The 83,956-nt window shown below is 69.1% G+C and carries 63 protein-coding genes, 1 tRNA gene and 5 pseudogenes; 24 read left to right on the top strand and 45 right to left on the bottom strand.

The window, feature by feature from the left end; genetic code table 11:
* Nucleotides 1–11 precede the first annotated feature (11 nt).
* The 4 genes from ACYVO6_RS23785 to ACYVO6_RS23770 form a co-directional block, all read right to left on the bottom strand.
* Nucleotides 12–1,781 carry a DUF4153 domain-containing protein gene (locus ACYVO6_RS23785; protein ID WP_461064276.1) on the bottom strand — a complete coding sequence of 590 codons (1,770 nt, stop codon included), beginning with the start codon at nucleotides 1,779–1,781 and terminating at the stop codon, nucleotides 12–14.
* Between the two features lie 276 nt (nucleotides 1,782–2,057).
* Nucleotides 2,058–2,969, bottom strand: coding sequence for an ADP-ribosylglycohydrolase family protein (locus ACYVO6_RS23780; protein ID WP_461064274.1), 912 nt, complete (start codon nucleotides 2,967–2,969; stop codon nucleotides 2,058–2,060).
* A 13-nt stretch (nucleotides 2,970–2,982) separates the two neighbouring features.
* Entirely contained in the window at nucleotides 2,983–3,642 is a 660-nt protein-coding gene (locus ACYVO6_RS23775; RefSeq protein ID WP_461064272.1) for a histidine phosphatase family protein, read from the bottom strand.
* 81 nt (nucleotides 3,643–3,723) lie between these two features.
* Nucleotides 3,724–4,329 carry a YdbC family protein gene (locus tag ACYVO6_RS23770; RefSeq protein WP_461064270.1) on the bottom strand — a complete coding sequence of 202 codons (606 nt, stop codon included), beginning with the start codon at nucleotides 4,327–4,329 and terminating at the stop codon, nucleotides 3,724–3,726.
* A 153-nt stretch (nucleotides 4,330–4,482) separates the two neighbouring features.
* Between ACYVO6_RS23770 and ACYVO6_RS23765 the strand changes: the two genes are divergently transcribed.
* Nucleotides 4,483–5,016: a TerD family protein gene (locus ACYVO6_RS23765; RefSeq protein ID WP_461064268.1), complete on the top strand. Its 534-nt coding sequence runs from the start codon at nucleotides 4,483–4,485 to the stop codon at nucleotides 5,014–5,016.
* Nucleotides 5,017–5,075: 59 nt separating this feature from the next.
* On the opposite strand, the gene ACYVO6_RS23760 is transcribed toward ACYVO6_RS23765, so the two are convergent.
* Both ACYVO6_RS23760 and nrdR read right to left on the bottom strand, forming a co-directional pair.
* Nucleotides 5,076–7,979 carry a vitamin B12-dependent ribonucleotide reductase gene (locus ACYVO6_RS23760; protein ID WP_461064266.1) on the bottom strand — a complete coding sequence of 968 codons (2,904 nt, stop codon included), beginning with the start codon at nucleotides 7,977–7,979 and terminating at the stop codon, nucleotides 5,076–5,078.
* A 150-nt stretch (nucleotides 7,980–8,129) separates the two neighbouring features.
* On the bottom strand, nucleotides 8,130–8,681 hold the full coding sequence (nrdR, locus tag ACYVO6_RS23755; protein ID WP_461064264.1) for a transcriptional regulator NrdR: 552 nt from the start codon (nucleotides 8,679–8,681) through the stop codon (nucleotides 8,130–8,132).
* Nucleotides 8,682–9,211: 530 nt separating this feature from the next.
* Here nrdR and lexA point away from each other — a divergent pair.
* Nucleotides 9,212–9,994 carry a transcriptional repressor LexA gene (gene lexA / locus ACYVO6_RS23750; protein ID WP_461064262.1) on the top strand — a complete coding sequence of 261 codons (783 nt, stop codon included), beginning with the start codon at nucleotides 9,212–9,214 and terminating at the stop codon, nucleotides 9,992–9,994.
* 110 nt (nucleotides 9,995–10,104) lie between these two features.
* On the opposite strand, the gene ACYVO6_RS23745 is transcribed toward lexA, so the two are convergent.
* The 6 genes from ACYVO6_RS23745 to ACYVO6_RS23720 form a co-directional block, all read right to left on the bottom strand.
* Nucleotides 10,105–12,081: an ATP-dependent DNA helicase gene (locus ACYVO6_RS23745; protein ID WP_461064260.1), complete on the bottom strand. Its 1,977-nt coding sequence runs from the start codon at nucleotides 12,079–12,081 to the stop codon at nucleotides 10,105–10,107.
* Between the two features lie 138 nt (nucleotides 12,082–12,219).
* Entirely contained in the window at nucleotides 12,220–13,035 is an 816-nt protein-coding gene (locus ACYVO6_RS23740) for a GNAT family N-acetyltransferase (protein WP_461064258.1), read from the bottom strand.
* 39 nt (nucleotides 13,036–13,074) lie between these two features.
* Nucleotides 13,075–14,991: an IucA/IucC family protein gene (locus tag ACYVO6_RS23735; RefSeq protein ID WP_461064256.1), complete on the bottom strand. Its 1,917-nt coding sequence runs from the start codon at nucleotides 14,989–14,991 to the stop codon at nucleotides 13,075–13,077.
* A gap of 161 nt (nucleotides 14,992–15,152) precedes the next feature.
* A complete protein-coding gene (locus tag ACYVO6_RS23730) occupies nucleotides 15,153–16,637 on the bottom strand; it encodes a diaminobutyrate--2-oxoglutarate transaminase family protein (protein ID WP_461064860.1) in 1,485 nt (494 codons plus the stop codon).
* Nucleotides 16,638–16,893: 256 nt separating this feature from the next.
* Entirely contained in the window at nucleotides 16,894–18,102 is a 1,209-nt protein-coding gene (locus ACYVO6_RS23725) for an MFS transporter (protein WP_461064254.1), read from the bottom strand.
* Nucleotides 18,099–18,701 (bottom strand): helix-turn-helix domain-containing protein, encoded by a 603-nt coding sequence (locus ACYVO6_RS23720; RefSeq protein WP_461064252.1) that lies wholly within the window; start codon nucleotides 18,699–18,701, stop codon nucleotides 18,099–18,101. The genes ACYVO6_RS23725 and ACYVO6_RS23720 overlap by 4 nt, the downstream gene beginning before the upstream one ends.
* Between ACYVO6_RS23720 and ACYVO6_RS23715 the strand changes: the two genes are divergently transcribed.
* Nucleotides 18,700–19,221, top strand: a complete 522-nt coding sequence (locus tag ACYVO6_RS23715; RefSeq protein WP_461064250.1) for a GNAT family N-acetyltransferase — start codon at nucleotides 18,700–18,702, stop codon at nucleotides 19,219–19,221. The genes ACYVO6_RS23720 and ACYVO6_RS23715 overlap by 2 nt on opposite strands.
* Before the next feature lie 257 nt (nucleotides 19,222–19,478).
* Here ACYVO6_RS23715 and ACYVO6_RS23710 read toward each other — a convergent pair whose 3' ends face one another.
* From ACYVO6_RS23710 to ACYVO6_RS23700, 3 genes are all read right to left on the bottom strand, one after another.
* A complete protein-coding gene (locus ACYVO6_RS23710) occupies nucleotides 19,479–21,161 on the bottom strand; it encodes a hypothetical protein (protein ID WP_461064249.1) in 1,683 nt (560 codons plus the stop codon).
* Complete coding sequence (locus tag ACYVO6_RS23705) at nucleotides 21,158–22,990, bottom strand: flavin-containing monooxygenase (protein WP_461064247.1); 1,833 nt, start codon at nucleotides 22,988–22,990, stop codon at nucleotides 21,158–21,160. The genes ACYVO6_RS23710 and ACYVO6_RS23705 overlap by 4 nt, the downstream gene beginning before the upstream one ends.
* Before the next feature lie 166 nt (nucleotides 22,991–23,156).
* Complete coding sequence (locus ACYVO6_RS23700; protein ID WP_461064245.1) at nucleotides 23,157–23,441, bottom strand: hypothetical protein; 285 nt, start codon at nucleotides 23,439–23,441, stop codon at nucleotides 23,157–23,159.
* Nucleotides 23,442–23,655: 214 nt separating this feature from the next.
* Between ACYVO6_RS23700 and ACYVO6_RS23695 the strand changes: the two genes are divergently transcribed.
* From ACYVO6_RS23695 to ACYVO6_RS23685, 3 genes and pseudogenes are all read left to right on the top strand, one after another.
* Entirely contained in the window at nucleotides 23,656–24,804 is a 1,149-nt protein-coding gene (locus ACYVO6_RS23695; protein ID WP_461064243.1) for an ATP-binding protein, read from the top strand.
* Nucleotides 24,805–24,922: 118 nt separating this feature from the next.
* Nucleotides 24,923–25,243 (top strand): annotated as a pseudogene (locus ACYVO6_RS23690) (CocE/NonD family hydrolase C-terminal non-catalytic domain-containing protein); the annotation flags it as partial.
* A gap of 130 nt (nucleotides 25,244–25,373) precedes the next feature.
* A complete protein-coding gene (locus ACYVO6_RS23685; RefSeq protein ID WP_461064241.1) occupies nucleotides 25,374–26,606 on the top strand; it encodes a trypsin-like serine peptidase in 1,233 nt (410 codons plus the stop codon).
* A gap of 88 nt (nucleotides 26,607–26,694) precedes the next feature.
* On the opposite strand, the gene hflX is transcribed toward ACYVO6_RS23685, so the two are convergent.
* The 6 genes and pseudogenes from hflX to miaA all read right to left on the bottom strand — a co-directional run bounded on the left by hflX (nucleotide 26,695) and on the right by miaA (nucleotide 34,856).
* On the bottom strand, nucleotides 26,695–28,188 hold the full coding sequence (hflX, locus tag ACYVO6_RS23680; protein ID WP_461064239.1) for a GTPase HflX: 1,494 nt from the start codon (nucleotides 28,186–28,188) through the stop codon (nucleotides 26,695–26,697).
* A gap of 208 nt (nucleotides 28,189–28,396) precedes the next feature.
* A pseudogene (locus ACYVO6_RS23675) lies at nucleotides 28,397–29,942 on the bottom strand (M1 family metallopeptidase).
* A gap of 90 nt (nucleotides 29,943–30,032) precedes the next feature.
* On the bottom strand, nucleotides 30,033–32,189 hold the full coding sequence (locus ACYVO6_RS23670) for a RelA/SpoT family protein (protein WP_461064237.1): 2,157 nt from the start codon (nucleotides 32,187–32,189) through the stop codon (nucleotides 30,033–30,035).
* A gap of 168 nt (nucleotides 32,190–32,357) precedes the next feature.
* Nucleotides 32,358–33,227: a diaminopimelate epimerase gene (dapF, locus tag ACYVO6_RS23665; protein WP_461064235.1), complete on the bottom strand. Its 870-nt coding sequence runs from the start codon at nucleotides 33,225–33,227 to the stop codon at nucleotides 32,358–32,360.
* A gap of 84 nt (nucleotides 33,228–33,311) precedes the next feature.
* Nucleotides 33,312–33,809, bottom strand: coding sequence for a hypothetical protein (locus ACYVO6_RS23660; RefSeq protein ID WP_461064858.1), 498 nt, complete (start codon nucleotides 33,807–33,809; stop codon nucleotides 33,312–33,314).
* A gap of 108 nt (nucleotides 33,810–33,917) precedes the next feature.
* Nucleotides 33,918–34,856 carry a tRNA (adenosine(37)-N6)-dimethylallyltransferase MiaA gene (gene miaA / locus ACYVO6_RS23655; RefSeq protein ID WP_461064234.1) on the bottom strand — a complete coding sequence of 313 codons (939 nt, stop codon included), beginning with the start codon at nucleotides 34,854–34,856 and terminating at the stop codon, nucleotides 33,918–33,920.
* A gap of 290 nt (nucleotides 34,857–35,146) precedes the next feature.
* Between miaA and ACYVO6_RS23650 the strand changes: the two genes are divergently transcribed.
* Nucleotides 35,147–35,338: a gliding motility protein gene (locus tag ACYVO6_RS23650; protein ID WP_461064233.1), complete on the top strand. Its 192-nt coding sequence runs from the start codon at nucleotides 35,147–35,149 to the stop codon at nucleotides 35,336–35,338.
* Between the two features lie 24 nt (nucleotides 35,339–35,362).
* The gene (locus ACYVO6_RS23645) at nucleotides 35,363–35,638 is read left to right on the top strand and encodes an antitoxin (RefSeq protein WP_461064232.1); all 276 of its coding nucleotides are present in this window, start codon (nucleotides 35,363–35,365) and stop codon (nucleotides 35,636–35,638) included.
* A gap of 272 nt (nucleotides 35,639–35,910) precedes the next feature.
* Here the strand turns inward: ACYVO6_RS23645 and ACYVO6_RS23640 are convergent, their stop codons facing one another.
* Together ACYVO6_RS23640 and miaB are read right to left on the bottom strand one after the other, a co-directional pair.
* Nucleotides 35,911–36,654 carry a class III extradiol dioxygenase subunit B-like domain-containing protein gene (locus ACYVO6_RS23640; protein WP_461064231.1) on the bottom strand — a complete coding sequence of 248 codons (744 nt, stop codon included), beginning with the start codon at nucleotides 36,652–36,654 and terminating at the stop codon, nucleotides 35,911–35,913.
* A gap of 208 nt (nucleotides 36,655–36,862) precedes the next feature.
* A complete protein-coding gene (gene miaB / locus ACYVO6_RS23635) occupies nucleotides 36,863–38,350 on the bottom strand; it encodes a tRNA (N6-isopentenyl adenosine(37)-C2)-methylthiotransferase MiaB (protein WP_461064230.1) in 1,488 nt (495 codons plus the stop codon).
* Between the two features lie 136 nt (nucleotides 38,351–38,486).
* Here miaB and ACYVO6_RS23630 point away from each other — a divergent pair, with 136 nt between their 5' ends.
* On the top strand, nucleotides 38,487–39,482 hold the full coding sequence (locus tag ACYVO6_RS23630; protein ID WP_461064229.1) for a TAXI family TRAP transporter solute-binding subunit: 996 nt from the start codon (nucleotides 38,487–38,489) through the stop codon (nucleotides 39,480–39,482).
* Nucleotides 39,483–39,581: 99 nt separating this feature from the next.
* Here the strand turns inward: ACYVO6_RS23630 and ACYVO6_RS23625 are convergent, their stop codons facing one another.
* Nucleotides 39,582–41,015, bottom strand: coding sequence for a sensor histidine kinase (locus ACYVO6_RS23625; protein WP_461064228.1), 1,434 nt, complete (start codon nucleotides 41,013–41,015; stop codon nucleotides 39,582–39,584).
* Nucleotides 41,016–41,024: 9 nt separating this feature from the next.
* Nucleotides 41,025–41,711 carry a response regulator transcription factor gene (locus ACYVO6_RS23620; protein ID WP_461064226.1) on the bottom strand — a complete coding sequence of 229 codons (687 nt, stop codon included), beginning with the start codon at nucleotides 41,709–41,711 and terminating at the stop codon, nucleotides 41,025–41,027.
* A gap of 282 nt (nucleotides 41,712–41,993) precedes the next feature.
* Here ACYVO6_RS23620 and ACYVO6_RS23615 point away from each other — a divergent pair, with 282 nt between their 5' ends.
* The 4 genes from ACYVO6_RS23615 to ACYVO6_RS23600 all read left to right on the top strand — a co-directional run bounded on the left by ACYVO6_RS23615 (nucleotide 41,994) and on the right by ACYVO6_RS23600 (nucleotide 45,347).
* Complete coding sequence (locus ACYVO6_RS23615) at nucleotides 41,994–42,770, top strand: amino acid ABC transporter ATP-binding protein (RefSeq protein WP_461064224.1); 777 nt, start codon at nucleotides 41,994–41,996, stop codon at nucleotides 42,768–42,770.
* Between the two features lie 56 nt (nucleotides 42,771–42,826).
* Complete coding sequence (locus ACYVO6_RS23610; RefSeq protein WP_461064222.1) at nucleotides 42,827–43,675, top strand: glutamate ABC transporter substrate-binding protein; 849 nt, start codon at nucleotides 42,827–42,829, stop codon at nucleotides 43,673–43,675.
* Nucleotides 43,676–43,770: 95 nt separating this feature from the next.
* A complete protein-coding gene (locus ACYVO6_RS23605; protein WP_461064220.1) occupies nucleotides 43,771–44,436 on the top strand; it encodes an amino acid ABC transporter permease in 666 nt (221 codons plus the stop codon).
* Nucleotides 44,433–45,347, top strand: a complete 915-nt coding sequence (locus ACYVO6_RS23600) for an amino acid ABC transporter permease (protein WP_461064218.1) — start codon at nucleotides 44,433–44,435, stop codon at nucleotides 45,345–45,347. The genes ACYVO6_RS23605 and ACYVO6_RS23600 overlap by 4 nt, the downstream gene beginning before the upstream one ends.
* A gap of 427 nt (nucleotides 45,348–45,774) precedes the next feature.
* Here ACYVO6_RS23600 and ACYVO6_RS23595 read toward each other — a convergent pair whose 3' ends face one another.
* Both ACYVO6_RS23595 and ACYVO6_RS23590 read right to left on the bottom strand, forming a co-directional pair.
* On the bottom strand, nucleotides 45,775–46,047 hold the full coding sequence (locus ACYVO6_RS23595; RefSeq protein WP_461064216.1) for a hypothetical protein: 273 nt from the start codon (nucleotides 46,045–46,047) through the stop codon (nucleotides 45,775–45,777).
* Between the two features lie 58 nt (nucleotides 46,048–46,105).
* On the bottom strand, nucleotides 46,106–46,297 hold the full coding sequence (locus ACYVO6_RS23590) for a hypothetical protein (protein WP_461064898.1): 192 nt from the start codon (nucleotides 46,295–46,297) through the stop codon (nucleotides 46,106–46,108).
* Between ACYVO6_RS23590 and ACYVO6_RS23585 the strand changes: the two are divergent.
* Both ACYVO6_RS23585 and ACYVO6_RS23580 read left to right on the top strand, forming a co-directional pair.
* Nucleotides 46,266–46,685: pseudogene (locus ACYVO6_RS23585) on the top strand (transposase); the annotation flags it as partial. The gene ACYVO6_RS23590 and the pseudogene ACYVO6_RS23585 sit on opposite strands and share 32 nt — an antisense overlap.
* Before the next feature lie 748 nt (nucleotides 46,686–47,433).
* Nucleotides 47,434–47,760, top strand: coding sequence for a hypothetical protein (locus tag ACYVO6_RS23580; protein WP_461064214.1), 327 nt, complete (start codon nucleotides 47,434–47,436; stop codon nucleotides 47,758–47,760).
* Nucleotides 47,761–48,338: 578 nt separating this feature from the next.
* Here ACYVO6_RS23580 and ACYVO6_RS23575 read toward each other — a convergent pair.
* A pseudogene (locus ACYVO6_RS23575) lies at nucleotides 48,339–48,569 on the bottom strand (transposase); the annotation flags it as partial.
* A gap of 206 nt (nucleotides 48,570–48,775) precedes the next feature.
* On the opposite strand from ACYVO6_RS23575, the gene ACYVO6_RS23570 reads away from it, so the two are divergent.
* The 4 genes from ACYVO6_RS23570 (at nucleotide 48,776) to ACYVO6_RS23555 (ending at nucleotide 51,595) form a co-directional block, all read left to right on the top strand.
* A complete protein-coding gene (locus ACYVO6_RS23570) occupies nucleotides 48,776–50,374 on the top strand; it encodes an FAD-dependent monooxygenase (protein ID WP_461064212.1) in 1,599 nt (532 codons plus the stop codon).
* Nucleotides 50,375–50,466: 92 nt separating this feature from the next.
* Entirely contained in the window at nucleotides 50,467–50,553 is an 87-nt protein-coding gene (locus tag ACYVO6_RS23565) for a putative leader peptide (protein ID WP_425584853.1), read from the top strand.
* A gap of 77 nt (nucleotides 50,554–50,630) precedes the next feature.
* Complete coding sequence (locus ACYVO6_RS23560; protein ID WP_461064210.1) at nucleotides 50,631–51,176, top strand: cupin domain-containing protein; 546 nt, start codon at nucleotides 50,631–50,633, stop codon at nucleotides 51,174–51,176.
* Nucleotides 51,167–51,595 (top strand): rhodanese-like domain-containing protein, encoded by a 429-nt coding sequence (locus ACYVO6_RS23555; RefSeq protein ID WP_461064855.1) that lies wholly within the window; start codon nucleotides 51,167–51,169, stop codon nucleotides 51,593–51,595. Before ACYVO6_RS23560 ends, ACYVO6_RS23555 begins: the two co-directional genes overlap by 10 nt.
* 49 nt (nucleotides 51,596–51,644) lie before the next feature.
* Here the strand turns inward: ACYVO6_RS23555 and recX are convergent, their stop codons facing one another.
* From recX to ACYVO6_RS23535, 4 genes are all read right to left on the bottom strand, one after another.
* On the bottom strand, nucleotides 51,645–52,436 hold the full coding sequence (gene recX / locus ACYVO6_RS23550) for a recombination regulator RecX (RefSeq protein ID WP_461064208.1): 792 nt from the start codon (nucleotides 52,434–52,436) through the stop codon (nucleotides 51,645–51,647).
* Between the two features lie 3 nt (nucleotides 52,437–52,439).
* The gene (gene recA / locus ACYVO6_RS23545) at nucleotides 52,440–53,564 is read right to left on the bottom strand and encodes a recombinase RecA (protein WP_461064206.1); all 1,125 of its coding nucleotides are present in this window, start codon (nucleotides 53,562–53,564) and stop codon (nucleotides 52,440–52,442) included.
* A gap of 223 nt (nucleotides 53,565–53,787) precedes the next feature.
* Nucleotides 53,788–55,074: an AI-2E family transporter gene (locus tag ACYVO6_RS23540; RefSeq protein WP_461064204.1), complete on the bottom strand. Its 1,287-nt coding sequence runs from the start codon at nucleotides 55,072–55,074 to the stop codon at nucleotides 53,788–53,790.
* A gap of 61 nt (nucleotides 55,075–55,135) precedes the next feature.
* Nucleotides 55,136–55,330 carry a DUF3046 domain-containing protein gene (locus ACYVO6_RS23535; protein ID WP_033318917.1) on the bottom strand — a complete coding sequence of 65 codons (195 nt, stop codon included), beginning with the start codon at nucleotides 55,328–55,330 and terminating at the stop codon, nucleotides 55,136–55,138.
* A 79-nt stretch (nucleotides 55,331–55,409) separates the two neighbouring features.
* Here ACYVO6_RS23535 and ACYVO6_RS23530 point away from each other — a divergent pair, with 79 nt between their 5' ends.
* On the top strand, nucleotides 55,410–56,354 hold the full coding sequence (locus ACYVO6_RS23530) for a hypothetical protein (protein WP_461064201.1): 945 nt from the start codon (nucleotides 55,410–55,412) through the stop codon (nucleotides 56,352–56,354).
* Nucleotides 56,355–56,425: 71 nt separating this feature from the next.
* Here the strand turns inward: ACYVO6_RS23530 and ACYVO6_RS23525 are convergent, their stop codons facing one another.
* The 3 genes and pseudogenes from ACYVO6_RS23525 to ACYVO6_RS23515 form a co-directional block, all read right to left on the bottom strand.
* On the bottom strand, nucleotides 56,426–56,734 hold the full coding sequence (locus ACYVO6_RS23525) for an AzlD domain-containing protein (protein WP_461064199.1): 309 nt from the start codon (nucleotides 56,732–56,734) through the stop codon (nucleotides 56,426–56,428).
* Nucleotides 56,731–57,389 (bottom strand): annotated as a pseudogene (locus tag ACYVO6_RS23520) (AzlC family ABC transporter permease). Before ACYVO6_RS23520 ends, ACYVO6_RS23525 begins: the two are co-directional and overlap by 4 nt.
* Nucleotides 57,365–58,354, bottom strand: coding sequence for an AraC family transcriptional regulator (locus tag ACYVO6_RS23515; protein ID WP_461064197.1), 990 nt, complete (start codon nucleotides 58,352–58,354; stop codon nucleotides 57,365–57,367). Before ACYVO6_RS23515 ends, ACYVO6_RS23520 begins: the two are co-directional and overlap by 25 nt.
* Nucleotides 58,355–58,651: 297 nt before the next feature.
* Here ACYVO6_RS23515 and ACYVO6_RS23510 point away from each other — a divergent pair, with 297 nt between their 5' ends.
* The 3 genes from ACYVO6_RS23510 (at nucleotide 58,652) to ACYVO6_RS23500 (ending at nucleotide 65,295) form a co-directional block, all read left to right on the top strand.
* Nucleotides 58,652–63,433, top strand: coding sequence for an ATP-dependent helicase (locus ACYVO6_RS23510; protein ID WP_461064195.1), 4,782 nt, complete (start codon nucleotides 58,652–58,654; stop codon nucleotides 63,431–63,433).
* A 192-nt stretch (nucleotides 63,434–63,625) separates the two neighbouring features.
* Nucleotides 63,626–64,498, top strand: coding sequence for an Fpg/Nei family DNA glycosylase (locus tag ACYVO6_RS23505; protein WP_461064193.1), 873 nt, complete (start codon nucleotides 63,626–63,628; stop codon nucleotides 64,496–64,498).
* Between the two features lie 32 nt (nucleotides 64,499–64,530).
* Nucleotides 64,531–65,295: an SDR family NAD(P)-dependent oxidoreductase gene (locus ACYVO6_RS23500; protein ID WP_461064191.1), complete on the top strand. Its 765-nt coding sequence runs from the start codon at nucleotides 64,531–64,533 to the stop codon at nucleotides 65,293–65,295.
* A 612-nt stretch (nucleotides 65,296–65,907) separates the two neighbouring features.
* Here the strand turns inward: ACYVO6_RS23500 and ACYVO6_RS23495 are convergent.
* The 8 genes from ACYVO6_RS23495 to ACYVO6_RS23460 form a co-directional block, all read right to left on the bottom strand.
* Nucleotides 65,908–66,282 carry a helix-turn-helix domain-containing protein gene (locus tag ACYVO6_RS23495; RefSeq protein ID WP_461064189.1) on the bottom strand — a complete coding sequence of 125 codons (375 nt, stop codon included), beginning with the start codon at nucleotides 66,280–66,282 and terminating at the stop codon, nucleotides 65,908–65,910.
* Nucleotides 66,283–66,391: 109 nt separating this feature from the next.
* Nucleotides 66,392–66,937 carry a CinA family protein gene (locus ACYVO6_RS23490; protein WP_461064187.1) on the bottom strand — a complete coding sequence of 182 codons (546 nt, stop codon included), beginning with the start codon at nucleotides 66,935–66,937 and terminating at the stop codon, nucleotides 66,392–66,394.
* Nucleotides 66,937–67,668, bottom strand: coding sequence for a CDP-diacylglycerol--glycerol-3-phosphate 3-phosphatidyltransferase (gene pgsA, locus ACYVO6_RS23485; protein ID WP_461064185.1), 732 nt, complete (start codon nucleotides 67,666–67,668; stop codon nucleotides 66,937–66,939). Before pgsA ends, ACYVO6_RS23490 begins: the two co-directional genes overlap by 1 nt.
* Nucleotides 67,665–69,137 (bottom strand): 30S ribosomal protein S12 methylthiotransferase RimO, encoded by a 1,473-nt coding sequence (gene rimO / locus ACYVO6_RS23480; protein WP_461064183.1) that lies wholly within the window; start codon nucleotides 69,135–69,137, stop codon nucleotides 67,665–67,667. The genes pgsA and rimO overlap by 4 nt, the downstream gene beginning before the upstream one ends.
* 121 nt (nucleotides 69,138–69,258) lie before the next feature.
* Nucleotides 69,259–70,098, bottom strand: coding sequence for a helix-turn-helix domain-containing protein (locus tag ACYVO6_RS23475; protein ID WP_461064181.1), 840 nt, complete (start codon nucleotides 70,096–70,098; stop codon nucleotides 69,259–69,261).
* 270 nt (nucleotides 70,099–70,368) lie between these two features.
* Nucleotides 70,369–73,122, bottom strand: coding sequence for a DNA translocase FtsK (locus ACYVO6_RS23470; protein WP_461064179.1), 2,754 nt, complete (start codon nucleotides 73,120–73,122; stop codon nucleotides 70,369–70,371).
* A 235-nt stretch (nucleotides 73,123–73,357) separates the two neighbouring features.
* The gene (locus ACYVO6_RS23465; RefSeq protein WP_461064177.1) at nucleotides 73,358–74,035 is read right to left on the bottom strand and encodes a response regulator; all 678 of its coding nucleotides are present in this window, start codon (nucleotides 74,033–74,035) and stop codon (nucleotides 73,358–73,360) included.
* Between the two features lie 276 nt (nucleotides 74,036–74,311).
* Nucleotides 74,312–79,801 carry a HAMP domain-containing protein gene (locus ACYVO6_RS23460; RefSeq protein ID WP_461064175.1) on the bottom strand — a complete coding sequence of 1,830 codons (5,490 nt, stop codon included), beginning with the start codon at nucleotides 79,799–79,801 and terminating at the stop codon, nucleotides 74,312–74,314.
* A gap of 312 nt (nucleotides 79,802–80,113) precedes the next feature.
* Between ACYVO6_RS23460 and ACYVO6_RS23455 the strand changes: the two genes are divergently transcribed.
* The gene (locus tag ACYVO6_RS23455; protein WP_461064173.1) at nucleotides 80,114–82,864 is read left to right on the top strand and encodes a SpoIIE family protein phosphatase; all 2,751 of its coding nucleotides are present in this window, start codon (nucleotides 80,114–80,116) and stop codon (nucleotides 82,862–82,864) included.
* 95 nt (nucleotides 82,865–82,959) lie between these two features.
* Here the strand turns inward: ACYVO6_RS23455 and ACYVO6_RS23450 are convergent.
* Together ACYVO6_RS23450 and ACYVO6_RS23445 are read right to left on the bottom strand one after the other, a co-directional pair.
* A tRNA-Thr gene (locus tag ACYVO6_RS23450) sits at nucleotides 82,960–83,032 on the bottom strand.
* 91 nt (nucleotides 83,033–83,123) lie between these two features.
* Nucleotides 83,124–83,786 carry a DegT/DnrJ/EryC1/StrS family aminotransferase gene (locus ACYVO6_RS23445; RefSeq protein ID WP_461064853.1) on the bottom strand — a complete coding sequence of 221 codons (663 nt, stop codon included), beginning with the start codon at nucleotides 83,784–83,786 and terminating at the stop codon, nucleotides 83,124–83,126.
* Between the last annotated feature and the right edge of the window lie 170 nt (nucleotides 83,787–83,956).

The following is an 83,956-nucleotide window of genomic DNA, read 5'->3' as shown; positions in this document are numbered from 1 at the left end:
GTTCCCGTGCCTCAGCGGTACTGGAACTCGTCACGGAGCCGAAGGCACTCGCTCCAGTCCGCCTCGGCCGACAGCGGCCGGTCCTCGATGATCTCGCGGGCCCGGTACTCGCCCCAACTGGTGGCGTACCAGGGCTTGTTCTCCTTCTTCAGTTCCCTCGCGATGGGCTCAAGCGCGCAGGAGCGCAGCGGCTCCTCCAGCTTGTCGAGGGCCGGTACGGCGTCCGCGGACAGGCCACGCGCGTAGTCGACGTCGAACTTGCCCTCGCCATCCTTGCTCGTGGCCTCGTACCGCTCGACGTTGCGCTCGGCGACCAGGCCGTCCGGCGAGACGAGCCCGAAGGCGAGCACACCCGCGGCGGCACTGGCCATCACGGCACGCGGCAGCCAGCGGGCTCCCCATACGCCGGCCGCCATGATGAGCACGATGACCAGGCCGAGCCAGAGCTCCACGGCCACCACCGAGATCCTCAGTCGCGTCAGTCCATACGCCTCCACGTACATGTCCATACGTCGCACCGCCGATGCCACGACAACGAGCGTGAGAACACAGAGAGTTCCCAGCACGGCGCGCACCAGCGTCCAGTCGCGCGCACCGTCGCGCGGGGCCCAGCGCAGGGCGAAGACGATGACAAGCAGGGTGAGCAGCGTGACCAGGAGCAGCTGCCAGAAGCCCTGGCGTGCGTACTCTGCGTAACTCTGGCCGGTCTTCTCCAGCACGGTGTCGTACCCGCCGAACAGGACGGCGAGTTGGACGGCGTTGAAGGCCGCGAAGAGCACGATGAGCACGATCAGGGGCAGCGCCCACTCGAGACGGCCACGCTCCCGGCCCGGCGGCACCTCGATACGGTCCCACTGAACGGGCGAAGCGGCTGTGTGTGCTGCCGCCAGCGCGCCGACCAGACCGAGCACCAGCAGGACGATGTGCCAGGGGCCGCCGGAGACGGAGGCGTCCGGCATGAGGCCACCGAGCAGATCCGCGAAGGCCGCGTCGGCTCCCGCGAACAGCGCCCCGAAGACCAGCAGCAGAACCGCGGCCACCGCGAGCGCGCGCAGCACCGGGCCCAGGTTGCCGCGGGCGCCGCCGAACCGTTCCCGCAGGCCTCGCCAGCCCCAGACGGGTCCGGTGAGAACCGAGGTGTACAGGCCGATCGGGCCGAACAGCAATCCGGTCCAGGTACGGCCGCCGTGCAGCGCGAGCGAGCCCGCGGCCAGGGCGGTCACCACGGCGAGGAACGTCGGCCAGTCGGCATCGCGCAGCGCCGGCACGGTCAGCAGGGCGAGGCCGCCGACGCCCCACACCAGCGTCCAACGCCGCGGACCGCGGCCGGCCGCCTGGGCGGCGAAGTACGCGGCGAACGCGGCCGGAATCGCCACCAGCAGGAGGTTGAGGGCCAGTCCGTCGGCGAGCAGGAGCATGCTCAATACGCCGGTGGCGAGGCTGGCCCAGAGGGTGGCGGGGCGGACGGGGGCCGGGGGCTCCGTCTGCAGGTCGGGAGACCACCAAGGGGACTCGGCGAGCGGGTAACCCCAGTCGGCGTCCTCTCCGTCCGAGTCGTCCCCGTCGGCGTCGCTCGCCGAGGAGGCGTCGCCGGAGTACGAAGCGGGGACGGCATCCTCGGGCTCATCGGCATCGACGGCGGGCTTCTTGGTCAAGGCGGCGGTACGCCCACTGCCAGCGCCTCCCCCTCCTCCGGAGCCCTCTCCAGCGCTCCCCTCGGCACCCTCTCCATCCCCCTCTCCCGGCCTTCTCGGCTCGGCCTCGGACGGCGTGTCTGACACGGGACCCCCTCCCGACCGGTCCACGGGCGGCTCGCAGCACGTGGCTGCGGCGGAAGCCCAGGGAACCGATGTCTCGTCGGCGCACGCCCGAGATGATCAACGAGCGGCGTGGCGGACAGGGTATCCGCGGGTAAGCCGACGCAGCGGGCCACGGTGGCTCTGTGTCAGGTCTGTGACAGTTGCGGAGGCTTGCGCCAGGAGGAAACGGGCCCGCACTCACACGGGAGGTGGCACGGCAACCCTTCGGCCGCGCCCGACTCGGCAGCCGTTCGGGGCCTACGCCCCGTCCTCCACCGATATCCAGCCCGGCAGGGCCTCGGTCCGTTCCGCCCACTCCACAGGAGGCGCGCCCGCCTTCCCGGCGGCCAGCACACCACCCACGATGGCGCAGTTCGTGTCCACGTCCCCGCCCACCTGGGCGGTCGTCCAGAAGGCCCGCTCATAGTCGCCGAGCGAACGTGCGGCCGACCAGAGCGCGAACGGCACGGTGTCGTGCGCGCTCGTACGCCGCCCGCAGCCGAGCACCGCAGCGACCGTCGACGCGTCGTCGTAGTCGAGCATGTCCCGGGCACGCCGCAGCCCGGCCTCCACAGCGCTGCGCGGCACAAGGGCTATGACGCCGTCGAGCAGTGCCCCGGCGCTGGGCGGACCGCCCGGGGCGGCGGCCAGCGCAGCCGCAGCAGCCACGGCCATGGCGCCGACCACGGCCTCGCGGTGCTGATGCGTGGGGTACGCCGAAATCTCGGCCTGGTGCGTCGCCTGCTCCGGATCGTCCCCGTACCAGGCACCCAGGGGTGCGATGCGCATCGCGGCGCCGTTCCCCCACGAACCCTGTCCGTTGAAGAGAGCGGAGGCCAGCTCGCGCCAGTCGCCGCCCTCCCGGATCAGCCGCAGCAGACGGTTGACCGCGGGCCCGTAGCCCCGGTCGAAGTCGTGGTGCTCCGCGAAGGAGCGGGCCAGCTCGTCCTGGTCGATACGACGGTGGGCGGCCAGAACTGCCACTACGGAGCAGGCCATTTCGGTGTCGTCGGTCCACTGCCAGGGGCCGGACGGCAGGGCACGGCGCTTGAGCAGCGGGTAGTTCTCGGGAACGAAGAACTGCGAGCCCAGCGCGTCCCCCACCGCGAGTCCGCGCAGGCTGGCCAGGGTGCGGGCCATGCGCCCGTCGGGAGAGGAGTCAGCGGTCATCGCCCTGCCACTTCTATCCGGTGACTCCGTACGGTTTCGGATCACGCCAGCGGTCGAACGGCCGGTCAAGTGTGTACCTGCCGTCCTCCCCGAGAACGAGCATCCGCATCTCCCCGTTCCCGGGATTGACCAGGCACTCGAACTCCGCCACCGACCAGTGGAACCAGCGCATGCAGAACAGCCGCATGGCCAGTCCGTGGGTCACCAGGAGCACGTTCGGAGGGTGATCGGGCGCCTCGAAGCTGCGGAACAGGCTCTCCAGAAAGCCGCCGACCCGGTCGTACACATCGGCGCCGGACTCCCCCTGCGCGAAGCGGTAGAAGAAGTGCCCGTACGCGTCGCGATACGCCTTCTGGAGGCGTACGTCCTCCCGGTCCTGCCAGTTGCCCCAGTCCTGCTCGCGCAGCCGCGGCTCCTCGCGTACGCGCACCAGTTCAGGGTCGAGATGGAAGGCTCGGAACGTCTCGTGCGTACGGCGGTACGGAGAGACGTAAACGCTTACGCGCTCATGTCCGAACACCTCCCGCAGCCGCTTGCCCGTCTCTTCCGCCTGTCGCCACCCCGTCTCGGTGAGGGCCAGTGCGTGGTCGGGTTCGCGTTCGTACACGGTGTCATCGGCATTGCCCGCCGACTCGCCGTGCCGGACAAGAACGATGCGCCGTGGTCGTGCCATGCCAAAACCCTAGATCGGATCGCGGCTGATCGAGCACTCGTACGGGTCCCATACGGCGGAGGTCACACAACTGTGACCGCTTCAGACCGTCCAGCCCGGTTCCAGTTCCACGATGGCGCCCGCGAGGGCTGCCACGTCCGCCTCGATCTGGGCCCGCAGGGCGAGCCGTTCGACGCGCTCGGCACGGTACTTGCCGTGCTCGGCGGCCGACTTCCACATCGACAGCACCAGGAACTCATGACCGGGTGCCTCACCGAACAGCCCGCGCACCATGCCGGGGGATCCGGCCATCGCCGGGTTCCACACCTTCTCCTGCATCAACGCGAAGTGCTCGGCCCTCTCCTCGTGGACGCGACAGTGCGCCACCCGTACAAGGTCGGCGTCCGTGAAGCGCGGCTCGAAGCCGGTCTTCACATCGAATCGGTGATCGAAGAGTTTGATATGTGGATCCTTGAAGGTGCCGGACTGCGCGGCGGCCAGCCGGTCATGGGAGCGGGCCATGAAGGAGTCGTAGAACGCACGGCTCTCCCAGAAGGCGAAGACATGGGCCACTCCGGGTCGCCCCCGGCTCCAGCCCCCGCCCTGCCCCCGGAACCCCGGCTCCCCCAGAAGCCCCGCCCATTTCCGCTGCCCCCGTTCAAAACCGCGGCGGTCCACCACGGTGCAGCGAATCCACTTGACCAGCACCGCGCCATCGTAAGGCCACAGAACGTGGCCTCGGTCACGCTCTGGCGGAGTACATCCGCGCGAGCGCCCCCAGGTGCGTGACACGATGGACAACACGCCTCAACTGCCCGCCAGTTGGAGCGACTGTCACAGGGGACCAGGAGGGGAGATCTGGTGAACGGCCTCAACAAGGGCATCAGCAAGGTCGAGGTCGCGGTGAAGTGGGACCCGAGTCCCTCCGGTGAGCCACCCACCGATCTCGACATCGTCGCCGCGACCTACTTGGCGACCGACACACACGAAAACCCCGACTACGTAGTGCACTTCGACAGCCGATCCCCGGACGGCACCATCACCCTCAACCGGGACAGCAAGGACGGCAAGGGCTTCGGCTGGGACGAGGTGATGACCCTGGAGCTCACCCGTCTCGACAAGCGGTATGCGCGCGTTGTCGTCGGCGTCTGCATCCAGCAACGCTCCGGACGCAAGGCCTTCGTCGGATGCCACAACCCCTCGCTGCGCATCAGCGAGGGCTATACCGTCCTGTTCGAGGACGACTTCGGCGGCGTACTGGGAGCGACGTCCGCGACAGTCGCCGAGTTCGTACGCGACGACTCCGGAGAGTGGGATTTCCACCCCGGCGTCCGAGGCTTCGACACGGACCCGGCAACCTTCGCCAGGACCATGGGCAGCCGCCACGAATCCTGACCGCTCAAGCCGAAGGGGCGGTACGGCCGGTGGCCGTACCGCCCCTCACGGCGTGTGGATCAGCTGCAGCCGCTGGTGGAGCCGCAGCCCTCGCAGATGTAGCAGGACCCGGCCCGCTGCATCTTCGTACCGCAGGAGAAGCACAGCGGGGCGTCCGCCTGGATGCCCAGCTGCATCTCCACCAACTCGGCGCTGGTGTGCGCCTGCTGCGGGGCAGGCTTGGCCGCCTCGGCCTCCGCCCTCGGGGATGCGACGGCCTTCAGTTCCTGCGCGCGGGGCGCGGACTGGGCGAGACCCTCGACGTCGAGCTCGTCGTCGGTCGGCTCGTACGAACCGGTCTCCAGATGACGCTGACGCTCCGGGGCGGAGTGGATGCCGAGCGCGGAACGCGTCTCGAAGGGCAGGAAGTCGAGCGCCAGGCGGCGGAAGATGTAGTCGACGATCGACTGCGCCATCCGCACGTCCGGGTCGTCCGTCATACCGGCCGGCTCGAAACGCATGTTGGTGAACTTCGAAACGTACGTCTCCAGGGGCACGCCGTACTGCAGGCCTACCGAGACGGCGATCGAGAAGGCGTCCATCATGCCCGCGAGGGTGGAGCCCTGCTTCGACATCTTCAGGAAGACCTCACCGAGACCGTCGTCCGGGTAGGAGTTCGCGGTCATGTAGCCCTCGGCGCCGCCCACCGTGAAGGAGGTGGTGATGCCGGGACGGCCCTTGGGGAGGCGCTTACGGACCGGGCGGTACTCGACGATCTTCTCGACCGTCTCCCGGATGGTCTCCTCCGCCCGCTCGGCGGCCGCGGTGGCCTCAGGACTCTGGTTGCCCTTGTTCTTGGCGGAGAGGGGCTGGCCGACCTTGCAGTTGTCGCGGTAGATCGCGAGCGCCTTGACGCCCATCTTCCACGCCTCGAAGTAGACCTCCTCGACGTCCTCGACGGTCGCCGACTCCGGCAGATTGACCGTCTTGGAGAGCGCGCCGGAGATCCAGGGCTGGATCGCGGCCATCATGCGGACGTGGCCCATCGCGGAGATGGAGCGCTCGCCCATGGCGCAGTCGAAGACCTCGTAGTGCTCGTGCCTGAGGCCGGGGGCGTCGATCACATTGCCGTGCTCCGCGATGTGATCGACGATCGCCTCGACCTGCTCCTCCTGGTAGCCGAGGCGCCGCAGGGCCTGCGGCACGGTGCCGTTGACGATCTGCATCGAGCCGCCACCGACCAGCTTCTTGAACTTGACCAGCGCGAGGTCGGGCTCGAGGCCGGTGGTGTCGCAGGACATCGCCAGACCGATCGTGCCGGTCGGGGCGATGACGGACGCCTGGGAGTTGCGGAAGCCGTTCTTCGCACCGAGACGGACCACGTCCTGCCAGGCCTCCGTGGCGGCGGCCCAGATCGGGGTGTCCAGGTCGTCCACGCGGAGGGCCACGGCGTTGGCGTCGGCGTGCTGCTTCATGACGCGCTGGTGCGGCTGCGCGTTGCGGGCGTACCCGTCGTACGGGCCGACAACCGCGGCGAGTTCCGCGGAGCGCTTGTACGACGTGCCCGTCATCAGGGAGGTGATGGCGCCGGCGAGGGACCGGCCGCCGTCGGAGTCGTACGCGTGGCCCGTGGCCATCAGGAGGGCGCCGAGGTTGGCGTATCCGATGCCCAGCTGACGGTAGGCGCGGGTGTTCTCGGCGATCTTCTGGGTCGGGAAGTCCGCGAAGCAGATGGAGATGTCCATCGCCGTGATGACGAGCTCGACGACCTTCGAGAAGCGCTCGACGTCGAAGGCCTGGTTGCCCAAGCCGTCGTCCTTCAGGAACTTCATCAGGTTCAGCGAGGCGAGGTTGCAGGACGTGTTGTCCAGGTGCATGTACTCGCTGCACGGGTTCGAGCCGTTGATACGGCCGGACTCCGGGCACGTGTGCCAGTGGTTGATGGTGTCGTCGTACTGGATGCCCGGGTCGGCGCAGGCCCAGGCGGCCTCGGCCATCTTGCGGAAGAGCTCCTTGGCGTCGACCTCCTCGATGACCTCGCCGGTCATCCGCGCGCGCAGGCCGAACTTCTCGCCGTTCTCGACCGCTTTCATGAAGTCGTCGTTCACGCGGACCGAGTTGTTGGCGTTCTGGTACTGGACGGATGTGATGTCGTCGCCGCCCAGGTCCATGTCGAAGCCCGCGTCACGCAGGGCGCGGATCTTCTCCTCTTCCTTGACCTTGGTCTGGATGAAGTCCTCGATGTCGGGGTGGTCGACATCGAGGATGACCATCTTGGCGGCGCGGCGGGTGGCACCGCCCGACTTGATCGTTCCTGCCGAGGCATCGGCACCGCGCATGAAGGAGACCGGACCGGAGGCGTTGCCCCCGGAGGACAGCAGTTCCTTGGACGAACGGATCCGGGAGAGGTTCAGGCCGGCCCCCGAGCCGCCCTTGAAGATCATGCCCTCTTCCTTGTACCAGTCGAGGATCGAGTCCATGGAGTCGTCGACGGCCAGGATGAAGCAGGCGGAGACCTGCTGGGGCTGCGGCGTGCCGACGTTGAACCACACCGGCGAGTTGAAGCTGAAGATCTGGTGCAGGAGGGCGTACGCCAGCTCGTGCTCGAAGATCTCGGCGTCAGCGGGCGAGGCGAAGTACTTGTAGTCCTCACCGGCCTTCCGGTACGTCTTCACGATGCGGTCGATGAGCTGCTTGAGGCTCACCTCGCGCTGGGGGGTGCCTACAGCACCCCGGAAGTACTTGCTGGTGACGATGTTGACCGCGTTCACCGACCAGAACTCGGGGAACTCGACGCCACGCTGCTCGAAGTTGACCGAGCCGTCGCGCCAGTTGGTCATGACGACGTCACGACGCGCCCACTCGACCTCGTCGTACGGATGCACGCCCGGGGTGGTGTGGATGCGCTCGATCCGCAGCCCCTTGTTCGCCTTGGTGCCCTTGGCTCGGGAACTCCGTGCCGGACCGCTCGCCGTCTCTGTCATGCCGCCTCCCTGTATCGGGCCAAAACGCCCTGAAGTGCCTCGTTCTTCCCGGGGCACGTGTGTGTCTGGTGTTGCGCGCAGCGCATGCGCGACCGCTCGCAACAGGTCTCTGAATCGCCGCCGACCGGCCGACGCGGGTCGGCCCGCTCGTCAGTCGCCGGCGCCTGCGGGCACGGGGACTTCGGCAGTCCCTCCGGACCCGCGGTCGCTTCCCTGGCGCCCCTCGCCCGCGTCATCGTCGTCCGCGGCTGGGCGCTGCGTCTGTTCCCTGAGTTCCGCGATGGCGGCCTCGAAGTCCTCCGGCGAGTCGAACGCCCGGTAGACGGACGCGAACCGCAGATAGGCCACGAGGTCCAGCTCCTGCAGTGGGCCGAGAATGGCCAGCCCCACGTCGTGGGTGGTCAGTTCGGCGCTTCCGGTGGCCCGCACCGCCTCCTCGACCCGCTGGCCGAGCTGGGCGAGTGCGTCCTCGGTGACAGGCCGTCCCTGGCACGCCTTACGGACGCCATTGATGACCTTGGTACGACTGAAGGGTTCGGTGACTCCGGACCGCTTGACCACCATGAGCGAACACGTCTCCACCGTCGTGAACCGACGGGAGCAGTCCGGACACTGGCGGCGCCTGCGGATCGACGTACCGTCATCGGTCGTACGGCTGTCGACGACGCGGCTGTCGGGGTGCCTGCAGAAGGGGCAGTGCATCGAACTCCAACCCTCCTTCACAGCACGACTCAATAGCCTCGACAGGCCACTTGGGCCCCTCGAAGCAGTCCCCAGCATAGGCGATGATCAGACCCCGGAGGACCCGGGGGACCACAACTTCTGGGCTGCTATTGCCATCCAACCACTAGATCTGGGGTTTGGTCGTAAATTTTCCTCGCGCGCGTGTCGCTTCCCTCCGAGCGCGCATGCCGCACCGATCTCGACATGTGCCGCACACCCATACCGGCGCCGGGGCCTGCGGGGATAACGTGGGCGCCGCACAACAGAGGCCGGTACCCGGTTGACGGGATACCGGATGGCAGACTGGGCGCCGACCCACGAGGTTGTCGTCCCGGCGGCGAAGAGTGCAGCGATCAGCCGTTTTGTCCGCCAGATGCAGCGTTGGCCATACACCCAAACACATGATCACGCCAGGTGATTCGCAATCTTTCACTCGAACGTGTGTTTGGCGCAACCTTTCGAAAGCAACTACCGTTGTCCAGCAGGGAGACGAACGAGAGGGGCCGACCGTGACCACCACCGCAAACAGTGCCACCATCACTGCCCAGGACCGCTCCCAGGGCCGACTCGAGCCGGTGCATGCCATGAATGAAGCGTTGAATCAGGAGGGACCCAAGCCCACGCGCTCCCTGCCGGGCCGACCTCCGGGAATCCGGGCGGACAGCTCCGGACTCACCGACCGGCAACGCCGGGTGATCGAGGTCATCAGGGACTCCGTGCAGCGGCGCGGGTACCCACCGTCGATGCGGGAGATCGGACAGGCCGTGGGCCTCTCCAGCACCTCCTCGGTCGCACACCAGCTGATGGCACTCGAACGCAAGGGCTTCCTGCGGCGCGACCCGCACCGACCCCGTGCCTACGAGGTCCGGGGGTCGGACCAGTCCACCGTGCAGCCCACCGACACGGCGGGCAAGCCGGCCGCGTCGTATGTCCCGCTGGTCGGCCGGATCGCCGCCGGTGGCCCGATCCTCGCCGAGGAGTCGGTCGAGGATGTGTTCCCGCTGCCCCGGCAGCTGGTCGGAGACGGCGAGCTGTTCGTCCTGAAGGTCGTCGGTGACTCGATGATCGAGGCCGCGATCTGCGACGGGGACTGGGTGACGGTCCGCCGCCAGCCGGTCGCCGAGAACGGCGACATCGTGGCCGCGATGCTGGACGGCGAGGCCACGGTCAAGCGCTTCAAGCGCGAGAACGGCCATGTGTGGCTGCTGCCCCACAACTCCGCGTACCAGCCGATTCCCGGTGACGAGGCGACGATCCTCGGCAAGGTCGTGGCGGTGCTGCGGCGGGTGTGAGTACCCGCGGGCGGAACACCCTCCGCCCCCTGATCCGGGCCCCGGAACCACCTGCGCCGGTTCCGGGGCCCTGTGCTGTGCCCGGCCGATGCCGGGGACAGCACAGTCGTCTACTCGCTCTCTGCCTTCCGTGCCGCCTCGTCGATCGCGGCCAGCGACCGCCGTACCTGGTTACGGTCCGTCGTGTACCAGAAGCCGGGCAGTGACGCCTTCAGATAGCTGCCGTAACGGGCCGTGGCCAGGCGCTGGTCCAGTACGGCCACGACGCCGCGATCCCCCATCGCTCGTACGAGGCGACCGGCGCCCTGGGCCATGAGCAGTGCCGCGTGCGTGGCGGCGACGGCCATGAAGCCGTTGCCCCCGGCGTCCTCGACGGCCTTCTGGCGGGCGCTCATCAGCGGGTCGTCCGGGCGCGGGAAGGGGATCTTGTCCATGACGACCAACTGGCAGCTGGCGCCGGGGACATCGACGCCCTGCCAGAGCGAGAGGGTGCCGAAGAGGCAGGTCTTCGGGTCGGCCGCGAAGTTCTTGATCAGCTCGCCCAGGGTCTCCTCGCCCTGGAGGAGGATCGGGAACTCGGGGATGCGGGAGCGCAGTTCCTCGGCCGCCAGCTGCGCGGCCCGCATCGACGAGAAGAGCCCGAGCGTCCGGCCGCCCGCTGCCTGGATCAGCTCTGTCAGCTCGTTCAGCATGTCCGTGCGGTCGCCGTCGCGTGCGGGGCGCGACAGATGCTTGGCGACGTACAGGATGCCCTGCTTCGGATAGTCGAAAGGCGAGCCGACATCGACGCCCTTCCACTGCGGGAGGTCCTCGCCCTCCGTGCCTTCGGGAGCCAGCCCCAATGACGCCCCGATTCCGTTGAAGTCGCCGCCGAACTTCAGTGTCGCCGAGGTGAGGACCACGGAACGGTCCGCGAAGAGTTTCTCCCTGAGGAGGCCCGACACGGACATCGGCGCTACGCGCAGGGAGGCTCCGAAGCGGTCGTGGCGTTCGTACCAGACGACGTCCCACTCGGAGCCGTTCGTGATCCGCTCGGCCACATCGTGGATCGACTCCACGGAGGCGAGTGCCTGTTTGCGTACCGCGTCCTCGTCGCCGACGGACTTGTCGCGTGTCGCCCCCATCGCCGAGATCACCGTACGGGCGGCGTCGCGCAGTGCCATCAGCGCATACCCGAGGTCCTCCGGGATCTCCTCCAGGCGGCCCGGCAGGGCCAGCTCCATCAGGCGCTCGAAGCCCTCGGCGGCGGTCTGGAGCTGGTCGGCGGCCTTCTCGTTGACGAGCTTCGCGGCGCGGCGCACGGCGCGGTTGACCTGGCCGGGGGTGAGCTCGCCGGTCGCGACTCCGGTGACGCGGGAGACCAGTTCATGGGCTTCGTCGACGATCAGCACCTCGTGCTGCGGCAGGATCGGGGCGTCGTCGATGGCGTCGATCGCGAGAAGCGCGTGGTTGGTGACGACGACCTCGGCGAGTTTGGCGCGCTCGCGGGCCATCTCGGCGAAGCACTCCGCGCCGTACGCGCACTTCGAGGCACCCAGACATTCCCTGGATGACACGGAGATCTGCGACCAGGCCCGGTCGGAGACTCCAGGGGTGAGGTCGTCGCGGTCGCCGGTCTCGGTGTCGTCCGCCCAGTCCCGCAGCCGCAGCAGGTCCTGGCCCAGCTTGCTGGTGGGTGCGGCTGCCTCGAACTGATCGAAGAGACCCTCCTCCTCGTCCTGCGGCATGCCCTCACGGAGGCGGTGCAGGCACATGTAGTTCGACCGGCCCTTGAGCATCGCGAACTCGGGGCGGCGGCGCAGCAGCGGATGCAGCGCGTCGACCGTGCGCGGAAGGTCCCGCTCCACGAGCTGCCGCTGGAGCGCCAGGGTGGCCGTCGCCACGACGACTCTTTCCCCGTGTGCGAGCGCGGGCACCAGGTAGCCGAGCGACTTACCCGTGCCGGTGCCCGCCTGGACCAGCAGATGGGAGCCGGCGTCGATGGCCTCCGCGACGGCTTCGGCCATGGTCACCTGGCCAGGGCGCTCCGTACCGCCGACGGCTGTGACGGCGGCGTGCAGGAGTTCAGGGAGTGAGTGCTCTGTCATAGCGCGTCCACCCTACGGCGCCGCACTGACACCCGGGCGATCAATGCCGGGGCCGGGCGTGCGATCAAGCGGCCGAGAACCGGATCGGGTTCGACTGGGAACCGGATCGGGTCGAGCGGTGTACCAGAAGTGATGGCGCTACAACACATCGCGCAGGGCCCGGTCTCGGACCATGAGGGCGGCCCGCTTGTCGGGCAGGTCGACCTCGGCGGAGAACCGGAAGCCGGCGCTCAGGAAGGCGGACACGGAGGGGCTGTTGCGAAGATCGGGTTCCGCGACGACGCGTGCGCATGAGGGGCGCCGGTCGAGTACGAGGTCGGATACGGCTCTGAGCAGTGCTGAGCCAAGTCCCCGACCGCGGTTGGCGACGGCACCGATGAGGAGGTGGATTCCGGTGTCATGGAGACGAGCGGGATAGTGGCGGGCCAGTGGGTCGAGGTCCGCGCGGTAGATCTCCCAGTAGCTCATCGGCGTGCCGTCCAGCACGCCGAGGCAGGGAACGCTGCGGCCGTCCCCGTCGAGCTGGGCGCGCAGGTGATCCCTGGCGACCGTCTCGGGTCCGGCCAGCTCCCAGAACGCCGCGACGGCGGGGTCGTTCATCCAGCGGCTGATGAGCGCCAGGTCACGGTCGATGCGTACGGGGACGAGGTGGAGCAGGCCGACGGGGCTGGCGATGGGACCCCATCCGCCGATGCCGTCGAGCAGGTCGTCACCGGTTGGGATGACGGTCGTCGGTGTAACGGGGGCGGGCTTCGCCGTGCTTTTCCCTCCGCCCTGTTCCGCTGCGCGCTCGGCTGCCCTGGCTGCTTCGGCCTCCTCGGCGAAAAGCGCGACGAGTTCGTCGGGCAGGCGCAGGTCGAGTGTGTCCTGGCTGTCCGCGTCCGGGCCCGTGTCGCTGCCGAGGGAGGTGATGGGGGCGGAACCGGCGTCGGTGCTCGCATCGGTGGGAGGCACGGCGACGCTCCTCTCAGGAGATGGGGTGGGTCATGTTCCTCAGGAATGAAGGGGGTTGGCGATGGTGACGTAGACGGACTGGGTGTCGACCGGGCCGATGAGTTCGTCGAGCCCGTGCAACCGGGTCAGCAGGTTGGCCTTGCAGCGCAGTACGGGTGAGTCGAGCAGACAGGCGGGCAGAGGTGTACGCAGTCGTGCGGGGCCGGAGGCGACGTCGGCGAGGAAGCGGCGGAAGGCGGCGAGCAACAGCCGCTCGTCGGCGAGGCCTTGGGAGCCGAAGGCGCCGATGAGGCCGAGCACGTTGTTGATAGCGAGGTAGTAGGCGAAGCGTTCGTCGGTGACCTCGTCGGAGACGAAGGTGTCACTGTGCTCGCCGATGCCGGGGAGCCGTTTGTCCAGCTCCGCGCGCCGGGACTCGCGGAAGTAGTAGCCCTGGTTGTCGCGGTAGCGGCCACCGACGGGCCAGCCCTGCGGGTCCAGCAGAACCAGGGTGTTCTGCTGGTGGGCCTCCAGCGCGATGCCCGCCTCGCTGTCCAGCCAGAGGACGGGGCGGATCACCTGTTCCAGGTAGCGGAGGAACCACTCGGTGGCGACGGCGCCGCGCGAGCGTCCGGTGTGCCCGGCGAGGCGGGTGACAATCTCGGTGAGCCGTGACCGCATCGTGGGCCTGCCCTGCCCGGAGCCGGTCGGTTCGCCAGGTGGGTCCTGAGGCCTGACCGAGATAAGTCCGGCGATACAGGAGACGGAGTCCGTCGGCGTGAACGGGTTGTGGCGGATCATCACGTCGAGCCCGGGCACGGGGTTGCCGTCCGGGTCGTTGACGGCGAGCCAGGCCGGGTCGCGGACGATGTCGAAGCCCGGGTGGGCCGCCCGCCACTGTTCGGCGAGGCCGGCCCGCAGCAGGCGGTGGACTTCGACGCCTCGGTGGAGTTCCTTGCGGAGGTTCTCCCGGCGGGAGTTGGTGATGCACAGGCCCAGCGAGAGCTTCAGCATCGCGGGGGCGCCTGAGCGGTAGAGGGTGCGTACGGAGGAGGTGGGGTGCCAGGCGTCGCCATGGGGACCGAGGTCCTGGAGCAGACCGGCGTCCAGCAGTTTCGCCGTCGTGGAGCGGTGGCGGACCTCGCGGATCTGCCAGGGGTGCATCGGGAGCGCGGCGTACCCGTCGGGCAGCGGCAGTCCGGAACCGGCGAGCCGGGCAGTGAGTTGCTGAGCGGGTACGGGGCGGCCACGCTCGGTCCAGGCCGAGTCAGTGGCGAGTACGGAGGGAGCGACCGCCATCCAGTGCAGGGGGAAGGAGCCGCGTGACTCGGGTGAGTAGAGCCGGGTTTCGGCCTCGGAGAGTCCCTCGCGGCTCTTCGGGGTGGGGTGCAGCGGGTGACCGAGCAGAAGTGACTGTTCGGCGGAGAGGAAGAGGTCCGGGCCGTCGGCGGGGTACTCCCTGCGGTCGCTGATGAACACGACGGTGCGCTGGGCGGAGTCGGCCACGCGGCGCACCAGGTCGCCGCTGTCGCCGGCCCTGGCCTCCGCCCTGCCCTCCGTACCGTCCGCCAGGGGCTCTCGTCCGAGGAGTGCCGCCAGCGTGGCCGCGTCTGTGGGGGGTGCCTGGTGGGGGGCGTCTGCAAGGTAGGGAAGGCCGAGGCGGTGCCAGCCTGTGGGGGACCAGTAGTGCACCGGGACGACCAGGGCAGTGCCGCTGGCGGGGAGTTGGATGCGGAGGATGCCGTCTTTCGGAGCGGCGAGGTTGTTCTCCCGTACCCAGCAGCGCAGCAGGTTCTCCACGGCTGCCGTCTGGGCCGCGGTGTGCGGATCGGGGTGGTCCAGCAGGTCCAGGTCGGCGGCGGCACCGCGCAGCCGTACGGACTCTCCGGGCCCGGGCCCTCTCTGCTGCCTGAGGACAGATTCTGCTCCCGGGCCGGGCTCGAGGGTGTGGCTGTGGGGTGCAGGGGTGGCGTTCAAGTGAGTTCCTTGGGAGGTGGTTCAGGGTCGTGCTGCGACGAACTGGGGCTGTTCCGGCCTTCGTTGGACCTGGGCGTTTCGTGGTTGCTTCGGGTGGTGTGATGTCGGCGTGCGAGTGGCGCCTGCGTGAAGGTCGGGCCGCTCGGCGATGCGCTGCGGAATCATCGTGTGGCGGCCTGTCCGACCCACTCGGCCCGTTCAGCGAGCCCGACCGACCCGCCATACTCAGCACGCCCGTCATGCCCGTCACGCCCAACGCCCTGCGTTCGCAAGGGAGTTGGTGCCGTCGCGACCGAGGCGACCGCGTCCGACAAACGGTCGAGCACCGCGTTCGCCTGTTCGTCGGTGATCGTCAGAGGCGGGAGCAGCCGCACCACGCTGGAGTGTCGTCCACCGAGTTCCACGATCAGCCCGCGGCGCAGGCACTCCCGCTGGACGGCGACCGCCAGATCGGGGGCGGCGGGTCGCGGCCCGCCGACGGTGCTCCCGGCCTGGGCGGCGACCTCGGCGGCGGACTCGGGTGGTTGCTCCGGGTCCACGAGTTCGACGCCGATCATCAGTCCTCGTCCGCGTACGTCGCCAATGCAGGGGAAGTCGGCTGCCAGGCCGCGCAGTTGGGCCAGCATGCGTGCGCCGAGGCGGGCGGCTCGCTCGGCGAGACGGTTCTCACGGACGTACGCCAGGGTCGCCGAGCCGGCGGCCATGGCGAGCTGATTGCCGCGGAACGTACCGGCGTGGGCGCCGGGTTCCCATACGTCGAGGTCATCGCGATAGACCACGACGGCCAGAGGCAGGCTGCCGCCGATGGCCTTGGAGAGGACCATCACGTCGGGTGTGATGCCACTGTGTTCCACCGCCCAGAAGGCGCCGGTCCTGCCGACGCCCGTCTGGATCTCGTCGGCGATCAGAGGGATGGAGCGGACGGACGTGATGTCCCGCATCCGCCGCATCCAATCATCGCGCGCCGGGATCACTCCGCCCTCGCCCTGCACCGGTTCCAAGATCATCCCGGCGGGTCTGGGCACCCCGGACTTGGGGTCGTCGAGGAGGGACTCCGTCCAGTGCGCGGCGAGTTCGGCTCCCCGCTCACCGCCGACGCCGAACGGGCAGCGGTAGTCCTGCGGATAGGACAGGCGCGCGACCCATACATCCGACGCGCCCCCGGATGCTTCGAGCGCCCCCGCGGTCATGCCGTGGTAGGCGCCGGAGAAGGCGACCACCCCAGTGCGCCCGGTCGCGGCGCGCGCCAGCTTCAGGGCGGCCTCGACCGCGTCTGTGCCAGCGGGCCCGCAGAACTGCACGCGCGCGTGGTCGGCGAAACCGGGCGGCAGCGTACGGAACAGCTCGGTGGTGAACGTGTCCTTGACGGGTGTGGCCAGATCGAGGACGTGCAGCGGCGCCCCCGAGTCGAGGACCTTTCTGATCGCTTCCAGCACGACGGGGTGGTTGTGCCCGAGGGCCAAGGTCCCCGCGCCCGATAGGCAGTCGAGGTAGCGCGACCCGTCGGCTCCCTCGATCGTCAGCCCACGCGCCCGTACGGGCACGATCGGCAGGGCGCGCGCGTAGGTGCGCGCCGCGGACTCGCGCGCCGACTGCCGTCGCAGAATCCCCTCGTGCGCCAAGGGGGCGAGCTCGGCCTCGTGCATCGCGGGCGCCACGTCGGGCGCAGACTCGGTCACGGCCACGTTGTCGGTCCTCCCGCTGTCCAGAGGCGAGTTGCTCGGCCACCCGAGCGGGCGGCAGGGGATGCACGCAGGCGGAACGCCACCCGTACGTACCAACGACATGGACCCCGAGGGGCAACGGCGGGACGAAGATCCTTGCCGTGCCGGAACTGTTGCCGCTCCAGTCACAGAAAGCGGCCGACACGCTCCTCACTCGGCCATTCCTGACTCACTCCAGTCATTCCTGCGAACACGAAGCGTGATGTCCTTCACCGAAGGTCATCACGCGGCGGGACTGCTGGGTGCCAGTGCTTCCGAGGAGGGCGGCAAGGAGCAGGGCGGCGAGAGCGGTAACGGATGCGCCGCGCCAGCCGAGGGCTTCGAGCGCGGGTGCGGCGAGTGCGGTGCCGAGGGCGCCGGCGATGAAGTACAGCACCAGGTAGGCGCTGCTGAGGCTGCCGCTGCGTCCGGGGTCGATGGCGATGACCTGGCTCTGGTTGGCTGCCTGGGCGGCGAAGCAGCCGGCGTCGAAGAGCGCCAGTCCGAGTGTGGTGACCAGCGGAGTGCCGAGGCCGACGCTGAGCAGGGCGGTGCCGGCCGAGGCGACCAGCAGGGCGACGCTGATCACCGTACGAGCGGTGTAGCGGTCGGTGAGCCGTCCGGTGAGCGGGAGCGCGGCGAAGCCGAGCAGTCCTGCCAGGCTGTACAGCCCGATGGCGGACGGGCTGAGCGAGTAGGGCGGCTGGGCGAGCCGGAGCGCGAGGGTGACCCAGATGAGGTTGAACGCGAAGTACCACAGGCCGCCGGTGGCCACCGCGCGGCGGAGTTGCGGGTGGCGTCGCAGCAGCGGCGGGAGCGAGCCGAGGGTGGCGAGGTAGCTGCGGCTAGGGCGCGGCCGCTGCCGGGGAAGGAGCGTCCCGGCGGCGATGGCGCCCAACAGGCCGACGGCAGCGAAGACGAGCAGCATCTGCCGCCATCCGAGGCTGTCGGCGAGGGTGCCTCCGGCCAGGCGGCTGAGCAGGATGCCGGCCGACATCCCGGCGGCCACCGTGGCGACACCGGTGGCGCGGCGTGCCGGCGGGGCGTGGCGGCCGACGATGCTGCCGGCCTGCGCCGCGACGCCGACCGCCGCGCCGATGAGCAGGTAGGCGGCCAGGAGCACGCCCGCCCCGGGGGCGGTCGCGGCCAGCACGAGGGCGGCGGCCAGGAGGGTGAGCTGGCCGGCGACCAGGCGATTGGGGGCCAGGTGATCGGTGAGGGGGAGCAGGAGGGCGAATCCCACCATGCAGCCTGCGAGTGCGGCGGTCGGCACGAGACCGATCACGGAGAGCGGGACCCCGAGGTCGGCAGCGACGTCGGTGAGGGCGGGCTGGATGGCGTAGTTGTTCGCGATCGCCGTTCCGGCTGTGCAGGCGAGAAGGAAGGTGCCGCCTCGGGGCAGGCTCATGGCCTTTCGTCCCGGGTGAGGATGACGGCGTAGCGGCACTCGGCTCCGCTGCTGTTGGCGAAGACGCGCGGGGCGGGCTCACCCGGTTCGATCGTGTCGCCCGCGTCGAGTTCGTACACCGTGTCGCCCTCGTGGAAGGTCAGTCGGCCCTCCAGTACCCAGACGACCTGCCGGATGAATGCGAAAGCGGCGGCCGGATACGGCACGCGGGCACCGGGGGGCAGACGGACCTCGGCGATCTCCGCGGGGAAGTTCGGCCCGGTGATCTGGCGTCGGTGGTACCCGGTGGCGGGATCACGCCACTCCAAGGCATCGGCCTGGCGGCGCACGCCCGGCATTCCCGCAGTCGCATCCCCACTGTCGCCCCTCGCACCTTCGGCGAGGGCCAGCAGGGAGGAGACGCTGAGCTGGAAAGCGGCGGACAGTTTGCCGAGGACGACGGCGGTGGGGCTGCTCTCGCCGCGCTCGATCCGGTTGATCATCGCGCGGGACACACCGGAGGCATCGGCGAGCTGTGCCAGGGTCCACCCGCGGCGTTCCCGTTCGGTGCGGACACGGGCTGCGATCTGCCCCACCAGGGGATCTACTATGTTGGACATGATTCCAATATACGAGAAATCCGGTCGGGTAAAGGTCCGCCCGGCACACCTCGACGATACGGAAGCCGTCATCTCCATCCGCAACCATGCGATCGAGCACTCGACGGCCTTGTGGACCCAGACGCCGCAGTCCCCTACCGAGGGGGTCGCCTGGCTCGCCGCCCACCTGGACCGCGGTTCGGCGTTCGTGGCCGAGACGGAGGGCGAGGTCGCGGGATACGCGGTGTACGGCCCCTGGCGGGAGGAGCTGGACGGGTATGGCCACACGGTGGAGAACTCGGTCTATGTCCGCGAGGGCTGTCACGGGCTTGGCATCGGATCCGCGCTGATGACCGCTCTCATCTCCTCGGCGCGTCAGGCCGGCCACCACGTGATGATCGCGGACATCGAGGCCGGCAACACCGCGTCGATCCGACTGCACGAACGATTCGGGTTCCGCCATGTGGGGACCGTGCCGGAGGTCGGCACCAAGTTCGGCCGATGGCTCGATCTGACGATCATGAGCCTGCCCCTGGGCTGAGCCACACGGCGTCCGAGCATCCAAAGCCCTGACGGAACGGTCGTCCTCGTACATCACGACGACGACCGTCCCGTACCTGCGGCGGGCAGTTCACACAGGCTCCGCCAGGAGGAAAGCGCCACCCTGATGGTGGTAGCTGAGCAGGTTGCGTTTGACGTACGCGGCGATCTCGGCATCGGATCCCAAGGACGCGGGACCGGATGCGCGACCCTGGCGTGGGAGCGTACGCCCGACCCAGTGAGTTCAGCTCAGGCCGCTCACCGTGGCCCTTCCGGGGACGTCAGCCGCAGCACAGTGCCCTCCCCGTTGGCCGAGAGGAGCAGTGTGCCGCCCGGGGCGACGGCGAGTCCGGCGAAGCGGCGGGCCAGGCCGGGCATGCCGCCCGCGAACAGCGCGGGTTCGGCGCGGGGCACGACGCCCGGTGGTGGGCCGACCGGCAGATCCTCGGCATCGATCCGGGACTCCCCCGTCGTCAGGGAGATCGCCCGCAGCCTGCGCTGCCCGGTCTCCACCGTGAACAACTCGTCGCCCAGGACCACCAGCCCCTGCGGTGCGCCGAGCCCCTCCGCGACAACCGTCGGTGTCCCGTCCTCCTCGATCCTGAGTACGGCCCCTCGCCGCTCGTCGCTGACGTAGCAGCGCCCCTCCGCGTCGAAGGCCACGTCCACGGGCTGGTCGAAGCCTTCGGCGAGCACGGTGACGGCATCACTCGCGTCGACGGCCACGACCCGCCCGGCGCCCGCCTCCGCGACGACGAGCGAACCGTCCGGCCCGACCGTGATGCCCAGGGGCCGGTTCAGTCCGGTGGCCCGTGTCCGGGTGGTCTTCTGCGCCGGGTCGTACGTCTGCACCTGCCCGAACTGCGAGGTGAGGTGCAGGAGTTCACCGTCGGTGGTGATGCCGTGGGAGAAGTGCAGCAGGGCCTCGGTGGTCACTCCGCCGGGCTCGCCCTCGCCGGAGCCGACGCCGTGTGGCTCGCCCTCGTGGGAGACCGCGGGGCTCGCCACCCGGTAGTGGTCGGCGGCGTACACCGCGCCGCCCAGGTCGACCGTCACGCCGTACGGCCCGTCGAAACCGCGCGGCACGAGCTCACGCGTCCGCCCGTCGGGATGCATCTCGGTGACCCCGCCGCTGGCGTAGCTGGAGACGAACATACGGTTCTCGGCGTCGAACGCCGCGTTGTCCAGGCCGACCACCCCACTGGTGACCAGCGCCCGCGACCCGCTGCCGTGCAGGTCGATGCGGGTGACGATGCCCTCAGGACCCCGGGACAGGACGTGCAGCACCCCGCCCTGGTCGAAGCGGACCGCGACCGGCTGGTGGACATCCTCGGCGACCATCTCGGGTGCGCCCCCGTCCGGTGGGATCCGCCAGACCTGGCCGGTGAGCAGGGGGTTCGGGCCGCTCATCATGTGCGGGTAGTAGAGGTGGCCGTCCGGGCCGAGCTGCATCGCGTTGCCGAGGGCCAGCCCTTCGGTGAGGACCACGGGGTCGCGGCCGTCCGGGAAGAGCTCCATCAGACGGCCGTCGGGCTTCATCTCGTTCACGAACAGCCGGTCGCCGACGCAGGTGATGCCGTTCGGGTTCGTCACGTCGTCGGAGACGAGCGTGTACTCGCCCCGCGGGCTGCGGCGCCATACCCGCCCCGGAACCAGGTCGGCGATGTACATCGAGCCGTCCGCCCCGAAGGCGAGGTCGTCCGGCGCCTGGACGGGGCTGTCCATCGGCACGATCACGTCGACGTCCCCGGTGGCGGGGTCGACGGCGCTGATCTGGCCGGCCAGGAACTGGGCGACGTACAGCCGCCCGTCGGGCCCGAACGCGACGCCGTTGGAACCCCACAGCCGGTTGGGCGGGTTGAGCCGCTCGGCCTGCCAACGAGCGCTGGTGACCTGCTGGTTGCCGGTGTCGTCGAACCGGCTGGAAGACACGCTGCTCATGCCGGCTGCTCCGTCTCCCCGAGGACCTCGTCCATGCCGCCGTCCTCGCGCCAGCGGCGGAGCAGTTCATGGAAGGCGATCGGCCCGTCGCCGTACGACTCGCTGCGCTGCCGCGGCTTGCCTTCGTTGTTGTAGTAGCCGGGGGTGCACTCGGCCTGGAACTTGTGCAGGTCCGCGGCCTTCTCGCGGATCGTGGCCACCCAGGCCTCCTGGGCCTCGGCGGTCGGCTCGACGTACCGGGCCTGCCGCTTGCGCGCCTCGGCGACGATCTCGGCGACGTGAGTCGCCTGCTCGTCGAGGATGTGCGCATAGTTCACGGCGGAGGCGTTCTGCAGCGGGCCGAGTGAGAAGAGGTTGGGGAAGCCGCCCGTGGTGAACCCGTGCAGCGTCTTCACACCGCCGGTCATCCAGGATTCCAGCAGGTTGATGCCGCCTCGGCCGTACACCGGCAGCTGCCCGGACAGGATCCCCGACACCCCGACCTGGAAGCCGGTCGCGAAGACGACGCAGTCGACCTCGTACTCGGTGTCGCCGACCACGACGGCGTCCTCGGTGATCCGCTCCACTCCGTGGGTGTCGGCCGTGTCCACCAGCGTCACGTTGGGCCGGTTGAACGTGTCGAGGTAGGTGTCGCTGAACGTGGGCCGCTTGCACATGTAGCGGTACCACGGCTTGAGTTTCTCCGCCGTCTCCGGGTCCTCGACGATGGAGTCCACCCGGGCGCGCAGCTCGTTCATCTTCTGGAAGTCGGCGATCTCGTAGGCGCGTTCCCGCTCCTCGGCGGAGATGTCCGCGTACGCGTTGGTCGGGATGAGCTTCTCCTGCAACCGGGCGCTGCTGGTCCAGGCGTCGTTCACCAGATCCTCGTTCACCCGGACGCCGGTGACGATCTTCAGGAAGTTCTCCGTCCGCCGCTTCTGCCAGCCCGGCTCCAGCGACTTGGCCCACTCCGGGTCGGTGGGGCGCTGGCCGCGCACGTCCACCGTGGAGGGCGTGCGCTGGAACACGTACAGGTGCCCGGCGTCACGGCTCAGGTGCGGGACGACCTGGATCGCGGTCGCGCCGGTGCCGATGACGGCGACATGCTTGCCGGCCAGCTTGTGCAGGCCGCCGTTCGCGTCGCCGCCCGTGTAGTCGTAGTCCCAGCGGCTGGTGTGGAAGACGTGTCCCTTGTACGTCTCGATGCCGGGGATGGCGGGGAGTTTGGGCGTGCTGAGCGTTCCGCTGGAGATCACCACATAGCGGGCGCGCATCCGGTCACCGCGGTCCGTGCTGACGATCCACTCCAAGTCGGTGTCGTCCCAGCGCAGTTCGGTCACCTGGGTCTGGAAGCAGGCGTCGTCGTAGAGGTCGAAGTGCCGCCCGATCGCCATCGCGTGCTGCCGGATCTCCTCCCCCGGCGCGTACTTCCACTTCGGGACGTAGCCGAGTTCTTCCAGCAGCGGCATATAGATGTACGACTCGATGTCGCAGTGGATGCCCGGATACCGGTTCCAGTACCAGGTCCCGCCGAAGTCGCCGGCCTGCTCGATCACCCGGATCGACTCCACGCCCGCCTGCCGCAGCCGCGCCCCGGCGAGCAGCCCGCCGAACCCGCCGCCGATCACCACCGCCTCGACCCGGTCGTGCAGCGGCTCCCGGGCGACGAACTCGGTGTACGGATCGTCGGCGTACGAGCCCAGGCCGGTGAGGCGCCGATACTGCTGGTTGCCGTCGGGGCGGATCCTGCGGTCGCGCTCGGCGCGGTACTTCGCGCGCAGGGCGTCGGGGTCGAAGCCCAGCTCTTCGAGGGTCGAGGAGTGTCCGACGGACTGTGGGGAGGTGGACATGCGTGTGCCCTTTCTGCTGTCCAAGGTGATGCACAGGTGATGTGCTCGGGTGGGGGGAACTGCGTTGATCAGAGCGGAACGCCGGGGTGAGCTGCGGCATATATGCAAGCAGGGCGAGCTGACAGCCTTCGGTCGGTTTCCGGACAGAAACCAGACATGGCGGAGATCAGAGCCCGCTGAAACACGGGACGTGATGCGTCAGACCCAGCGAACTGTCGGGGACGACGCACTCGGGCAGCCGAGCCAGTAGCCGAAGCCCCGCCGGGTGTGGATCAAGGCGGATTCCTCCTGGTCCGCCTTGCTTCGCAGCCGCGACCTGATAGCCCGCCGACTTCAGCGCGCTGGTGAAGGCTTCGGACACGCCAGGCACCTCGGCGCCGACGACCAGGACGTGCCGACCTCTGCGGGACGCGGGCGAGGGTTTCTCACGGATGCCAGGTGGCGTGGTCATGGATCTACCGTACGAGCGCTTGCCTAAGTCAAGCAAGAGCTTTCTGGAAATTGCTTGACTCAAGTAAAGTGCGGCAGCAGCTGCGCCCTCTACTGGTCGGGGTGGGCCGACTGGCCGTAGGTGTACGGGAGTTGGTCGAAGCGAAGGTGCGTTGCCAACTGTGTTGCCTGCTCAGGGCTTGCCGTCAATCGACAGGTTTCCTTAGCGTTGGCGTGTGAGCAGCACCAGGCGGGGCCCGGGAAACCTGCCGGCGGCCTTCACGACGTTCGTGGGCAGACGGCAGGACATCGCCGAGATCCGCCGCCTCGGCGCGGCGAGGCTGCTGACGCTGACCGGAGTGGGCGGGGTGGGCAAGACGCGGCTGGCGCTGGAGGTAGCGGCGGCCGTGCGGAAGGGCTTCGCCGACGGGGTGTGGCTGGTGGATCTCGCCCCGGTGCAGAACCCGGCGACGGTGCCGGGGATCGCCGCCACCGCTCTCGGCGTGCCCGATCTGTCGGCCAGGCCCGTGGTCGAGCAGCTCACGGGGTTCCTGGCCACGCGCCAGTGCCTGATCGTGCTGGACAACTGCGAGCATCTGGTCGACGCCTGCGCCGAGTTGGTCGACACGCTGCTGTCGGCCTCCCCCGGCCTGCGCATCCTCACCACAAGCAGGCAGACCCTCGGCATCGTCGGGGAGCACGTCTTCACCGTCGCGCCGCTGTCCGTGCCGGACGAAGCGGTGGAGCTGCTGCGGGACCGGGCCGCGGCCTGCCGTCCGGAGTTCGAGGTCACCGACGCCAACCGGGCCGCCGTCACCCGCCTGGACGGGTTGCCGCTGGCGATCGAGCTGGCCGCCTCCCGGCTGCGTACCCTCTCCGTCGACCACCTCGGCTTTGGTTACGGCAACCACGCCTGCGCCGGCCAGGGCCTCACCCACCTCGAAACGCACACTGTCCTCAAGGCCCTGGCCGCCCGCGTACGACGGATCGAACTGACCGGCGAACCGGTCCGCGCCCTGAACAACATCACCCGCGGCTTCCAGAGCGTCTCTGATCAGCTCAGGTATCCCGTGCGAGACGTGGCGTCCGGCACGGGGGTTTCCCACCGTGGAGGGGTGGCGTGGGCATGGAGGTGGAACCCCGCGCCCAGGACTGCTCCGCGTGGCCGGTGTCGGCCGCTGGTGGGTGTGCTGATCGTCGTCACGCCCTGGTGCCGGTGGGCTGCGCGGGGCAGCCGCCTCCGGTCCGTGATGGGGGTCCCCGCGCTCGACGGCAGCCTCCGGCTCACCGACATCCCCCCTCCCGCCCACAGTGCTGTCATCCGATCAACGACACCCCCACGGAAAAGGTCACGCAATCGACCCTCGCACCCCCATACGACATAGCCACCGAACACACGACGCCATCGGACGACGAATCACTACGGATACCTAAGGAAGTAGGCGAGCCTGCCCGTACGCATCCACTGAGCCGCGTACGCCCTCAAGGCGACCGGGGCGGTCGGCGCCGAGATCTGTACGGCTGTGGCCCACGGCGTACCGCTTCAAGCGCGGCCGCCGCATCCGCGTCCAGGTCTCCAGCGGCGACTTCCCCGTGGCAGGCCGGCGCCAAGGCATGACCGCGAGGGTTCCACCACGTACCAACAGGGCGGACCCGCAGTCCCCATGTCCGCCTGACACGCCACTTGTTGACATCAACGGGAGCCGACAGGGTCAGACGCGAGCCGAGGTCAAAGCGCCAGATCGCCGGAGGATCGCCAGATCAGACGGCCCCGTAGCAAAACCGTTGCCGTTCCATCGGAAGTCCCCCACAGCGACGGCATAGTCTTTGGTGCCGTTCAGCGATCCCAGTTGAACGGCCGAACTGGTCCCGTCCAGGCAAGTCCGGGGCGGCAGTTCCGTACGAAGCTGCATATGGCAGCCAGCGTTCTCTTACGTCCAGGGGGAGTTACACCATGCGATCCATACGCCCGCTCTTCGCCGCCCGTCGAGGGAGGAGCACGCGCCGCGGGCCCTCCCCCGTGCTGGCGGCGGTCGGACTGGCCACCGCACTGGCCCTGACGGCCACCGCCTGTGACTCGGGCGACGACACGAACGCGGGCGGCGACGCGTCCGCCCCCGCGGCCACCGGCGGCGACGAGAAGATTCAGATCCCGGACGACATCCAGGACAGGCTCAAGGAGCACGGGATCGACCTGGACCAGTGGAAGGGCGGCGCCTGGAAGAACTGGGACAAGGACGACTGGCTGCGCGAGGCCGGCGATTTCGTCAACCCGATCATCGAGGACCTGTGGAACCCGGACCGTATGCGCGAGGCCGAGGACCCGGACCAGGGCAAGGGCGTCGACGAGAGCGACCTCGCCGGTGACCAGGGCGTCACCGACCCGGAGCCGGCACCCGTGGACGCGCAGCCCGTGCAGGCGGCGTACCACGACAACGCCCCCGAGGCGGGCAAGGTGTTCTTCGACTCCCCCGAGGGCACGATGGTCTGCTCGGCGACCGTCGTCGAGGACCCGGCCAACCCGGGCAAGTCCAACCTCGTGTGGACCGCGGGCCACTGCGTACACGCCGGCAAGGCGGGCGGCTGGTACCGCAACATCGCCTTCGTGCCCTCGTACAACAACGACGCCAAGTCGGCGGCGGAACTCACGAACGCCACCAAGGAGGAGGTCGCTCCGTACGGCGTCTGGTGGGGTGACTGGGCGCAGACCTCGGACCAGTGGATCGAGCAGGGCGGTGCGACGGGCGGCCAGGGCGCCTCGTACGACTTCGCCGTCATTCATGTGACGCCGGAGGAGGGCAGTGGCGGCAAGTCCCTGGAGGAGACGGTCGGTTCGGCCCTTCCGGTGGACTTCGACGCTCCTGCCGTGTCCGAGGTCGGCAGCATCACGGCGACGGGTTACCCGGCCGCGAAGCCGTTCGACGGCGAGACGATGCACCAGTGCGAGGATGAGCCGGGCCGGCTCTCACTCGCCAAGTCCGACCCGACGATGTACCGCATCGGCTGCACCATGACCGGCGGTTCGTCCGGCGGCGGCTGGGTGGCGACAGGCTCCGACGGCAAGCCCGCGCTGGTGTCCAACACCTCGATCGGCCCGGTGACCGCGGGCTGGCTGGCGGGCCCGCACCTGGGCACGGAGGCCAAGGGGATCTACGACGCGGTGAGCGAGAAGTTCGCGGGGCAGTGACCGCACGCTGACGCGTGAAGGCCCGCCCCCTCTCGCAGGGGGCGGGCCTTCATCATGTGACACTCTCCGGATCGGAGGAGCTCCGCGTTCAGACGGCGGGCGCCGGAACGTACGGCGCCAGCTCAGCCGCCAGTTCCTCGTGCACCCGTACCTTCAGCAGTGTGCCCTCCGGGGTGTGCTCCTCGGAGATCACCTCGCCGTCGGTGTAGGCCCGGGCGACGAGTCGGCCGTGTGTGTAAGGCACGAGCGCCTCCAACTCGACCGCGGGGTGCGGCAGTTCGACGTCGATCAGCGCGAGCAGCTCGTCGATGCCCTGGCCCGTACGGGCCGAGACCGCGATGGAGCGCTTCTCGATCCGCAGCAGCCGCTGGAGCACCAGCGGATCGGCCGCGTCCGCCTTGTTGATCACCACGATCTCGGGTACGTCCGTCGCGCCCACGTCACGGATGACCTCGCGCACGGCGGCCAGCTGCTCCTCCGGCGCCGGATGGGCGCCGTCGACCACGTGCAGGATCAGGTCGGAGTCGCCGACCTCCTCCATCGTGGAGCGGAACGCCTCGACGAGGTGGTGCGGCAGGTGTCGTACGAATCCGACGGTGTCCGCCAGCGTGTAGAGCCGCCCGCTGGGTGTCTCGGCCCGGCGCACGGTCGGGTCGAGGGTCGCGAACAGCGCGTTCTCGACCAGGACGCCCGCGCCCGTCAGCCGGTTCAGCAGCGAGGACTTGCCCGCGTTGGTGTAGCCGGCGATGGCGACCGAGGGCACCTTCTTGCGACGGCGCTCCCGGCGCTGGATGTCGCGGCCGGCCTTCATGCCCGCGATCTCCCGGCGCATCTTCGCCATCTTCTCGCGGATACGGCGCCGGTCCGTCTCGATCTTGGTCTCACCGGGACCACGGGTGGCGAGGCCGCCGCCCTTGCCGCCACCCATCTGACGGGACAACGACTGACCCCAGCCTCGCAGCCGCGGCAGCATGTACTGCATCTGCGCGAGCGCGACCTGTGCCTTGCCCTCTCGGGACTTGGCGTGCTGGGCGAAGATGTCGAGGATCAGGGCGGTCCGGTCGATCACCTTGACCTTGACGACGTCTTCGAGGTGGATCAGCTGGCCCGGCGAGAGCTCACCGTCGCAGATGACGGTGTCCGCGCCGGTCTCGAGCACGATGTCACGCAGCTCGTTGGCCTTGCCGGAGCCGATGTACGTGGCCGGGTCCGCCTTGTCGCGGCGCTGGATCACGCCGTCGAGCACCAGAGCGCCCGCGGTCTCCGCGAGTGCGGCCAGCTCCGCGAGGGAGTTGTCCGCGTCGGCCGCGGTCCCCGAGGTCCACACCCCGACGAGCACGACTCGCTCAAGGCGCAGCTGTCGGTACTCGACCTCGGTGATGTCCTCGAGCTCGGTGGAGAGGCCCGCGACTCGGCGCAGTGCCGCGCGGTCGGAGCGGTCGAACTGGTCGCCGTCCCACTCGCCGTCGATCGCATGGCTCCAGGCGACGTCCTCTTCCATCAGGGCATCGGCCCGAAGGCGTTCGGGGCTGTTCTGCACGAGGCTCTGCTTGTCCTGGGAAGGGGAAGAAGAGGAGGTCATTGGGTCCTTACGTCGATGGGGATCTATGGGGCGACGAACTGCGGTCCGTCACTGGATACAACGTGTGGGGCCGCCGGGAGATTCCCGGCTCTGGAGTCCGTCCGGCGGATCGTGCCGGAGACCCGGGGTGCCGCGTCGTCGACCTGATGATGGTTGCACGGCACGCCCGTCTCGTCATCTGGGTTATCGACGGCTCTCGGTTTCTGAGTCATCGGCGGCTCTCGATCTGAGGTGTCGAGGGCTGTCGCGCATGCTTCGCGCCCTTCTCGGCGGGCGCGACGCTGCGCCAGTCCGGGTGTCCCGGCATGGGCGGGGTCTTCTTGCCGTACAGCCAGGCCTTGAAGAACGCGCTCAGATCGCGCCCCACGACGGCCGAGGCAAGGCGCTCGAAGTCCGCGGTCGTCGCGGTGCCGTCACGGTGGAGCCTCACCCAGGTCCGCCCCAGCCGCTCGAAGGCAGGGCGGCCGATCTCCTGGCGCAGCGCGTACAGGACCAGGGCGCTGCCGCCGTAGAGGTTCGGCCTGAGGAGGCTGATCCTCCGGCCGGGCTCGGGTGCCTTGGGCGCCGCCGGTGCGCCTCCGGCGGCCCGCCAGGCGTCGGACGCCCCGTAGGCCTCACGCATCCGTGTCTCGATGGGCTTGTCCGCCGTCTCCTCCGCGTACAGGTCCTCGTACCAGGTGGCGTGTCCTTCGCTCAGCCACAGGTCGGACCAGGTGCGCGGGGTGACGCTGTTGCCGAACCACTGGTGCGCCAGCTCATGCACCATGATCGACTCGACGTACCACTTCGAGAACTCAGGACGCGCGAAGAGCTCTCTCTCGAAGAGAGAGCGTTTGTGTCTCGAGTGCGAAGCCGGTCCGCGCCTCGGCGATCAGCAGCCCGTACGTCTCGAAGGGGTAGCGGCCGACCTTCCGCTCCATCCAGGCGATCCGCCCGGGCGTCTTCTTGAGCCAGGGCTCCAGCTTCTTGCGGCCCTTGGAGGGCACCACATCGCGTACGGGAAGACCGCCCCGCCCGTTCCTGTGCGCCACGGAGGAGCGGCCGATGGACACCTGGGTGAGTTCGGTGGCCATGGGGTGCTCGGTCCGGTACGCCCAGGTGGTGGCCCTCGCATGGCGGACCGCGCCCTGCGGCAGTCCGTTCGCCACGGCCGTGTAGCCGTCGGGCGCGGTGACACGGATCGTGAAGAGCGCCTTGTCGGAAGGGTGGTCGTTGCCCGGGAAGACCCGGTGCGCGGCGTCGATCTGGTTGGCCACGGCGAGCCCGTCCTCGGTCCGCACCCAGCCGCTCTCCACGTCCTTCCCGGGCGTCGGGTCGCTGTCGTGGCCCACAGTGATCCGCATCCGGCTGCCGGGCGCCAGCCGCTTCGCGGGCGTGACCACCAGGTCCTCCCCCGCGCCGCGGAACTCCGCGGGCACGCCGTTGGCCTCGACGGATCACACTGTTCCGTGCGAGTAGTCAAGATTGACCTGCTCCAGCCAGTCTGTCGCCCGGGCGTCGATCGTGGTGATGGCCGACAGCGGCTCGCTGTTGTTTCCGGAATAGGTGAAGGCGAGGTCGTACGCCATGACGTCGTACCCGGGGTTGCCCAGGTGCGGGAAGAGGCGGTCGCCGATGCCGAGCGGCACCGCCGGCGCGGGGCCGCTCGCGGCGATGAGGCAGAGGGAGGAGGAGGCGAGCAGCGCCCCACGGAGCGGCCTGTGGGCCTTCGGGCGCGGAGCCGGGGTCCTGGAAGTCCTGGAGGTGAGCGGCATGGACCACGGCTATCAGCGCCCGTCCGGTGTGCGGTGACGACTCGAGCCGCGCACACTCGAACGGGTGGCCGATGGCCTGCTGATGGCCTGCTACGGAGTCGTCGCCTGGTGCTGGGCCCGGCCCACGTCGTACACACCCGGCACGTTGCGCATCGCCCGCATCAGCGCGGGAAGGTGTGCGGCGTCCGGGAGTTGGAGCGTGTAAGTGTGGCGTACGCGCTGCTGGCTGGGGGGTTCGACAGTCGCCGAGACGATGGCGACACCCTCCAGGGCGATGGCTTCGGTCAGATCGGCAAGCAGATGCGGCCGCCCGAAGGACTCGGCGACCAACGTGACACGGCACTCCGTGGTGTCCCCCCAGCGCACGTCGACCTCTTTGCGCCCCGCCTCCTTCATACGCGCCACCACGGCACACTCCACGCGATGCACCGTCACCACTCCCCCGCGCACGACGAAACCGGTGACCGCGTCGGGCGGTACGGGCGTACAGCAGCCCGCGAGCCGTACGGTCGCACCGGGCTCGTCCACGACGGCGTTCGCGCCGGAGGGCGGCGCGGCAGAGCTGTCGACGGCTGGCCTGAGGGGCGCGGCGGAGATCTCCGCGTCCGGTGTGGCGTCGGGCGAGGGGTGCGTGGCGAGCCAGCGCTGGATGGCGATGCGCGCGGCGGGCGTACGCGCATGCTCCAGCCACTCCCTGGAGGGCTCCGAGGACGCGTCCTGACCCATGAGCAGTTGCACGGTGTCGCCGTCCCGCAGGACCGTACTCAGCGTCGCCAGGCGGCCGTTGACGCGCGCGCCCATGCAGGCGTGCGCGTCCTCGCCGTACTGCGCATACGCGGCGTCCACACAGCTCGCGCCCGCGGGCAGCCCGATCGTGCCGCCGTCGGGGCGCAAAACGGTGATCTCCCGGTCCTGGGCGAGGTCTTCGCGGAGGGTGGACCAGAAGGTGTCGGGGTCCGGCGCGGCCTCCTGCCAGTCGAGGAGGCGGGAGAGCCAGCCGGGGCGGGTGGGGTCGACGCGCTCGCCGTCACTGCCCGCTTGCTCCTCCGTAGGAGGAGCGTAGGGATTGCCGAGTGCGATGACGCCGGCCTCGGCGACCTTGTGCATCTGGTGCGTACGGATGAGGACTTCGGCGACCTGGCCGGCCATGGGGGTGCCCCCGGGCGAGTCCGTTCGAGCCTGGGGGAGGGCGACGGCCGTGTGCAGCGACTGGTACAGGTTGAACTTGGGGACGGCGATGAAGTCCTTGAACTCCGAGACCACCGGCGTGAGACAGGTGTGCAGTTCGCCGAGCACTCCGTAGCAGTCGGCGTCCTCGTTCACGAGCACCAGAAGGCGTCCGAAGTCGACGCCGCGCAGTCGGCCGCGCTTGCGGGAGGTGCGGTGCAGGGAGACCAAGTGCCGTGGCCGGATGAGGACTTCGGCCTGCAGCCCGGCCTCGCGCAGGATTTTGCGCACCTCTTCCGCGATCTCCGCGAGGGGATCGTCGGCGCGCGCCGCGTTGTCGACGATGAGCCCCCTGGTGCGCTCGGACTCCTCGGGGTGCAGGATCGCGAAGACGAGGTCCTCGAGCTCGGTCTTGAGCGCCTGGACGCCGAGCCGTTCGGCGAGCGGGATCAGCACGTCCCTGGTCACCTTGGCGATGCGGGCCTGCTTCTCGGGGCGCATGACGCCCAGGGTGCGCATGTTGTGCAGCCGGTCGGCGAGTTTGATCGACATCACGCGTACGTCGTTGCCAGTGGCGACGAGCATCTTGCGGAACGTCTCCGGCTCGGCGGCCGCTCCGTAGTCGACCTTCTCCAACTTCGTGACGCCGTCGACGAGGAAGCGGACTTCCTCGCCGAACTCCTCCCGCACCTGATCGAGCGTCACTTCCGTGTCCTCGACGGTGTCGTGGAGCAGGGAAGCCGTCAATGTCGTGGTTTCCGCGCCGAGTTCGGCGAGGATCAGGGTCACGGCGAGTGGGTGCGTGATGTAGGGCTCGCCGCTCTTGCGCATCTGGCCGCGGTGCGAGGACTCGGCGAGGACGTACGCCCGGCGCAGTGGCTCCAGGTCGGCGTCGGGGTGGTGGGCGCGATGGGCCTCGACCACATGGCTGATCGCGTCGGGCAACCGGTCGCGGCCCGCGGACCCCAGGAGGGCGGCCCGGCCGAGGCGGCGCAGATCGATGCGCGGGCGGCTCCTCCTGCGATGCGCTTCGGGCGCGATCGGGCCGGGCGTCGCGGGGTTCGTGGCCTCCGCACTCATGGGCACCTCCGGCTGCTGGACCGACGGACGGGGCACCCCATGGCGTACACGGCTCTGGGGATGATGTCGTTCCCCCGTCCGGGCCGGTGCTTGATGCTACCGAGCCCAGCACGCTCGGCTGACCGCCTCACGCCGAGCGTGAAACGGATCACCCATTCGAGCGATGGTTCAGAGGTTTACGGCTTCGAGCCACTCTGCGTCGATCTCGCCCTCGGCGACGATCACCGCGGGTCCGGTCATCTCGATCTCGCCATCGGGCCGCTCGGTGATCACCAGGCGTCCGCCGGGCACATCGACGGTGTACGTGGCCGGGGTGCGGGTCACGGCGGGATCGGCGCCGTCCCGTCTCGCCGCCGCCACTGCGACGGCACACGCGCCCGTGCCGCACGAGCGGGTCTCGCTGGCGCCGCGCTCGTGCACGCGCAGAGCGACGTGCTGGGGGCCGCGGTCGACGACGAACTCGACGTTCACCCCGTCCGGGTACGCGGATGCCGGGCTGAACGGCGGGGGTGCGAGCAGGTCTCCGGCGTGGTCGAGGTCGTCCACGAAGGCGACCGCGTGCGGATTGCCCATGTTCACGTTGCGCGCGGGCCAGCTGCGCTCACCGACGCTCACGGTGATGTCCCCTTCGGGGAGGAGCGCCTTGCCCATGCCGACGGTGATGTCGCCCTCCTTGGCGATGTGCACCCTCTTCACGCCCCCACGCGTGGCGACCGCGATGTCCCCTTCGGTCACCTGTCCGGCACGCTGGAGGTAGCGCGCGAACACCCGCACTCCGTTGCCGCACATCTCCGCGATCGAGCCGTCGCCGTTGCGGTAGTCCATGAACCAGTCCGCCTCGGCGGCCATCTCCTTGGCCTCGGGGTGCGCGGCGGACCGTACGACATGCAGCAGACCGTCTCCGCCGATGCCCGCGCGGCGGTCGCAGAGGGCGGCGACGGCGGCTGGGGGCAGGTCGATGGCGTTCTCGGGGTCAGGGACGATCACGAAGTCGTTCTCGGTCCCGTGTCCCTTGAGGAAGGCGATCCGCGTGCTCATTCCTCGATCGTACGGGGTGGGTACGACACCGCGACCCGGGCGGGGCGGGGCCTCAGAGCTCCGAGCAGAATGGGCGCCCGGCTCTCAGCGCAGGCGGGCCACCCGCCACACGGCCAGGACGACGACGAGGGCGACGATCACGGCGTACGCGATCACGACCCGCCAGTCCGGTCGGCGGCCGGAGCCACGCTGCGGCAAGCCGGGCCAGGTGTAGCCGACGCGGCGGGCGGCCATCATGCTCCAGCCCGCGGCGCAGGAGGAGATCAGCAGGCCGAGCATGGCGATCATGGCCCCGCTGTCGCCGAAGTCGAACGCCAGCGGGAAGGCGAACATCAGGGAGCCGAGCGCAGCCAGGCCCACGATGGGCGCGAGCTGCCAGATCCGCAGTCGGCGCTGCGGACGCAGCTCAACCTCGACCTCGGGCTCCGCGAACATCTCGTCGGGCCCGGGTCCGTCGGCGGTCACGCCGCCCGGGGTTTCGTCGGGCCCGTCGGGGCTCAGTCGGTCCCCGTCCGGATCCTGCTGATCCCTTACGGTGTCGTGCTCCGTGCCTTGTGCGGTGTCGCGAGGGCCGGCCTCCATCGCCACGCGCCCTCCCAACTCGGACTCCACTTGGTCGATCGAAGCTCGATGATGGCACGGTGTCAGAGGCCGGGATGGCGGGCGGAGCGTCCCGATGCCATGACGTGATCAGGCTGTAACCGGTCGTTCGACCAATGTCAGAGCGTGCCGGGGAAGTTCCGTGAGATCCGCCGCGGCCCCACTGAGCCAATGCACCCGCGGATCGCGCCTGAACCAGGAATCCTGACGGCGCGCGAAGCGCTTGGTGGCGCGTACGGTCTCGGCCCGCGCCTCGTCGTCGGTGCACTCTCCGGACAGCGACGCCAGAACCTGCTGGTAGCCGAGCGCCCGCGATGCCGTGCGCCCCTCACGCAAGCCTCGCGCCTCCAGCGCGCGTACCTCATCGACCAGCCCTTCGTCCCACATCCGGTCCACCCGGCGGGTGATGCGGTCGTCGAGTTCGGGGCGCGCCACGTCGACGCCGATCTGCACGGTGTCGTAGATGGAGTCGTGGCCGGGCAGGTTGGCGGTGAAGGGCTTGCCGGTGATCTCGATGACTTCGAGGGCGCGGACGATCCGTCGTCCGTTGCTGGGCAGAATCGCATGGGCCGCCTCGGGATCGGCGGCGGCCAGCCGGGCGTGCAGGGCACCCGAGCCGCGCAGAGTCAGCTCCTCCTCCAGGCGGGCCCGCACTTCGGGATCCGTACCGGGAAACTCCAGGTTGTCGACGGCCCCCCGGACATACAGGCCGGAGCCGCCCACGAGGATCGGCCAGCGCCCGTCGGCAAGGAGGGCGTCGATACGTGTGCGCGCGAGCCGCTGGTACTCGGCCACGCTCGCGGTCACCGTCACGTCCCAGATGTCCAGGAGGTGGTGCGGGATGCCTCGACGCTCCTCGGGCGTCAGCTTGGCGGTGCCGATATCCATCCCCCGGTAGAGCTGCATGGAATCGGCGTTGACGATCTCGCCGCCGAGTTGCTGGGCCAGCTGAACTCCCAGATCGGACTTTCCGGCCGCAGTGGGACCGACGACGGCGATGACCCGCGGGGCGGGAGCTGCACTACTCACCGCAACAGTCTCGCAAACCTCAGGGCCTCTCCTCGAACGAGTTACGTGACGCCACGGATCCGGGGTCGTTGCCTGTTGCGAGGTTCCGGCCGCCGGTTTTGAGGACCGGCGACCCGGGCGACGCAATGGGACGCACCGGGCGGCACGGAATTTCGCCCACACGAGTAGGGTATGGAGACGATATGGGCGTTTTTGCACGGCTTCTTCGGAAAGATAAGCCTAAGTCCAAGGGATCGGAGGAGGCGTCAACCGCTGAACCGCAGGCCGACACCCAGACGGCCGAACCCGACGTGAAGGCTGACACGGAGGAAGCGGCGGAAGCGGCGGAGGAAGCTGAGGAGTCGGCCGAGACCGAGTCCGGGGCCGCGGAGAAGTCGGCGGAGTCCACCGAGACCGAGGCGTCGGACGGCGTCGAGATCCCCAAGCAGCAGTCCGCCGAGGAGGCAGCCGACAACGAGGCCGACGAGAGCGCCCGCAAGTAACTGTCCCGCGAGGGAAGGTGCACCATGGGTCTCCTCGAGAGTCTGAAAACCAAACTCACGCCCGCCAAGGGAAAGGTCTCGCACCTCGCGCAGCAGCACGGGGGCAAGATCGAACACGGTCTCGACAAGGCCGCGAAGCTGGCCGACAAGAAGACCAAGGGCAAGTACAGCGACAAGATCCAGACGGGCACCGGCAAGGCCAAGGGTGCCCTGGACCGGCTCGCGCACAAGGAGGGTGACGTGAGGGAGGGCGGCGCGACGCCTCCACCATCCGCACCGCCACCGCCCTCGGCATCCTGAAAGACGGCACTTCGGCGGACGGCCAGGGAGCACTTGGGGCTCCGGGCCGTCCGCCGTGTTGTCGGCCGACGCCCGGCAAGCGACACAGGAAGCCGCACGTGGAGCGAGCCCACCGGGAGAGCCCAGGGTGGCACTCCGCGCGTTCGCCGGCCCCGACGCGCCGAGATCAGCGCCGTCCCGGGGCTCAGCGCCGGGCTCGGCTCCGGCCCGGACGCCCTCGACCTACGCCGGCCGTAGCCGCGCCCGCTACGGCCGCGCCCGTCACCTCGCGCCTACGACCAGGCCGCCACCAAGTACCCCACGCCATAAGGCGCGTCCTCGTACAGCAGGGCGCCGCTGAGCCCCGCGCCCTCGGCCGCGCCCGCCAGCACCTGCCAGGGCGCCCGGCCGGAGGCCATCAACTCGTGAGCCAGCTCGGCGTCCAGCGCCTTGAGTGCCGTCACATCCACCGCTGCCAGCGCACGCGCGACCTCCGCGTCGAACCCCGCCGCCCGCTCGTCCAGATACCCCGGCGCCTTGAGCGACCGGCACGCGCTGGCGTCGCCCATCACCAGCAGTGCCACCCTCGCGGCCCGCGCGACGATTTCCCTTCCACTCTGAATACACCGCTCGACCGCGAGAGGTTCCCCCACACCGAAACCTTCCACGGGAGCGTGGGACCAGTCCGTTCGTCGCAGCAGCCAGGCGGCGACGGCGAGCGAGGTCGGAAGCTCACGCTCCGGCACGGCCGAATCCGGCCTGCTTCCGCCCGGACCGACACCGGGGTCAATGCCCAGACGCACCTCGATGTCCACGCCGAATCCGCGGAACGAACCCCGCGCGCCCTCCGGATACGGCCCCTGCCCGCTCCGCTCGGCAGGGCCGACGACCACGAGCCGGTCGGGGTGGGCAGCGGCCAGTACTCCCAGGGCGTCCGCGCATGCCGCGCGCGCGGTGTCCAGCTCGGGCGCCGCGCCCGCGGCGGCCTCGGGTACGAGCAGCGGCGGGCAGGGGCAGACAGCGGCGGCGACCAGCATGATCGCAGCTTACTGCCGCGGTTCCCCGCCGGAGTTCCAGACCAGCTCGGCGGCCCGGAGCACCCTCTCGTGCGTGAACACAGCGCCCTGGACGTACATGTAGTAGGCGTCACCGCCGAGGTAGCGACAGATGCGCCTGCGCCGCTCGCGCCGTCCCGACTCGTACGTGCGGGCGGTCTCCGCGAGCCTGCGCCCGCCTGGGCCTCTATCAGTGTGCGGAGCAGCCCTCCGTTGGGGCCGGCAGCGGCGCAGGGACTCCCACGGCCGGCAGCCCGAGCATCACGCCCGCGGGCTTCGCGGTCTCGGTCGCGTTGCGCTTCTCCCAGGCATCCCCCGCGCGCGTGCGGCGCACATCGAGGACGGCGCCCTCGGCGAGCAGGTGGTGCGGGGCGGCGTAGGTGATCTCCACGGTGACCACGTCGCCGGGGCGGACCTCGGCATCGGGCTTGGTGAAGTGCACCAGGCGGTTGTCGGGGGCGCGGCCGGAGAGGCGGTGCGTGGCGCCGTCCTTGCGGCCCTCGCCCTCGGCGACCATCAGCTCCAGGGTGCGACCGACCTGCTTCTTGTTCTCCTCCCAGGAGATCTCCTCCTGGAGGGCGACAAGACGCTCGTACCGCGCCTGCACAACCTTCTTGGGGATCTGGTTCTCCATGGTGGCCGCCGGGGTCCCAGGGCGCTTGGAGTACTGGAACGTAAACGCTTGCGCGAAGCGCGCCTCACGGACCACGTGCAGAGTCTGCTCGAAGTCCTCCTCGGTCTCTCCGGGGAAGCCCACGATGATGTCCGTGGTGATCGCGGCGTGCGGGATCGCGGCCCGGACCTTCTCGATGATCCCGAGGTACCGCTCCTGCCGGTACGAGCGGCGCATCGCCTTCAGGACGGGGTCGGAGCCGGACTGCAGCGGCATGTGGAGCTGCGGCATCACGTTCGGCGTCTCGGCCATCGCGGCGATCACGTCGTCCGTGAAGTCGCGCGGATGCGGCGAGGTGAAGCGGACGCGCTCCAGGCCCTCGATCTTCCCGCAGGCCCGCAGCAGCTTGCTGAAGGCCTCACGGTCGCCGATGTCGGAGCCGTAAGCGTTTACGTTCTGCCCGAGCAGCGTGATCTCGCTGACGCCTTCGCCGACCAGCGCCTCGATCTCGGCGAGGATGTCGCCGGTCCTGCGGTCCTTCTCCTTGCCCCGCAGCGCCGGGACGATGCAGAACGTGCAGGTGTTGTTGCATCCGACGGAGATGGAGACCCACGCGGCGTACGCGCTCTCGCGGCGGGTCGGCAGCGTCGACGGGAACGCCTCGAGCGACTCGGCGATCTCGACCTGCGCCTCTTCCTGTACGCGGGCGCGCTCCAGAAGGACGGGCAGCTTGCCGATGTTGTGCGTCCCGAAGACGACGTCCACCCAGGGCGCCTTCTTCACGATGGTGTCGCGGTCCTTCTGCGCGAGACAGCCGCCGACAGCGATCTGCATCCCGGGCCGCTTCGACTTCATCGGCGCGAGGCGGCCGAGATTGCCGTACAGGCGGTTGTCGGCGTTCTCCCGCACGGCGCACGTGTTGAAGACGACGACATCCGCGTCCCCGTCCGCCCCCTCGGGCGCACGTACATAGCCGGCGTCCTCCAGCAGCCCGGAGAGCCGCTCGGAGTCGTGGACGTTCATCTGGCACCCGTAGGTGCGCACCTCGTAAGTCTTCGCGCTCATCTCGTACACCAGAGTACGGGGTCCCTACGCGCGCGTGGCCGGGTATTCCGGGCCGTACGGTCCCCACGCGCACGAGCGGGTGCCTTGCGCGTCCGGCCCTGGTCATCCTCGTCGGTGAGCTGGCAGGATCGCGCGCATGTTCCAGGAACTCTCCCGTATCGGCAGACGTCGGGCCCTGCAGGGTTCGGCCGCCGCCTTTGTGGCCTTCGGGCTGCTGTTGTGGTGGCTGCTGCCCCTGGGCGAGAGCTCGCCGGGCGGGACGGTGGTCTTCAGCACGGGGACGCGTACCGGGGTCTACGAGCTGTACGGGAAGCTGCTGCGAAAAGAGCTCGCGAAGGACATGCCGGGTCTGGACGTGCAGCTGCGGAACAGCGAGGGGTCGCAGGAGAACCTGGAGTGGGTGGCTACCGGGAAGGTCGACTACACGATCGCGCAGGCCGACGCGGTGGAGCAGTACAAGCTTGACGGCGAGCCGGGCGCAGACCTGCTGCGCGGCTGCGCGCGGCTGTACGACGACTACGTGCACGTCGTCGTCCCGCGCGCCTCCTCCGTGGATTCCATCGCGGAGCTGCGGGGCAAGAAAGTGGCCGTCGGACCGGCCGGTTCCGGGGTGCGGCTGATCGCGGAGCATGTGCTCAAGGCGGCCGGCCTCGACCCGGAGAAGGACATCGAGCCACTGTCCGACGGCATACGAACGATGCCGGAGCTGCTCCGGGAGGGCAAGATCGATGCCTTCTTCTGGTCCGGGGGGCTCCCGACGTCTGCCGTGGCCGACCTCTCGACCAGCCTCGACATCAGGCTGGTCGAGATCGGTGAAGAACTCGTCGAGAAGCTGCACCAGCAGCGCGGGGCGTCCCGCTACTACCGGGCCGCCGTCATGCCCGCAGACGCCTATCCCAAGGCCCAGGACTCCCCAGTGCAGACGATTGCGGTGACCAACCTGCTCGTGACGCGCGTCGGCACCGATGCCGAGCTGACAGAGCGGCTGACCCAGACGGTGATCGACAGCCGCGACCGCATCGGTGGCAAGGTGCACGCGGCACAGCGCGTGGACCTCCGCACGGCGATCTACACCGACCCCCTGGATCTGCACGAGGGCGCGCGGCGCTACTACCGCTCGGTCAAGCCGTAGCAGACACCAAGCAGGCGCTGAAGGGGCCCGTACAAACGGTGTGGTGAGGGGCAGCCCGGGAGGGACCGCCGAAGCTCCCCGCAAGCCGTGGCGGCCCGCTCAAGCCGCAGGCCCCGAGCGCGGCACGGTCACCGTCACCCTCAGACCGTGCGGCTCGTGGCGGTCGTACGCGATCGAGCCGCCGCCGGCCGCGAGCAACGTCCGGGAGATGGACAGCCCGAGACCCGACCCCTTGATGTTCTGGTGGCCGGCGCTGCGCCAGAAGCGGTCGCCGATGCGGGCGAGTTCCTCATCGCTGAGGCCCGGCCCGCGGTCGGTGACGACGATGGTCGAGACCTTGCCGTCGGAAGCCACCTCGACCTCGACGCACTCACCCTCGGGTGTGAACTTCAACGCGTTGTCGATCACCGCGTCCAGGGCGCTGGAGAGGGCGATCGGGTCGGCCCAGGCGGTCGTGGCGGGGCAGGCCCCGACGAGTCGTACGCCCTTGTCGTCGGCCACCGGCGACCAGGACGCCACGCGCTCGGCGGTCAGCTCGCCGATGTCGGTGAGCCGCAGGTCCGCCTCGGTGTGCTCAGCGAGGGCGAGGTCGAGGAGGTCGTCCAGGACCTGGGCGAGGCGCTTGCCCTCGGTGCGGACAGAGGCGATCTCCTCGTTGCCCTCGGGGAGTTCCAGGGCGAGCAGTTCGATGCGCAGCAACAGGGCGGACAGGGGGTTGCGCAGCTGGTGCGAGGCGTCGGCGACGAAGGCGCGCTGCTGTTCCAGTACGTCCTCGACGTTGTCGGCCATCTCGTTGAACGACCGGGCCAGGCGCCTGAGTTCAGGGGGACCGCCGGCGGCCGCGACCCGGGACTTCAGGCGCCCGGTCGCGATGTCGTGGGTGGTGGCGTCGAGGACGCGTACGGGCCTCAGCACCCAGCCGGTCAGGCGCAGCGCGGCACCGAGCGCGAGGAGCATCGCGGCGGCCTCGCCCGCGCCGATGATCAGCCAGCCGTACAGGATTCTTGAGCGCATCTGCCCGGTGGGCGAGTCGGTGACCACGACCGCCACGACGTCGCCGTCCCGGATGACAGGAGACGCGACGACGAGACGGTTGCGTTGCCACGGCCAGACCTGCGCGGGCTCGTGGCTGCGGCGGCTCGCGAGCGCCTCGTTGAACGAGTCGAGGACCTCACCTTCCTCCGGGTCGAGGACCTCACCCTCCTCCGGGAGGTTCCAGTTCGTGGGTGCGTGAGCCATCGGTCCTCGGCCGCGATAGAAGACGCCGACCTTGATGCCGTACACCTTGTGGTACTTGACGAGTTCCTTCTGCAGGGTCTTACCGCGCTCGCCCGGGGGGGCTACCGGTGAGCCGCTCGGGCTGTCGATGTCGACGAACTGCGCGAGCGACGCGAAGTGTGCCGTGTCGTCGATCCTGTCGACGACCACCCTCTGCTGCTGGGCCGCCGCCAGGCTCACGGCGAGCGGGATACCGAGGGCGAGCAGGACGGCCGCCATCAGGATGATGAGCAGCGGAAGGAGACGTGAGTGCACCTGAGCCCGCTACGCCACAGGGGCGACGAGCCGATAGCCGACGCCGCGCACGGTCTCGATCAGGGCGGGCATGCGCAGCTTGGAGCGCAGGGAGGCGACATGCACTTCCAGGGTGCGGCCGGTCCCTTCCCAGCTGGTGCGCCACACCTCGCTGATGATCTGCTCCCGCCGGAACACCACTCCGGGGCGCTGGGCGAGGAGCGCGAGAAGGTCGAACTCCTTGCGGGTCAGTTGGACAATCGAACCGTCCACGCTGACCTGACGGGTGGGCAGTTCGATACGTACGGGACCCAGGTGCAGGGAGGTCTCTCCGGGTGCAGCCGCTTCGTCGGGAACGGTGCGTCGGCTGACGGCGTGGATACGAGCGAGCAGTTCACCGGTGTCGTAAGGCTTCACTACGTAGTCATCGGCGCCTAGGTTGAGTCCGTGGATCCGAGAACGTACGTCGGAGCGCGCGGTCACCATGATGACCGGGGTACTGGTGCGCTTACGGATCTTGCCGCACACCTCGTAGCCGTCCTGGTCGGGCAACCCCAGGTCGAGCAGCACCACTCCGAAGCCCGCACCCTCCGGAACAAGCGCCTGGAGCGCCTCCTCGCCGCTGCGGGCGTGCGTGACGTCGAAGCCATGGCGCGCGAGGACCGCGGACAGAGCGGCGGCGACATGGTTGTCGTCCTCGACGAGGAGCAGTCGCATTCCGGCCCCCTTCGGTTCATCGGCCATACAGTCTCGGCGCGTAGAGATGGGCACGCACGCGTGCACCATGGAAGTCACGCCGATGCACAAGTACGGCGTCAAGAGGGTTCGGGTCGCGGCGGGCTTCCGTTACCCAGCCGGTACGGACCGGAGGCGACCGTTCACGAAGAGTGTCCGGTTGCTATCAGATCGTTATGCTCAATTTCCCCTCAGATGTAATGACGCTGGTCGTAAGGCGTTACTACTGTCCTCCGCAACCGAGGAGGACGGAGCAAGAGGCCGATGACCGAAGTATCGGTGACCAAGGACGCCGTACCCACGGCTGATGATCTGGTCGTGCTGAAGAACGTCAACAAGCACTTCGGCGCGTTGCACGTGCTCCAGGACATCGACCTGACCATCGCTCGTGGTGAAGTCGTCGTGGTCATCGGACCCTCCGGGTCCGGAAAGTCCACCCTGTGTCGCGCCATCAACCGCCTGGAGACCATCGAGTCGGGAACCATCTCGATCGACGGAAAGCCGCTGCCCGCAGAGGGCAAGGAGCTCGCGCGACTGCGCGCCGACGTCGGCATGGTCTTCCAGTCCTTCAATCTGTTCGCGCACAAGACGGTGCTCGAGAACGTGACGCTGGGCCAGCTCAAGGTCCGCAAGGCGGACAAGAAGGCCGCCGAGGTGAAGGCGCGGGCGCTGCTCGACCGGGTGGGCGTCACCGCCCAGGCGGACAAGTACCCCGCACAGCTCTCGGGCGGTCAGCAGCAGCGTGTCGCGATCGCGCGGGCGCTGGCGATGGACCCCAAGGTCATGCTCTTCGACGAGCCGACCTCGGCCCTCGACCCGGAGATGATCAACGAGGTCCTGGAGGTCATGCAGCAGCTCGCCCGCGACGGTATGACCATGATCGTCGTCACGCACGAGATGGGCTTCGCTCGTTCGGCTGCCAACCGTGTCGTTTTCATGGCGGACGGCAAGATCGTCGAAGAGGCTGTGCCGGACCAGTTCTTCAGCAACCCGCGCAGTGACCGTGCCAAGGACTTCCTGTCGAAGATCCTGCACCACTGACGACCCGCGCCACCCGCAACGACGGCATTCTCCTCACCACTCAAAGGATGTTCACCATGAAGTTTCGCAAGGTCACCGCCGCGGCGGCCACTGCGCTCGTCCTCTCCCTTACCGCGACGGCCTGTGGTGGAGACGGCGACAGCGACAGCGCCGACACGGGGTCGGGGTCCGGGGGCGGCGACAAGATCACGATCGGCGTCAAGATCGACCAGCCCGGCATCGGCCAGAAGACCGCGGACGGCACGTACGAGGGCTTCGACATCGACGTAGCGACATACGTCGCCAAGGAACTCGGTTACACCGAGGACCAGATCGAGTGGAAGGAAGCGAAGAGCGCCGACCGCGAGACCATGCTCGATCGCGGTGACGTCGACTTCATCGCCGCCTCGTACTCGATCACCCCCGAGCGCGACCAGAAGGTGGACTTCGCCGGTCCCTACCTTCTCGCGCACCAGGACTTGCTCATCCGCGCCGATGACAACATCACCAAGGGCGAGGACCTGAACGGCAAGAAGCTCTGCTCCGTCACCGGGTCCACCTCGGCGCAGAACGTCACGGAGGAGATCGCTCCCCAGGCCCAATTGCAGGAGTATGGCGGCTACTCCGAGTGCCTGACCGGTCTGGAAAACGAGGCCGTCGACGCGCTCACCACAGACGACTCGATCCTCGCCGGTTACGCCGCCCAGGAGCAGTTCAAGGGCAAGTTCAAGCTGGCCGGTCTGAAGCTGAGCAACGAGAACTACGGCATCGGCGTCAAGGAGGGCAGCGACCTCAAGGCCAAGATCAACACTGCCCTGGAGAAGATGGTCGAGGACGGCTCCTGGGAGGAGTCTGTCAAGGCGAACTTCGGCCCGGCCAACTACAAGAACGAGCCGGCCCCCAAGATCGGCCAGATCGTCGAGTGACACCGCTGACTCAACGTCAGCAGGCAGCATAGGCGCGCCGCCGCCCACAGCAGCGGCGCGCCGTCTCGTCCAGACACGCGGAAGCGCGGGAAATCGTGTTCGACTTTCTTGAAGGCTACGACCTGCTTGGGGCGTTCTGGGTAACGGTGCAACTCACCGTCTACTCCGCCATCGGCTCACTGATCTGGGGAACACTGCTGGCCGCCATGCGGGTCAGCCCCGTGCCTCTCATGCGTGGCTTCGGCACGGCGTACGTGAACGTAGTGCGGAACATCCCCCTGACCGTCATCATCGTCTTCACCTCGTTGGGACTGTTCTCGACGCTGAGAATCCAACTCGGCGCGGAGGAGTTCACGACGATCAACTTCCGGCTCGCGGTACTCGGGCTGGTCGCCTACACATCCGCCTTCGTCTGCGAGGCGGTGCGCTCCGGTATCAACACTGTGCCCGTCGGCCAGGCCGAGGCGGCACGCGCCATCGGGCTGAGCTTCACCCAGGTCCTCGGGCTCATCGTGCTGCCGCAGGCCTTCCGTTCGGTGGTCGGACCGCTGACCAACGTACTGATCGCGCTCACCAAGAACACGACCGTGGCGGCAGCGATCGGGGTGGCGGAAGCCGCCTACCTGATGAAGCGAATGATCGAGAACGAGGCCGAGCTCCTGCTGATCTCTGCCATCTTCGCGTTCGGATTCGTCTGCCTCACCCTCCCGACGGGCCTGATCCTCGGCTGGGTGAGCAAGAAGGTGGCGGTGAAGCGATGACCTCCATTCTCTACGACGCCCCTGGCCCCCGCGCCAAGCGCCGGAATATCCTGCTCACCGTGGTCTTCCTGGCCGCTTTCGCGGCCGTGCTGTGGTGGGTCTACCGGACCCTGGACGAGCGGAACCAACTCGACTGGGACAAGTGGAAGCCGTTCTTCACCGACTCCCGTGCCTGGACGACATATATCCTGCCAGGACTCGAGAACACACTCATCGCCGCGTCGCTCGCCTTGGTCATCGCGCTTCCGCTCGGTGCGCTCTTCGGCATCTCCCGGCTCTCGGACCACTGGTGGGTCCGTCTGCCCTCCGGCGGCGTCGTGGAGTTCTTCCGCGCCATTCCGGTTCTGATCCTGATGCTGTTCGCCAACGAGCTCTACACACAGTTCGAAGGCATCAGCTCGGACGACCGGCCCCTGTATGCCGTGGTCACGGGCCTTGTCCTCTACAACGCCTCGGTGCTCGCCGAGATCGTACGGGCCGGCATCCTGTCCCTCCCGAAAGGGCAGGGCGAAGCCGCCATGGCCATCGGAATGCGCAAGGGCCAGATCATGCGGAGCGTGCTTCTGCCGCAGTCGGTCACCGCGATGCTCCCAGCCATCGTCAGTCAGCTCGTGGTCATCGTGAAGGACACCGCGCTGGGCGGCGCGCTGCTCACGTTCTCCGAACTGCTCGCGTCTGTCCGCCCGATGAGTTCCTTCTACGGGGCGAACACCATCGCCTCCTTCACCATCGTCGCGCTGATCTTCGTTGCTCTGAACTTCGCGCTCACCACCTTCGCGAGCTGGCTGGAGAGAAGGCTGCGCCGCGCCAAGAAGTCCACTGGCGCAGTACTCGGAGCCGACGCGGTCGCCGAACTCAGTGCTCCCGGCGAGCACGTTGACGTGACCCACGAGGTCGAGAAGGGCCCGTGAACGGCGCGCTTGCACCGAAGAACTGACGAGATGTGAAATCCCGGAGGCAGTGGCATGATCGCCACTGCCTCCGTCACTTGACGCAAGCACCACGAATAGGTTGCATACGTTCTGTGATCGTGCACCCTGCTCCATCTGCCTGTTCCCGAACGTTCCGGCGGTGGTAGCGCTCCACCACCACGTCGCGAAAGGCCAGTTCACCGAAAGAGGTCGGCAGCCATTCCCAGGCGGTCGCCCTTCAGCCGGGGCCGCCCCGGACGTCCAGTACGCGGCGGGGCGAGGTCGTTGAGGACCGCGCCAGCAGGCAAGCGGTCCCGCTCGGCCGCTACAAGCGGGCGAGGCGTCCCTGGCCAGTCAAGTCGGTGATGACGTAGACCGTTTCACAGCTGCGCCTGCTGGTCTTCCGGCAGGTGCGATGGCGTACGACCTAGGCGGCGTGCGGGGAGTCGAGGCCATCGACGGTCAGGACCTGGACCACGCAGGCCTCCTTGCGGCCATGCCCCTCGCTACGGTCATCGAACTTCGCGGCCACCTGCGTCCAGGGCAGCGTGTGCAGCCACTCGTAGAGGCTGGCCTGGTTCTTCCTCACGCATAGCGCGTAGTGCGTCTTCTTGTCCTCGACCAGGAAGCGGGCGTGGCCACGGTGTGCGTGCCGAGTATGGGCTGTCCCGGTCACCCCGGTCAGGTCGAACGGGGCCAACAGGCCGGCGAAGCAGGTGATTCATTCCTCTTGTCCGGTACCCGCAACGGCGTGACGGTTAGCCTTCACCGGTCTTGGCGGCGAGCACATGCGCACCGGGTGTGTCGTCGTGGCGCGAGCCTCGGGCGCTCTTGCCGTCCGCCACCAAGGTGTTGGCGCGGACGGATCGTCGGTCGACGGCGTCGCGAGGGATGTCGCGTTCGGGGACGCTTGGAGCCGCCCAGTTGAGGGTCACGGACGCGGACGGCATGCGGAGCACCTGCTTCGCCACCAACACTCCCGACCGGCCGAACGCCGAACTCGAGCTCCGCCACCGGCTCCGGGCCCACGTGGAGGACTGCATCCGGGCCGCGCGGTCGACCGGGCTACGGAACCTGCCCCTGCACGACACCGCGTAGAACCAGGTCTGGCTCGAGATCGTCCAGATCGCGCTCGACCTGCTGGCCTGGATGCCCATGCTCGCCCTGACCAGCCAGGCAAGACGCTGGGAACCGCGCCGCCTACGGTTCCGCCTGTTCTCCGCGGCCGGCCAGCTCGTCACCACCGGCCGACGCCGCATCCTCCGCCTCGCCCGCCACTGGCCCTGGACAGCGGAGATCACCACAGCCCTCGAACTGCTCGTGCTCCTGCCGACCCCGGCTGACCAGCGAATTCACCCTCCCAGCGAGAGAGCGTTCCAGTCCGGAGCAGTGGAACCCGGCGCACCCGAGACGACGCTCGGGCCCTCGGCCTTCCCACAATCAGCCGCACAAAGCGAAACGGCGCGCCGACTCTACCTGCAGACCGTCACGAAAGTCATCCGGACTTCGAGGTCCGCGGGCATTTCTCATGACTGGCAATGCATTTACGTCAATGGCTGAATCTCATCGCCTGACGACAGGAACCTCAAATGATCCTCAATTTCCGGAACTCAATTGACATGCTTTTCAGCTGACTCATAGAGTGAGCATGTCAACCCGGCACAGGGGAACTGAATCCAAGAGAACGGGGATTTGAGTGCGTACGACAACGAGAATCATCCTAGCAGGCTCCGCAATGCTCGGCCTCATGCTCTCGGCGCCCGCCACGGCGTCAGCAGCCGCTCAGGGATGGCCGACAGGATGCTCGTACGAAGTCGTTGACTCGAAAATGACTGTGGCGAAGTGCAGCAACTCGCATGGCGGCCACTACCGCGCCTCCGCGACGTGCAAGGACACAGACACTGGCGCCCTCAAGTTTTTCGATGGCGACTGGCGGAATAATGGCTCGTTCTCCAGGGCCTATTGCCAGGGCTCGACCAGAGCTGTGTCCGCCGGCATCTGGACCAAGGCGTCCTGAATGCGAGGCGCCAGGCCTCCCGCACATGGCACACCGCTAAATGACCGCGCAGCGAAAGGATCCACGTCAATGAAGAAGTGGTCGATTCTCGCCACAGGTGGCGTGGTAGCCGCCTTCACCCTCGGCTTCCAGGGGGCAGCCTCCGCAGCGCCCACTGGAGCAACCGCCTGGCCGACGGGCTGCACCTACCAGAGCAACTTCGAAAACGGTGCGATGGCCCGCTGCACCAACAGCAACGGCGGCCACTACAAGGCCAGCGTCAATTGCACACGCTGGGACGGGGGCGGCATTGTCGTCATCGATGCTCCCAGGTGGCGTACCAGCGGCTGGTCGCAGGTCTTCTGCCCATCACAGACGCAGTTCTCCTCGGCCGGGATCATCACCAAGTCCACGTAAGGGCGGCTGCTCGGGGCGCGTGGGCCACTCCCCTGCGGAATGCCGTCCTGAGGGCTTTCCAATGAAAACGCTCAGACGCGGGCGAGTATCAACAGGACATATCCGCAACCTGGGACTGACCACGGCTTTCAAGGGGAGGACAGATGGGTTTGTGTACCGAGCTCCCGACGCCTCCTTAAAAGGCCATCCCCGCTGCCCTAGAGGGTCGAGGAAAAACACCGTCCGCAGCGTCCACTGGGCATGTCTCACCCCACCCATGCTGCGCCTTTCCTACGGACGCTAAACTCTGCAGTGTCCGAGCATGCCCCCTTACTAGGAACCGCCTTTACGCAAGTAAAGGCGGTTCCTAGCCTCGATCGTTCGTGTCCCCGTCAGCTTGCTGACGGGGACACTGCATCTATTTGTGGGATCTAACCTCAATCTTTCGTGACGGTCTGCAGGTAGAGTCGGCGCGCCGTTTCGCTTTGTGCGGCTGATTGTGGGAAGGCCGAGGGCCCGAGCGTCGTCTCGGGTGCGCCGGGTTCCACTGCTCCGGACTGGAACGCTCTCTCGCTGGGAGGGTGAATTCGCTGGTCAGCCGGGGTCGGCAGGAGCACGAGCAGTTCGAGGGCTGTGGTGATCTCCGCTGTCCAGGGCCAGTGGCGGGCGAGGCGGAGGATGCGGCGTCGGCCGGTGGTGACGAGCTGGCCGGCCGCGGAGAACAGGCGGAACCGTAGGCGGCGCGGTTCCCAGCGTCTTGCCTGGCTGGTCAGGGCGAGCATGGGCATCCAGGCCAGCAGGTCGAGCGCGATCTGGACGATCTCGCGTGAGGTGCCATTGCCCCATGACCGCTCCAACACGTGGCTCGGCCTTGATTCGCTAATCGTCTGTCGACCAGCCGGAGAGGGCACTGCCGACGTCACTTGACGCAAACACCGGCAATGGGTTGCATACGTTCTGTGATCGCGCACCCCGCTCCAACTGCCAGTCCCGATAAGACACCCAGGACACCGCTCCGGGCAGGGGGCACCGCGCCGTGGATCCGGTGATCATCGTCGGAGCGGGGCCCGTCGGGCTCACGCTGGCGCTGGCGCTGGCGCGTCAAGAGGTCCCGTCCGTCGTTCTGGACGAGGGACCTGGTAAGGACGAGCAGCGGCCCGCACGAACCGTCGTACTTCGCGAGGACACCGCCGCGCTGATGGAGCGGCTCGCGGGATTCCCGATCGCCGAGGCCGGGTTCCGTTGGTCCGGATGGCGATCGATGCGGCGCAAGCAGGTGATGCAGCAGATCACGTTCGGCGACGACGAGCCCGCGCCGCTGCACATCGCCCAGCACGTGCTGACGGCCGCCCTGAGGGACGCGATCGCGGGCGAGCGCCTGGTCAAGGTCGCAGTGGAGAACCGCCTCGACTCGATAGAGCAGGAGGCGGCGGGCGTGACGGCGCACACGCGCGGCCCCAAGGGCACGTGGTGGCGCGGCAGTTACCTGATCGGCTGCGACGGTCCGCGCTCGACCGTGCGCAAGCTCCAGGACATCCGCTTTGCGGGACGTACGGCCGTGGAACGACACGCCGTCGCGGCGCTGCGTACGGAACTTCCGTGGCCCGGTGAGGCGTTGTTGCATCGGACACCGCCGTGGCGGACGTCGGGGCCTTCGGCCGGGGAGGTGACCGGGCGTCCCCTCGCCGACGGCGTGTGGCGGCTGGACTGGCTGCTGCCGCCGGGGAAGGACCTGGTCACGCCCGAGCTGCTGGTGGCGCGCGTCCGGGAGACCCTCGCGGGCTGGAGCGGGGGTTCCACACCTCCGTACGAACTGCTCGACACCGGAGTCCACACCGTCCACCACCGGCTGGCCCGCCGGTGGCGCGTCGGCCGTGTCTTCCTCGCCGGGGACGCCGCGCATCTGCTGGGCGCGCTCGGCACCCAAGGGCTCGACGAGGGCCTGCGGGACGCCGACAACCTCGCGTGGAAGCTGGCCCTCGCCTGGCACCACGGGCCGCACGAGGCGCTGCTCGACAGCTATCAGGTGGAACGGCGTGCCATCGTCGCCACCCGGCTGCGCGCGGCCGACCAGTCGCTGCCGCTGCTGCGCGCCGGCGGAGGCCTGCGTTCCGTCGTGCCCGGCACGGCGCGCGGTCATGATGCGCTGCTCACAGATGGTCACCTGGGACGCGGCCCTCTGGGTGCGCCGGCGGCGTACGCCGATTCGCCGCTCACGCCTCAACGCTCCGAGTCGGCGGTCGAGGTCGCCACGGAGGTGGGTGCTCCGGTCGTCGATGTACGGGTGACGGCGGAGGACGGTTCGTTCGTACAGCTGCGGGATCGGCTGGGCCGTGGAGCGCTCCTCGTGCTGCTGATCGCGCCGGGTACGGGTGTGTGGGAGCGCAAGCACTGGGTGACGGCCGGGATCATGCCGCGGCTCGCGGCTGCCGTGACCGCGCTGCCGCACCCCGCCGAATTGCTCGTCGCCGAGGCCTATCCGGGCGCCGCTGCGCACACCGTGCTGCTGATCCGCCCCGACGGACACCTGGTCACGGCGTTGAGCGGGGTGCGCCCGGCGGATCTGTACCAGGCTGCCGAGGCGACGCTGGGCGGACCACGGGCCACGGCCGAGGCCACGGCGGGAACGAGCTGAGCCGCCCCCTGTCCACACGGTGCCACCGAGCCGCTTGTCCATACGGCGATCCCGAGTTGACCGGCCCGCACCGCCATGGTGTACTCCGGATCGTGACCGACACCTGTGTGCACCTGTGGCGGAAGGTCCATGTGGACCTCGTCCGCTATGCGGGCTGCGTGTGTCACTCGTCCTGCTGAATTCGCATCCCAGTCACCCGCGCGCGCCACCCCTGTTCGGCCCGCGCCCCGCGCGAACACTCATCAGGACGGTACCCGTGTCTGTGTCACCCTCTGTCTCCGCTCCCACTGACACCACGCCCACTCGCACCACCCCCACCCAGGCCGACCTGCTCGACTTCGTCCGGCGAACGGCCGCCGACACCGAGCTGATCGCCTCGCTCCCGCTCGACCCCGAGGGCCGTACCTGGGTACGCCTGGAAGGCCCCGGTGGCAGTGAAGCCTGGCTCATCGGCTGGCCGCCCGGCACCGAAACCGGCTGGCACGACCACGCCGAGTCGGTCGGTGCCTTCCTCACGGCGTCGGGCGAGCTCAAGGAGAACTCGCTCACGGCCCGGCTGCCCACCGACGGCTGGAAGACCCTGGAACTCACCGAGGGAATCGACCAGGAACGACGACTGCCGGCCGGCAAGGGACGTGCCTTCGGCCGCAACCATGTGCACGAGGTACTCAACGAGTCCACCGAGGAGCACGCCATCTCCGTCCACGCGTACTACCCGCCACTGCCCCGGATCCGCCGCTACAGCCGTACCGGCCAGGTCATGCGCCTTGAACAGGTCGAACACCCGGAAGACTGGCAGTGAGCGCCGAACGCCCCGTGGGAATCGACGAGTTGCTCGAGCGCGTCCGCTCCGACCTCGACCGCGTCGAGGCTGCGGACGCCTACGATGCCGCGCAGGCCGGCGAGGCTCTACTGGTCGACATCCGTTACGCGTCTCTGCGCGACCGCGACGGGCTGATCCCCGGCGCCCTCGTCGTCGAGCGCAACGAACTCGAGTGGCGGCTCGACCCACAGGGCAACCATCGCGCCCCCGAGGCCTCGAGTCACGATCTACGGGTCGTGGTGGTCTGCAACGAGGGCTACGCGTCGAGCCTGGCGGCCGCGTCATTGCGGCAGTTGGGGCTGCGTCGGGCGACCGATCTGGTGGGCGGGTTCCAAGCTTGGCGGGCGGGCGGGTTTCCGGTGACGCCCGTCACCAACATCCCCGGACAACACACCTAGACAGCAGGCTTCCATGGCGCATTGGAAGTCCCTGTCTCAGGCCCCGCCTTCAGAACCCTTCGTCCCCCAACCCCTCCGTGTCCTCCCCCTCTTCCTCCAATGCCTGGCGGACCACGCGAAGGGCCATGCCCTCGGAGTAGCCCTTGCGGGCGAGCATGCCCGCAAGGCGCCGTAGCCGCTTGTCGCGGTCGAGGCCTCGGGTGGAGCGGAGCTTGCGGGCCACGAGTTCGCGCGCTGTCGCCTCCTCCTGCTCGGAGTCGAGTTGAGCCACGGCTTCGTCGATCAGCGTCGAGTCCACACCCTTGGTCCGCAGCTCCTGCGCGAGCGCCCGTCGGGCCAGGCCCCGGCCGTGGTGGCGGGACTCCACCCAGGCGTCCGCGAAGGCACTGTCGTTGATCAGGCCGACCTCTTCGAAGCGGGACAGCACCTCGTCCGCCACGTTGTCCGGGATCTCGCGCTTGCGCAGCGCGTCCGCGAGTTGCTTCCGCGTGCGCGGGGTCCCGGTGAGCAGACGCAGGCAGATAGCCCGCGCCCGCTCAGCCGGGTCCCCTGAAGGCTCCCCCGCCTCGGCCCTCGACGAGGAAGGAGGGCCTCCGTCCTTCAGGCCACCGGACGACTCCCCGTAGCCGCGCCTCCGGCGGCCACGAGACCGTCCATCACGGCCACCGCCCCGGCTTACGCCGCTGCTTGGCGCACCGTCACCACGGCGCGGGTCGCCGTCCAACCCGTCACCGCCGTTCGCCCTGTCGCCCTCTCCGACGGAGCCGACATCACCTCGATGCCCCCGCTCCTCCGGGACACTGGGGTAGACGTACTCAGCCCAGTCGGTTCGTCGCGTCATGGATCAGCTCTTGGGCGCCGCGGCCTTGGATTTGGTGACCTTGGCCGCCGGAGCGGGCACGGTCTTCGCGGCCTCGTTCGGGACGGCCGAGACCGCCGCGTCGGCGCCCGGCTCGGCGGTCGGCTCCACCGGCTTCACGCCGACGCCCAGCTTCTCCTTGATCTTCTTCTCGATCTCGTTGGCGAGGTCGGGGTTGTCCTTCAGGAAGTTGCGAGCGTTCTCCTTGCCCTGGCCGAGCTGGTCGCCCTCGTACGTGTACCAGGCGCCGGCCTTGCGGACGAAGCCGTGCTCCACGCCCATGTCGATCAGGCCGCCCTCGCGGCTGATGCCCTGCCCGTAGAGGATGTCGAACTCGGCCTGCTTGAAGGGCGGCGCGACCTTGTTCTTGACGACCTTGACACGGGTACGGTTGCCCACCGCGTCCGTACCGTCCTTCAGGGTCTCGATGCGGCGGATGTCCATGCGCACCGAGGCGTAGAACTTCAGCGCCCGGCCACCGGTCGTGGTCTCCGGGGAGCCGAACATCACGCCGATCTTCTCGCGCAGCTGGTTGATGAAGATCGCGGTGGTCTTGGACTGGTTGAGCGCGCTGGTGATCTTCCGGAGGGCCTGGCTCATCAGGCGGGCCTGCAGGCCCACGTGGGAGTCGCCCATCTCGCCCTCGATCTCGGCGCGTGGCACGAGCGCGGCGACGGAGTCGATGACGATGAGGTCGAGGGCGCCGGAGCGGACGAGCATGTCCACGATTTCCAGGGCCTGCTCGCCGTTGTCCGGCTGGGAGAGGATCAGGTTGTCGATGTCGACGCCGAGCTTCTTCGCGTACTCGGGGTCGAGTGCGTGCTCCGCGTCCACGAACGCCACCTGGCCGCCGGCCTTCTGTGCGTTCGCCACCGCGTGCAGTGTCAGGGTCGTCTTGCCGGAGGACTCCGGTCCGTACACCTCCACCACTCGGCCGCGCGGGATGCCGCCGACGCCGAGCGCGACGTCGAGTGCGGTCGACCCGGTGGGGATGACCTCGATGGGCTCGTTCGGCCGCTCGCCCATGCGCATCACTGCGCCCTTGCCGAACTGCCGTTCAATCTGTGCGAGTGCGGCTTCGAGCGCCTTCTCGCGGTCGGTTCCTGCCATGGGTTCCACCCGATTTGCTTGAGTCGATCGCTTCACGTCAAAGACGCTAACGCCTGCCACTGACAATGCGCCCCGACGCCCGTCCTGCCTGTGGATAACTCGGGCACTTCCCCGCGAAATCACCGTCGAGAGCCCCGCCGGAGATTCCATGAGAATGGATGTTCGATTTTGGTGTCAAGCGCACCACACGCCTCAGCCGCGACCCGTGGGTGTGTGCAATGCCCTATGAGGAGTCCCGCACGGCTTTCCCGGCCGCTTCCTCCTCCGCTTCCCCTTCCACGACCGGCTGGGTCCTCCCCGACCCGCGCAACACGCCTCGTATGCGCGCGAGGATGGCGCCCGAGCCCCGCCTGCGGTGCCCGTGCACCCGAGGGTCGTCCGTGACGTCGTACCGCTTCACGTACGCCCCCAGGAACGCCTGCAGCGTGGCGACCGCGGGGATGGCGATCAGCGCGCCGACGGCGCCGAGCAGTGCGGTGCCCGCGATGACCGATCCGAAGGCGACCGCCGGGTGGACGTCCACGGTCCTGGCGGTCAGCTTGGGCTGCAGCACGTAGTTCTCGAACTGCTGGTAGATCACGACGAAGATCATCACCCACAGCGCGTACCAGGGATCGACCGTGAAGGCGATCAGCATCGGCAGAGCGCCGGCGAGATATGTGCCGATCGTGGGGATGAACTGCGAGACCAGGCCCACCCAGACGGCGAGCACGGGCGCGTAGTCCACGCCGAGGAACTCCAGCAGGATGTAGTGCGCTATGCCCGAGATCAGTGCCATCAGGCCGCGTGAGTAGATGTATCCGCCGGTCTTGTTGACGGCGATCTCCCAGGCGCGCAGCACCTCGGCCTGTCGGGCGGGCGGCAGTACTGAGCAGATGGCCCGCCGCAGCCGCGGGCCGTCGGCGGCGAAGTAGAACGAGAACAGTGTGATCGTCAGGAGCTGGAAGAGACCGCCCACGACCTGGGCGGACACGTCAAGGACGCCGCCCGCGCTGTTCTGCACGTACCTGCGGAGCCAGTCGGAGCGGAGCAGACTGTCCTGGATGTCGACGCGGCTGAGCTCCGTGTGGAAGGTCGTGTTGATCCAGCTGATCACCGAGTCGACGTACTTCGGGAAGTCCTCGACGATGTCGACGATCTGTCCGGCGAGCATCGAGCCGAGCAGGGTGACGAAGCCCGCGCCCGCGATCATCACTGCGAAGAACACGAGCGCGGTGGCCAGTCCTCTGCGCATGCCGTACGCGGCCATCCAGCTCACCGCGGGTTCGATGGCGAGCGCCAGGAAGAACGCGATCAGGATGTTGATCAGCAGCCCGGTCAGCTCGTGGAAGGCCCAACTACCCAGCTGGAAGCAGGCAAAGAGGGTGAGGGCGAGCACCATGGCGCGCGGCAGCCAGCGTGGCATGCGGGAGCGCCCCGTCGGGTCTTCGGTCGCGGGCCGTGTGGGCGGCGTCGTGCCGAGCGGGGGTGTCTGCTGTCCGACCTGGGCGGTCTCATCTGTCGATGCCACCGTGCAAGTCTCGCCTACACCACCGACAATCGGTCCCGGTCTCTCGGATCTTCGTGGTCGGTCAGCGCTTTTCGTACGGAACGTTCATGGCCGTGCACACCGCACGCCACACGTCCTTCGCCTCCCAGCCCGCGTCCAGCGCCTGGTGCACGGTGCGTCCGCCGAGCTCCGTCATCACGTGATCGCGCGCGAAGGTGTCGGCGTACCCCTTGCCGAAGTGATCCGCCATCCGCTGCCAGAAGACCGTCAACCGCATGACTCCAGTATCCCGCCCCTGAGGGTGGGGCCGAGCCGGGACCGCTTGTCGAGAACGCTTTCCGTCTTACGGTCGGACCATGGCCGAAACTGGAGCATCCCCACTCCCCCCGAAGCCCCCGGCGCACTCCCCGCTCGCCCGCGCCGAGCACTTCATCTGGCTCACCGCGCGCGTGCTGGAGCAGCGGCGTTTCGCGTACCACTTCCTCGGTGGCGGTGCCGACGCGGTGGAGACCGCGCTGGCCGCCTACCGCAATGAGGACGAGGGGTACGGCCACGCGCTCGAGCCCGATCTTCGTGGCCCGGTCAGCCAGCCCCTGCACACGGGGCACGCGCTGCGCGTCCTGGACTCGATCGGGCGGTGCGGTGGGCAGCGGGTAGAGCGTGTGTGCCGTTATCTGACCGCTGTGTCGACGCAGGATGGCGCGCTGCCGGCGATCCATCCCAGCCAGCGCGGCTATCCGGCAGCCCCCTTCGTGCCGATCGTGGACGATCCACCCAGTGAACTCCTCGCCACAGGACCCGTCGTGGGCCTGCTGCACCGTAACGAGGTGTGGCATGCCTGGCTGTTCAGGGCCACCGATTTCTGCTGGCAGGCGGTGGAGTCCCTGGAGAAGTCGCATCCGTACGAGATCGAGGCGGCCGTGGCCTTCCTGGACTCCGCTCCCGATCGCTCGCGCGCGGAGGCGGCCGCTGACCGGCTCGGCCGCCTGGTGCGCGAGCACCGGCTCGCGGCGCTGGACCCGGAGCGGCCTGAGGAGTTTCCGGTGGCGCCCGGCTATGCGCCGGGCGAGCACCACTTCGCGTACGACTACGCGAAGACTCCGGACTCGCTCGCGCGCGCGTGGTTCACCGACGAGGAGATGGCGTGCTCGCTGGACTTCCTGGCCAACGAGCAGCAGGAGGACGGCGGCTGGCCGATCCGTTGGCGTCAGTGGGCGCCGGGCACCGCCCTGGAGGCGCGTCCGATCGTCACGATCGAGGCGCTGCGCACTCTACGGGCGTACGGACGCCCCGTCGGCTGACGTACCCGGGGCGAGGGCTCCAGGGCGGTGCGACGTAAATCGGCCGCCACGCGCGCGTGCTGCCCTCTGCGTCAGCCCGTCATCGCCCGCGCCCCTGCCGTCACCACCACGGCCGCCGCGACGACGAGCAGGAAGGGAGCCCTCAGAAGCAGCGCCACGGCGGCTGCCGCGAGTCCGGCGGCCTTCGCGTCCAGGAGCAGGACCCGGCCGTCGGCGAAGGTCTGCTGGGCCGTGAGGGCCGCCAGCAGAGCGACGGGCAGCAGGGCAGCCAGCCGTTTGACGAGCGGCCGTTCCAGGACGCCCGCGGGGACGAGGAGACCGATGAGCTTGACGGCATAGCAGCCGAGGGCGGTCACGCCGATCGCGATCCAGATGTTCAACGGTCTTCCCTTGGTGTGTCGTTGGCGGGCTCCGCAGCGGTCGTACGTCCCCTGCGGCGGCCCTCCGCCCACAGGACAGCCGGGGCGGCGAGCGCGGCCACCAGGACGGGCACACCGGCGGGCAGTACGGGCAGGAGTCCGAGGCCGAGGACGACCGCGAGGCCCGCGACGGTCCGCTCCGTGGCGGTTTTGAGCATCGGCGCGAGCAGGGCCAGGAAGACGGCGGGCCCGGCGGCGTCCAGACCCCATGCGTCGGTGTCGCCGATGGCTTCGGCCCCCAGTGCGCCGAGCAGCGTGGTGAGATTCCACAGCACGTAGAGGGTCAGCCCTGTGACGGTGAAGCCGATCCGCACACTGCGTCGCGTGGGTTGGGCGAGCGCCACGGCCGCGGTCTCGTCGATGACCCATTGGGCGGCGAACGGCCGCACCGCGCGCGGGAGCGCCAACAACTGCGAAAGACGCAGCCCGTAGAAGGCGTTGCGTACCCCAGGAAGAATGCGCCAGCCGCGGCGGTGAATGGGTTTCCTCCGGCCGCGAGCGCCCCCACTAGGGCGAACTGCGAGGCGCCGGTGAACACCAGGAGGCTGAGCGCGCAGGTCTGCAGCAGGGTGAGGCCGCTTCCTGCCGAGGTCACCCCGAAGGCGAAACCGGACAGTCCGACGGCGACCCCGACTCCGAGGGCGTCTCGTACGACGGCGGCGTCGGGTTTTCCGCCGTCTTCACCACGTGTGTCCGCGAGAGCTGTCTGTTCTGCCACGCCTCGGACGGTAGAAGGAGCCTCTCCTGCGGGTCTTGTACGTTCTTGCGCTCGCGCTGGTACGCCCCCGGCGGCACGCCCACGATCCGGGTGAAGTGGCGGTTGAGGTGCGGCTGGTCGGTGAAGCCCACGGCGTGGGCGGCTTCGGCGGGTGCGGTGCCCGCGTCGAGGAGGTGGCGTACTCGGCGTACGCGGGCGTCAGTCAGCCAGGCGTGGGGAGGCATGCCGTAAGTGTCCCGGAAGGCTCGCAGCAGCGCGAAGGGGCTGGTGCCGAGGTCGGCGGCGAGCCGTTCCAAGGTGGGCGGCTCGGTCATCCTTTCCTCGAGGATGGCACGCGCGCGTGCCGCGATTCGAGCGCCCGCCGTGCGCGGGGCGCGCTGCGGAAGCGGCCCGCCGTTCAGTCGCAGCAACCGGGTCACGGCGACCCTCAGCAGGGTGTCGGCGGCGAGTGCGTTGCCTTCGTCGGCGGCGCGCAGCACTTGGTGGACCAGGCGCGCGGCGTAGGGGTCGTCGAGCACCGGGGTGGTGAATCCGGGGGTGCCGCGGATCAGGGTGGTCTCGGCGGCGATCTCGGCCACCAGGTCGGGGGACGGGTAGACCGCCCCGTACCGCCAGCCCTCAGGACCGCCCGCGCGACCCGTGTGCGGGGTGTCGGGGTTGACCAGGGCCAGGGAGCCGGGTCCGGCGTACTGGTCCGCGCCGCCGTGGTGGAAGACCTCGATGCCGTCGGCGATGGCGGCGATGACGAAGTGCTCGTGGGTGTGCCGGACGAAGGTCTTCCGGATGTACCGGGCCCGAAGCAGGTCGACACCGGGCAGTTCCGCGTACCGCCAGTGCCGCGCTCGCTCCCCCGAACCTGCCATGTGCCCATTCTGCGTCAGGTCGCTCCGCCGGGTTCGACGGGTTTCGGGCAGCACAGGCATGGGGTGCCGCCAGGTCCGGGCCCGCCCTCCGCTGTGAGCCGAAACCGTTCGGGCCACGACGGTCCCGGACGGTGGGTGCGTACGCCCTCATCGCAGCGCGTAGCGCCCCGCACCGCAGCCCGCGCCGACCCCCGCCACAGCCCGCGCCTCTGGCCCAGGCGCCTCGTGCCGATCCCCTCCGCGATACCATTTTCGCAGGTCAGACCCATTGTCAGTGGCGAGGTGCAGGATGGGGGCATGGTCAGGTCTGCACACGGTGCCCTCGACGGCTTCTCGCCCGCGACCCGCGGCTGGTTCGCGGGGGCCTTCGCCGCGCCCACCGACGCCCAGGCCGGGGCGTGGCGGGCCATCGGGGAGGGCTCGGACGTGCTCGTGGTCGCGCCTACCGGCTCCGGCAAGACGCTGGCCGCGTTCCTCGCCGCGCTCGATCAGCTGGCCTCGACGCCGCCGCCGGCCGACCCCAAGAAACGCTGCCGGGTGCTGTACGTGTCGCCGCTCAAGGCCCTCGCGGTCGACGTCGAGCGGAATCTGCGCAGCCCGCTGACCGGCATCAAGCAGGAAGCGGTGCGCCGCGGGCTGCCGGAGCCCGAGGTGAAGGTCGGCATCCGTTCCGGCGACACCCCGGCCGCCGAGCGCCGCGCGCTGGCCACGCGCCCGCCGGACATCCTGATCACGACTCCGGAGTCGCTGTTCCTGATGCTCACATCGGCCACGCGCGAGGCGCTGACCGGTATCGAGACGGTGATCCTGGACGAGGTGCACGCGGTCGCGGGCACCAAGCGCGGCGCCCATCTCGCCCTGACCCTGGAGCGGCTCGACGAGCTGCTGCCGAAGCCTGCGCGCCGCATCGGCCTGTCCGCCACCGTCCGTCCGGTGGACGAGGTCGCCCGCTACCTCTCGCCCCGCCGCAAGGTGGAGATCGTCCAGCCGCCGTCCGGCAAGGAATTCGACCTCTCCGTAGTCGTGCCCGTCGAAGATCTGGCCGAGCTGGGCGGCTCCCCGGTCGCCGACTCCGACGAGGGCGCCGAGCGCCCGTCGATCTGGCCGCATGTCGAGGAGCGGATCGCCGATCTCGTCCAGGCACACCGCTCGACGATCGTGTTCGCGAACTCCCGGCGGCTCGCGGAGCGGCTGTGCAACCGGCTCAACGAGATCGCGTACGAGAGGGCGACGGGCGAGCCTCTGGAGGAGCACCATGCCCCGGCCGAGCTGATGGGTGGATCGGGCGCGGCCCAGGGTGCCCCGCCGGTCATCGCGCGCGCCCACCACGGCTCGGTCTCCAAGGAGCAGCGCGCGCTGGTCGAGGAGGACCTGAAGGCCGGTCGTCTGCCCGCGGTGGTCGCCACCTCCAGTCTCGAACTCGGCATCGACATGGGCGCGGTGGACCTCGTCGTGCAGGTCGAGTCCCCGCCGTCGGTGGCCTCCGGGCTCCAGCGCGTCGGCCGCGCGGGGCACCAGGTCGGGGCGGTCTCCACCGGTGTCGTCTTCCCCAAGTACCGAGGGGACCTCGTCCAGGCCGCGGTCGTCACCGAGCGGATGCGCACCGGCTCCATCGAGTCCCTTCGCATCCCCGCCAACCCCCTGGACGTGCTGGCTCAGCAGCTGGTCGCCATGACCGCCCTGGACACCTGGCAGGTCGACGACCTGCTCGCGACGGTCCGCCGGGCCGCGCCCTTCGCGTCGCTTCCGGAGTCCGCGTTCACGGCGGTGCTCGACATGCTCGCGGGCCGCTATCCGTCCGACGCCTTCGCGGAGTTGCGGCCACGCGTCGTCTGGGACCGTGTTGCCGGGACGGTCACCGGGCGCCCCGGCGCACAGCGCCTCGCCGTCACCTCCGGGGGCACGATTCCGGACCGCGGCCTCTTCGGGGTGTTCCTCGCGGGCGCCGACCCCAAGAAGGGCGGAGGCCGGGTCGGTGAGCTCGACGAGGAGATGGTCTACGAATCCCGAGTCGGCGATGTCTTCACACTCGGCACCAGCTCCTGGCGTATCGAGGACATCACACGCGACCGCGTCCTCGTCTCGCCCGCGCCCGGTGTGCCGGGCAGGCTGCCGTTCTGGAAGGGCGACCAGCTGGGCCGTCCGCTCGAACTGGGCCGCGCGGTGGGCGCGTTCCTCCGCGAAGTCGGCTCCCTGCCCAAGGACGACGCCCGGCTCCGGCTCCTCGCCGCCGGCCTCGACACCTGGGCCGCCGACAACGTCCTGTCCTACCTGGCCGAACAGCGCGAGGCTTGCGGCCACATCCCCGACGACCGCACCATCGTCGTCGAGCGGTTCCGCGACGAGCTGGGCGACTGGCGAGTCGTCGTGCACTCCCCCTTCGGTGCCCAGGTCCACGCTCCGTGGGCCCTCGCGCTGGGCACCCGCCTCTCCGAGCGGTACGGCATGGAGGCGCAGGTCATGCACGCCGACGACGGCATCGTGCTGCGCCTCCCTGACGCCGACCTGCTGGGCCTGGATCTGCTCGACCAGGAGCCCGTGAAGCTGGGCACGGAGTACGACTCGGAGCAGGCCCCCGTGGGCGCGGCGGACGTCGCCTTCGACAAGGGCGAGGTCGACCAGATCGTCACCGACCAGGTCGGCGGCTCCGCCCTGTTCGCGTCCCGCTTCCGCGAGTGCGCCGCCCGCGCCCTGCTGCTGCCGCGCCGCAACCCCGGCAAGCGCACCCCACTGTGGCAGCAGCGCCAGCGCGCCGCCCAACTGCTCCAGGTGGCCAGCGAGTTCGGCTCCTTCCCGATCGTCCTGGAGGCGGTCCGCGAGTGCCTCCAGGACGTCTTCGACGTCCCTGGCCTGGCGGAACTGATGGGCGACATCGAGTCCCGCAAGGTGCGGCTCGTCGAGGTCACGACACCGGAGCCGTCACCGTTCGCGCGGTCGCTGCTGTTCGGATACGTCGCGCAGTTCCTGTACGAGGGCGACTCCCCGCTCGCCGAGCGACGCGCCGCCGCCCTGTCGCTGGACTCGCGGCTCCTCGCCGAACTCCTCGGCCAGGCCGAGCTGCGCGAGCTTCTGGACGCCGACGTCCTGAGCGAGCTGGAGCGCGAACTCCAGTGGCTCACCGAGGACCGCCGTGCCAAGGACGTCGAGAGCGTCGCGGATCTGCTGCGCCTGCTCGGCCCCCTCACGGACACGGAACTGACCGAGCGCGGCGCCGAACCGGAGTGGGCCCCGGAGCTGGCCGCGTCCCGCCGCGCCATCCGGGTCCGGATCGCCGGGGCCGACCACTGGGCGGCGATCGAGGACGCGGGTCGACTGCGTGACGCGCTCGGCGCGGCGCTGCCCGTCGGCGTCCCGGAGGCCTTCACCGAACCGGTCAAGGACCCGCTCGGCGACCTCCTCGCGCGGTACGCACGCACCCACGGCCCGTTCACCTCGACCGCGGCGGCGGCACGCTTCGGCCTCGGTACGGCGGTCACCGAAGGCGCCCTGCAGAGGCTCGCCGCGGGCGGCCGTGTCGTACAAGGAGAGTTTCACCCGGCGGGGATCGGCCAGGAGTGGTGCGACGCGACGGTGCTGCGCCGGCTGCGGCGCCGTTCGCTCGCGGCGCTGCGGCAGGAGCTGGAGCCGGTGCCGCCCCCCGCGCTCGCCCAGTTCCTGCCGCAGTGGCAGCACCTGGGCAGCGGGCACGGACTGCGCGGCATCGACGGACTCGTACGCGCCGTCGAGCAGTTGCAGGGAGCCTCGGTGCCGGCCTCCGCGCTCGAGAAGCTTGTCCTGCCGTCCCGGGTCGCGAACTACGCTCCGGCGATGCTCGACGAGCTGACCGCCGCCGGCGAGGTGGTATGGGCCGGAGCAGGCGCACTGCCCGGCAAGGACGGCTGGGTGTCCCTGTATCTGGCGGACGCGGCCCCCTTGCTGCTGCCAGCCCCGCATCCTCTGGAGCTGACCGCGCTCCATCAGTCGGTCCTGGACGCCCTCTCGGGAGGCTACGGCCTCTTCTTCCGCCAGATCGCCGACCAGATCCGCGCCACCACGCACCCCGACGCCACAGACCCCCAACTCGCCGACACCGTTTGGGACCTGGCCTGGTCGGGCCGACTGACGAACGACACGCTCGGCCCGATGCGCTCCCTCCTAGGATCGGGCCGCACCGCCGGTTCCACCGCCCATCGCGCGAAACGCACGGTGCCGCGCGGACGGTACGGCAGCCTGACAGCCGCGGCGCGCCCCGCCTCCCGTACCGGCCCTCCCACCGTCGCGGGCCGCTGGTCGCTGCTCCCCGACCGCGAGGCCGACCCCACCGTGCGCGCCCACGCCCTGGCCCGCACGCTGCTCGACCGGCACGGCGTGGTCACCCGGGGCGCAGTCGCCGCGGAAGGGGTCGAAGGCGGCTTCTCGGCGACGTACCGCATCCTCTCCGCCTTCGAAGACAGCGGACAGGCACGCCGCGGCTACGTGGTGGAGGGGCTCGGTGCCGCACAGTTCGCGATGGACGGCGCGGTGGACCGGCTGCGCGCGACAGCCAACGCGCGCGAGCGAGGCGAGACCCTGCCAGAGCCGGAGTTCCCGGGCACGCCCGGGTTCTTGGCCACCACCAACGGCTTCCCGGACCCCTACGCCGACGCCCCCTCGGACACCGGCTTCCCCGGCAGCCCTGCACCCCGCCCCCGCCCCCGCCCGGGCAACGCCACCCGTGCCATCGTCCTGGCCGCCGCCGACCCGGCGAACGCGTATGGCGCGGCCCTCCCCTGGCCCGACCCCCCGGCCGGAGCGGGCCACAAGCCCGGCCGCAAGGCGGGTTCCCTGGTCGTGCTGGTCGACGGCGAACTGACTCTCTACATGGAGCGCGGCGGCAAGACCCTCCTGGCCTGGCCCTCCACCTCGGACGACACACCGCTGAACGACCCACGTCTGCGCATAGCCGCCGAGGCCCTCTCCGCGGCCGCCCGCGCGGGCTCCCTCGGCACGGTCACGGTGGAGCGTGTGAACGGCGCCTCGGCCCTGACGTCGCCCTTCGGCACGCTCCTGGAAGGAGCCGGTTTCCACGCGACGCCGCGGGGCCTACGCCTCCGCGCATAGGCCCGCCCCGCCCTGCCCGGACACACGCACCTGCGGACAGAACGAGGCTCCGGGGGCTCCAGACCAGGTCGGCCTCGTCGTCGCCGCTCCCCTCCCAGCCGACCAGCTGGCCCTCTCGCCCTCAGCCGCACAGCCCGCCAGCCCGCATCCCGACCAAGACGCCCCCGCCCACCCCATGCCACCCTGGACCTCATGCCCGAAGGAGACACCGTCTGGCAGACCGCCCGGCGCCTGCACACCGCCCTCGCGGGCCGCATGCTCACCCGCTCCGACCTCCGGGTGCCCAAGTACGCCACGGCCGACCTCACCGGACGCACCGTCCTGGACGTCACCCCACGCGGAAAGCACCTGCTCACCCGTATCGAGGGCGGGCTGACGCTGCACACGCACCTGCGGATGGACGGCTCCTGGAAGGTGTACTCACCCGGCGAGCGCTGGAACGGCGGCCCCGGTCACCAGATCCGCGTGATCCTCGGCACCGCAGAGCACACAGCCGTCGGCTACCGGCTCCCCGTACTGGAACTGCTCCGCAGCACCGACGAACACCGGGCCGTGGGCCACCTCGGCCCCGACCTCCTGGGCCCGGACTGGAACCCCGGCAAGGCCCTGGAGAACCTCCTGCGCGACCCAGCCCGCCCGCTCGGCGAGGCCCTCCTCGACCAGCGCAACCTCGCCGGAATCGGCAACGTCTACAAGTGCGAGCTCTGCTTCCTGCTCGGGGCCACCCCATGGCTGCCCGTAGGTGACCTCCCCGCCGAACGCGCCGCCCAGTTGCCTACCCTCGCCAAGAAACTCCTGGAAGCCAACCGCGACCGCCCCGCCCGCAGCACCACGGGCCGCCGCGACCAGAACCTCTACGTGTACGGCCGCGCACCCCGCCCCTGCCTGCGCTGCCGCACCTCGATCCGCACGGCGAACCAGGGCGACGGCTCCCGAGAGCGTCCCACGTACTGGTGCCCGACATGCCAGTCGGGCCCGGTCCCGGGGACGAAGCCCTCCCCGTCACGTAGACCCCCATCCCGTACGACCCCACCACCCACGCCTCCATCCCGTACGACTAATTGACGATCCGTCAGAAACTCTCGTACGGTCCTTTCATGCCTGTCACGGCGTACGACCTCACCGGACGCACCGTTTTTATCACCGGCGCCGCGAGCGGCATCGGCCGCGCCTGTGCCGTGCTCCTCGCGGAGGCGGGAGCTGTTGTCCACTGCGCGGACCGCGATGACCAAGGCCTCGACGAGACGGCTGCCCTGATCAAGGACAAGGGCGGCGTGGCCCACACATACGCCCTCGACGTCACCGACCGCGCCCTGCTCGGCCAGGCGGTCGCGGCCTGTGAACGCCTCGATGTGATGACCGCCGTCGCCGGGATCATGCACAGCAGCCCGGTCCTGGAGACTCGCGAGGAGGACCTCGACCGAGTGCTCGGCGTCAACTTCAAGGGCGTGCTGTACGCGTGCCAGGAGGCGGCCCGTGCCATGATCGCGTCCGGTACTCGCGGCAGCATCGTCACCATGGCCTCGGGCGCTGTCGACACCGGAGGGCCCGGGTTGCTCTGCTACGGGGCGGCGAAGGCGGCCGTTGTCCAGTTGACGAAGACCCTGGCGACCGAGATGGGGCCGCACGGCATCCGCGTCAACGCGGTCGCGCCGGGCTGGATCCGTACGCCCATGACCGACCGCAACGACGACGAGGCCCAGGCGCGGACCGAGGCGTTCATGGCCCGGATGTCACCGCTGGGCCGGGTCGGCGAGCCGGAGGACATCGCGCACGCGGTCCTGTATCTCGCCTGCGACGCCTCGGCCTTCACGACGGGCCAGATCCTCCGCCCGAACGGAGGCGTGGCCATGCCTTGGTAGCACCAGTGCCGGACCTACTCCCCAAAGCGCAACCGAAGCCTCTCGTCAGCCTTGGCCCGGTCCTTCGGCACACAGTGCACCGGAAGCAGACTCAGCCCCCACCCGCCGGCCACGGCCATTCCCTCCCACGCCCCGGCATCCGATGCAAACGCCCATCGCACCGCTCCCCACCACCACAGCGCCCCGCCCCCCAGAGCCAGCCCCCACCGCCCTATTCGCACCGCCCGGCCCGCCATGGCGCCACCTCCAACCCGCCAACCGACGCTGGACCGCGACCGTCAACCACCAGCAGGGCGCATCAATCCCCACGAGGCGCACCCGGCGCACCACCACACCAAAGGCACCGTCGCTCCGCTTCGCGCGCCCCAGCCCCTCCCACCATCGCCGTCCCGAGACACACCGGCAAACGGTGCAAAAGTGATGAAATCGAAACGCGAATGCTCCGACAGCTGCCCTCCGGAACGCAAGAAGCCTCGGCAGCCGCCCTCCAGCAACGCAAAAACCCCGACCGCACCCCTCCAGGTCTCCCCGGAGAGGCCCCGATCGGGGCCCTCACACAGTTCTCAGCTCATGTGGGCGTACTCACACCGACCGACCACAAGCCCGCAACCGTCAGGCGGCGACTACGTCGACCGCCTCGGTCGGCGCCTTGATCGTCACTCGTTCCGGTGGCACACCGGTCACTGACACGGAATTGAGCATCGGGCGTACTGGCGTGGGCACAGGCTCAGTGACCGCTGCCGACCGGGCCAGCTCGGCGAGGGCAAGCTCATCACTCACTTCTCGCATGAGCTCGGACATCCGTACGTCCAGCGCGTCGCAAATCGCGGAGAGCAGCTCGGAGGAAGCCTCCTTCTGCCCCCGCTCCACCTCGGAGAGATAGCCGAGTGAAACTCGGGCGGACGAGGAGACTTCGCGCAGAGTACGGCCCTGGCGCTGGCGCTGCCGACGCAGCACGTCACCAAGCAGGCGACGGAGCAGAATCATCGGTGGCTCCCTCCTCGGGCCGTGTAGCCGCATCCTTCTCGCCCCACCGTACCGCCTTGCGCGGCGGCCGTGCGGGGAGCGATGTCGTGTTCACTCAGGGCTGCAAACATCAATTCCCCCCGTTCTGTTCCGTATCCTGTGCCCGCTCATTTCCCATGTGTTCGTGCTCGAGCTCCTCCAGGAGAAGCCCGAGCACGCTCCGTACACTCTCCATACGGATTTCCGTCCGGCCGCCGTTCAACCGCAGCGCCGCCACTTTCCCGCCACCAAAACCGCCGCCGACCTCCGCGGAAGGCCCGTCGATGGCAATGAAAACCGTGCCGACCGGCTGCCCGTCCTGGCTTTCGGGCCCCGCGACACCGGTGGTCGCGATGCCCCAGTCCGCGCCGAGCGCCTTGCGCACACCGGCCGCCATCTGTGCCGCGACCTGCGGATCCACCGCCCCACGCTGTTCCAGCAGGGTAGCGTCCACGCCGAGTACATCCCGCTTCACATCGGTGGCGTACGAGGTCACGGAGCCGCGGAAGGCCTTGGAGGCCCCCGGCGTTGCGGTGATTGCCGCTGCCACCAGACCACCCGTCAGCGACTCGGCGACAGCCAGCGTCTCGCCCTTCACTGTCAGTAGTCTCAGCACTTCAGCAGCTTGGGAAGCCATTACTCCGCCTCCTTTGCCGCGGCTTTCCGCTCGTCGAGACCCTGGCGTCGCAGCACAATGGCTTGTCTCACATAGTCGAGCCCGGTCACCACGGTCAGAGCGACCGCCACAGCCATCACCCAGAACCTCAAGGTCGCCAATGGCCCCGTCAGCACCAGGACGTACATCCCGACCGCCGTGCCCTGGGCGAGTGTCTTCATCTTGCCGCCGCGGCTCGCCGGAATGACGCCGTAGCGGATAACCAGGAAACGCAGCAGAGTAATTCCGAGTTCCCGCCCGAGGATGACACCCGTCACCCACCACGGCAGATCGCCGAGCGAGGACAGACAGATCAGCGCGGCCCCCATGATCGCCTTGTCGGCGATCGGGTCGGCGATCTTCCCGAAGTCGGTGACGAGGTTGTACGTACGCGCAAGGTGACCGTCGAAGATGTCGGTGATCATGGCAACCGCGAAGGCGGCCCAGGCCCAGGCCCGCCAGACCGGGTCGTATCCGCCTTCGGCCAGCATCAGCGCGACGAAGCCCGGCACGAGCACGAGACGGAGCATGGTCAGGAGGTTCGCGACGTTCCAGACGCTGGCCTGGTTGACAGCCACGGCGCCCAGCTTCCCGCCGCGCGACGACTTCGAGCCCTGAGCACCGGAAGCGCCCGTACCGGTAGCGCCGGCGGCAGCACCACGCGTGCCGGGCGCGCCGGGGCCGCCCGCCGCGGATGCCGGGACTCCCGTCATCTGGCAGCCTCCTCAGGACCTGCGAGCGAGCCCAGGAGCGGCTCGGCCACCAGGTCGACACCTTCCGTACCGACCACCTTCGCCTCGACCATACGACCGGCCGTCAGACCTTCGCCGCTCGTGAACAGCACCTGGCCGTCGGTCTCCGGGGCCTGGTGCGCCGCACGGCCGGTCGCGCCCTCGGCGGCGTCGAGCGCCTCGACGAGGACCTCCACGGTCTCGCCGAGGCGCTCCTCGGCCCGCTGTGAGACCAGCTCCTCCGCGAGCCGCGAGATGCGGGCAAGCCGCTCGGCGACGACGTCCTCGTCCAGCTTGTTCTCGTACGTCGCCGCTTCCGTGCCCTCCTCGTCGGAGTACCCGAAGACGCCGATCGCGTCCAGCCGCGCGCCGTTCAGGAACCGCTCCAGCTCGGCCAGGTCGTCCGCACTCTCGCCGGGGAAGCCCACGATGAAGTTGGACCGCACGCCCGCCTGCGGGGCCTTGGCGCGGATCGTGTCGAGCAGTTCCAGGAACCGGTCGGTGTCCCCGAAGCGCCGCATCGCGCGCAGCACACCGGGAGCGGAGTGCTGGAAGGACAGGTCGAAGTAGGGCGCGATCTTCGGCGTCGAGGTCAGTACGTCGATGAGTCCGGGCCGCATCTCGGCGGGCTGCAGATAGCTGACCCGCACCCGCTCGATGCCGTCGACATCGGCGAGCTCGGGCAGCAGCGTCTCCAGGAGCCTGATGTCGCCCAGGTCCTTGCCGTACGAGGTGTTGTTCTCGGAGACCAGCATGATCTCCTTGACGCCCTGCTCGGCCAGCCAGCGCGTCTCCCCGAGGACATCGGACGGGCGGCGCGAGATGAAGGAGCCGCGGAAGGACGGGATGGCACAGAAGGAGCAGCGCCGGTCGCAGCCCGAGGCCAGCTTCACCGAGGCGACGGGAGAGCCGTCGAGTCGTCGCCGCAGGGGCGCACGGGGGCCGGAGGACGGAGCGAGCCCCTCCGGAAGATCGGCCGGGCCGTGCCCGGGAAGCGCGACCTCGGCGGCGGATTCCTGCCGCTCGGCAGGGCTGATCGGGAGCAGCTTGCGGCGGTCACGCGGGGTGTGCGCTGCGTGGATCCCGCCGTTCAGGATCGTCTGGAGCCGGTCGGAGATGTCCGCGTAGTCGTCGAAGCCCAGCACGCCGTCGGCCTCGGGTAGGGCCTCGGCGAGCTCCTTGCCGTACCGCTCGGCCATGCAGCCGACGGCGACGACGGCCTGGGTTCTGCCGTGCCCCTTGAGGTCGTTGGCTTCCAAGAGGGCGTCGACGGAGTCCTTCTTGGCGGCTTCGACGAAGCCGCACGTGTTCACGACGGCGACGTCCGCTTCCTCGGCGTCCTTCACGAGATGCCAGCCGTCCGCCTCCAGGCGGCCTGCGAGCTCCTCCGAGTCCACCTCGTTACGAGCGCAGCCGAGAGTGACAAGTGCGACGGTACGGCGTTCAGGCATGGGCTCAAGACTACTTCGTCCCACTGACAGCCCACGTCGACGGGGTTGGCCGACCTTGGCCAACCCCGTGCCCGCCTGCCCGAAAAACCCGGTGCCCGCCTGCCCGTGAATGCCGTACGGCTCAGCCGACCTCGGGGTCACCCTTCGTGTACGTCAGGCGCTCGACCCCTCCCGGGCGGAACTCGTCGTCGATCTTCTTGCCGTTCACGTACAGCTGGAGCGCACCCGCGTCACCGAGGACGAGGTCGATCTTCTCCTTGTCCTGGAAGGTCTTGGAGTCGCCCTGTTCCAGGAAGCCGTCGAACAGTCGTCGGCCGTTGTGGTCGTGGGCCGAGATCCAGCTGCGCCCGTCGGGGGCGGTCACCCGGACGGTCACCTTGTCCTGTGGCGCGGCCGCGATGGCGCTGTCCGACGCGTCGGGCGTGGGGTCGGCGGTCTTGCCCGGCTTACGGTCGGGGGACTTGGTGGTGGCGGGCTTGGAACCCTCGGCGACCTGTGTCTTCGCATCGGCTCCGTCGTCGCCGTTGACCAGCGTGAACCCGACGAAACTGATCACGGCGACGATCGCGGCGACCATGGCCGCGGTCCAGTTGGGCCGCTGGCGCTCCGGACGGATCCGCTCCGCCTCGAACAGCGGTGCCGCCGGCGTCGGCGCCGGACGCCCGCCGTGCTCGGCGGCGAACTGCGCGAGCAGTGGATCCGGATCGAGGTGCACGGCGCGTGCCAGGGTCCGGATGTGACCGCGCGCGTAGACATCTCCGCCGCAGGGAGCGAAGTTGTCCTGCTCGATCGCTTGCACGATGGCGATGCGGACCCGGGTGGCGTTACTGACATCGTCGACGGTCAGCCCTGCGTCGATACGTGCCTGTCGCAGCGCAGTGCCGATCGAGGGACGGTCGTCTTCTTCGAAGGGACGCTCGTCCTCAGGGGTGTTGTCCTCAGGGGAGTTGCCGATGGACACGGGGGCGCCTTTCGAGCGTGTAGCCACCTGTGCTGGAGGTTCAGTCTATGGGGGGTGCGAAAGGGTGGGGCAACCGGTCGGTATGACTTTGTACGCCATCAGAATGGCCGGACATCCTGATGGTGGGACACGTACCTGTCCCTTCCCTCAACTTGACGTGCGCCGAAGGGAAACGGTTGCTCGCCGCTTCTTTACGGATGAGTCACGTTCACGCATCGTCGACCCACTCGCACAGGGACCCGGCCCGCACCGATTCCTGACGGTGATTCCTTACGGTTGAGCTTCCCCACGGATCACCGCGAGCACTCCGTCCAACTCGTCAGGTTTCACAAGAACATCACGAGCTTTGGAACCCTCGCTCGGACCGACGATGTTGCGGGACTCCATGAGGTCCATCAGCCGCCCGGCTTTGGCGAACCCGACGCGCAGCTTGCGCTGGAGCATCGAGGTGGATCCGAACTGCGTGGAGACGACGAGTTCGGCCGCCTGGCACAGCAGGTCGAGGTCGTCGCCGATGTCCTCGTCGATCTCCTTCTTCTGCTTGGTGCCGACCACGACGTCGTCCCTGAAGACCGGCGCCATCTGGTCCTTGCAGTGCTGTACGACCGCCGCGACCTCGTCCTCGGTCACGAAAGCACCCTGCATACGGGTCGGCTTGTTGGCCCCCATCGGCAGGAAGAGCCCGTCGCCCTTGCCGATCAGCTTCTCGGCGCCGGGCTGGTCGAGGATGACGCGGCTGTCGGCGAGCGAGGAGGTGGCGAAGGCGAGCCGGGACGGCACGTTCGCCTTGATCAGACCGGTGACGACGTCCACGGAGGGCCGCTGGGTGGCGAGGACGAGATGGATGCCGGCCGCGCGAGCGAGCTGCGTGATGCGCACGATGGCGTCTTCGACGTCCCTGGGGGCGACCATCATCAGGTCGGCGAGCTCGTCGACGATCACCAGCAGATACGGGTACGGGCTGAGCTCGCGCTCGCTGCCCTCGGGCAGCTTGACCTTGCCGTTCCTGATGGCCGCGTTGAAGTCGTCGATGTGCCGGAATCCGAACGCTGCGAGGTCGTCGTAGCGCAGATCCATCTCCCGTACGACCCACTGCAGCGCCTCGGCGGCCCGCTTCGGGTTGGTGATGATCGGCGTGATCAGGTGTGGAATGCCTTCGTACGCGGTGAGTTCGACGCGCTTGGGGTCGACGAGCACCATGCGGACGTCTTCAGGAGTCGCCCTGACCATGACCGACGTGATCAGGCAGTTGATGCAGGACGACTTACCGGAACCGGTCGCTCCGGCCACCAGCACATGCGGCATCTTCGCGAGGTTGGCCATCACATAGCCGCCCTCTACGTCCTTGCCGAGCGCGACCAGCATCGGGTGGTCGTCCTCGGCCGCGTCGGCCAGCCGCAGTACGTCGCCCAGGTTGACCATCTCGCGGTCGGTGTTGGGGATCTCGATGCCGACCGCCGACTTGCCCGGGATCGGGCTGATGATCCGCACATCCGGGCTGGCGACGGCGTACGCGATGTTCTTGGTGAGCGCCGTGATGCGCTCGACCTTCACGGCGGGGCCGAGCTCGACCTCGTACCGCGTGACCGTCGGGCCGCGCGTGAAGCCGGTGACGGAGGCGTCGACCTTGAACTCGGTGAAGACGGTGGTGAGCGACTCGACGATGGCGTCGTTGGCGGCGCTGCGCGCCTTGCCGGGGCCGCCGCGCTCCAGGAGGTCGAGCGACGGCAGGGAGTACGTGATGTCGCCGGAGAGCTGGAGCTGTTCGGCGCGCGGCGGGAGTTCGCGCGGCTCCTCCGGGGGCGCCTTGGTCAGGTCGGCGACCTCGGCCTTCAGCATCTCCTGCTTGGGCTTGCCGCCCTTGCTGCGCGCGGCCGGTACCGGCGTCGTCTCCTGGTGTCCACCACCCGTGTCCTCGCGCTCGCCGCGGTCCGCCCCGACGCCCTGCGTCAGATCGGCCACGAGCGGCGAGGGCGGCATCCCGTGCATCACGGCACCGTCGAGCGCCGCTGCGGCCGCCGCGGCAACGTCCACCGCGTCCATCTGCCGGTCTGCGGCGGGTTGCTGCACAGCGGGCCGCCTGGAGCGGCTCCGGCGCTTGGAGAGCGCCTCCTGCTCGGCGCTGTCCGGGTCGTACTCCTCGGACGCCCGGGGCGCGGAGCGGCGCTTTCGGGAGCGCGCGGGCAGCGCCTCGCGCCACTGGTCGTCATAGCGCTCGTCGTCCTCGCTGAAGCCGTCCTCAGCCGTCTGCGGCTGTACGAGGCCGAGCTTGGCGCCGAGCAGCCCTAGCCGCTGCGGGATGGCGTTGACAGGGGTCGCCGTGACGACCAGGAGCCCGAAAACGGTGAGCAGCACGAGGAGCGGTACGGCCAGGATCTGGCCCATCATGTACGTCAGCGGCGTCGCCGCGCCCCAGCCGATGAGCCCGCCGGCGTCCCGTATCGCCTGCATGCCGTCGCTGCGCGCGGGCGCCCCGCAGGCGATGTGGACCTGGCCGAGTACGCCGATGACGAGCGCGGACAGGCCGATGACGATCCGTCCGTTGGCCTCGGGCTTCTCGGGGTGCCGGATGAGTCGTACGGCGATCACCGCGAGCAGGAGCGGCACGAGCAGGTCGAGGCGGCCGAAGGCGCCGGTCACCAGCAGCTCGACGAGGTCGCCGACGGGGCCGCGGAGGTTGGACCAGGTGCCCGCGGCGACAATCAGGGCGAGGCCGAGCAGAAGCAGGGCGAGTCCGTCCTTTCGATGCGCCGGGTCCAGCCCCTTCGCACCCCGCCCTATGCCTCGGAACACTGCGCCGACGGCGTGCGCGACACCGAGCCAGAGGGCGCGTACCAGCTTGAACACGCCCCCGGTGGGATTGGGCGCCGGCTTGGGCGGGGCGGCTTTCCTCGCCGCGGCCTTCTTCGCGGGAGCCTTCTTGGCCGGGGCTTTCTTCGCGGGGGCCTTCTTCGCCGCAGCCTTCTTCGGAGCGGCCGCCTTCTTCGCGGTCGACTTCTTGGCTGCGGGCTGACGTGAGGCCATGGGTGTGAGGTTACCGGTGGAGACCAGCGGACACGTGTGCCTTCTGCTTCACCCGTTCGTGTCACCTCCACCGAGGTGCCAAGTTGACGGGCTTTTAACTGCCGTACGGGCGCTGGACGCCGCAGAGCAGCACCGTTCAGCTCAGCTCCCAGGCAGGCAGCCAACTCACCCGCAGGCCATCAGCTCATACGCCAGCAAGGGCAAGGCGACGCGGAATTCCCGCAGTTGTGCAAACTCAGTTCTGCGAAGGAAGCGAAGCCGTGCCATTCCCCGTGCCCGGCTCCAGCGCGTCCAGCGCCCTGCGCAGTCCCGTGAGTTTGCGCTCGAGATGAGCCGCGGTCGCCACCGCCGCCGCATCCGCCGAGTCGTCGTCGAGCTGCTTGGAGAGCGCTTCGGCCTGCTCCTCGACGGCCGCGAGCCGCGCGGAGAGTTCGGCGAGCAGTCCGGCCGGTTCCTTGGACTCCGCGCTCTTGCCACCACCCTCCAGTTGGAGCCGCAACAGCGCAGCCTGCTCCCGGAGTTGGCAGTTCTTCATGTAGAGCTCGACGAACACGGAGACCTTCGCCCGCAGCACCCACGGGTCGAACGGCTTGGAGATGTAGTCCACCGCACCCGCCGCGTATCCCCGGAAGGTGTGGTGCGGACCGTGGTTGATGGCGGTGAGGAAGATGATCGGGATGTCCCGGGTCCTCTCCCGCCGCTTGATGTGCGCGGCGGTCTCGAAACCGTCCATGCCCGGCATCTGGACATCCAGAAGAATGACCGCGAAATCGTCCGTGAGCAGTGCTTTGAGCGCTTCCTCCCCGGACGATGCCCGAACCAGTGTCTGATCGAGCGCAGAGAGGATGGCCTCCAGCGCCAGCAGATTCTCCGGCCGGTCATCGACCAGGAGGATCTTGGCCTTCTGCACCATGGCCCGTCCTCCTCGCCCCGGCAGTGCACCGGGCGCCGCCCCAGGGGACGACTCCCTTACGCCGCCCGTCCTTGTGCCGGTCATGGTAGCCGCACCCCGCCTGTCGCCACACCCTGTCACCGCGATGTCACTGTGCACGTAGCAGAAACGCGGCAGGAGACCAGAAGGTTCCCCGAATCCCGGGTTTCTACACGGGGCCGGGCACAGTCAGTCAGCAGCTCCGCGCGCCCGGGTCCCCCAGGTTCTCTGATCACTTGAACAGGGGGCCCGATTCGGTCACCGTTCGCGCATCCATCGGTCCATCACCTCAAGCAGATGATCGGGATCGACCGGCTTCGTCACATAGTCGGAAGCCCCCGACTCGATCGCCTTCTCACGGTCGCCCTTCATCGCCTTCGCGGTGAGGGCGATGATCGGCAGGCCTGCGAACTGGGGCATCCGACGGATCGCCGTCGTGGTCGCGTATCCGTCCATCTCGGGCATCATGATGTCCATGAGGACGACCGTGAGGTCGTCGTGCTGTTCCAGGACCTCGATGCCCTCGCGGCCGTTCTCGGCGTACAGCACCGACAGGCCGTGCTGCTCCAGGACGCTGGTGAGCGCGAACACATTGCGGATGTCGTCGTCGACGATCAGCACCTTCTCGCCCTCGAAGCGGAAGACGCCCCGCGGCTGGGCGGACGCCTCCTCACCGCGCGCGGCCCAGGGCTCCTGGACCTGGCCCTGCTGCCCCGACAGCGCGGGCCGCTGCCCGGCCGAGGGCAACGACCTGCGGCGCCGCCTGAAGAGCGCGGCGGCCCCGTTCTGGGTCTCCTGGTACGACTTGACCTCGGCGGGCGTCTCCACAGGGGCCCCGTCCTCGATCTCCGCGGGCAGCGCGAGCGCTCCGTTGTCCATCGCCGGCGCCGCGAGCTGTGGGTAGCCCTGCGGCGGCAGTTCGCTCGCGTGCAGGGGCAAATACAGCGTGAACGTGGAGCCCCGTCCCGGCTCGCTCTGCGCATGGATCTCGCCGCCCAGCAGCCGCGCGATCTCCCGCGAGATGGACAGCCCCAGTCCCGTACCGCCGTACTTCCTGCTGGTCGTGCCGTCCGCCTGCTTGAACGCCTCGAAGATGACCCGCATCTTGCTGGCCGCGATGCCGATGCCGGTGTCGGTCACGGAGAACGCGATCAGATCGGCGTCCGCGTCCCGCAGCGAGCCCGCCTCCAGGAGCTGCTCCCGGATGGCGACGGGCACGTCCGCACCGGCGGGCCGGATGACGAGTTCGACCGCTCCGGAGTCGGTGAACTTCACCGCGTTGGAGAGCAGGTTGCGCAGCACCTGGAGGAGCCGCTGCTCGTCCGTGTGCAGCGTGGCGGGCAGTTCCGGAGAGACGCGTACGGAGAAATCGAGGCCCTTCTCTGCCGTCAGCGGACGGAAAGTGGCCTCTACGTAGTCGACGAGTTGGACCAGCGCGATGCGCGTCGGCGATACGTCCATCTTGCCCGCCTCGACCTTGGACAGGTCGAGGATGTCGTTGATCAGCTGGAGCAGGTCGGAGCCCGCCCCGTGGATCGTCTCGGCGAACTCGACCTGCTTGGGGGTGAGGTTGGAGTCCGCGTTGTCTGCGAGCAGCTTGGCGAGGATGAGCAGCGAGTTGAGCGGCGTACGCAGCTCGTGCGACATATTGGCGAGGAACTCGCTCTTGTAGCGCATGGAGACCGCGAGTTGCTCGGCGCGCTCCTCCAGGACCTGCCGCGCCTCCTCGATCTCGGTGTTCTTGACCTCGATGTCGCGGTTCTGCCGGGCCAGCAGCTCGGCTTTCTCCTCCAGTTCGGCGTTGGACGCCTGGAGGGCCTTCTGCCGGTTCTCCAACTCGGCCGACCGCTCCCGCAGTTGCTCGGTCAGCTCCTGCGACTGCTTGAGCAGCACCTCGGTCTTGGTGTTCACGGCGATCGTGTTGACGCTCGTCGCGATCATCTCGGCGATCTGGTTGAGGAAGTCCTTCTGGATCTGCGTGAACGGCTGGAACGACGCCAGCTCGATCACCCCCAGAACGGTCCCTTCGAAAAGCACCGGCAGCACGATGACATGCGCCGGAGGCGCCTCACCGAGCCCGGAGGCGATCTTCAGGTACCCGGGCGGCACATTGTCGACGAGAATGGTCCGCCTCTCCTTGGCGGCCGTCCCGATCAGCGTCTCTCCGGGCCGGAACGACGTCGGCATGGACCCCATGGAGTAGCCGTAGTGCCCGAGCATGCGCAGTTCGTACGAGTCGTCGCCCGCGGCGCCCACGTCCTTGCCGTCGTCCAGGGGCATCGCCAGGAAGAACGCGCCGTGCTGCGCCGAGACCACCGGAGTCAGTTCGCTCATGATGAGCGAGGCCACGTCGGCGAGGTCGCGGCGGCCCTGCATCAGACCGGAGATGCGGGCCAGGTTGCCCTTCAGCCAGTCCTGTTCCTCATTGGCGATGGTGGTGTCGCGCAGGTTGGCGATCATCTTGTTGATGTAGTCCTGAAGTTCCTGGATCTCGCCGGAGGCGTCCACGTCGATCTTCAGGTTGAGGTCGCCACGGGTCACCGCGGTCGCCACGCGCGCGATGGCCCGTACCTGCCGGGTCAGGTTCCCGGCCATCTCGTTCACGGACTCGGTGAGGTCGCGCCAGGTGCCGTCGACGTCGCGTACGCGCGCCTGGCCGCCCAACTGCCCCTCGGTGCCCACCTCGCGGGCGACGCGGGTGACCTCTTCGGCGAAGGACGAGAGCTGGTCGACCATCGTGTTGATGGTGGTCTTGAGTTCCAGGATCTCGCCGCGCGCGTCGATGTCGATCTTCTTGGTCAGGTCGCCCTTGGCGATGGCCGTGGTGACCATCGCGATGTTGCGCACCTGGCCGGTCAGGTTGGACGCCATGCCGTTCACGGACTCGGTGAGGTCCTTCCACGTACCGGCGACCCCCGGGACGTGCGCCTGACCGCCGAGGATGCCGTCCGTGCCCACCTCGCGGGCCACCCGCGTCACCTGGTCGGCGAACGAACTCAGCGTCCGCACCATCGTGTTGACGGTGTCCGCGAGCTGGGCGATCTCGCCGCTCGCCTCGACCGTGACCTTCTTGGTGAGGTCGCCGTTGGCCACCGCCGTCGCGACCTGGGAGATGTTGCGCACCTGGCCGGTCAGGTTGTTGGCCATCACGTTGACGTTGTCGCTCAGGTCCTTCCAGATGCCCGTCACACCGGGCACACGCGCCTGACCGCCGAGGTTACCGTCGGTGCCCACCTCACGGGCCACCCGCGTCACCTGCTCGGCGAAGTTCGACAGCTGGTCGACCATCGTGTTGACGGTGGTGACGAGTTCGAGGATCTCGCCCTTCGCGTCGACGGTGATCTTCTTGGACAGGTCGCCCTTGGCGACCGCCGTGGTGACCTCGGCGATCTGCCGCACCTGAATGGTGAGGTTGTTCGCCATGAAGTTCACGGACTGCGTGAGGTCCTTCCAGGTGCCGGAGACACCCTGCACCTCGGCCTGGCCGCCGAGAATGCCCTCCGTGCCCACCTCGCGGGCCACCCGCGTCACCTGCTCGGCGAAGTTCGACAGCTGGTCGACCATCGTGTTGAGGGTGTTCTTCAGCTCGAGGATCTCGCCGCGCGCGTCCACGTCGATCTTCTGCGACAGGTCACCCCGGGCCACCGCGGTCGCGACCTGCGCGATGTTGCGCACCTGAGAGGTGAGGTTGCCCGCCATGCCGTTCACGGAGTCGGTCAGGTCGCGCCACACACCGGCGACGCCGGGTACCTGCGCCTGACCGCCGAGCCGGCCGTCCGTACCCACCTCACGGGCCACCCGGGTCACCTGCTCGGCGAAGGCGCTGAGCTGATCGACCATGGTGTTGATGGTGTTCTTCAGCTCGAGGATCTCGCCGCGCGCGTCGACCTCGATCTTCTGCGACAGGTCACCGCGCGCCACCGCCGTCGTCACCTGGGCGATCTGCCGCACCTGGGACGTCAGGTTGCCCGCCATGAAGTTGACGGAGTCGGTGAGGTCCTTCCAGGTGCCGCTGACGCCGTCCACGCGCGCCTGACCGCCGAGCCGGCCTTCCGTACCCACATCACGCGCCATGCGCGTCACCTGGTCGGCGAAGGTCGACAGCTGGTCCACCATCGTGTTCACGGTGTTCTTCAGCTCCAGCATCTCGCCGGAGACGTCCACGGTGACCTTCTGCGACAGATCGCCGTTGGCCACCGCCGTCGTCACCTGCGCGATGTTGCGCACCTGACCGGTGAGGTTCCGGAACGCGGTGTTGACGGAGTCCGTCAGGTCCTTCCAGGTACCGGCTGCGCCCGGCACCTGCGCCTGGCCACCCAACTCGCCCTCGACACCGATCTCCCGCGCCACCCGCGTGACTTCGTCACCGAAGGACGACAGCTGGTCCACCATCGTGTTGACGGTGTTCTTCATCTCCAGCATCTCGCCGGCCACATCGACGGTGACCTTCTGCGACAGGTCACCGCTGGCCACCGCCGTCGTCACCGAGGCGATGTCCCGCACCTGGGTGGTGATATTCCGGAAGACCGTGTTCACCGAATCGGTGAGGTCCTTCCACGTTCCCGCCGCACCCGGCACATTCGCCTGACCGCCGAGCCGCCCCTCGCCGCCGACCTCGTTGGCGACCCGGGTCACCTCGTCCGCGAACGTACGCAGCGTCTCGGTCATCTGGTTGATCGTCTCGGCGAGCTGCGCCATCTCACCGCGCGCCGAAACCGTCACCTTCTGCGACAGATCGCCATTGGCAACCGCCGTCGTCACCTGCGCGATCCCGCGCACCTGGGACGTCAGATTGCCGGCCATAAGATTCACCGAATCGGTGAGGTCCTTCCACACACCGGCCACACCCGGCACCTGTGCCTGGCCGCCGAGCTCGCCCTCCGTGCCGACCTCGCGCGCGACTCGCGTCACCTCGGAGGAGAAAGAGGAGAGCTGATCGACCATCGTGTTGACGGTGTTCTTGAGCTCCAGCATCTCTCCGGCCACATGAACCGTGACCTTCCGGGACAAGTCCCCCTTGGCGACCGCCGTCGTCACCAGCGCGATATCGCGCACCTGAGCCGTCAGCCGGTACGCCATCGTGTTGACCGAATCCGTGAGGTCCTTCCACGAACCGGACATCCCACGCACCCGGGCCTGCCCGCCCAGTTTGCCCTCCGTGCCCACCTCACTGGCCACACGCGTGACCTCGTCGGTGAACGTGGACAGTTGGTCGACCAGGTTGTTGACCGTACGCCCGACCTTCAGGAACTCCCCGCGCAGCGGATGCCCGTTGCCGTCCGGGGCCTGCGCCCTCAGTTCCATACGCGGCGACAGATCGCCTTCGGCCACCGCGGACAGCACCCGGCCGACCTCGGAGACGGGGCGTACGAGGTCGTCGACCAGCGCGTTGGACGCGTCGATCGCCGAGGCCCAGGAACCCTCGCAGACGCCCGTCTCCAGGCGCTCCGTGAGCTTGCCCTCGCGGCCGACCATGCGCCGTACGCGCGACAGTTCGCCCGTCAGGTGCAGATTGCGGTCGGCCACCTCGTTGAAAACAGCCGCGATCTCGGACATGACTCCGTCGCCGGACACCGTCAGGCGCTTGCGGAAGTTCCCGTCCCGCATCGCCTCCAGGGCCATGAGCAGTCTGTTCAGCGCCGCGGTGTCCACCTCGGTGGTCCCGTTGCGCGGTTTGCGCCGGTTACTCAGGGACTCTCCGCCTTTCGCGCGCGCTTTAGTGCCCCGCGTCGCTGCGCCAGACTCCACTGTGTCCCTCCCGCAAGGGTCGACCGTTACTGCTCGGGGTGTTCGGGTAGTGCTCTGCTAGTGCTCTGCGTGTTTGGACCATCTCTTGAAGCTTGCCCAGTGTTTCACCGTGGCTGAACCAGGCCATAACAGTTCGGCAGCTTCGCACATCGTCCGCACACACCCTCCCGGACGGAAACACTGTGGTGACCGGCATCCGCATGGACGGCGAAGGTAAGTAACCTTGCATGCGGCTGTCCAGCCACGCCGGTCCGTCCGGCCTGGGCGGTGGCACGAGCACAAGCGGGCAGGCATCGGAGGGGCGGCCTCACCATGACCACCGGAGTGCATCCTGGGGGACAGCCCCAGGATCCCGGACAGACCGGCAACCGTCACCTGCCGCGGCAGGGGCGAGTCGGCCACGAAGCCCTGCCCGAAGAAACCCGGACAAGGAGTGCTGTGATCACCGCTCGCGCGGCCGCCAGCTTCGACCCCGTCGGACGGTCCGTCGCGACCGCTCGGTCCTTTGTCCGTGACACCCTCCAGGGCTGGGGCTTCGCTGACATCGTCGACGACGCCGTGGTCCTCACCAGCGAACTCGTCACCAACGCCGTGGTACACGCGGGCACGTCCGCCGATGTCCTGTGTCTGCGCACCGAGGACGGCGTACGCATCGAAGTAGCGGACCGCTACCCGGAACGAGAGATTCCACTCCAGGCGGCGGCCGTCAACATGGGCAGCCCCGACCGCGAGGGCGGCCGCGGCCTCCAGCTGTGCGCGGCCCTGGCCGCCGGCTGGGGAGTCGAGTACACGCCCACCCACAAGCAGGTCTGGTTCCAACTCGACCTCCCGGACCGCCCGGTGGGCACCCGCGCCGCCGGCCCCTCGCTGCCCGCCGACCTCCTGCCTCTCGCCGACGGCCGCGTACGCGTCGCCGTCGTCCAGATCGACCGCGCCGGCGCCATCTCCGCCTGGAGCGAGGACGCGGAAGAACTCTTCGGGTACGCGGCCGAGCAGGTCATCGGCAAACCCCTGACCGACCTCGCGGCCTGGCCGCACACCCCCGGCACCAGCACCGGCATCGCCGAGGCCCTCCAGCTCTCGCGCTGGGAGGGCAGTTACGGCCTCCGCGGCGCCAACGGCCGCGTGACACCTGTGTACGCCTCGCATCTGCGCGTCCGCGACACCGGCGGCGAGCCCTCCACGGTCTGTCTCCTTGTACGCGATCACGAGCGCGCCGTCCTGCAGACTCCCCTGCGCGTACCCGCCGCGGACTCGGCGACACACTCCGAAGGCGGCCAAGCCACCGACCCCTTCGAGGTCTTCATCGGCTCCCCGGCCCCGGACGACCTCGACGGCCTCCTCCAGCGCACCGTGGAGCGCGCCCGCGACATGCTCGACGGCGACTCCGCCTTCCTGCTGCTGGCCACCGACGACGAGACCGAGCTGGAGGTACGCGCCTCCACCGGGCTCCCCTCCGCCCGCCAGCGCTTCGCTCGCGTCCCCGTGGAGGCGGGCCCCGGCCGCTACGGCTCGGCCCGGATGCCGGCCGTCCACGACGACCTCACGGCCGTCCCGGGCGCCGTACCGCTGCTGAGCGGCACGGGCATGCGGTCGGTCGTCACGGTCCCGCTGAAGGTCGAGGGCCGCCTCACGGGTTCGCTCGGCGTCGCGGCCGAGTCCCCCGCCCGGTATTCGAACGAAGAAGCCCTGCGCCTTCAGTTCGCCGCCGACCGCATCGCGCTCGCCGTCGAATCGGCCCGCCTGGGCGAGCTGGAGCGTCTGCGCCGGGGCTCGCTGTCCTTCCTCGTAGAGGCCTCCGACCTCCTCGCGGGCACCCTGGACCGCGATCAGACACTGGCCCTCATGGCACAGATGACGGTCCCGACCCTGGCCACCTGGTGCGCCGTCTACACGATTGCCGACCAGGCCTCGGACCCGTATCTCTCGTACGTCCTGCATGAGGACGAGGAGCGCATCGACGGCCTCAAGGCCCTCCTCTCCAAGATCGCCCCGCCGGACCCGGTCCCGACCCCCGGCGCCCGCGTCTGGTCGGCCCCGGCCGAGGCGGCCCACGAGGCGGCCCTGCGCACTTCCATGCGCAGCCTGGGCCGCGGCGAGCCCGCGACGGTCAGCTCCGGCATCGGCACGACCCTCGCCACGGCCTCGGCGGTCGGCGGCGAGACGGTCGTACTCCCCTTGGTGGCCCGCAACCGCGTCATCGGCATGCTGACGCTCGGCAAGCCGACGGACGAACACTTCCGCCAGGAGATCCTGGAACTCGCCGAGGACCTCTCCCGGCGGGCCGCCCTGGCCCTGGACAACTCCCGCCTGTACTCCGAGCGCATGGCCATCAGCCAGTCCCTCCAGCGCAGCCTCCTGCCGCCCGAACTCCCGGTCATCGAGGGCGTGGAGGTCGAGGTCATCTACCGCGCGGCGGGCGAGGGCAACGAAGTCGGCGGTGACTTCTACGACGTCTTCCCGATCCGCGACGGCGCGTACGGCTTCGCCATCGGCGATGTCTGCGGTACGGGCCCGGAGGCAGCCGCGGTCACGGGCCTGGCCCGCCATGCCCTCCGTCTCCTCGCCCGAGAGGGTTTCGGCGGCCCGGCCGTCCTGGAGCGCCTCAACTCCGCGATCCTCGACGAGGGCGCCCGCAGCCGCTTCCTGACCCTCCTGTACGGCGAGTTGTGGCCCCAGGAAGACGGCAGCGCCGTCCTGAAGATCGTCTGCGCCGGCCATCCGCTCCCGCTGCGCCTGCGCCAGGACGGCACGGTCGAACCGGCCGCCGAACCACAGCCCCTCCTCGGCGTCATGGACGATCTCGAACTGTACGAGCAGACGGTGACGCTCGATCCAGGCGATGTCCTCCTGTGCGTGACGGACGGCGTCACGGAACGCCGCGAAGGCACACGCATGTTGGGCGACGACGGCCTCACGGACGTCCTCACCACCTGCACGGGCCTGACCGCCGGCGCGGTCGCCGCCCGCATCATGCGCGCGGTCGAACGCTTCGCTTCCGACGCCCCGTCAGACGACATGGCCATCCTGGCCATGCGCGTTCCGGGTCTCCACAAGGACTGACACAACGGCTGACGCACTGAAGTCCCAGAACAAGTCCCGGCATACGGCATACGAAAAAGGCCTCCGCCCGATCGGGCGGAGGCCTTTGCTGTCAGAGCCCCCAAACGGAATCGAACCGTTGACCTTCTCCTTACCATGGAGACGCTCTACCGACTGAGCTATAGGGGCCTGCCGCGCTTTCGGGTTTTCCCCGCAGCGACGGCATAGATCATACCCCGAACAGCGGAGTGCTCCCAACCGTGTTCGATACCGGCCTCGACTAGAAGGCAGGCTGCAACAACCCACCGAGCGCATTGCACGCGGACACGATCCGATGCATCTCACGCTTCGTCAAAGCAGCGTCCACGGGCAGCGCCAGCGTCTCGTCCGCGGCGCACTCGGTCTCCGGCAGATACACGTCCCGCCGGAACCCGGGCATCCGGTGCACAGGCGTCTTCACCGGTACCCAGCACTCAACTCCCCTGGCCCGCACGGCCCGCGCGAAAGCGTCCCGGTCCGGCCGCCCATTGCCCGGCACCCGCACGACGTACTGCTGGTACGTGTGCCCGATACCGCCTTCCGGCGTCCGCACCCCGCTCAACCGCCTGTCCAGATACCCGGCATGAGCCCTGCGCTGCTCGACCTCGTCGTACGGCGCCTTCGACTCGCTCTGCTCCAGCACCAGGAGACCATGCCGCTGCCCGACGCGCCGCAGCCCCGCGAGGTCAGCGGGCCGACCGAAACGGTGCACGGCGACAGCAGCCACCGTCCGCGGCCCGACGACAGCGTCAACGGCGGCGGCATCAAGACAGTACGTAGCCGGATCTATGTCGGCGAACACCGGCATCGCACCGGTCAGGCTCACGGCCTCGGCGACCTCGACGTTCCCGAACGCCGGCACGATGACCTCGTCACCAAGTCCGACGCCCGCGGCCCTGAGCATTCCTACAGTCCCCATGCTCGGGATGCTTATCGCGCAACGTGAACTCCAAGTGACGCACAACAAAAAAGAGCTGGTCCCCAAACCGAAGTTCAGGGACCAGCTCTTTCAATATTTGTTCGGCGGTGTCCTACTCTCCCACAGGGTCCCCCCTGCAGTACCATCGGCGCTGT

The sequence above is a fragment of the Streptomyces pseudoechinosporeus genome (assembly GCF_054783935.1).
Note: the sequence above shows the minus strand (reverse complement) of the source record. Positions and strands in the feature narration are given on the sequence as shown.

Bases quoted from the DNA above. Each gene is read 5' to 3' on its own strand.
- ACYVO6_RS23780 (WP_461064274.1), bottom strand. From the start codon at position 2,969: ATGACCGCTGACTCCTCTCCCGACGGGCGCATGGCCCGCACCCTGGCC.
- ACYVO6_RS23775 (WP_461064272.1), bottom strand. From the start codon at position 3,642: ATGGCACGACCACGGCGCATCGTTCTTGTCCGGCACGGCGAGTCGGCG.
- ACYVO6_RS23760 (WP_461064266.1), bottom strand. From the start codon at position 7,979: ATGACAGAGACGGCGAGCGGTCCGGCACGGAGTTCCCGAGCCAAGGGC.
- nrdR (WP_461064264.1), bottom strand. From the start codon at position 8,681: ATGCACTGCCCCTTCTGCAGGCACCCCGACAGCCGCGTCGTCGACAGC.
- ACYVO6_RS23745 (WP_461064260.1), bottom strand. From the start codon at position 12,081: ATGACAGAGCACTCACTCCCTGAACTCCTGCACGCCGCCGTCACAGCC.
- ACYVO6_RS23730 (WP_461064860.1), bottom strand. From the start codon at position 16,637: ATGCACGAGGCCGAGCTCGCCCCCTTGGCGCACGAGGGGATTCTGCGA.
- ACYVO6_RS23725 (WP_461064254.1), bottom strand. From the start codon at position 18,102: ATGAGCCTGCCCCGAGGCGGCACCTTCCTTCTCGCCTGCACAGCCGGA.
- ACYVO6_RS23715 (WP_461064250.1), top strand. From the start codon at position 18,700: ATGATTCCAATATACGAGAAATCCGGTCGGGTAAAGGTCCGCCCGGCA.
- ACYVO6_RS23720 (WP_461064252.1), bottom strand. From the start codon at position 18,701: ATGTCCAACATAGTAGATCCCCTGGTGGGGCAGATCGCAGCCCGTGTC.
- ACYVO6_RS23710 (WP_461064249.1), bottom strand. From the start codon at position 21,161: ATGAGCAGCGTGTCTTCCAGCCGGTTCGACGACACCGGCAACCAGCAG.
- ACYVO6_RS23705 (WP_461064247.1), bottom strand. From the start codon at position 22,990: ATGTCCACCTCCCCACAGTCCGTCGGACACTCCTCGACCCTCGAAGAG.
- ACYVO6_RS23700 (WP_461064245.1), bottom strand. From the start codon at position 23,441: ATGACCACGCCACCTGGCATCCGTGAGAAACCCTCGCCCGCGTCCCGC.
- ACYVO6_RS23685 (WP_461064241.1), top strand. From the start codon at position 25,374: ATGCGATCCATACGCCCGCTCTTCGCCGCCCGTCGAGGGAGGAGCACG.
- hflX (WP_461064239.1), bottom strand. From the start codon at position 28,188: ATGACCTCCTCTTCTTCCCCTTCCCAGGACAAGCAGAGCCTCGTGCAG.
- ACYVO6_RS23670 (WP_461064237.1), bottom strand. From the start codon at position 32,189: ATGAGTGCGGAGGCCACGAACCCCGCGACGCCCGGCCCGATCGCGCCC.
- dapF (WP_461064235.1), bottom strand. From the start codon at position 33,227: ATGAGCACGCGGATCGCCTTCCTCAAGGGACACGGGACCGAGAACGAC.
- ACYVO6_RS23660 (WP_461064858.1), bottom strand. From the start codon at position 33,809: ATGGAGGCCGGCCCTCGCGACACCGCACAAGGCACGGAGCACGACACC.
- ACYVO6_RS23645 (WP_461064232.1), top strand. From the start codon at position 35,363: ATGGGTCTCCTCGAGAGTCTGAAAACCAAACTCACGCCCGCCAAGGGA.
- ACYVO6_RS23640 (WP_461064231.1), bottom strand. From the start codon at position 36,654: ATGCTGGTCGCCGCCGCTGTCTGCCCCTGCCCGCCGCTGCTCGTACCC.
- miaB (WP_461064230.1), bottom strand. From the start codon at position 38,350: ATGAGCGCGAAGACTTACGAGGTGCGCACCTACGGGTGCCAGATGAAC.
- ACYVO6_RS23630 (WP_461064229.1), top strand. From the start codon at position 38,487: ATGTTCCAGGAACTCTCCCGTATCGGCAGACGTCGGGCCCTGCAGGGT.
- ACYVO6_RS23620 (WP_461064226.1), bottom strand. From the start codon at position 41,711: ATGCGACTGCTCCTCGTCGAGGACGACAACCATGTCGCCGCCGCTCTG.
- ACYVO6_RS23615 (WP_461064224.1), top strand. From the start codon at position 41,994: ATGACCGAAGTATCGGTGACCAAGGACGCCGTACCCACGGCTGATGAT.
- ACYVO6_RS23610 (WP_461064222.1), top strand. From the start codon at position 42,827: ATGAAGTTTCGCAAGGTCACCGCCGCGGCGGCCACTGCGCTCGTCCTC.
- ACYVO6_RS23600 (WP_461064218.1), top strand. From the start codon at position 44,433: ATGACCTCCATTCTCTACGACGCCCCTGGCCCCCGCGCCAAGCGCCGG.
- ACYVO6_RS23590 (WP_461064898.1), bottom strand. From the start codon at position 46,297: ATGCCGTCCGCGTCCGTGACCCTCAACTGGGCGGCTCCAAGCGTCCCC.
- ACYVO6_RS23580 (WP_461064214.1), top strand. From the start codon at position 47,434: ATGAAGAAGTGGTCGATTCTCGCCACAGGTGGCGTGGTAGCCGCCTTC.
- recX (WP_461064208.1), bottom strand. From the start codon at position 52,436: ATGACGCGACGAACCGACTGGGCTGAGTACGTCTACCCCAGTGTCCCG.
- recA (WP_461064206.1), bottom strand. From the start codon at position 53,564: ATGGCAGGAACCGACCGCGAGAAGGCGCTCGAAGCCGCACTCGCACAG.
- ACYVO6_RS23535 (WP_033318917.1), bottom strand. From the start codon at position 55,330: ATGCGGTTGACGGTCTTCTGGCAGCGGATGGCGGATCACTTCGGCAAG.
- ACYVO6_RS23530 (WP_461064201.1), top strand. From the start codon at position 55,410: ATGGCCGAAACTGGAGCATCCCCACTCCCCCCGAAGCCCCCGGCGCAC.
- ACYVO6_RS23515 (WP_461064197.1), bottom strand. From the start codon at position 58,354: ATGGCAGGTTCGGGGGAGCGAGCGCGGCACTGGCGGTACGCGGAACTG.
- ACYVO6_RS23510 (WP_461064195.1), top strand. From the start codon at position 58,652: ATGGTCAGGTCTGCACACGGTGCCCTCGACGGCTTCTCGCCCGCGACC.
- ACYVO6_RS23505 (WP_461064193.1), top strand. From the start codon at position 63,626: ATGCCCGAAGGAGACACCGTCTGGCAGACCGCCCGGCGCCTGCACACC.
- ACYVO6_RS23500 (WP_461064191.1), top strand. From the start codon at position 64,531: ATGCCTGTCACGGCGTACGACCTCACCGGACGCACCGTTTTTATCACC.
- ACYVO6_RS23495 (WP_461064189.1), bottom strand. From the start codon at position 66,282: ATGATTCTGCTCCGTCGCCTGCTTGGTGACGTGCTGCGTCGGCAGCGC.
- ACYVO6_RS23490 (WP_461064187.1), bottom strand. From the start codon at position 66,937: ATGGCTTCCCAAGCTGCTGAAGTGCTGAGACTACTGACAGTGAAGGGC.
- pgsA (WP_461064185.1), bottom strand. From the start codon at position 67,668: ATGACGGGAGTCCCGGCATCCGCGGCGGGCGGCCCCGGCGCGCCCGGC.
- rimO (WP_461064183.1), bottom strand. From the start codon at position 69,137: ATGCCTGAACGCCGTACCGTCGCACTTGTCACTCTCGGCTGCGCTCGT.
- ACYVO6_RS23470 (WP_461064179.1), bottom strand. From the start codon at position 73,122: ATGGCCTCACGTCAGCCCGCAGCCAAGAAGTCGACCGCGAAGAAGGCG.
- ACYVO6_RS23465 (WP_461064177.1), bottom strand. From the start codon at position 74,035: ATGGTGCAGAAGGCCAAGATCCTCCTGGTCGATGACCGGCCGGAGAAT.
- ACYVO6_RS23455 (WP_461064173.1), top strand. From the start codon at position 80,114: ATGACCACCGGAGTGCATCCTGGGGGACAGCCCCAGGATCCCGGACAG.
- ACYVO6_RS23445 (WP_461064853.1), bottom strand. From the start codon at position 83,786: ATGCTCAGGGCCGCGGGCGTCGGACTTGGTGACGAGGTCATCGTGCCG.